Origin of the sequence: Pseudomonas viridiflava (assembly GCF_001642795.1) — a bacterium.
Taxonomy (GTDB): Bacteria; Pseudomonadota; Gammaproteobacteria; order Pseudomonadales; family Pseudomonadaceae; genus Aquipseudomonas; species Aquipseudomonas viridiflava.
Window position 1 is genome coordinate 115,344 of sequence record NZ_LKEH01000026.1, and the last position, 115,343, is coordinate 230,686.

103 protein-coding genes and 3 pseudogenes (2 of these 106 cut by a window edge) are annotated in these 115,343 nt (G+C 59.4%); 61 read left to right on the forward strand and 45 right to left on the reverse strand.

The window, feature by feature from the left end; genetic code table 11:
- From AO065_RS13405 to AO065_RS13440, 8 genes are all read left to right on the forward strand, one after another.
- On the forward strand, nt 1-145 hold the 3' portion of the coding sequence (locus tag AO065_RS13405; protein WP_004883303.1) for an OprD family porin. The gene continues 1,124 nt to the left of window position 1, outside the view; the window shows 145 of its 1,269 coding nt (coding positions 1,125-1,269); the start codon falls outside the window, past its left edge; its stop codon occupies nt 143-145.
- A gap of 178 nt (nt 146-323) precedes the next feature.
- Nucleotides 324-1,151: an NAD-dependent epimerase/dehydratase family protein gene (locus AO065_RS13410; RefSeq protein WP_004883300.1), complete on the forward strand. Its 828-nt coding sequence runs from the start codon at nt 324-326 to the stop codon at nt 1,149-1,151.
- 44 nt (nt 1,152-1,195) lie between these two features.
- Entirely contained in the window at nt 1,196-2,080 is an 885-nt protein-coding gene (locus AO065_RS13415) for a glucurono-1,5-lactonase (RefSeq protein ID WP_004883297.1), read from the forward strand.
- Nucleotides 2,081-2,161: 81 nt separating this feature from the next.
- A complete protein-coding gene (locus tag AO065_RS13420; RefSeq protein WP_004883294.1) occupies nt 2,162-3,184 on the forward strand; it encodes a TRAP transporter substrate-binding protein in 1,023 nt (340 codons plus the stop codon).
- A gap of 63 nt (nt 3,185-3,247) precedes the next feature.
- A complete protein-coding gene (locus AO065_RS13425; protein WP_004883291.1) occupies nt 3,248-3,775 on the forward strand; it encodes a TRAP transporter small permease in 528 nt (175 codons plus the stop codon).
- Entirely contained in the window at nt 3,776-5,056 is a 1,281-nt protein-coding gene (locus AO065_RS13430) for a TRAP transporter large permease (RefSeq protein ID WP_004883289.1), read from the forward strand.
- 90 nt (nt 5,057-5,146) lie between these two features.
- Nucleotides 5,147-6,127 carry an EamA family transporter gene (locus AO065_RS13435; protein WP_004883287.1) on the forward strand — a complete coding sequence of 327 codons (981 nt, stop codon included), beginning with the start codon at nt 5,147-5,149 and terminating at the stop codon, nt 6,125-6,127.
- Nucleotides 6,102-6,971, forward strand: coding sequence for an aldose 1-epimerase (locus AO065_RS13440; RefSeq protein ID WP_004883285.1), 870 nt, complete (start codon nt 6,102-6,104; stop codon nt 6,969-6,971). Before AO065_RS13435 ends, AO065_RS13440 begins: the two co-directional genes overlap by 26 nt.
- 9 nt (nt 6,972-6,980) lie before the next feature.
- On the opposite strand, the gene AO065_RS13445 is transcribed toward AO065_RS13440, so the two are convergent.
- Nucleotides 6,981-7,550, reverse strand: a complete 570-nt coding sequence (locus tag AO065_RS13445; RefSeq protein WP_004883284.1) for a hypothetical protein — start codon at nt 7,548-7,550, stop codon at nt 6,981-6,983.
- 296 nt (nt 7,551-7,846) lie between these two features.
- Between AO065_RS13445 and AO065_RS13450 the strand changes: the two genes are divergently transcribed.
- Both AO065_RS13450 and AO065_RS13455 read left to right on the forward strand, forming a co-directional pair.
- Nucleotides 7,847-8,359: a sigma-70 family RNA polymerase sigma factor gene (locus AO065_RS13450; RefSeq protein WP_025994245.1), complete on the forward strand. Its 513-nt coding sequence runs from the start codon at nt 7,847-7,849 to the stop codon at nt 8,357-8,359.
- Nucleotides 8,359-9,015, forward strand: a complete 657-nt coding sequence (locus tag AO065_RS13455; RefSeq protein ID WP_004883277.1) for a ChrR family anti-sigma-E factor — start codon at nt 8,359-8,361, stop codon at nt 9,013-9,015. The genes AO065_RS13450 and AO065_RS13455 overlap by 1 nt, the downstream gene beginning before the upstream one ends.
- A gap of 22 nt (nt 9,016-9,037) precedes the next feature.
- On the opposite strand, the gene aroA is transcribed toward AO065_RS13455, so the two are convergent.
- The 3 genes from aroA to AO065_RS13470 form a co-directional block, all read right to left on the reverse strand.
- A complete protein-coding gene (gene aroA, locus AO065_RS13460) occupies nt 9,038-10,294 on the reverse strand; it encodes a 3-phosphoshikimate 1-carboxyvinyltransferase (protein WP_004883275.1) in 1,257 nt (418 codons plus the stop codon).
- A 95-nt stretch (nt 10,295-10,389) separates the two neighbouring features.
- A complete protein-coding gene (locus AO065_RS13465; RefSeq protein WP_004883273.1) occupies nt 10,390-10,869 on the reverse strand; it encodes a PAS domain-containing protein in 480 nt (159 codons plus the stop codon).
- Nucleotides 10,870-10,873: 4 nt separating this feature from the next.
- Complete coding sequence (locus AO065_RS13470; RefSeq protein ID WP_004883271.1) at nt 10,874-11,881, reverse strand: response regulator; 1,008 nt, start codon at nt 11,879-11,881, stop codon at nt 10,874-10,876.
- A gap of 312 nt (nt 11,882-12,193) precedes the next feature.
- On the opposite strand from AO065_RS13470, the gene parS reads away from it, so the two are divergent.
- Nucleotides 12,194-12,643, forward strand: coding sequence for a type II RES/Xre toxin-antitoxin system antitoxin (gene parS, locus AO065_RS13475; RefSeq protein ID WP_004883269.1), 450 nt, complete (start codon nt 12,194-12,196; stop codon nt 12,641-12,643).
- Entirely contained in the window at nt 12,640-13,113 is a 474-nt protein-coding gene (locus AO065_RS13480; RefSeq protein ID WP_004883266.1) for an RES family NAD+ phosphorylase, read from the forward strand. Before parS ends, AO065_RS13480 begins: the two co-directional genes overlap by 4 nt.
- 294 nt (nt 13,114-13,407) lie before the next feature.
- On the opposite strand, the gene mltA is transcribed toward AO065_RS13480, so the two are convergent.
- Nucleotides 13,408-14,571, reverse strand: a complete 1,164-nt coding sequence (gene mltA, locus AO065_RS13485; RefSeq protein WP_004883264.1) for a murein transglycosylase A — start codon at nt 14,569-14,571, stop codon at nt 13,408-13,410.
- A gap of 219 nt (nt 14,572-14,790) precedes the next feature.
- Here mltA and AO065_RS13490 point away from each other — a divergent pair, with 219 nt between their 5' ends.
- A complete protein-coding gene (locus AO065_RS13490) occupies nt 14,791-15,264 on the forward strand; it encodes a Dps family protein (protein ID WP_004883263.1) in 474 nt (157 codons plus the stop codon).
- A 75-nt stretch (nt 15,265-15,339) separates the two neighbouring features.
- Here AO065_RS13490 and AO065_RS13495 read toward each other — a convergent pair whose 3' ends face one another.
- The 5 genes from AO065_RS13495 to AO065_RS13515 form a co-directional block, all read right to left on the reverse strand.
- On the reverse strand, nt 15,340-16,560 hold the full coding sequence (locus tag AO065_RS13495; protein WP_050562176.1) for a phospholipase D-like domain-containing protein: 1,221 nt from the start codon (nt 16,558-16,560) through the stop codon (nt 15,340-15,342).
- An 89-nt stretch (nt 16,561-16,649) separates the two neighbouring features.
- On the reverse strand, nt 16,650-17,300 hold the full coding sequence (locus tag AO065_RS13500) for a MotA/TolQ/ExbB proton channel family protein (protein ID WP_004883259.1): 651 nt from the start codon (nt 17,298-17,300) through the stop codon (nt 16,650-16,652).
- Between the two features lie 25 nt (nt 17,301-17,325).
- Nucleotides 17,326-19,605, reverse strand: coding sequence for a TonB-dependent receptor (locus AO065_RS13505; RefSeq protein WP_004883257.1), 2,280 nt, complete (start codon nt 19,603-19,605; stop codon nt 17,326-17,328).
- 20 nt (nt 19,606-19,625) lie between these two features.
- Nucleotides 19,626-20,390 (reverse strand): energy transducer TonB family protein, encoded by a 765-nt coding sequence (locus AO065_RS13510; RefSeq protein ID WP_004883256.1) that lies wholly within the window; start codon nt 20,388-20,390, stop codon nt 19,626-19,628.
- Nucleotide 20,391: 1 nt separating this feature from the next.
- The gene (locus AO065_RS13515) at nt 20,392-20,799 is read right to left on the reverse strand and encodes an ExbD/TolR family protein (RefSeq protein WP_003380333.1); all 408 of its coding nucleotides are present in this window, start codon (nt 20,797-20,799) and stop codon (nt 20,392-20,394) included.
- 186 nt (nt 20,800-20,985) lie between these two features.
- On the opposite strand from AO065_RS13515, the gene AO065_RS13520 reads away from it, so the two are divergent.
- Complete coding sequence (locus AO065_RS13520) at nt 20,986-21,549, forward strand: GNAT family N-acetyltransferase (protein ID WP_004883252.1); 564 nt, start codon at nt 20,986-20,988, stop codon at nt 21,547-21,549.
- Nucleotides 21,542-23,113, forward strand: a complete 1,572-nt coding sequence (locus AO065_RS13525; protein ID WP_004883250.1) for an alkaline phosphatase D family protein — start codon at nt 21,542-21,544, stop codon at nt 23,111-23,113. The genes AO065_RS13520 and AO065_RS13525 overlap by 8 nt, the downstream gene beginning before the upstream one ends.
- Before the next feature lie 46 nt (nt 23,114-23,159).
- On the opposite strand, the gene AO065_RS27825 is transcribed toward AO065_RS13525, so the two are convergent.
- Nucleotides 23,160-23,717, reverse strand: coding sequence for a methyl-accepting chemotaxis protein (locus AO065_RS27825; protein ID WP_374729072.1), 558 nt, complete (start codon nt 23,715-23,717; stop codon nt 23,160-23,162).
- Nucleotides 23,718-23,747: 30 nt separating this feature from the next.
- A pseudogene (locus AO065_RS27830) lies at nt 23,748-24,473 on the reverse strand (PAS domain-containing protein); the annotation flags it as partial.
- A 262-nt stretch (nt 24,474-24,735) separates the two neighbouring features.
- Here AO065_RS27830 and gmd point away from each other — a divergent pair.
- Both gmd and AO065_RS13540 read left to right on the forward strand, forming a co-directional pair.
- Nucleotides 24,736-25,767, forward strand: a complete 1,032-nt coding sequence (gene gmd, locus AO065_RS13535) for a GDP-mannose 4,6-dehydratase (RefSeq protein ID WP_004883246.1) — start codon at nt 24,736-24,738, stop codon at nt 25,765-25,767.
- The gene (locus tag AO065_RS13540) at nt 25,767-26,663 is read left to right on the forward strand and encodes a GDP-mannose 4,6-dehydratase (RefSeq protein WP_004883243.1); all 897 of its coding nucleotides are present in this window, start codon (nt 25,767-25,769) and stop codon (nt 26,661-26,663) included. The genes gmd and AO065_RS13540 overlap by 1 nt, the downstream gene beginning before the upstream one ends.
- A gap of 97 nt (nt 26,664-26,760) precedes the next feature.
- Here the strand turns inward: AO065_RS13540 and AO065_RS13545 are convergent, their stop codons facing one another.
- Nucleotides 26,761-27,561: a DUF6694 family lipoprotein gene (locus AO065_RS13545; RefSeq protein ID WP_004883241.1), complete on the reverse strand. Its 801-nt coding sequence runs from the start codon at nt 27,559-27,561 to the stop codon at nt 26,761-26,763.
- A gap of 248 nt (nt 27,562-27,809) precedes the next feature.
- Here AO065_RS13545 and atzF point away from each other — a divergent pair, with 248 nt between their 5' ends.
- The 13 genes from atzF (at nt 27,810) to AO065_RS13615 (ending at nt 42,020) form a co-directional block, all read left to right on the forward strand.
- On the forward strand, nt 27,810-29,618 hold the full coding sequence (gene atzF / locus AO065_RS13555) for an allophanate hydrolase (protein ID WP_004883237.1): 1,809 nt from the start codon (nt 27,810-27,812) through the stop codon (nt 29,616-29,618).
- Between the two features lie 15 nt (nt 29,619-29,633).
- Nucleotides 29,634-30,743, forward strand: coding sequence for a BMP family ABC transporter substrate-binding protein (locus AO065_RS13560; protein WP_004883234.1), 1,110 nt, complete (start codon nt 29,634-29,636; stop codon nt 30,741-30,743).
- Between the two features lie 10 nt (nt 30,744-30,753).
- Nucleotides 30,754-31,863, forward strand: a complete 1,110-nt coding sequence (locus AO065_RS13565; protein WP_004883231.1) for an ABC transporter permease — start codon at nt 30,754-30,756, stop codon at nt 31,861-31,863.
- A complete protein-coding gene (locus AO065_RS13570) occupies nt 31,856-32,776 on the forward strand; it encodes an ABC transporter permease (protein ID WP_004883229.1) in 921 nt (306 codons plus the stop codon). The genes AO065_RS13565 and AO065_RS13570 overlap by 8 nt, the downstream gene beginning before the upstream one ends.
- Nucleotides 32,777-32,800: 24 nt before the next feature.
- Nucleotides 32,801-33,826 (forward strand): formamidase, encoded by a 1,026-nt coding sequence (locus AO065_RS13575; protein ID WP_004883228.1) that lies wholly within the window; start codon nt 32,801-32,803, stop codon nt 33,824-33,826.
- Nucleotides 33,823-34,509 (forward strand): biuret amidohydrolase, encoded by a 687-nt coding sequence (gene biuH, locus AO065_RS13580; RefSeq protein WP_004883226.1) that lies wholly within the window; start codon nt 33,823-33,825, stop codon nt 34,507-34,509. The genes AO065_RS13575 and biuH overlap by 4 nt, the downstream gene beginning before the upstream one ends.
- Before the next feature lie 2 nt (nt 34,510-34,511).
- A complete protein-coding gene (locus tag AO065_RS13585; protein ID WP_004883222.1) occupies nt 34,512-36,047 on the forward strand; it encodes an ABC transporter ATP-binding protein in 1,536 nt (511 codons plus the stop codon).
- A complete protein-coding gene (locus tag AO065_RS13590; RefSeq protein ID WP_004883221.1) occupies nt 36,044-36,721 on the forward strand; it encodes a cysteine hydrolase family protein in 678 nt (225 codons plus the stop codon). Before AO065_RS13585 ends, AO065_RS13590 begins: the two co-directional genes overlap by 4 nt.
- Complete coding sequence (hpxZ, locus tag AO065_RS13595; protein ID WP_004883220.1) at nt 36,721-37,107, forward strand: oxalurate catabolism protein HpxZ; 387 nt, start codon at nt 36,721-36,723, stop codon at nt 37,105-37,107. Before AO065_RS13590 ends, hpxZ begins: the two co-directional genes overlap by 1 nt.
- A 5-nt stretch (nt 37,108-37,112) precedes the next feature.
- Nucleotides 37,113-37,799 (forward strand): GntR family transcriptional regulator, encoded by a 687-nt coding sequence (locus tag AO065_RS13600; protein WP_004883217.1) that lies wholly within the window; start codon nt 37,113-37,115, stop codon nt 37,797-37,799.
- Between the two features lie 178 nt (nt 37,800-37,977).
- On the forward strand, nt 37,978-39,324 hold the full coding sequence (gene nhaA, locus AO065_RS13605; RefSeq protein ID WP_032651373.1) for a Na+/H+ antiporter NhaA: 1,347 nt from the start codon (nt 37,978-37,980) through the stop codon (nt 39,322-39,324).
- Nucleotides 39,325-39,420: 96 nt separating this feature from the next.
- Nucleotides 39,421-41,298 carry a DUF294 nucleotidyltransferase-like domain-containing protein gene (locus AO065_RS13610; RefSeq protein ID WP_004883211.1) on the forward strand — a complete coding sequence of 626 codons (1,878 nt, stop codon included), beginning with the start codon at nt 39,421-39,423 and terminating at the stop codon, nt 41,296-41,298.
- On the forward strand, nt 41,295-42,020 hold the full coding sequence (locus tag AO065_RS13615) for a 3'-5' exonuclease (protein ID WP_004883210.1): 726 nt from the start codon (nt 41,295-41,297) through the stop codon (nt 42,018-42,020). Before AO065_RS13610 ends, AO065_RS13615 begins: the two co-directional genes overlap by 4 nt.
- A gap of 64 nt (nt 42,021-42,084) precedes the next feature.
- On the opposite strand, the gene AO065_RS13620 is transcribed toward AO065_RS13615, so the two are convergent.
- Nucleotides 42,085-43,755: a BCCT family transporter gene (locus AO065_RS13620; protein ID WP_004883207.1), complete on the reverse strand. Its 1,671-nt coding sequence runs from the start codon at nt 43,753-43,755 to the stop codon at nt 42,085-42,087.
- A 447-nt stretch (nt 43,756-44,202) separates the two neighbouring features.
- Here AO065_RS13620 and AO065_RS13625 point away from each other — a divergent pair, with 447 nt between their 5' ends.
- Nucleotides 44,203-45,072 (forward strand): sensor domain-containing diguanylate cyclase, encoded by an 870-nt coding sequence (locus AO065_RS13625; protein ID WP_004883206.1) that lies wholly within the window; start codon nt 44,203-44,205, stop codon nt 45,070-45,072.
- Nucleotides 45,073-45,268: 196 nt separating this feature from the next.
- Here AO065_RS13625 and AO065_RS13630 read toward each other — a convergent pair whose 3' ends face one another.
- From AO065_RS13630 to AO065_RS13650, 5 genes are read right to left on the reverse strand one after another with little or no spacing between them, the layout of a single operon-like run.
- Nucleotides 45,269-46,783: an ABC transporter substrate-binding protein gene (locus AO065_RS13630; RefSeq protein ID WP_004883205.1), complete on the reverse strand. Its 1,515-nt coding sequence runs from the start codon at nt 46,781-46,783 to the stop codon at nt 45,269-45,271.
- A 47-nt stretch (nt 46,784-46,830) separates the two neighbouring features.
- Nucleotides 46,831-47,811 carry an ABC transporter ATP-binding protein gene (locus tag AO065_RS13635; protein WP_004883203.1) on the reverse strand — a complete coding sequence of 327 codons (981 nt, stop codon included), beginning with the start codon at nt 47,809-47,811 and terminating at the stop codon, nt 46,831-46,833.
- Nucleotides 47,808-48,812: an ABC transporter ATP-binding protein gene (locus tag AO065_RS13640; RefSeq protein WP_004883201.1), complete on the reverse strand. Its 1,005-nt coding sequence runs from the start codon at nt 48,810-48,812 to the stop codon at nt 47,808-47,810. The genes AO065_RS13635 and AO065_RS13640 overlap by 4 nt, the downstream gene beginning before the upstream one ends.
- A complete protein-coding gene (locus AO065_RS13645) occupies nt 48,809-49,672 on the reverse strand; it encodes an ABC transporter permease (protein ID WP_004883200.1) in 864 nt (287 codons plus the stop codon). The genes AO065_RS13640 and AO065_RS13645 overlap by 4 nt, the downstream gene beginning before the upstream one ends.
- The gene (locus tag AO065_RS13650) at nt 49,669-50,616 is read right to left on the reverse strand and encodes an ABC transporter permease (RefSeq protein ID WP_004883198.1); all 948 of its coding nucleotides are present in this window, start codon (nt 50,614-50,616) and stop codon (nt 49,669-49,671) included. The genes AO065_RS13645 and AO065_RS13650 overlap by 4 nt, the downstream gene beginning before the upstream one ends.
- 286 nt (nt 50,617-50,902) lie before the next feature.
- Between AO065_RS13650 and AO065_RS13655 the strand changes: the two genes are divergently transcribed.
- The 5 genes from AO065_RS13655 to AO065_RS13675 all read left to right on the forward strand — a co-directional run bounded on the left by AO065_RS13655 (nt 50,903) and on the right by AO065_RS13675 (nt 57,296).
- Nucleotides 50,903-51,667, forward strand: a complete 765-nt coding sequence (locus AO065_RS13655) for a LuxR family transcriptional regulator (RefSeq protein ID WP_004883197.1) — start codon at nt 50,903-50,905, stop codon at nt 51,665-51,667.
- A gap of 96 nt (nt 51,668-51,763) precedes the next feature.
- Nucleotides 51,764-52,678 carry a proline iminopeptidase-family hydrolase gene (locus tag AO065_RS13660; protein ID WP_004883195.1) on the forward strand — a complete coding sequence of 305 codons (915 nt, stop codon included), beginning with the start codon at nt 51,764-51,766 and terminating at the stop codon, nt 52,676-52,678.
- 370 nt (nt 52,679-53,048) lie between these two features.
- Nucleotides 53,049-54,674, forward strand: coding sequence for a methyl-accepting chemotaxis protein (locus AO065_RS13665; RefSeq protein WP_004883193.1), 1,626 nt, complete (start codon nt 53,049-53,051; stop codon nt 54,672-54,674).
- Between the two features lie 331 nt (nt 54,675-55,005).
- Nucleotides 55,006-55,629, forward strand: a complete 624-nt coding sequence (locus AO065_RS13670) for a response regulator (RefSeq protein ID WP_004883191.1) — start codon at nt 55,006-55,008, stop codon at nt 55,627-55,629.
- A 38-nt stretch (nt 55,630-55,667) separates the two neighbouring features.
- Nucleotides 55,668-57,296 carry an ATP-binding response regulator gene (locus AO065_RS13675; protein WP_050562179.1) on the forward strand — a complete coding sequence of 543 codons (1,629 nt, stop codon included), beginning with the start codon at nt 55,668-55,670 and terminating at the stop codon, nt 57,294-57,296.
- Here AO065_RS13675 and AO065_RS13680 read toward each other — a convergent pair.
- Nucleotides 57,290-57,739 (reverse strand): hypothetical protein, encoded by a 450-nt coding sequence (locus AO065_RS13680; protein ID WP_004883188.1) that lies wholly within the window; start codon nt 57,737-57,739, stop codon nt 57,290-57,292. The genes AO065_RS13675 and AO065_RS13680 overlap by 7 nt on opposite strands.
- Before the next feature lie 253 nt (nt 57,740-57,992).
- Complete coding sequence (locus tag AO065_RS13685) at nt 57,993-59,261, reverse strand: OmpP1/FadL family transporter (protein ID WP_004883184.1); 1,269 nt, start codon at nt 59,259-59,261, stop codon at nt 57,993-57,995.
- A 431-nt stretch (nt 59,262-59,692) separates the two neighbouring features.
- Between AO065_RS13685 and AO065_RS13690 the strand changes: the two genes are divergently transcribed.
- The gene (locus AO065_RS13690; protein WP_050562178.1) at nt 59,693-60,217 is read left to right on the forward strand and encodes a GAF domain-containing protein; all 525 of its coding nucleotides are present in this window, start codon (nt 59,693-59,695) and stop codon (nt 60,215-60,217) included.
- 229 nt (nt 60,218-60,446) lie between these two features.
- Here the strand turns inward: AO065_RS13690 and AO065_RS27835 are convergent.
- Nucleotides 60,447-60,773, reverse strand: a pseudogene (locus AO065_RS27835) (con-10 family general stress protein).
- A gap of 301 nt (nt 60,774-61,074) precedes the next feature.
- Between AO065_RS27835 and AO065_RS13700 the strand changes: the two are divergent.
- From AO065_RS13700 to AO065_RS27650, 3 genes are all read left to right on the forward strand, one after another.
- Nucleotides 61,075-62,898 carry a sensor domain-containing phosphodiesterase gene (locus AO065_RS13700; RefSeq protein ID WP_032651366.1) on the forward strand — a complete coding sequence of 608 codons (1,824 nt, stop codon included), beginning with the start codon at nt 61,075-61,077 and terminating at the stop codon, nt 62,896-62,898.
- 91 nt (nt 62,899-62,989) lie between these two features.
- Nucleotides 62,990-63,775, forward strand: a complete 786-nt coding sequence (locus AO065_RS13705) for a sulfite exporter TauE/SafE family protein (RefSeq protein WP_004883173.1) — start codon at nt 62,990-62,992, stop codon at nt 63,773-63,775.
- Nucleotides 63,776-63,987: 212 nt separating this feature from the next.
- The gene (locus AO065_RS27650; RefSeq protein ID WP_004883170.1) at nt 63,988-64,203 is read left to right on the forward strand and encodes a hypothetical protein; all 216 of its coding nucleotides are present in this window, start codon (nt 63,988-63,990) and stop codon (nt 64,201-64,203) included.
- 286 nt (nt 64,204-64,489) lie between these two features.
- On the opposite strand, the gene AO065_RS13710 is transcribed toward AO065_RS27650, so the two are convergent.
- Entirely contained in the window at nt 64,490-64,693 is a 204-nt protein-coding gene (locus AO065_RS13710) for a hypothetical protein (protein WP_004883167.1), read from the reverse strand.
- Between the two features lie 229 nt (nt 64,694-64,922).
- Between AO065_RS13710 and AO065_RS13715 the strand changes: the two genes are divergently transcribed.
- Genes AO065_RS13715 through AO065_RS13725 form a run of 3 tightly spaced genes read left to right on the forward strand, consistent with a single transcriptional unit; the run spans nt 64,923 to nt 67,228 of the window.
- A complete protein-coding gene (locus tag AO065_RS13715) occupies nt 64,923-65,324 on the forward strand; it encodes a Rho termination factor N-terminal domain-containing protein (protein ID WP_004883164.1) in 402 nt (133 codons plus the stop codon).
- A 39-nt stretch (nt 65,325-65,363) separates the two neighbouring features.
- Nucleotides 65,364-66,461, forward strand: a complete 1,098-nt coding sequence (locus AO065_RS13720; RefSeq protein ID WP_004883160.1) for a DUF3182 family protein — start codon at nt 65,364-65,366, stop codon at nt 66,459-66,461.
- Nucleotides 66,458-67,228, forward strand: coding sequence for an alpha/beta hydrolase family protein (locus tag AO065_RS13725; protein ID WP_004883157.1), 771 nt, complete (start codon nt 66,458-66,460; stop codon nt 67,226-67,228). Before AO065_RS13720 ends, AO065_RS13725 begins: the two co-directional genes overlap by 4 nt.
- A gap of 26 nt (nt 67,229-67,254) precedes the next feature.
- Here the strand turns inward: AO065_RS13725 and AO065_RS13730 are convergent, their stop codons facing one another.
- Nucleotides 67,255-67,494 (reverse strand): PLD nuclease N-terminal domain-containing protein, encoded by a 240-nt coding sequence (locus tag AO065_RS13730; RefSeq protein ID WP_004883154.1) that lies wholly within the window; start codon nt 67,492-67,494, stop codon nt 67,255-67,257.
- A 222-nt stretch (nt 67,495-67,716) separates the two neighbouring features.
- Between AO065_RS13730 and AO065_RS13735 the strand changes: the two genes are divergently transcribed.
- Nucleotides 67,717-68,343: a Yip1 family protein gene (locus AO065_RS13735; protein ID WP_004883152.1), complete on the forward strand. Its 627-nt coding sequence runs from the start codon at nt 67,717-67,719 to the stop codon at nt 68,341-68,343.
- Nucleotides 68,344-68,635: 292 nt separating this feature from the next.
- Here the strand turns inward: AO065_RS13735 and AO065_RS13740 are convergent, their stop codons facing one another.
- The 8 genes from AO065_RS13740 to AO065_RS13775 all read right to left on the reverse strand — a co-directional run bounded on the left by AO065_RS13740 (nt 68,636) and on the right by AO065_RS13775 (nt 79,496).
- A complete protein-coding gene (locus AO065_RS13740) occupies nt 68,636-69,766 on the reverse strand; it encodes an L-dopachrome tautomerase-related protein (protein ID WP_050562177.1) in 1,131 nt (376 codons plus the stop codon).
- A gap of 537 nt (nt 69,767-70,303) precedes the next feature.
- Nucleotides 70,304-71,857: a galactarate dehydratase gene (gene garD, locus AO065_RS13745; protein ID WP_004883146.1), complete on the reverse strand. Its 1,554-nt coding sequence runs from the start codon at nt 71,855-71,857 to the stop codon at nt 70,304-70,306.
- Between the two features lie 10 nt (nt 71,858-71,867).
- Nucleotides 71,868-73,250 carry an MFS transporter gene (locus tag AO065_RS13750; protein WP_004883143.1) on the reverse strand — a complete coding sequence of 461 codons (1,383 nt, stop codon included), beginning with the start codon at nt 73,248-73,250 and terminating at the stop codon, nt 71,868-71,870.
- Nucleotides 73,251-73,415: 165 nt separating this feature from the next.
- Entirely contained in the window at nt 73,416-74,327 is a 912-nt protein-coding gene (kdgD, locus tag AO065_RS13755) for a 5-dehydro-4-deoxyglucarate dehydratase (protein ID WP_004883139.1), read from the reverse strand.
- Between the two features lie 676 nt (nt 74,328-75,003).
- Complete coding sequence (locus AO065_RS13760) at nt 75,004-75,753, reverse strand: FadR/GntR family transcriptional regulator (protein WP_004883131.1); 750 nt, start codon at nt 75,751-75,753, stop codon at nt 75,004-75,006.
- Between the two features lie 100 nt (nt 75,754-75,853).
- Nucleotides 75,854-77,587 (reverse strand): ABC transporter ATP-binding protein/permease, encoded by a 1,734-nt coding sequence (locus tag AO065_RS13765; protein ID WP_032651355.1) that lies wholly within the window; start codon nt 77,585-77,587, stop codon nt 75,854-75,856.
- 89 nt (nt 77,588-77,676) lie between these two features.
- Complete coding sequence (locus tag AO065_RS13770; RefSeq protein WP_004883127.1) at nt 77,677-78,240, reverse strand: response regulator transcription factor; 564 nt, start codon at nt 78,238-78,240, stop codon at nt 77,677-77,679.
- A complete protein-coding gene (locus tag AO065_RS13775; protein ID WP_004883125.1) occupies nt 78,237-79,496 on the reverse strand; it encodes an ATP-binding protein in 1,260 nt (419 codons plus the stop codon). The genes AO065_RS13770 and AO065_RS13775 overlap by 4 nt, the downstream gene beginning before the upstream one ends.
- 192 nt (nt 79,497-79,688) lie before the next feature.
- Between AO065_RS13775 and AO065_RS13780 the strand changes: the two genes are divergently transcribed.
- From AO065_RS13780 to AO065_RS13820, 9 genes are all read left to right on the forward strand, one after another.
- Nucleotides 79,689-80,405: an SIMPL domain-containing protein gene (locus AO065_RS13780; RefSeq protein WP_004883124.1), complete on the forward strand. Its 717-nt coding sequence runs from the start codon at nt 79,689-79,691 to the stop codon at nt 80,403-80,405.
- A 381-nt stretch (nt 80,406-80,786) separates the two neighbouring features.
- A complete protein-coding gene (locus tag AO065_RS13785) occupies nt 80,787-82,334 on the forward strand; it encodes an HET-C-related protein (protein ID WP_004883122.1) in 1,548 nt (515 codons plus the stop codon).
- Nucleotides 82,335-82,440: 106 nt separating this feature from the next.
- A complete protein-coding gene (locus AO065_RS13790) occupies nt 82,441-84,042 on the forward strand; it encodes an ABC transporter substrate-binding protein (RefSeq protein ID WP_063921071.1) in 1,602 nt (533 codons plus the stop codon).
- A 155-nt stretch (nt 84,043-84,197) separates the two neighbouring features.
- Complete coding sequence (locus tag AO065_RS13795) at nt 84,198-85,577, forward strand: OprD family porin (RefSeq protein WP_004887869.1); 1,380 nt, start codon at nt 84,198-84,200, stop codon at nt 85,575-85,577.
- A 66-nt stretch (nt 85,578-85,643) separates the two neighbouring features.
- The gene (locus AO065_RS13800) at nt 85,644-87,239 is read left to right on the forward strand and encodes an ABC transporter substrate-binding protein (RefSeq protein ID WP_004887870.1); all 1,596 of its coding nucleotides are present in this window, start codon (nt 85,644-85,646) and stop codon (nt 87,237-87,239) included.
- A gap of 71 nt (nt 87,240-87,310) precedes the next feature.
- The gene (locus AO065_RS13805) at nt 87,311-88,321 is read left to right on the forward strand and encodes an ABC transporter permease subunit (protein WP_004887871.1); all 1,011 of its coding nucleotides are present in this window, start codon (nt 87,311-87,313) and stop codon (nt 88,319-88,321) included.
- Nucleotides 88,322-88,331: 10 nt separating this feature from the next.
- On the forward strand, nt 88,332-89,243 hold the full coding sequence (locus AO065_RS13810) for an ABC transporter permease subunit (protein ID WP_004887873.1): 912 nt from the start codon (nt 88,332-88,334) through the stop codon (nt 89,241-89,243).
- A gap of 10 nt (nt 89,244-89,253) precedes the next feature.
- Nucleotides 89,254-90,222: an ABC transporter ATP-binding protein gene (locus AO065_RS13815; RefSeq protein WP_004887874.1), complete on the forward strand. Its 969-nt coding sequence runs from the start codon at nt 89,254-89,256 to the stop codon at nt 90,220-90,222.
- A complete protein-coding gene (locus AO065_RS13820) occupies nt 90,222-91,196 on the forward strand; it encodes a peptide ABC transporter ATP-binding protein (RefSeq protein ID WP_004887877.1) in 975 nt (324 codons plus the stop codon). Before AO065_RS13815 ends, AO065_RS13820 begins: the two co-directional genes overlap by 1 nt.
- A gap of 239 nt (nt 91,197-91,435) precedes the next feature.
- Here the strand turns inward: AO065_RS13820 and AO065_RS13825 are convergent, their stop codons facing one another.
- Both AO065_RS13825 and AO065_RS13830 read right to left on the reverse strand, forming a co-directional pair.
- A complete protein-coding gene (locus tag AO065_RS13825) occupies nt 91,436-93,976 on the reverse strand; it encodes a sulfite reductase flavoprotein subunit alpha (RefSeq protein WP_004887879.1) in 2,541 nt (846 codons plus the stop codon).
- Nucleotides 93,977-94,121: 145 nt separating this feature from the next.
- Nucleotides 94,122-96,374, reverse strand: coding sequence for a TonB-dependent receptor (locus AO065_RS13830; RefSeq protein WP_004887881.1), 2,253 nt, complete (start codon nt 96,372-96,374; stop codon nt 94,122-94,124).
- 213 nt (nt 96,375-96,587) lie between these two features.
- Between AO065_RS13830 and AO065_RS13835 the strand changes: the two genes are divergently transcribed.
- Together AO065_RS13835 and AO065_RS13840 are read left to right on the forward strand one after the other, a co-directional pair.
- Entirely contained in the window at nt 96,588-97,268 is a 681-nt protein-coding gene (locus AO065_RS13835) for a Fe2+-dependent dioxygenase (protein WP_004887882.1), read from the forward strand.
- Between the two features lie 2 nt (nt 97,269-97,270).
- Nucleotides 97,271-98,068, forward strand: coding sequence for a tetratricopeptide repeat protein (locus AO065_RS13840; protein WP_004887884.1), 798 nt, complete (start codon nt 97,271-97,273; stop codon nt 98,066-98,068).
- Between the two features lie 38 nt (nt 98,069-98,106).
- Here the strand turns inward: AO065_RS13840 and AO065_RS13845 are convergent.
- From AO065_RS13845 to AO065_RS13865, 5 genes and pseudogenes are all read right to left on the reverse strand, one after another.
- Nucleotides 98,107-99,271, reverse strand: a pseudogene (locus AO065_RS13845) (type III PLP-dependent enzyme).
- 423 nt (nt 99,272-99,694) lie between these two features.
- Nucleotides 99,695-100,849: an osmoprotectant ABC transporter ATP-binding protein OsmV gene (locus tag AO065_RS13850; RefSeq protein ID WP_004887890.1), complete on the reverse strand. Its 1,155-nt coding sequence runs from the start codon at nt 100,847-100,849 to the stop codon at nt 99,695-99,697.
- Nucleotides 100,846-101,499 (reverse strand): ABC transporter permease, encoded by a 654-nt coding sequence (locus AO065_RS13855; protein WP_004887891.1) that lies wholly within the window; start codon nt 101,497-101,499, stop codon nt 100,846-100,848. Before AO065_RS13855 ends, AO065_RS13850 begins: the two co-directional genes overlap by 4 nt.
- Nucleotides 101,500-101,512: 13 nt before the next feature.
- Nucleotides 101,513-102,406 carry a glycine betaine ABC transporter substrate-binding protein gene (locus AO065_RS13860; RefSeq protein WP_004887893.1) on the reverse strand — a complete coding sequence of 298 codons (894 nt, stop codon included), beginning with the start codon at nt 102,404-102,406 and terminating at the stop codon, nt 101,513-101,515.
- Between the two features lie 14 nt (nt 102,407-102,420).
- Complete coding sequence (locus AO065_RS13865; protein WP_004887895.1) at nt 102,421-103,134, reverse strand: ABC transporter permease; 714 nt, start codon at nt 103,132-103,134, stop codon at nt 102,421-102,423.
- A gap of 344 nt (nt 103,135-103,478) precedes the next feature.
- Between AO065_RS13865 and AO065_RS13870 the strand changes: the two genes are divergently transcribed.
- Nucleotides 103,479-105,062: a peptide chain release factor 3 gene (locus AO065_RS13870; protein ID WP_004887897.1), complete on the forward strand. Its 1,584-nt coding sequence runs from the start codon at nt 103,479-103,481 to the stop codon at nt 105,060-105,062.
- 141 nt (nt 105,063-105,203) lie between these two features.
- Here the strand turns inward: AO065_RS13870 and AO065_RS13875 are convergent, their stop codons facing one another.
- Nucleotides 105,204-106,532: an RNA helicase RhlE1 gene (locus AO065_RS13875; protein WP_004887899.1), complete on the reverse strand. Its 1,329-nt coding sequence runs from the start codon at nt 106,530-106,532 to the stop codon at nt 105,204-105,206.
- Nucleotides 106,533-106,594: 62 nt separating this feature from the next.
- Entirely contained in the window at nt 106,595-107,509 is a 915-nt protein-coding gene (yedA, locus tag AO065_RS13880; RefSeq protein ID WP_004887901.1) for a drug/metabolite exporter YedA, read from the reverse strand.
- Between the two features lie 165 nt (nt 107,510-107,674).
- On the opposite strand from yedA, the gene AO065_RS13885 reads away from it, so the two are divergent.
- A complete protein-coding gene (locus AO065_RS13885; RefSeq protein ID WP_004887904.1) occupies nt 107,675-108,181 on the forward strand; it encodes an Lrp/AsnC family transcriptional regulator in 507 nt (168 codons plus the stop codon).
- Here AO065_RS13885 and AO065_RS13890 read toward each other — a convergent pair.
- The 3 genes from AO065_RS13890 to AO065_RS13900 all read right to left on the reverse strand — a co-directional run bounded on the left by AO065_RS13890 (nt 108,159) and on the right by AO065_RS13900 (nt 110,482).
- Complete coding sequence (locus AO065_RS13890) at nt 108,159-108,770, reverse strand: 3'-5' exonuclease (RefSeq protein WP_004887905.1); 612 nt, start codon at nt 108,768-108,770, stop codon at nt 108,159-108,161. The genes AO065_RS13885 and AO065_RS13890 overlap by 23 nt on opposite strands.
- 22 nt (nt 108,771-108,792) lie before the next feature.
- Entirely contained in the window at nt 108,793-109,269 is a 477-nt protein-coding gene (locus AO065_RS13895) for an NYN domain-containing protein (protein ID WP_004887906.1), read from the reverse strand.
- 517 nt (nt 109,270-109,786) lie between these two features.
- Nucleotides 109,787-110,482: a DUF2076 domain-containing protein gene (locus AO065_RS13900; RefSeq protein ID WP_004884986.1), complete on the reverse strand. Its 696-nt coding sequence runs from the start codon at nt 110,480-110,482 to the stop codon at nt 109,787-109,789.
- A 193-nt stretch (nt 110,483-110,675) separates the two neighbouring features.
- Between AO065_RS13900 and AO065_RS13905 the strand changes: the two genes are divergently transcribed.
- The 4 genes from AO065_RS13905 (at nt 110,676) to AO065_RS13920 (ending at nt 114,084) form a co-directional block, all read left to right on the forward strand.
- Nucleotides 110,676-111,338, forward strand: coding sequence for a YciC family protein (locus AO065_RS13905; protein ID WP_004884988.1), 663 nt, complete (start codon nt 110,676-110,678; stop codon nt 111,336-111,338).
- A 46-nt stretch (nt 111,339-111,384) separates the two neighbouring features.
- Nucleotides 111,385-112,476, forward strand: a complete 1,092-nt coding sequence (locus tag AO065_RS13910) for an endonuclease/exonuclease/phosphatase family protein (RefSeq protein ID WP_004884992.1) — start codon at nt 111,385-111,387, stop codon at nt 112,474-112,476.
- A 151-nt stretch (nt 112,477-112,627) separates the two neighbouring features.
- A complete protein-coding gene (locus AO065_RS13915; RefSeq protein WP_032651791.1) occupies nt 112,628-113,569 on the forward strand; it encodes a DUF6508 domain-containing protein in 942 nt (313 codons plus the stop codon).
- Nucleotides 113,570-113,652: 83 nt separating this feature from the next.
- Nucleotides 113,653-114,084 (forward strand): DUF2628 domain-containing protein, encoded by a 432-nt coding sequence (locus AO065_RS13920; RefSeq protein WP_004884997.1) that lies wholly within the window; start codon nt 113,653-113,655, stop codon nt 114,082-114,084.
- Nucleotides 114,085-114,163: 79 nt separating this feature from the next.
- Here AO065_RS13920 and AO065_RS13925 read toward each other — a convergent pair whose 3' ends face one another.
- Nucleotides 114,164-115,343 carry the final stretch of a PEP-utilizing enzyme gene (locus AO065_RS13925; RefSeq protein ID WP_054540861.1) on the reverse strand. Its footprint extends 1,259 nt past the window's final position, so only the last 1,180 of its 2,439 coding nucleotides appear in the window; its start codon lies off the right edge, out of view; its stop codon occupies nt 114,164-114,166.

The following is a 115,343-nucleotide window of genomic DNA, read 5'->3' on the forward strand; positions in this document are numbered from 1 at the left end:
GTCGGAACTGGCGTACACCGTACAAAGCGGCACGTTCAAGAACCTGAACGTCAAATGGCGGAACTCCAGTTTGCGCCGCGACTTCAGCGCCAACGAGTTCGATGAAAACCGTGTCTTCATCAGCTATCCGCTGTCGTTGCTCTGATGCACCGGATCAGGCCCTTCCACTGGTGGGGCCTGGTCACGCGCAAGCGTCCAGACGGCGGTTCACCAACCGGCTACTTAATACTTTGGGCGCGTTGACAAGCAGCGCGAGGGCTGCCGATAATCCGGCAAGTCATACGACAACAGATGACAAAAAATAACAATCAGGAAACTTCCTCATGGCATCGGCTCACACTACGCAGACTCCCTTCAATCGCCTCCTGCTGACAGGCGCGGCAGGCGGCCTGGGCAAGGTATTGCGCGAAACGCTGCGTCCCTACGCGAACATTCTCCGGCTGTCCGACATCGCCGAAATGGCGCCAGCGGCTGGCAGCCATGAAGAGGTCCAGGTCTGCGACCTCTCTGACAAGAACGCCGTTCATCAGTTGGTCGAAGGCGTTGATGCCATTCTGCATTTCGGTGGCGTTTCCGTAGAGCGGCCGTTCGAGGAAATCCTCGGCGCGAACATCTGCGGCGTATTTCACATCTACGAAGCCGCCCGCCGTCACGGCGTGAAGCGCGTGATCTTCGCCAGCTCCAACCACGTCATCGGTTTCTACAAGCAGGACGAAACCATCGACGCCCATTCTCCGCGCCGCCCGGACAGCTATTACGGCCTGTCCAAATCCTACGGCGAGGACATGGCCAGCTTCTACTTTGATCGCTACGGCATCGAAACCGTCAGCATCCGCATCGGCTCCTCGTTCCCGGAACCGCAGAACCGCAGAATGATGAGCACCTGGCTCAGCTTCGATGATCTGACCCAACTGCTCGAACGCTCCCTGTACACGCCCAATGTCGGCCATACCGTGGTGTACGGCGTATCGGACAACAAGACCGTCTGGTGGGACAACCGTCTGGCCAGCCAGCTGGGCTATGTTCCCAAGGACAGTTCGGAAGTGTTTCGCGACAAGGTTGAAGCCCAACCGATGCCGGCCGCCGATGATCCGGCCATGGTCTATCAGGGCGGCGCCTTCGTGGCCTCCGGGCCGTTCGGCGACGAGTAAACATCGCTCATTTACAACCTGAACAGCCTGGAGACACGAGCGCCATGGATGCCGAACTAATTCTGGATGCGCAAAACGCTACGGGTGAGAGCCCTGTCTGGAGTGCCCGCGATCAGGCGCTGTACTGGGTCGACATCCCGGCAGGCCACCTGCATCGCTGGAGTGCACGCGATGGCAGCACTCGCCACTGGAAAGCCCCGCAGATGCTGGCCTGCATTGCGGCCGACGGCAAAGGTGGCTGGGTGGCAGGCATGGAAAGCGGCCTGTTCCACCTGCAGCCCGGCGACGGTGAAAATCTGACCGCCACGCCTCTGGTCGAGGTCGGGCACGCACAACCCGGAATGCGCTTCAACGATGGTCGTTGCGACCGTCAGGGACGCTTCTGGGCAGGCACCATGTTCATGGACATGGGTGCCGGAGCCGTGGTCGGCGCGATGTATCGCTACAGCGCAGGGCAACAGACGCTGGAACCGGTGCTGAAAGACTTCATCGTGCCCAACGGCCTGGCGTTCAGCCCGGACGGCAAAACGATGTACCTGTCCGACTCGCACCCCAGCGTACAGAAGATCTGGGCCTTCGATTACGACACCGACAGCGGCACCCCACACAACCGCCGCCTGTTCGTGGACATGAACAATTATCTGGGTCGCCCGGATGGTGCAGCCATCGACGCCGATGGCTGCTACTGGATCTGCGGCAACGATGCCGGTCTGATCCATCGTTTCACCCCACAGGGCAAGCACGACCAGTCACTGGTCGTGCCCGTGAAAAAACCCGCCATGTGTGCATTCGGCGGCCCGGACATGGACACCCTGTTCGTGACGTCTATCCGCCCTGGCGGCGATCTGAGCGATCAACCACTCGCCGGTGGTGTGTTCGCTCTACGGCCCGGCGTCAAAGGCCTGGAGGAGCCTGTTTTCCGGGATTGATCCACACACTGAGCCACAACATTGAAGCAACAGCACTGAACCCAATAGCACCGACCAAAAACAAGAAAATCGGAGATATCCATGGACTTCAAACGCACACTTCTCATCGCTGCACTTCCGCTCGCGTTCTGCATGTCTGGCATCGCGCAGGCTGAAGTAAAAATCAAGTTCGCCGAAGTGCACCCCGCCGGCTATCCGCCGGTCGTGGCCGAGCAGAACATGGGCAAAAAGCTGCAGGAAGAAACCAAGGGCGAGATCAGCTTCAAGATGTTTGCCGGCGGCGTGCTGGGCTCGGAGAAGGAAGTCGTCGAGCAGGTGCAGTCCGGCGCCATCCAGATGACCCGGGTCAGCCTCGGCATCGTCGGCCCGGTGGTACCGGACGTCAACGCGTTCAACCTGCCGTTCGTGTTCCGTGACCAGGCGCACATGCGCACCATCATCGATGGCGAAATCGGTCAGGAAATGCTCGACAAGATCACCAACTCGAACTTCAACATGGTCGCGCTGGCCTGGATGGATGGCGGCACGCGCAACCTGTACACCAAGAAGCCGGTACGCAGCATCGCCGACCTCAAGGGCATGAAGATTCGCGTACAGGGCAACCCGGTGTTCATCGACACCATCAACGACATGGGCGGCAACGGTATCGCCATGGCCACCGGCGAGATTTTCAGCGCCCTGCAGACTGGCGTGATCGACGGTGCGGAAAACAACCCGCCGACCTACTTCCAGCACAACCACTATCAGAACGCCAAGTTCTACACCATGACCGAGCACTTGATCCTGCCTGAGCCTGTGGTGATGTCGAAAACCACCTGGACCAAGCTCACGCCCGAGCAACAGACCCTGGTGAAGAAACTGGCACGCGAAGCGCAGATGGAAGAGCGCAAGCTGTGGGACGCCGCATCGGCTGCCGATGAAGCCAAGCTCAAGGCCGCAGGTGTGGAGTTCATCACCCTGACTGCCGAGCAGAAAAAGGCGTTCTACGACGCAACCCAGGCCGTGCGTGACAAATACGGCGCGCCTTACAAAGATCTGATCAGCCGTATCGAAGCGGTCCAGACCGATCCTGCGCTGATGGCAAAAACTCAAGCTGCCCAATAAGACAGTCCGATAACGCCGCGGGGGCGAGCGAGAGCTCGTTCGCCGCCGCTGTGGTGAGCCTCCATGAAAAATACGTTATTGCGCATCAACGACACGCTTTACCGGGTCTGTATCGGGATCGCGGGTCTGTCGGTCCTGATCATGACCCTGATCATTCCCTGGGGCATCTTCGCCCGTTACGTGCTGGGCAGCGGCTCCAGCTGGCCAGAGCCGGTCGCCATTCTGCTGATGGTGGTGTTCACCTTCTTCGGCGCTGCAGCCAGTTATCGCGCTGGCGCACACATGGCCGTGGCCATGGCGGTCGACCGCATGCCGTTGCAGGTTCGCAAAGTGGCAACAGTGATCGTGCAGATCCTGATGGCCATCGTTGCGCTATTCATGATCGTCAAGGGCTTCAAGCTGTGCGCCACCACCTGGAATCAGTTTCTGGGTGAAATCCCGTCCCTGCGGGTAGGCATCTCTTATCTGCCGATTCCCATCGGCGGCATCGTGACCCTGATTTTCGTGCTGGAAAGGATGTTCCTGGGTGACCAGAGTCACCGCTCCGTCATGCGGTTCGACGTCATTGAAGAAAGCGAAGGTGCCGCATAAATGGACGCATTAGTACTGTTGGGCAGCTTTATCGCACTGATCCTGATCGGCATGCCCGTGGCCTACGCGCTGGGCTTGTCGGCGTTGATCGGTGCCTGGTGGATCGAGATTCCCGCCGATGCCCTGATGATTCAGATCGCGGGCGGCGTGAACAAATTTTCGCTGCTGGCGATTCCGTTCTTTGTACTGGCCGGTGCCATCATGGCCGAAGGCGGCATGTCACGAAGGCTGGTGGCCTTTGCCGGGGTGCTGGTGGGTTTCGTGCGCGGCGGGCTGTCACTGGTCAACATCGTGGCCTCGACCTTCTTCGGCGCCATCTCCGGCTCGTCCGTGGCCGACACCGCTTCGGTGGGCTCGGTGCTGATCCCGGAAATGGAACGCAACGGTTACCCTCGCGACTTCTCGACAGCGGTAACGGTAAGCGGCTCGGTGCAAGCCCTGCTGACGCCACCCAGCCACAACTCGGTGCTCTACTCGCTGGCCGCTGGCGGCACGGTGTCGATCGCCTCGCTGTTCATGGCCGGAATCATGCCGGGCCTGTTGCTCAGCGCGGTGATGATGGGCCTGTGCATGATCTTCGCCCGCAAGCGCAACTACCCGAAAGGCGAAGTGATCCCGATGCGTCAGGCGCTGAAAATCGCCGGTGAAGCACTGTGGGGCATGATGGCGCTGGTCATCATTCTGGGCGGGATCCTGTCGGGCGTGTTCACAGCGACCGAATCGGCCTCCATCGCCGTGGTCTGGTCGTTCTTCGTGACCATGTTCATCTACCGCGACTACAAATGGCGCGACCTGCCCAAGCTGATGCACCGGGCGGCACGGACCATTTCCATCGTGATGATCCTGATCGGTTTCGCCGCCAGCTTCGGTTACATCCTGACGCTGATGGAAATCCCGATGAAGATCACTACAGCGTTCCTGACGCTGTCGGATAACCGTTACGTGATTCTGATGTGCATCAACGTGATGTTGCTGCTGCTCGGCACCATAATGGACATGGCACCGCTGATCCTGATCCTCACCCCGATCCTGCTGCCAGTGGTCGCCAGTGTCGGCGTCGACCCGGTTCACTTCGGCATGATCATGCTGGTCAACCTGGGTATCGGCCTGATCACACCGCCGGTGGGTGCAGTGCTGTTCGTGGGCGCCGCGGTGGGTAAAGTCACCATCGAAGCTACCGTGAAAGCCCTGCTGCCGTTCTACGCCGCACTGTTCATGGTGCTGATGCTGGTGACTTACATCCCGGCTATCTCGCTGTGGCTGCCAGGCGCTGTGCTCTGAATCCTCGTTACTGACTGTCAGCCCTCGCGAGCTCTTGTTCGCGAGGGTCATGACAGCGCTGCTTTTTCCAGCCAAGGAGGCTGGTCCCGCATGTCCGCCCCTGCCCTGTTTCCCCGCCACATCGCCGTATTGATACTGGCGCTGCTGGCCTGCTCGTTCGCTGGCAATCACATTGCCGCACGCATTGCCTTCGACCATGACACCGGCCTGCTGCTGGCGATTCTGTGTCGCTCCGGTGTCACCCTGCTGGTGCTGGTCAGTCTGGTGCTGCTGCAACGCGAACGGCTCAACCTGCCCGCCAGCACCTGGCGCTGGCAACTGCTGCTGGGCCTGCTGATCGCGACCCAGAGCTTCTGCATCTATTCGGCCGTGGCCCGGATTCCGGTTGCCCTGGCTCTGCTGGTGGTCAACGTCTCACCGATCCTGCTGGCGCTGCTGACCTGGGCGCTGGGCGGTGCTGCACCAACGCGCCGCGCGGCGGCCTTGATGGGCCTGATTCTGTTCGGTCTGGTGCTGGCCCTCGATGTGCCGCACCGTTTGTCCAACCCCGGCAGCAGCGAGCCCCAGTGGCTGGAAGGCATTGCCTACGCCTTTACCGCGGCGGTGGTGTTCGCCTTCGCGCTGTGGATTACCGACAACAAGCTGTCGAGCATGCGCGGCACCGTGCGCAGCATGCTGACCATGGTCGTGGTGTTCATCGCTGCCGCCGTGGCCGGTGCCAGCGGTCTGCTGCCCGGCGGCGTGGACCTGCCGACCAGCCGCATCGGCTGGACCGCGCTGGCCAGTCTGGTGTTGCTGTACGGCGTCGGTTTTTCGCTGCTGTTCATCTGCATGGCGCGCCTGGACATCGCCCGCAATGCGCCGGTCATGAACATCGAGCCGGTGGCGAGCCTGCTGTTTGGCTGGCTGATTCTGGATCAACTGCTCAGCAGCGGCCAGGTCATCGGTGGGTTGATCGTCGTCAGTGGTATCGTCCTGCTGACCTGGCGCCGCGCCACACCGCCTTCACCGCCAAAATCCGTCACTACAGAAGAGGCTCCGCACCATGCCCGCGAACGTTCTGACCCTTGAAGACGGCCTGACCCGGCTGACCCTTGCCCCCGAGACAGGCGGCAGCATCGTCAACTGGACAGTCCTGAGCAGCGGCCAGCCATTGCTGCGCCACAGCTCCGACGAAGCCGTGGCTGCGGGCACACCTCGCAAACTGGCGCTGTACCCGCTGGCGCCCTGGTCGAACCGGATCGGTGGCGGCGGCCTCGACACACCCGACGGCTGGCTCGCCCTGTCGCCCAACAGCGCCAACGATGCGTTGCCCATTCACGGCAGCGCCTGGCAACAGTCCTGGGACGTGATCGAGCAGACGGACACACACGTTTGCCTGCAACTCGACAGCCGGATTCCCTTCGCCTATCAGGCCCGACTGCGCTACACGCTGCTCGACGGCCGGTTGAGTATCGAGCTGAGCACCACACATCTGGACAGCCGCGCGGCCTGGCACGGACTCGGCCTGCACCCTTACCTGCCGCGCACGCCCGAGACACGTCTGCAGGCCAAGGCTTCGCAGGTCTGGCTGTGCGACGAGGCAGGCCTGCCCACCGAGCGGCAGGATCTGCCAGACGAGTGGGATTTCCGAAGCGGCAACAGCCTGCCGCACGCGAAGCTGGACAACGGTTTCACCGAATGGGACGGCCGCAGCGTCATCCGCCAGCCCGACTTGGGCTACGAGCTGCACTGTGAGGCCAGCGGCAGCGAATACTTTCTGATCTTCTGCCCGCCGGGGCTGGACTTCTTCTGCTTCGAACCGGTCAGCCACCCGGTCAACGCCCACCACCTGCCGGGGCATCCGGGGTTGAAGCTGTTGCAGCGTGGAGAATCCATGACGCTGGGGTTCAGCCTGCTTTATCGGGCGCTTTAGCCTGTCGATTCATTCTATGACCAGCACCGACCGGCCACTCATCCTGACAAGACCGGCGGGGCTGGCACAGTCGCCATCAATCATTGAATCGATGTCGCCCAGCACGAAGATAGTCACCGCTTTGGCCCCCTGGTAGCGGCCGTCCACGATGTATCCGGTCCCTACGACAACCGAGCCCTTACCCTCTACCTCCTGATGCGCCGTGTTGAACACGTAGGTACTGGTCGTTCGGTCGTCCCAATGGATCACCCATGTGATGGGCGAAGCCAGACTGCGCAGCCGCGGGCAGGACAAGTCCGCCTGAAACCTCTGCTCGGCCGAGGCTCTGAGACTCAGGGCAGAGGAAGGCGACTCACAAGGCCCCCAGTAACTTTTCGTGGTGATATCAACCGGCTTACGGGTATTGGTCAGGCCCGGAGACCACTTGGCGATGTGCACGCCGTTCACGCAAGTGACCTGATTCTCCGGTTCAGCCTCAGCCCGCTCGGGCGCGATGAGCAGGGTTGTGCCCACGCAGATGAAAACAACTGTGGCCAGACAAACCAGACCTGATAAAAACCGCTCGGCAGTGAGAGGCATGACCGGCTCCGTGAACGTGATGATGTTCAGCTACCGGTGTATCAGCCTGCGTCGTCGGTTTCTACTGTCATAACTGACAGGAACCGGCGAAATCAGACCAGTAGAGAACACACTATCCCCTGTGATCCGTTCCCGCTTCGCCTGCGTAACACACAGGCATACCGAACCAAAACCAGACAACGACGATCAGAAGGTGGATCATGAGCATAACTGCCAGTCTCAGGACCTTCTGTCACTTGTCCACCCCATCCAGCGATTCGCCGATAACCCGACTTTGGATCAATGAAGTCAATGCCGTGGCCCGCCAGCAGGACCGCGATAGCTTCATGCGCATTTACGATCACTTCGCGCCGCGGCTGTTGCGCTATCTCACGGGTCTGAATGTGCCTGAAGGTCAGGCCGAGGAGCTGGTGCAGGAGGTGTTGCTCAGGTTGTGGCACAAGGCCGATACGTTTGACCCGAGCAAGGCGAGTCTGGGCACCTGGCTGTTCCGGATCGCGCGCAACTTGTACATCGACAGCGTGCGCAAGGACCGCGGCTGGGTGCAGGTACAGAATTCGCTGGAACAACTTGAACGCCTGGAAGCACCACAGGACCGAACGCTTGATTACAGCCAGCGTCAGGAGCAACAACTGGCTTCGGCCATCCAGAACCTGCCGACTGATCAAGCCAAGGTGCTACGCATGTCTTATTTCGAGGCGCTCAGCCATCGCGAAATCTCCGAACGTCTCGGCATGCCGCTGGGCACTGTCAAGTCCTGCCTGCGATTGGCCTTCCAGAAGCTGCGCTCCCGGATCGAGGAGTCCTGATGAACACGTTAAGACACCCGGATGATTCGACACTGATCAGCTACGCCGCGGGCGCGCTGGCACAAAGCATCGCGCTGGTCACGGCCGCGCATCTGGAGCGTTGTCCGGTCTGCCGGGCAAGGTTGAGGGAAGCCGAACAGATAGGCGGCGTGCTGATGCAGCAGCACAGCAGCATCGTAGTGCCGTTGCGTGGACGCGCCGCGATGCTTGAAAGGCTGAATGAGCCGGCTTCGCGACAGAGCCCGGTGATCAACCCATTACAGGCCTCCAACGAAGACTCCGACTTGATGCCCGCGTGCCTGCAGGCGCATTTCGGCCAGTACCTGAGTCAGTTGAAGTGGAAAACACTCGCGCCCGGCGTCCAGCGCGTGCGGGCCGAAGGTATCGCGCAGGGCACCCTCATGCTGCTCAAAAGCGCGCCCGGCGTCAGCATGCCGATGCACAGTCACAGCGGCAGTGAAATGACCATGGTCCTCAGAGGTTCATTCCACGACGAAATGGGCGATTTCAAGGCAGGTGACATTGCCGATCTGGACAGTGATGTCCATCACCAGCCTGTCGCCTACGGAGAGTGCATCTGCCTGCTGGCCACCGATTCACCGCTGCGCTTTCACGGCCTGTTTGCACGCATTATGCAGCCGTTCATCGGTATCTGACCGAACGGCTGCGCCCCTGCTTTCAGCGCTGAATACCGACACCCAGCGAGGCCAGCGCATCCCAGTAGCCTGGGTACGTCTTGCCGACACAGTCCGGATCCAGAATGCGGATACCGGCGATTTTCAGGCCCGCCAGGGCGAAACACATGGCGATGCGATGGTCGGCATGGGTGTCGATCAAGGCATCGACCGTTGTACCCGCGAGTGCAGGATTGGCGTTCACCACCAGATCATCGCCCTCCTCGACCGCCAGCCCGGGCGCAATCGCGCACAGGCCGTGGGACAGCGCCGAAATGCGGTCGCACTCTTTCACACGCAGGTTGGCAATGCCGACGAAACGCACGGGCTGATTGTTGAACGCGGCCAGCACGGCCAGGGTCGGGATGGCGTCCTGCATCTGCGAGCCGTCGATCACGGCCGGCATGTTCGGGAAGCGGGCGATGATATGGCTGGCCAGCGCGTCAGGCTGAGTGAATGCGTCGGTGGCGACACCCAGATCGATATTGCCCTGAGTCAGCGCCTGAGCGGCCCACAGGTAGGTCGCAGCGGACGCGTCCGGCTCGATGTGGAAATCCGTGGCGCGGTAGCCGGTCGCCGAGACTTTCCAGGCGGCGTCGCCAATGGCCTGAACCTCGGCACCGAACGCCTGCATTGCCGCGAGGGTCAGGTCGACGTAACCGCGTGCACCGATCTCGCTGCCGGTCAGGGCGACTTCCAGAGGACCCTTGCCGCAGGCACCGGCCATCAACAGTGCCGACACGTATTGGCTGGACAGATTGCCGTCGATCTCGATGCGCCCGGCGGCCAGACCGCCCTTGCCCTTGATGGCGACCGGCGGACAGCCGGTCGGGGCGCTGACTTCAACGCCCATGCGCTGCAAGGCGTCGACCAGCGGGCCGATAGGGCGCTTGCGCATGTACTCGTCGCCATCAACCACGAAGTCGCCTTCGAAATTGGCCAGCGCTGCGGTCAGAAAGCGCGTCGCGGTTCCGGCATTGCCCAGGAACAGCGCCTGCTGCGGCGACTGCCAGTGACCTGAGCTGGTGACCACGAAGGTGCTGTCATCCGGCTCGTCGACCTGCACGCCCATCAGACGCAGGGCTTCGGACATCACGCGGGTGTCGTCACTTTTCAGCGCGCCGGTCAGGCGGCTGGTGCCTTTCGCAAGACCCGCCAGCAGCAGGGCGCGGTTGGTGATGGACTTGGAACCGGGCGGGCTGACGCGCCCGACCAGCGGGCGCTCGACAGGCAAAACAGTGAGAGTGGCTTGAGATCGCATGATGTCCCTGAGCGTCAGCGGAAAAATGGCGATCCTAGCACGAGCAAGGTGCTGCGTTCATGGGTCAACGCAGGCCTTTTGGCGAGAACACAGCCTCAGCTGTGGTCGCCAGACAACTTCTGCAACTGGGCGTTGACCGCCTGGAGTTGATGACGGTTGGTCGCCACGTCGGTGACGTCGTAGATCACCAGACACACATGGCTGATTTCGCCCGTGGTCGAGCGCAGCGGGAACAGTGTGGTGTTCTGGTACATGAACTCTTCCTGCCCGGTGATGGGCTGGTAGTTCTTGAAGCGCACCAGATAAGGCCGCTGCTCCCAGATCGTGAAGGCTGGCGTGCCCAGGGTCACGACGTTGTCGATTTTCTTGCTGAACCACGGCTGGTTCACGTCGGGAAACAGTTCGAAGAAGGTCTTGCCGATGGCCACGTAAGGCACCACGCCAGAGCGGTTCTCCATGAAGGTGTTCCAGACCGAAACCTGGTAGTTCAGGTCGAGTACCACGATGCCCACGTCGATGTTTTGCGTGACGGCCAGCAACCAATGCAGCTCGTTGATTTCGATAGCGTTGCTCATGGGGTCAGCTCATCAGGTAGGCAAGTTTTTTGGTCAGCAGATCGACCGAATCTTCGGTGAACAGCATCAGCAGATCAAAATGAATGTTGTGGCCTTCGACGCTGTAGCTGATCTCCACCGCCAGAGTCTTTTTCCAGCGCTGGCTGTTGATGCGGATCAACTCGTCGATGCCGCCCTGGGCACCCAACAACTGCGGATGGCCTTGCGAGAAGGCGATATCGATCTGCTCGGCAATCCCGCTCAGGCAGGCACCGATCAGGATCGTAGACAGGTCCAGAAGCATTTCCATGTCGGAAGAATCGGGGGAGTTGCCGCCCATCAGCTTCGACACGCCGGAAATTTCAGAGTCGTGGAAGATCAACAGCGCTTCACCGGCGATACCGCCACCGATGTAGCCCTGACAGACTGCAGTCAGGCGCTGATCACTGTGTGCATCGGCGAGCGCCATGTGCAACTCGCCCACTTCAAGCATGTTCACGTTCGGCACCGGCAATTGCACAAACACGCCCAGCACCTTGGCCAGCAAAGCAGCGGCCCGGCCCATGGCGACGTTGACGGTTTCGCGGAATGCATCCTGAAAACTGATGATGCCCTGCCCCGCCGTGTGCTGCGTGGCCACAGTGGCAGGCAGCGCCGAAGGCTTGCCCAGCAGGCCAAGGCGTTCGAGCGTGTTTTTGAGTTCGTCCGGGTCGGCCGGCTTTTTCAGGAAGGCCAGCGCGCCCAGTTCCATGACACGGCGTACGGCCTCATCCTGCACGTCTCCGGAGACCACGATAACCTTGGCGTCCAGGTGTTCTTCACGAATCGCCGCCAGTGTCTGGTAACCGTCCATGACCGGCATGGTCAGGTCCAGCAGCACGACCTTGCCCAGGCCGCTGCGGATCGCCTCCAGGCCTTCCTGACCTTGGGTCGCCATCGTTACCGACACATCCCAGTCAGCAGGCAAGGCCCGCATCAACTGCTTTCGCGCCATGTTGGAGTCGTCGCATATCAATAGCGCAAGAGTGGACATCGTGTAGTTCTCACTGCAAAAAATCAGGCTGCCAGAGGCAGATAGCATCGGTACGGCAACAGGGCTAAAACGACTACAGATCAACTGACTGCAAGACTTGCTTCATGATAGATATCATATAGACATCACTCCCGCCACATCTCGACGTGACACGTTGTCATACTAGAAGAGTTTCATAAGCCGTCACGTACAATCGTTGTCAGGATTGGCCTGCCGCCAGTATTTTTTTCCGGATGCCTGTCACTTCGGTCGGAATGGCCCTATGATCAAATGATAGATTTGCAAATAATCATTCGATAGTAGAGGTGAATCATGTCTCTCGCCATACGCGACTATCATCCGGCAATGATCCAGAAGCAGGATTTCTGGCAAAAGCTGGGCATTCCGCCGCGCGGCGACAGCCTGTACACGGCGCTGCGCAATGGACTGCCCTATGAAATCTTCGAACGTCTGGCGCAATACACCGACCTCAACCGCTCGACCCTGGCCGAGCATCTGGGCATTGCGCCCGCGACGTTGCAACGTCGGTTGAAGGTGCGGCAGTTCAATTCAGAAGAAAGTGATCGTCTGTTTCGCCTGGCGGCGGTGTACAAGGCGACGCTGGATCTGTTCGAGGACGATACCGAAGCCACTCGCCTCTGGCTGGCCAACCCGGTCCATGGACTGGGCAATCGTCGCCCTCTGGAAATGCTTGCAACATCTGCCGAAGCCCAGGCCGTGCTCGACCTGATCGGTCGCCTGGAACACGGGGTCGTGGCTTGATTCCTGTCTATCGTCTGGTCAAGCGCAAATGGCTGGCCCAGGCATTCGACGGCGAAGGCGCAAAACTCTATGGAGGGCGCTGGAACAGCAAGGGCAATGCCTGCGTGTATTGCGCGGGCAGCGAGTCACTGGCGTTGCTGGAAGTACTGGTTCACTTGGGCAATGCCGCAGTGGCGCAACATTACGCAATGCTTGAACTGCAGATCGCTGAAGAACACATCCTAAATGCGCGCCTCGACACCCTGCCGCCCGACTGGCGCGAGGAACCGGCGCCACCCGCTACCGCGTTGTTCGGCGATGCCTGGCTGGCGTCCAGTGACAGCCTGGCGCTGGCAGTGCCCAGCGTGATCATTCCGCGAGAATCCAACTACCTGCTCAACGTGCGGCATCCGGCGTTCGCAACTGTCGTGGCGACAGCACGGGACCTGGATTTTGCAGTGGATGCGCGTTTGGGTCGAATCACGACCTGACGAAGGCAGGCGCGGTCTGACAGCAAACAGCGACTGCGCCGACTTTTACCAAATAATACGTAATTCGCTGAAGGCACACGTTTTTGTGGGAGGCGCCACTACGTCTTCGACGGAGCGCTGTCGCGCATCAAACTCGGTGGGAGCGGACTTGTCCGCGAATGCAGCGTTTCAGCCACTGCATACGCGTCGGATGTACCGGCCTTTTCGCGGACAAGTCCGCTCCCACGACGCCCGGTGTTTGCGGCGCGACAGCGTGATGTCGGAGACACGTGCCTCTCTCTTATCCAGCAAACCTCACTCAGTAACTGGCAGCGGCATGTTCTTCGGCCACAGCAGCCAGATATTGCCCTTCTGCTTCATGTCACCGGCCAGCTTGCCTGCTTCTTCACCCGTTCCCCAGAACAGGTCGGCGCGCACTTCGCCCGCGATGGCGCCGCCGGTGTCCTGAGCCGCCACCGGCCGCACGATGCTGCTGCCGTCAGGTCTAGTGGTCGACAGCCACAACAGGCTGCCCAGTGGAATCACCTTGCGATCAATCGCCACGCTGTAGCCAGCCGTCAGCGGCACATTGAGCGAACCGCGCGGGCCTTCGTTGCTGTCAGGATTACGGCCAAAGAACACATAGCTGGGGTTGCTCGCAAGCAGCTCGGGAACGCGCTGAGGATTGGCCTTGGCCCAACCGGAGATGGCGCCCATGGTGACCTCCTCCTTCTTCAACTGACCCTGCTCGACCAGCCAGCGTCCAATGGCCCGATACGGCCGACCGTTCTGATCGGCGTAAGCCAGACGCACTTGCGAACCATCGTCCAGACGCACGCGGCCCGAGCCCTGGATCTGCAGAAACTGCAGGTCCATTGGATCAGTCAGCCAAGCGACAACCGGCGCATTCAGGCCCTTGGCGCCAATAGTGGCGGCATCGTCATACGGCTTGAGCACCCGGCCTTCCAGACGACCGCGCAGGCGCTTGCCCTTGAGTTCGGGATAGACACTGTCCAGGTTGACCACGATCAGATCATCCGGGACGCCATACACAGGCACGTTCGCCGCTTCAGTCTGAGTCAGGCTGCCAGGGTAGACAGGCTCGTAATAACCCGTAATCAGACCGTCGGCGCTGCCGTTGTCAGCCCGCAGGCTGTAGACCTGCAACTGGTCGTGCAGAAATGTCTGGATCTGCTCGGCACTCGGCGCAGGCTCCAGACCGGCTGCGGCCGCACAGGTCGGTCCCCAGACGGCGTCGGCTTTCAAGCGGGTGCATGCGCTGCGCCATGAGGTGAAACCGGCCTGCAGATCAGCATCGGACACTGCGGGCAGCGCTTCCCAACCGGCCTGAGCATACGTGGTGTGAGGCGGTTTCGGCGCAGTGGTCGGCTTGTCGGACTTGTCACACGCAGCCAGCATCACTGCCAGCGGCAGGACCAGCGCCAGGCGCCGGTGCCAGGGTTTGAAAGAGAACGTCATCAGCGCGAATCCTTGTACAGCCGCATCAGGCTTGAGTTGAAAAAACGCCATTGTGGCCCAGGCGGGCGCTGTGACCTAGAGCCCGATCGACAGTTATACGAATCCTTCATCTCATAGGTTGTGTAGATGATTGCCATTGCCAACAGTGATTTCCGCTGACGATCCGCACTTTCTAGAATGAATCCAACTTTTGAATACATCCGACCCTTGAGGACTGATATGCGTATTGAAATCGGCATCAACGAGCAGGACCGCCAACAGATCGTCGACGGCCTGTCACACCTGCTTTCCGACACCTATGTGCTGTACCTGAAAACCCACAACTTCCACTGGAACGTCACCGGTCCGATGTTCCGCACCCTGCACCTGCTGTTCGAAGAGCAGTACACCGAACTGGCGACCGCAGTGGATTCCATCGCCGAACGTATCCGCGCACTGGGCTTCCCGGCTCCAGGCACCTATTCGACCTACGCTCGTTTGTCGTCGATCAAGGAAGAACCGGGCGTGCCTGATGCTGCCGAGATGATCAGGCAACTGGTGGAAGGTCAGGAAGCCGTGGTCCGCACCGCACGCGGTCTGTTTCCGCTATTGGAAAAAGTCAGCGACGAACCCACCGCCGACCTGTTGACCCAGCGAATGCAGGTGCATGAAAAGGCTGCGTGGATGTTGCGTACGTTGCTGGAAGGGAATTGATGACTGAGCGTCTGGCACCCGCCTATTGAGGGAATGCCAGACGCTTTTTTGCCGTACCTCACACGTTGCATGACTTCACGGCTGGCCGGGATGCGGCTCAGGGTAGTCGCGACCTATCTCCAGAGGACTGGCGTAAGGGCTGTCCCATAGCTGACGGTGCAACGCGCCTATCCTGCTGGCCATGCTGCTGTCGTGCATCACCACCTCCAGATTTCGCGAGTTATCGAGATAGCCGCCGAGCCAGTTACTGGTTCCCACCCAGGCGACCTGATCATCGATGTCCATGGTCTTGCTGTGGATCACCCTCGCATAGGGAATGAAGCCTTGCGCGGCGACCGGCAGCGTCACGACTCGTACCTGCACGTTCGGCACCAGTGCCAGACTCTTCAGGTACGCGACCTCCGGCATGCCGGTGTTCCAGTCCGAAACCATCAGTTTGATTGAGACGCCTCGGGCTGCAGCGCTGCGGATAGCGTTGTCGATCACAGCGTAATACGGCCGAGCCTTGTCTGGCCCGTATGACAAGGGCGCGTAGTCCAGCAGTTGCACACGCACCTCTCGCCTTGCTGCTGCCAGCAGACGCGGAAGCTCGACCTGCGAATCGATAACCCCCGGCGGATTGTAGCGTTGCGGGCTGGCAACCAGATAATTGCCGACAGCCGAGGCCGCTGGTCCTGGTCCTGATTCTGGTATCGGCGCAGGCTTACCTTCGGCGAGGGCCGCCTGGGCGCGCCAGTCCTGATCGAATATGGCCTGCACCTGCCGCACTACACCCGGCTCATCTATTCGCAGACCGGTTTCATGAATGTGTTCGAGCGAGCGCCAGTCGAAGTTTTGACTGCCTATAAACGCCTGTTGGCCGTCCACGACAAAAAATTTGGCGTGGATGATGCCGCTACCGGTCAGTCTGGCGTACGGCAGAACCTGCAGCGTGAGGTTTGGAATGCTGCGCAACCGCTCAAGCGTATTTGGATCTGAAAGCTTCAGACCTTTCTCCTCGAGAAGAAAGCGTATCTGCACCCCACGCTGACCGGCAGCGCCAAGGCTTTCAATCACCTTATCCATGACTGAGCCAGCTTGATCGGCAACATAGAACTGCTCGATGTCGATGCGCTCCCGGGCACCATCGAACAGCTCGCGCCAGACTTCGCCGGGCGCTCGCAGATCAGCGGTCTGAAGATCGGTGCCGACCGGAACGGTATGGACCAGCTCGAAGCCCTGGATAGCAAACCCGGCATGAGCAACCGAACTCATTAACCAGAACGCGACAGTCAGACCGAACTGACGCAGAGGCATACAGCTAAACGAAAGATTGGAAACCATGGGAATCTCGTCGCAGAGACCAGATGCACCGACGCGCGTCACAGACATGCGTCGGGTGCCGATCAGGCCGTCCGGAAGTTCAATGGGGCTGCAGTGACCGGATGCACCGTTTCGTCCTGAACCCGCGCACCACTGGAGGCACGGATCAGCAGAATTTTGAGCTGATCGTTGATGCGCTCAAGGCTGTTCTGGAAGAAGTTGTGAAAGACCACGCAGAAAAGCGCAATGGCGATACCCAGTCCTGTGGCGTAAAGGGCCGTACCGATACCGGCAGAAATCTGCCCAGGGTCCGACACACCGGCACTGGCCAGAGCCTTGAACGTGTCGATGATCCCCAGAATGGTTCCCAGAAGCCCCAGCAATGGGGCCGCCGTGGTAATGGTTTCAATGAGCCACAGGCTGCGGGACAGCGGTGCACGGGTGCTCAGGTACTGGGTTTCGATGACATCATCCAGATCCCTGCGAGACCCCTGCGCACTTTTCTGCGCCAGAACCGGAAGGACCATTTCCAGCGGCAGACCGGGCCTGCGCGTCAGCGCTTCGGGCAAGTCTTTTTCACCGTGCACGGATGTGCTGAGCGCCGCCTGCAGATCGCGAGCCTGACGGCGTACATAGGCAAAGTAGATACCTCGCTCGATGGCGACGAAAATCGCTATCGCGATAGCGGCGTACATCACATAAAACGTGATGTCGTGAAGCTGATTCATATCCATGACGCAGACCTCGGATCAGTGACAGTTAAAAGTTGGCTTCGAGAGAGACGGTAACCGTACGCTCGACACCGACGATGTAAGCCGGGTCGCCATCGCGGAAACCGCTGTAGGTCGCCGCGTTGGTCTTGGTGGTGTACACGCCGTCCAGATATTCCTTGTCGAACAGGTTGTCGACGTTCAGGCGCAAGGTCGCGTCCTTGACGATTTTCTTGTCCACGGGCAGGTAGATACCGGCGCCAAGGTTGAAGATGGCGCGCCCGGGGATGCTTTCGTCGTTGGTCAGGTCACCATAAAGCTTGCTGGTGAGCTTGCCGCCGAAAGTGCCGTAGTAGCTGCCGTCGTCATAACCGATGTTGGCCGCCAGCATGTTCTTCGGCACGTTGGCGAACTGCTTGCCGCTGGTAGGCAGCTCGATGGCTGCGCCGTTATTGAACACCGTCAGGTCATCTTTCTGTTTGGCGCGGGTGTAGGTGTAAGAGGTGTAGTAATTGAAGTGATGAGGCAGCAGACCGCTCCATTCCAGTTCCAGACCGCTGTTGTCCACTGCACCGGCGTTGATGTCTGCAAAATCACCGTTGATGTCTTTGGATGACACTTGCCGATCCTTGAACTGCATGTAGAACAGGGTCGCCGCCAGCGTCATGTCCTGATCGGTAAAGCGCCAGCCCAGCTCATGGTTCCAGCTGGTTTCCGGCTTGCTGTTGATTGAGCCTGCGCCCTGGTCGTAAAGCACGTAGTTCTGCGGCACCCGCATGTTGCGCGACAGGCTGTAGAACAACTGATCGCGCTCATCCAGCTGGTACTTGAGGCCGACGTTGGGCAACAGCTTGTTGTAGGTCTGGTCCCGTTTTTCCGGACGTTCTGTCAGGCTGCCGTGGTTATCCCCTTCGCGCTCGACATTCATGTACGCCAGACCGCCAATCAGGGTCCAGTCCGGGGCGAAGTACCAGGTGTCCTGTGCCCAGACTTTCTGCGCGGGCGTCACGGTGTAGCGGTCACGGCCCTGAATCTCGTTGCCGTTGGCATCGACCACGTAGTCCGAATCAGGCCAGATGCTCTGCGGTTTGCCGTTGCTCTTCAAGCGAATGAATGGCTGGGTCTGCAACTGACGCGCGCGCTCATACCAGTAGCCGACCTGCACGCTATGCTCGTCGTTGACATCCCAGTTCAGCTTGGTGGTGATGCCCGGACGCCAGGTCTGTGTACGTGACGGCCGGTAGTAAACGCCGGTAGTCGACGAACCGTCTGCGTTGTAAGCGGCGGCCGTCGGCAGGTTGCTCAGGTCGAACACGCCCCCCTGGTTGGAGCCACGATTGAGCGGGAAGGATGAGCTTGCTACGCCGCTGCCATTGCCCCAGAAATAATACGGAATGACCGACAGCGACAGGTTGTCGGCGAGCTTGAACTGGGTATTGAGCACACCAGTGAACGTCTGAAACGGGTTCTGCGCCAACTCGTAATAGCTGGACAGTTTGCCGTTGCTGCCCAAGGCAGGCGTGGACGGATACGGATCGAACTTGCGTCCGCCTTGCTGAAACTGGCCCTTGGTGAGTTGGCTGTAACTGTTGTTGTCCTGCTCGTGGTATTTGAGGATCAGGTTGGCGGTGTTGCCTGATCCCATGTCGAAAAAGCTGTTCCATTCAACCTTGTCGGCACGCACCGCGCCGTCGCCACGCCACTTCTCGCCTTCGGTGTGGGACAGCGAAAGCCAGTTGCTCAGCCCGTTGACCTCACCGGTATTCAGTCTGGCGAAGGTCTTATAGGTGCCATTGCTGCCTGCCACCTGTTTGACGAACGCTCCGGTTTCCTTGGTCGGTCGAATCGTCACAATGCCTATATTGCCGCCACTGGAACCGATGTGCGGACCGTCACTCTCGGCAGAGCCTTGGGTGACAAAAATCTGGTCGATGTTTTCCGGGTCGCCCAGCAGGTTGGAATACAGCGCGTAGTTGCCCGAGTCATTGATCGGCATGCCGTCGACCGACATGCCGACCTGATCGGAGTTGAGACCGCGCATGGTGAAACGGAAACCGGACAGGCCCGTGGCGTCTTCGCTGGAGATGTTCAGGCCAGGGGTGTATTTGAGCTTGTCGATCGCATTGCCTGTTGCGGTCTGCTTGTCGAGCGCTTCCTTGGTCACCGTGGAGCGCGCCTTGATACTGTCCTCCTGGACCATGTAACCGCCGCCTGAAGTTGCCTTGCCTTGCACGCCGATGGTGCCGACGTCGCTGCTGGTGTCAGCCATGACCATACCGTGGCTCATGCCGGCGGCGACCAAAGCAAGGTGAATTCTGGAAAACTTCATCACGTTGTTCCTTGTCAGTACTACTGCACGCTGTAGTTGAAGGTAGCGGTGAAGCGCTGCTCGCTGCGTCCGCCGAAGGCTTGCTCGGGAAATGGCTTGACCTGTTTGATGCGTCGAAGACTGCTGGTCGCCGCTCGGTTCAGCAGCATGCTGGAGGCCTGACTCTGAATTCCGGAGTCCAGCACTCGCCCCTGACGGTCAACCAGCAGCCAGACGATCACCTCGCCACTCGGACGCTCCAGCGATGCCTGGCGTCCGGTGGGGTACTGTTTGTAGCCGTCCAGCTCGTTGCGTAATCCCTTGAGGTAGCCGCCCTCCAGCCCCTGCGTGTCGACTTTGGGCGGTGCCGGTGGCGCGGGAGGCGCAACCGGAGCAACAGGCGCACTGACCACAGGCTGACGAGGTGCAGGGACCGGCTCAGCGGGCTTGGCCACTGCTGGAGCAGGTTTGGGTCGAGGCTTGGGTTCTGGCTTCGGTTTCGGCTCGGGTTTAGGCACCGGTTTTGGCGGCGGAGGCGGCGGCTCGGCCTCTTCGCTATCAACCACAGGCACGGGTGGCAGTGGCGGCTCATCAGGCTGAACAGGCTCAACCGGTTGAATCTCTGGCGGGATGACTGGCTCCGGCGCAGGTGGCTCTGGCTCGACCAGTGCCAGTTCCACAGCAGACTCGTCGTAAACCGGTTCCATTTTCAATGGCCGGGTCTGCATTCCCATCACGATCGCGATGAGGGCCAGCAATGCAGGCAGACCGCCGAGCCATTGCCGTATGCGAAACAGGACATACATATCAGGATTTACGCGTGGCGATGGAGACGGACGTAAAGCCACCCAGGCGCAGGGTATCCATGATCTCGACCAGCCGCGCCACTTCAACGCCCTTGTCGCTGTTAACGATGATGGTGGTTTTGGTGTCGGGCTTTTCCAGTGCCTTCAAGGCGGGCACCAGGGCGTCAACCGTTGTGGCCTTGCCATCGAGCTGCAGCTCACCATTGAGGCCCAAGGTGAGAATCGACTTGTTCTGCGGTTTGAGCTGCTGAGAACTACTGGCACTGGGCAGCTGAGTCTTCATCCCCAATGCCGGGATGACGTTCAAGCTCACCAGCACGAAAAACACCAACAGGAACATCATCACGTCGATCATCGGGATCAGCTCGATGTGTGCCTTGCGCTTCTTGGGTTCGTCCCACGTTCTCATGCTGTCTTCCGCCTCTGTCAGAGGCCGAGAATCTAGCAACGGAATATGTCCGATCGGTTAGTTTTTGATGACCATTGCATGGCTCTGAATCGCAGTTTTCGTGACACTTGAAGGGTTCTTGCGCCTGTCACGAAATCGACATGCAAGCGCTGCACATTCGGGCGTTCCCTTCGACGGATTCCTCAGATGAGCTCCGAGCTGCCCAGTATTCAGACCTCGCGCCTGCTGCTTGCCCCGCTTAGACCCGAACAGGCGACAACGCTGGCACACCTGGCCGATGATCCTGTGATTGCCGCCATGACCGGCATGTTGCCCTCCCCTTACACGCTTGCACATGCCACCGCCTTCATCGCAGAAGGCGCTGAGCAATTCGCCAATCACAAGGCGTTATGTCTGGGGGTACATCTGGGAACCGAAGAGTTGGTCGGTGTCGTCTCCATGCGGCTGGCCATGCCACATCGCAGCGCCTGGCTGGGCTACTGGACCGGTGCTCCCTACCGCAACAAAGGCTACATGCGTGAAGCCGCGCAGGGTTTGCTGGACCATGGATTCAACGTCATGAACCTCAATCGCATCGCGGGTCAGTGCTTCAGCGACAACCTGGCCAGCGCCAAAGTGTTACAGGCATGCGGACTGGCTTATGAAGGCCAGATGAAGGAAGTGTTCCTGAAAAACGGCGTGTTCAAGGACATGCTGCTTTTCGGGCTGCTGCGTTCGCAGTATGAATCGCTGGGGCCGCGTCATGACTGATTTCGATCCGGATCGTCGTCGCATCATTACGGGTGTGTCCGGCGCTGTCCTGCTGTCAATCCTCAGCCCGTTTGCTCGCAGTGCAGGTGTTGATTACCCATTCACTCTGGGCGTGGCGTCCGGAGACCCGCTGCCGGACGGCTTCGTGATCTGGACCCGCCTGGCACCACAAGTGACGACGGCCATGGGTGACGGTGGTCTGGACAAACCGGTGGCGGTACGTTGGAAAGTCGCCAGCGATGCAGCGATGACCCAGGTGGTACGCACCGGACAGACCATGGCCCAGCCGCGCTTTGCGCATTCGGTGCATGTGGAAGTGAGCGGTTTGCAGCCAGGACGTCCTTATTGGTATCAGTTCGAAAGCCTTGGCGCACAAAGCACGACAGGCCAGGCCTGTACGTTACCGCCATTGTCCGCCATGCCGACGGCCCGGTTTGGATTCGTCTCCTGCTCACACTGGGAGGCCGGCTACTTCAGCGCCTACAGGCATCTGGCCAACGAGCGGCCAGACCTGGTGTTTTTCCTGGGTGACTACATCTACGAATCCGGAATATCCCCGCAAAAAAACAGCCTTCCACGGCACCATGTCACGTCCGAGCCGATGGATCTGGCCGGTTATCGAAACCGCTATGCGCAGTACAAGACCGACCCGGATCTGCAGGCGCTGCATGCCTGCGCCCCGAGCGTTGCGACCTGGGATGATCACGAAGTACAAAATGACTACGCAGCCCAATGGTCGCAGGATCCCAACGTCTCGACAGAGAGCTTCCTGCGTCGTAGGGCCGCTGCCTATCAGGCGTTTTACGAACACATGCCCTTGCGCGCCAGCAGCCTGCCAAAAGGCGCCGACATGCGTATTTACCGTCATATCGACTACGGACGTCTGGCGCGCTTTCACGTACTGGACGGTCGCCAGTACCGCTCCGAACAGCCTTGCATCCAGGCCAACGGCAGCCATAGAGGTCGTGTCGTCAGTAACGACTGCCCGGACTTGCGCGATCCGAAACGCACCATGCTTGGATGGGAACAGGAAGCCTGGCTGGACCACAGTTTTGCCCGCTCTGCAGGGCAATGGAACGTCATTGCGCAGGACTTGCTGGTCGCCCCCCTGACGCAACGCAACCCGGATACCCAGGCACTGGGACGCTGGACCGACGGCTGGGATGGCTACATCGCGACACGGGAGCGAATGCTCGCGTCTCTGGACCGTCACAAGACTCGTAACCCGGTGTTCTGGGGCGGAGATATCCACTCATTCTGGACCACCGACCTGCATGCCGACGCCAACAACCCGGACTCCAGGATCGTCGCCACTGAATTCGTCGGCACGTCGGTGACTTCCAGCGGACCTCCGTTTGACGCGTTCAACTCTATTCTTGGACTTAACCCGCACATAAAGTTTTTTGACAGTCGTCAACGCGGCTATGTGTCAGTGGAGCTCAGCGAACAACAAATGCTGACCCGTTTCCAGGTCGTTTCCGACGTCCTCAACCCTGCTGCGACCGTCTCCACGCTCAAGCGCTTCGTGGTAGAAGCAGGCAAGACCGGCGCGGCGCAGGCTTAGGGTTGATTGTTTTCCTGCCTGTGAGCGATGTCCAGGGGCGCGCCAATTACTTCAACTGATTGGCAAACCGCCCCACCGCACCCACCACCTGTTTCGCACCTTCCTGAATCTCGATAATCACCGAGCCCGCCTCGTTGGCCAGCATCAGACCCTGCTCTGCCTGGCTGCGACTATTGGCCATGCCGCGTACGGCTTCGTCGGCCAGCGCCTGGTTCTGTTGCACGACGCTGACGATCTCTTCGGTTGCGGCGCTGGTACGGCCGGCCAGTTGCCTGACTTCGTCCGCCACCACCGCAAAGCCACGGCCCTGCTCGCCGGCGCGGGCGGCTTCGATGGCAGCGTTGAGGGCCAGCAGGTTGGTTTGCTGGGCGATGCCGCCGATGGTTTGCACGATAGAGCTGATCAGCAGCGACTGCTTGCCCAGTGCCTCGATGCCTGACGACGCCGACTCCATCTCCTGAGATATCTTGCGCATTGTCTGCACGGTGTTCTGCACCACCTCTGCGCCGCGCTGGGCGCTGACATCGGTCTGCTGGGAAATCTCGAAGGCCACGCTCGCTGCCTGGCTGACGTCTTCTTCACGCGAGACCTGATCGGTCACCACGGTTGCGAACTTGACGATCTTGTAGAGCTTGCCCTGGGCATCGTGAACCGGGTTGTAGGTTGCTTCCAGCCAGACATCACGGCCACTGCTGTCGACACGCTTGAACCGGCTGGCCACGAACTCGCCGCGATTCAGCGTCGCCCAGAAATCCTTGTAAGAAGCCTGGCTCACTTCGTGCGGATCGCAGAACAGGCTGTGATGCTTGCCCTTGATCTGCGCCAGGTTGTAACCCATGCCGCGCAGGAACTGATCGTTGGCTGTCAAAACGTGGCCGCTCAGGTCGAACTCGATCACCGCCGTGGAGCGCAGCAACGCCTGAATGAACGCCGAGTTCTCGGCTGCGGTTTCAACGGTCTGCGTGATGTCCGAGCCGTAACACTGCAGGTTCATCAGCTTGCCGCTGTCATCCAGAACCGGTTGCCACATGGCGCGAATCCACGCCAGGCTGCCATCGGCACGCAGAAAGCGATAGTTGTCGATGACCGACTCGCCCTTCTGAACCGCCGCCTTTAGGTTGCGGTAGCAGTCGAGTTGCTTGACGTAGGGTGGCACCAGATCATCCAGATTCCTGCCAAGCAGTTGATCGGCGCTATAGCCGAGCATTCTGAGGAAATTGTCATTGGCATGAGCAATGCGATTGCTGGCGTCCAGAGTCAACCCGACCATGCGTGCGTCGATACCTTTCTGCATCTGCCGATAAACGGACAACTCGGCCTGCTGTGCCTGCAATTCCTTTTTCAAGCGGGTATTGAACATGACTGCACCGTTCGTGTGGGTTGTACGACGTTATCGGCACAAGCGTAGACGGGATTAGCCCGCTCTGTACGAAATGCGAAGCAGCTTCAGAACCCGGCAAATTTTCACGACTCGGGCTAACCTCTACCGGCATGGCCGTGATGGCCACCGGGCTAGGCGCGTCGTATCCAAGCCTTTCACCCTGAAACTCCCCCTCGCTTGAAGCGCAGGCAACCTCGAAAGCGTCGGGATACACGTTCCTTGCTGGAGTCAAACACCTCATATGAAAGCAATCATTACCGGCATCACGGGTCAGGACGGCGCCTATCTGGCGCAATTGCTCCTTGAGAAAGGCTATACCGTTTACGGCACCTATCGCCGGACCAGTTCTGTCAACTTCTGGCGCATAGAGGAACTCGGGATTCAGCACGATGCGAATCTCCATCTGGTCGAGTACGACCTGACCGACCTGTCCGCCAGTATCCGTTTGCTGCAAAACACCGAAGCGACCGAGATCTACAACCTCGCAGCGCAGAGTTTTGTTGGCGTGTCATTCGAACAGCCTCTGACCACGGCTCAGATCACCGGCATTGGCGCGGTCAACCTGTTGGAAGCGATCCGGATCGTCAATCCGAAAATCCGCTTCTATCAGGCCTCGACGTCCGAGATGTTCGGCAAGGTCCAGTCCATTCCTCAGGTCGAAAGCACACCCTTCTATCCACGCAGCCCCTACGGTGTCGCCAAGCTCTACGCGCACTGGATGACGATCAACTACCGTGAGTCCTACGGCATCTTTGGCGCCAGCGGCATTCTGTTCAACCACGAGTCGCCCCTGCGCGGCCGTGAGTTCGTGACACGCAAGATCACTGATTCGGTCGCCAAGATAAACATGGGTCTGATGGACTCCTTCGAGCTGGGCAACATGGACGCCAAGCGCGACTGGGGATTTGCCAAGGAGTACGTCGAAGGCATGTGGCGGATGCTGCAGGCTGAAACGCCGGACAGCTTTGTGCTGGCCACCAACCGTACCGAAACCGTCCGCAGTTTCGTGAGCATGGCGTTCAAGGCAACAGGCGTCACAGTCCAATGGGAAGGTGAAGCCGAGTCCGAACGCGGGATCGATGCGGCCACCGGTAAGGTGCTGGTGTCGGTCAATCCGAAGTTCTACCGGCCTACCGAAGTGGAACTGTTGATCGGCAATCCTGCCAAAGCCCGTGAAGTACTGGGTTGGGAACCGAAGACCAACCTTGAGGAACTGTGCCGCATGATGGTTGAAGCGGATCTTCGTCGAAACGAAAAAGGTTTTTCCTTCTGATGAGCATCGCCGGTAAACGCGCATTGATAACGGGCATCCACGGTTTCACGGGAAGCTTCATGGCCACCGAACTCGCAGCCCAGGGTTGCGAGGTTGTGGGCATGGGCAGCCAGCCGTCGGACAGCGACAACTACCATCAGGTCGATCTGCTGGATGTGAACGGCCTGACTGCGCTGCTTGCCGGGATCCAGCCGGATATCGTTGTCCACCTCGCTGCGCTGGCCTTCGTGGGTCACGGATCACCGGAAGCGTTCTATCAGGTGAACCTGATCGGCACACGCAACCTGCTGGAGGCCATCGAAGCCAGCGGAAAAACGCCCGACTGCGTCCTGCTCGCCAGCAGTGCCAACGTTTACGGCAATGCTTCCTCCGGCATGCTGGATGAAACAACGATTCCTGCGCCTGCCAACGACTATGCCGTGAGCAAGCTTGCCATGGAGTACATGGCAAGCCTCTGGCACGCCCGGCTGCCGCTGGTGATCACGCGCCCGTTCAATTACACCGGGGTCGGGCAGGCCGAAAACTTCCTGCTACCCAAGATCGTGTCCCACTTCACACGAAGAGAAAGCACGATCGAACTGGGCAACCTGGACGTATGGCGGGATTTCAGTGATGTACGCGCAGTCACCAGCGCCTATCGAGGTTTGCTGGAAGCCCGGCCTTTGGGGAAGACCCTCAACGTGTGCTCGGGTGTGACCCACTCGCTGCGTGAGGTGATCGAGATGTGCCAGGAAATCACCGGGCATGAAATCGAGGTTCGCGTGAACCCTGATTTCGTTCGCGACAATGAAGTGAAAACCTTGTGTGGGTGCAACGTCCAACTCAAGCGATCAGTGCCGGGATGGAGTACACCGCACCTGCGCGAAACACTGGAGTGGATGTTGTCTGCCCGCTGAAGTGCTGCGGAGCTGAACAGGCCTGTTCGAAATATGCAGTGCTGACTCTGTCAATCAGGCCCTGTAAAACCCGCAGACGCGGGTTTTACCAATCACATCATTTCGCTGCAAACCTGGACCGCAGGTCCTGCAGTCGATTGCGTTCCTTCTCAGTCAAACCGGATGCGTTGTAGATCGGCTGTTTGTCAGCACCATCGATTCTGTAAGCCTCGACGGTAAAGTAAGCGCCAGCTGGTGCCTGAATCTTGGCCCAGTCGCTGAACATGTTCATTTCCAATGTCCAGTTCGCGCTTTCACCTGGCTGCAGGCCGCCACTGATCTCGTAATTGAAGCGCTCGGTAAACCAAGGCACCGGGCGGTCGGGGGAGGCAATAGTGCCGATGAAATACACACGTGAGATCGCCTTGTCGGTGCCGTTGGTAACGGACAGGTCGATGTACGGCTTCACATAGTACTTGTCTTTCTTCATGTAGAAGGCCGACTTGGTAACGCTGAACTTCGACAGGTAATTCTTGGCGATCTGGGCGTTCTTCTGTTTTTCCATCAGCGCGTTTATCTCGGCGACCGCTTCGTCGTGCTGCTTCTGCGCACGCTCAAGCAAAATCCTGTTCGCCTCGACACCGATTTCATCAGCCGTCTTTCCGTCGAGACTGGACAACAGGTTCAGCTTGGATAACTCGGTCGTGGTCTGCCCGGCGAATATCGCTCTCAAGTCCAGATTGGTCATCGCAACGACCGAGAAATTCTCCTTGAACTGATTTTTCTCTTCGTCCGACATGCCTGCCACGACTTTTACAATCGACTTTTGCAGCGCTTCGTTCGAGCTTCCATCCAGCTTTGGCTTTCCACAGCCGGTCAAAATGATTGCAGATAAAAGTAGTACAGCTGCCCTGCGCATAAGTGTTGCCTCCTGTTATAAGCAATCAGAATATCAAAACGATGGCATGCGCGGGAGTCGACTCTTCAGGCTTCACTGACATGTTCTGTTTTCGTGCACCCCTCGCCATCGCGCTCGACAATGGCGCGCATACGCGCAACGCCAACAGCGACATGTTGATCTCAACGCCTCTAAAACAACGTTCCTGATCCCCCGGCACGAATCCTGCTCTGGCACATTCAATCTTGTATACATGAATGAACACGCCCATGACTGCTCTCGATATCGCTGCCATTCAGACGTCACTCAGCACCGGCCAGACCTCACTGTCGACCTTCCTTCAGGACCTGCATGCGCAGATTGACGCAGACGACCGTCCGGAAGTCTGGATTCACCGCGAGCCGCTTTCCCGTTTGCTCGAAAGAGCAAAGACGCTCGGCGCTCTGGCGGAAGAGCTGGGCGATGCGCTGTACGAAAGGCTGCCGCTGTTCGGCACTCCTTTCGCGGTGAAGGACAATTTCGATGTCGCGGGTCTGCCCACCACGGCGGCCTGTCCCGAGTTTGCCTATCAGGCTCAGACCACCGCGCATGTGGTGCAGCGCTTGCTGGACAGCGGCGCGGTGTTGATCGGCAAGACCAACCTGGATCAGTTCGCGACGGGATTGGTGGGGGTTCGCTCGCCTTACGGCGCGGTGCGCAATGCCTGTGATCCGGCGTATGTCAGCGGCGGTTCGAGTTCGGGCTCTGCCGTGGCCGTGGCGCGGGGTCATGTGTGTTTTGCCTTGGGCACCGACACGGCCGGATCTGGCCGGGTGCCTGCGGGTTTCAACGGGATCGTCGGGCTCAAGCCGAGCCTCGGGCTGTTCAGCAGTCGCGGTGTCGTTCCGGCCTGTCGCACGCTGGACTGTCCGTCGATCTTCGCCAACGACGTGGCGCAGGCGTGGCAAGTCGCGCAGGTGATGGCTGATTTCGATGCACAGGATTCGGCCAGTGTCGCGGTAAAGGCGTTGCCGATGCTGCGTCGGGCGCGGCGGATTGCGGTGCCGCAACACTGTGAGTTCTTCGGCGATGCCCAGGCAGCCGCTGCGTTCGACAAGGCGCTGAAGTCACTCGAAAACGATCCACAGGTCACGCTGACTTACGTTGCATTCGATGTTTTTGCCGAGGCAGCCGCCCTGCTCTATCAAGGCCCGTGGGTCGCCGAACGGCGCGCTGCGGTCGGTGAGTTTTTCGAGACGCATGCGGCAGACATTCACCCGGTGGTGCGCGGAATTTTGCAGAGCGCCGATCAGTTCGACGCAGTGGACACTTTCAAGGCGCGCTATCGCCTGGCCGAGCTGACGCGCGCGGCTGAAGCGCTGCTGGCCGAGGTCGATGTGCTGGTGGTGCCGACCGCGCCCTGCATGCCGACCATCGAGGCCGTGCTGGCCAATCCGGTCGAACTCAACTCGCAGCTGGGTTACTACACCAACTTCGTCAACCTGATGAACATGAGTGCGCTGGCCATTCCGGCGCATCGTCGAGATGACGGTCTGCCTGCCGGTATCACGTTGATCGGTCCGGCGGGCGCTGACCAGCGTCTGGCTGAAATCGCAGCAGGCTGGCAGGCGTATTTCGGTGCGAGCGATCAGCGCGACAGCGTGGCGCTGGCGCCCCTGCCCTTCAACGTCGCAACCGTTCAGGTCGCCGTGGTCGGCGCTCATCTCCAGGGCCAGCCGCTCAACTGGCAACTGCTGGAGGGCGGCGCTCGCCTGCGCAGCCTGACCACGACCAGTGCCGACTACCGACTCTATGCGCTGGCCAACACCACGCCAGCCAAACCCGGACTGGTTCGTGTGCCTGAACAGGGCGCGCACATCGAAGTCGAGGTCTGGGAAATGCCGCTCAGCCAGTTCGGCGCGTTCGTCGCCGCCATTCCTGCACCGCTGGGCATCGGCTCGTTGCAGCTCGCCGACGGCCAATGGGTCAAGGGTTTCATCTGCGAACCCGGCGGGCTTGCGGGCGCACAGGACATCACCGAATTCAAAGGCTGGCGCGCCTATTGCGCCGCGAACACCACGTCTTCCAAGACTCATTGATCAGGGGTAGCAACAATGTCGAATGTCGATCGTCGCAGTTTCATGAAACTGGCGGGCATTATCGGTCTCAGCGCGGCGCTGCCGTTCAGTCGGGTCTATGCCGCCGATGCCCCGCTGGTGGTGGGTTTCATCTACGTGGGCGCCCGCGATGACTTTGGTTACAACCAGGCCCACGCGCAGGCGGCCGCCATCATCAAGACACTGCCCAACGTCAAAGTGATCGAGGAAGAAAACGTCCCGGAAACCGTGGCCGTGCAGAAAACCATGGAAGCCATGATTCGTCAGGACGGCGCGACACTGATCTTTGCGACCTCTTTCGGTTACTTCGATCCGCACGTGGTCAAGGTGGCGAAGAAATACCCGGACGTGCGTTTCGCCCACTGCGGCGGACTGTGGAAGGCCGGTAGCGACCCAATGAACGCAGGCAGCTTTTTCGGCTACATCGACGAAGCCCAATACCTGAACGGCGTGGTTGCCGGGCACATGAGCAAGTCGAAAAAGCTTGGCTTCGTCGCCGCCAAACCGGTGCCGCAGGTGCTGCGCAACCTGAACGCGTTTGCCATGGGCGCACGCTCGGTGGACCCGAGCATTGTCACCACAGTGATTTTCACCGGTGACTGGTCATTGCCGATCAAGGAAGCGGAAGCCGCCAACAGCTTGATTGATCAGGGTTGCGATGTGCTGACCTGCCACGTCGACGGCCCCAAGGTGATTGTAGAGACGGCCGAGAAACGTGGCGCGATGACCTGCGGCTACCACGCCAGCCAGGCGGCGCTCGCGCCCAAAGGCTATCTGACCGGTGCCGAATGGAACTGGGAAACGCCCTACAAGGCTCATGTTGCCGCGATCCAGCACGACGCGCCGATGATCAATTTCCTGCGCGGCGGTTTGCGGGATGGTTTCGTCAAGACGTCGCCCTACGGACCCGCCGTCAGTGCCGAAGCCAAGAAAAACGCCGACGCGATCAAGGCCCAGATGATGGCGGGCGGCTTCGTGATTTACAAAGGCCCGCTCAAGGACAACAAAGGCAAGGTCGTGATCGCCGACGGCGTGTCTCAGGCGCAGAACGATATCGCACTGGAAAGCATGAATTATCTGGTGGAAGGCGTTGTTGGCCAGATCTGAGGAGCGCCCGATGTTGGTCTCGCGAACCCTGCGGCGTATTGCCGTAGCGCTGTTGCCGGGCCTGCCGACGCTGTTGGCGGTGTTGTCGTCATGCGTGCTGTTTCTGCTGTTCCTCACGGTTCAGGGCAAGCCTGCGTGGCAGGCCCTGCATCTGGTCGGCGAAGGCGCATTCGGCTCCTGGTTTGCGCTGGAAAACACCTTGCAGCGCGCAGCGCCACTGATGCTGACCGCGCTCTGCGTGGCTCTGCCCGCGCGGGCCGGGCTGATCATCATTGGCGGCGAAGGTGCCCTGGTGCTCGGCGGGCTGGCAGCAGCGGTCACGCCGCTCTGGCTGCCGTCGGTGGCGCCCTGGCTGATGCTCGGTTGCATGGGCCTCATCGCGATGCTGACCGGTGCACTGTGGATCGGTCTGAGTGGCTGGATGCGCCAGCACCGGGGCGTCAACGAGACCATCAGCAGCCTGTTGCTGTCGTACATCGCGCTCGCGCTGTTCAGGCAAATGGTCGAAGGACCGCTGCGCGATCCGGCGAGCCTGAACAAGCCGTCCACGCCGCCGCTGGATGAGGCCTATATGGTCGGCACCATCAGCGACAGTTTCGAAGTGCACTGGGGGCTTGTAGCCGGGGTGATTGCCTGTCTGCTCGCGTACGTATTAGTGCGCCACAGCGTCAAGGGTTTCGCCCTCGCGGTCGTCGGCGGCAACGTGCGCACGGCCTTGATGATCGGCCTGCCGGTGGATCGACTGATTCTGCTGAGCTGCCTGCTTGGCGGTGCTGCAGCCGGTCTGGCAGGCATGTTCGAAGTCACGGCGGTACAAGGCAGCGCCAATGTCGCGATGATCGCGGGGTATGGCACCAGCGGCATTCTGGTCGCGTTCGCCGCCCGCCATCATCCGTTGGCGATCATCTTCTGCGCGATTCTGCTGGGCGGCCTGGAAGCCAGCGGCGGCCTGTTGCAGCGGCGTCTCGGACTGCCGGATGCCACCACGCTGATTCTCGAAGGACTGCTGTTTACCAATCTGTTGCTCTGGGAAGCCCTGAGCGGGCGGCTGGCGGCCTGGAAGATCAGGCTGGCACAACCGCAGCCCGTCGTCGAAAAAGGAGCACTGCAACGTGGCTGATATCGACCTGAGCACCTTTTTGCTGGCGCTGCTGGCCGGTTCGATTCGCGTCGGCACGCCGTTCCTGTTTGTCAGCCTGGGCGAATGCCTGACGGAAAAGAGCGGCCGCATCAACCTGGGGCTGGAAGGCATTCTGGTGGCTGGCGCGATGTCGGGCTATGCCGCTGCATGCCTGACGGGCTCGGCCTGGCTGGGCGTGGGCGCAGCCGCAGGCGTCGGCCTGCTGCTGGGCCTGTTGCACGGCATCGCCTGTTCGTTGCCACGCGTCAACGATATTGCGTTCGGCATTGCGTTGATTCTGCTCGGCACCGGCCTGGCGTTCTTTCTCGGCAAGGCGTTCATTCAGCCGCAAGCCCCCATGCTGCCGTCACTGGCGCTGGGTGCGTGGAGCGATGAAGAACGTTTGCGTTCGGCATTGAACATCAACGTGCTGTTTTTCATCGGCGTGGCCCTGGCCTTCGCGTTGCACTGGGGCCTGCGCAGCACGCGCTGGGGCCTGATGCTGCGACTGGTGGGTGATCACGCCGAGACCGCTCAGGCGCTGGGCTATCAGCCGATCAAGGTACGCATCGTCGCCACGGCCATTGGCGGCGCGCTGGCAGGCATTGGCGGTGCGTACCTGTCCCTGTACTACCCCGGCAGCTGGAACGAAGGTTTGTCCAGCGGTCAGGGCCTGATGGCCGTGGCGCTGGTGATTTTCGCCCGCTGGCGGCCGCTTGCGTGCCTGTGGGCATCGCTGTTGTTCGGCGCAGCCGGTGCGATTGGTCCGGCGTTGCAGGCCGTGGGCATCAGCAGCGGCTACTACCTGTTTGCGGCCGCGCCCTACGCGCTGACCCTTGGCGTGATGTACGCGACCTGCCGCCGTGGCCGAACGCTGAACGGCGCGCCCGGCGAATTGAGCATGACCCGATGAATACATTTCCAGAGGAGGCATGACATGGCCAGTGGTCTTGGTGGCTTGAACAAATCGCCCAACGGCGTAGTGATCGGTCTGGCGCAACTGGCGCTTCCCGACCCGCACACCCGCGAGGCGCTGTGGGCGCAAACAGAAAAAGTGGTGTCGATGGTCGCCAAGGCAAGGCGCAGCAACCCCGGCATGGACCTGATCGTGTTTCCCGAGTATTCGCTGCATGGCCTGTCCATGAGCACGGCACCGGAGATCATGTGCAGCCTGGACGGCCCCGAAGTCGCGGCGCTGCGTCAGGCCTGCCGGGATCATCGCATCTGGGGCTGTTTCTCGATCATGGAAGCCAACCCCCACGGCAACCCGTTCAACAGCGGTCTGATCGTCGACGACATGGGCGAGATCCAGCTGTATTACCGCAAGCTGCACCCGTGGGTGCCGGTCGAGCCCTGGGAGCCCGGCGATCTGGGGATACCGGTGTGCGACGGTCCACGCGGCAGCAAACTGGCGCTGATCATCTGCCACGACGGCATGTTTCCCGAGATGGCCCGCGAGTGCGCCTACAAAGGCGCGGACATCATGCTGCGCACGGCGGGTTATACCGCGCCGATTCGCCACTCGTGGAAGATCACCAACCAGAGCAACGCCTTCACCAACCTGATGCAGACCGCCAGCGTCTGCATGTGCGGTTCCGACGGCACGTTCGATTCGATGGGCGAAGCGATGTTCGTCGATTTCGACGGCACGATCATGGCCGAGGGCGGCGGACGCGCCGATGAAATTGTCTGCTGCGAACTGCGCCCGGATCTGGTCCGTGAAGCGCGGATTAACTGGGGCGTGGAAAACAATATCTATCAGTTCGGCCATCGCGGTTATGTCGCCGTCAACGGCGGCGCGCAGGACTGTCCCTACACCTACATGCACGATCTGGCTGCCGGGCAGTATCGCCTGCCGTGGGAAGCCGACGTGGTGCACACCGATGGCCGCGCCTGCGGCTTCGATACACCCGAGCGTACGTTCAAACCCACCCCGACGACGTGGAAGGAATCATCACGATGAGCGAACGCTACCTCGCTTCCGAGCCTTATCCGTGGCCGTGGAACGGCAAGCTCAACGCACGCAACACCGCGCTGATCGTGATCGACATGCAGACCGACTTCTGCGGCGTCGGCGGCTATGTGGACAGCATGGGCTACGACCTGGCATTGACCCGGGCGCCCATCGAGCCGATCAAGGGGTTGCTGGCGCTGATGCGTCCGCTCGGTTTCACCATCATTCATACCCGCGAAGGCCATCGTCCGGACCTCAGCGACCTACCCGCCAACAAGCGCTGGCGCTCGCAGCGTATCGGCGCAGGCATCGGCGATCCCGGCCCGTGCGGCAAGATTCTGGTACGCGGCGAACCCGGCTGGGAACTGATCGATGAACTCGCTCCGCTGCCCGGCGAGATCGTGATCGACAAGCCCGGCAAGGGTTCTTTCTACGCCACCGATCTTGAGCTGGTGCTGCGCACTCGGGGCATCGAAAACCTGATCCTCACCGGCATCACGACTGACGTGTGCGTGCACACCACCCTGCGTGACGCCAACGATCGCGGCTTCGAATGCATCCTGCTGGAAGACTGCTGCGGCGCGACCGACCCGGCCAACCATGCCGCCGCCCTGAGCATGATCAAGATGCAGGGCGGCGTGTTCGGTGCGGTCGGGCATTCGTCGATGCTTCGCGATGTGCTGGGAGCTTGACCATGCGCGCCCTGAGTCTGGAAACCATCGGCGCCAGCAAAAGCTTCGGCGCGTTTCGTGCGCTGGATGACGTGTCGTTCAAGGTGCGGGCCGGAACGGTCCATGCGTTGCTGGGCGAAAACGGCGCCGGCAAAAGTACGTTGGTCAAAGGCATCATCGGCTATGGCCCGTTGCAGTCGGGCAGCATTCTGGTCAATAACCGCGAGCACGAGATTCGCAATCCACGCGACTCGCACCAGTTGCAGATCGGCATGGTGTATCAGCATTTCACCGTCGCGCCGGGCCTGAGCGTGGCGGAAAATCTGGTGCTGTCGCGTGGCGATCTGCCGTGGCGTATCGACTGGACCGCCGAGCACGAACGCCTGCAGGCCTTCATGGAGCGCATGCCGTTTCGCCTCGACATTCAACGACCGGTCAGCAGTCTGGCCGCCGGTGAAAAGCAGAAGCTGGAAATTCTCAAGCAGCTGTATCTGGAACGTCGGCTGGTGATTCTCGATGAGCCAACTTCGGTGCTCACGCCGCAGGAAGCCGACGAGGTGCTGGGCCTGATGCAGCAGATGGCGCACCGTGGCGAGCTGACGGTGCTGATGATCACCCACAAGTTTCGGGAGGTCAGCACCTACGCCGACGACGTCACCGTGTTGCGCAAGGGTCGCTGGGTGGCAAGCAGCGCGGTCGCCGATACCACGACTCAGCAAATGGCGACGTGGATGATGGGCCATGCGCAAACCAACAGTGTCAGCAGTGATCGGCCGCCCGTGCCTGAACAGGCCCCGCAATTGCAGGTCGAGCAGCTTGATGTGCCGGGCGACAAGGGCACGCTGGCAATAAAAAAACTGAGCCTGTCAGTGCGGCCCGGAGAAATCCTCGGCATTGCCGGTATCTCTGGCAATGGCCAGCGCGAACTGACCGAAGCGCTGTTGGGCCAACGGCCGTTCAGCGCCGGACGCGTGCTGATCGATGGTCAGCCCTACCACGCCAGCCGCGAACAGATGCAGCGCCTGCGCGTGTTCAGCCTGCCGGAAGAGCCGCTGCGCAACGCGTGCATCGGCGGGCTCAGCGTTGCCGACAATCTGGCCCTGCGCAACTTTGACCGCCCACCGCTGTGCCGTCAGGGTTGGCGCATCGACCGCCGTGCGGTTGCCGCTCAGGCGCGCGGTCTGATCGAGCGTTTTCAGGTCACGCCCAACGATCCGAACCGCCCCATCGGGACCTTGTCCGGCGGCAACGTGCAACGCGCGGTGCTGGCTCGCGAACTGACCTCGGACATCGCCGTGCTGATCGTCGCCAACCCGGTGTTCGGTCTGGATTTCGCGTCCGTGGCGCTGATCCATCAACGCCTGATCGACGCTCGCAACAGCGGCGCCGCCGTGCTGTTGTTGAGCGAAGACCTCGACGAACTGCTGACCCTGGCAGACCGCATCACTGTGATCCACGACGGCGAGCTGGTCTTCGAAACACTCGCGAACGCTGCCGACCGCACCGAACTGGGCCGACACATGGCGGGCGCTGAACATTCGCACAAGGAGTCCGCATGATTGACGTCAACGCTCATCCGGCCCGCTTTGCCTTCGACCCTGCCAGCACGGCGCTGGTGATCATCGACATGCAGCGCGACTTTCTCGAGCCCGGTGGTTTCGGCGCTGCACTGGGTAACGACGTGCTGCCGCTGCAAGCCATTATCCCGACGGTTCAACAGCTATTGGCGCTGGCACGTGATCAAAACCTGACCGTGATCCACACCCGCGAATCCCATGCCGAAGACCTCGCCGATTGCCCACCCGCCAAACTCGAACACGGCCTGCCGGGTCTGCGTATAGGCGATGCCGGGCCGATGGGCCGGATTCTGGTGCGTGGCGAGCCGGGCAATCAGATCATCGACGCCCTGGCGCCGATTGCTGGCGAGTGGGTCATCGACAAACCCGGCAAGGGAATGTTTTTCGGCACGGGCCTGCATGGAAGACTGAGCACAGCGGGCATCACTCACCTGATCTTCGCCGGTGTGACCACGGAGGTCTGTGTGCAGAGCAGCATGCGTGAAGCCAATGATCGCGGTTACCGCTGCCTGTTGATCGAAGACGCCACCGAGAGTTACTTTCCCGCCTTCAAGCAAGCGACGCTCGACATGATCACCGCACAGGGCGGCATTGTCGGTCGAGTGACGTCGTTGTCAGCTCTGGAGCAGGCACTACAGACAAGGAGTACACACTGATGGATATCAACCTGCCCCATGTGGTGGCCGCCGTTACCGATGCGTTCATCGATTACGAACGCGCGTTGCTGGCCAATGAACTGACAACGCTGGATGACTATTTCTGGAATTCGGAACACACCGTGCGTTACGGCGTGGCGGAAAACCTGCACGGCGCTGAAGCCATTGCGCTGTATCGACGCCACTGCCAGCCCGTCGGTCCTGGACGGCAACTGGTGCGCACGGTCGTCAGCACTTTCGGCGAAGACTTCGCGACCGTCAGCACCGAATTTCACGATGGCGTCACTCAACGGCTGGGACGCCAGATGCAGACCTGGGCCCGCTTCGACGGTGCGTGGAAAGTCGTTGCCGCGCATGTCAGCATCGACCTGAGCACGCTGGAGTGAACGCCGTGAGCACGCCCCACTCCACCAACGCGCTGGCCGAAGACGTCTACCGTCGACTGAAACAGGAAATCTTCGACTTCTACCTGCTGCCCTACGACCGCTTCACCGAGAACCAGTTGGCCGACCGTTATCAGGTGTCACGCACGCCGGTTCGTGATGCGCTCTACCGCCTGCAGCGCGAGGGTTATCTGGAAGTCGAGTTTCGCCGGGGCTGGTCGGTCAAGCCGCTGGACTTTACCCAGATCGACCAGCTCTACGATTTGCGCATCGTGCTGGAGTGCGCCGCCGTCGAACGTATCTGCGCATCTGCCGAGGTCCACCCGGAACTGAACATCCTGCGTGGACACTGGCTGGTGGACAAAAGCGAACGGCACACTGACATGCAAGTGGTCGCCGATCTCGACGAGCAGTTTCATACCCAACTGGTGGCTGCGTCAGGCAATCAGGAAATGGCCCGCGTGCACCACGAAGTCACCGAACGCATCCGCATCGTCCGGCGTCTGGACTTCTTCAAGAGCGCGCGCATCGAACACACCTACCTCGAACACGCTGCCATCCTCAACGCCCTTCAGGCCCGCAAGCGTGATGAAGCGCTGTTGCTGCTGCGCTCTCATGTAGAGATCAGCAAGCTGGAGGTTCGCAAGCTGACCATCTCGATGCTGAGCGATGCTCGGCGTCAGCATCAGGCGTAAGCGGCAAGGTAGAGGCTCACCTGAGACGGCGTGACCGGGTAACCAGACGGTCACATCTCGACATCATTAATTGCATCTCATAGCCCGGCTTCTTATCATCGCCGCGGGTGTATCGACGCATGTCGCGCGGTGCAGGTTAAAAGTGACGCGTTGGTCGGGCCGCCAACGGAGAGTCATTGTGTCTGACAGAAAGCACCCCGCCCCGGTTATTCCACGTCCTCAGGTTCTGACAGAGCGCGCCTTGTCCGCGCTGGAAAGGTTCTCCCACATCGAAGCGGTCAGCGGCATCGTGCTGCTGCTCGCAGCGTTGACGGCGCTGGTGTGGGCCAACAGCCCCGCCGCTGAAAGTTACGAACATTTCTGGCACACCCAGGTGAGCCTGGGCTTTGGTGATTTCAGAATCTCCCAGTCATTGCACTTTCTGGTCAACGACGGGCTGATGACGATTTTCTTTCTGGTCGTCGGTGCAGAGATCCGTCAGGAAATCAGGGACGGCGCGCTGGCAAGCATGAAGCTGGCGATTTTGCCGCTCGGGGCTGCACTGGGCGGCGTCATGGTGCCCGCCATCATCTACATCGCGCTGAACCACGGAACAGCCGCCAACGCAGGCTGGGCAGTCCCGACCGCCACTGACATCGCTTTTGCGGTGGGCGTCCTCGCGTTGCTGGGCAAGTCCATTCCCAGTGGCGTGCGTATTCTGTTGCTGGCCCTGGCGATCATCGACGATATCGTCGCCATTCTGATCATTGCCGTGTTCTTCACCGAAAGCCTGAACTACAACGGCCTGCTCATCGCCCTTGGCGGTCTCGCACTGGTGCTCGTGCTGCAGCGCATGGGGATCGGCAAGGCTTACGCCTACATAGTGCCGGGCGCCATCGTCTGGTTCGGACTTTGGAAAACAGGGGTTCATCCGACGCTGGCAGGCGTGATACTGGGCTTGATGACGCCGGTCAATTCCCGGCCAGCCAGAGAGCGTCCGATGGACACGATTGGACGCACCTTTCATGAGCTGATGGGCCGTTTTTCCCAAGCCAACGAAGATCCGAAAGAACTGGCAAAGCCCCTCAAGCAGCTCAGCCAGGCGCAGCGGGAAGTCTTGCCGCCGGTGCTTCGCGTTCAGGTGGCGCTGCATCCCTGGGTCGCGTTCGGCATCATGCCGCTGTTTGCGCTGGCCAATGCGGGGGTGAATCTGGAAGGGGCCAACCTGGATAACGCCATGTCTCAGAGCGTGTTTCTGGGCGTGATGCTGGCACTCGTGCTGGGCAAACCGTTGGGCGTCATTCTCGCCAGCCTGACGCTGGTCAAACTCAATATCTGCAAGCTGCCGGAAGGCGTGACCTGGGCGGGCGTGATTCTGGTCGGGTTGCTGGCCGGTATCGGCTTCACCATGTCCATTTTCATCGCCTCCCTGGCGTTTTCGGATGAAGCCCTGCTGTCGTCGGCCAAACTCAGCGTGCTGGCCGCCTCGTCAACCGCCGCGATCATCGGGCTGATATGGGGCAAGCTCAAATTCGGAAACCGGTGATCGATCTTTGCGCTCCGATAACGGTCCATAAGGTTCGCCAGACGGATTGCCCAGCGAACGGGCAGTCCGCCCACACACGTTAGCGCACGAGGTTTCATGCAGATCGAACTTCAGGAGATCAGCGATCACCTTCATCGCTTCCCCCCTTTCGACGTATTGCCCAAAGACACGCTGGACATGATTGCCCAGCGAATCGAGGTCAGCTACTTCAGGGCAGGCAGCGTCATTCTCGAAGCAGGGTCGCAGATCACTGATCTGCACTATGTGCGCAGCGGCGCGGTTGAAATCTACCGCCGCACGGGAGAACTCTACAACCGGCTGGTCGAAGGCGACATTTTCGGCCAGGCGGGGCTCTTGCGCAGCAACAAGGTTCGCTTTCCGGCCAAAGCACTCGAAGACAGCCTGATCTATTTCATCCCTTCGGACATGTTTGCCGAGTTGTGCGAACGCCATGACAGCTTCGCCGATTTCGTCGAAGCCGAAGGCCACTCGCGGCTCAAGTCGGCAGTCGAAGCGCAGGGACGCGCCAGCGAGCTGATTCAACTCAAATCGTTGGCATTGATATCCCGCGCGCTGGTCTGGGTCTCGCCACAGACCAGCGTGCAGCAGACAGCCCAGTTGATGAGCAAGGAAAGCGTTTCCTGCGTGGTGGTCCTCGACAAGCCTGCCGACGGCGCAGAGAAGATGCTCGGTATCGTCACCGACAGAGACCTGCGTAACCGCGTGGTGGCGGCCAGTCTGAGTGGCGATACCGAAATTACGCAGGTCATGTCGGCCGACCCTGTAACGATTCAGGCCAACGACTCGGTATTCGAAGCGATGCTGTGCATGCTCAGGCACAACATTCACCACCTGCCGGTCATGGATCGCGGCCGTACGAAGGGCCTGATCAACCTTTCGGACATCATTCGACACGAGTCACAGAGCAGCCTGTATCTGGTCAACAGTATTTCCAACCAGACGTCCGTTTCGGGCCTGCAGTCCTTGTTGCGCGATCTTCGTGGCACGTACATCCGTATGGTTCGTGACGGCGCAACCGCACACATGATCGGCAGTGCCATTTCCGGAATCGGCCGCGCCTTTACGCAGCGTCTGCTTGAGCTGGGCGAGCGGGAACTGGGACCTGCTCCCGTTCCATACTGCTTCATGGCGCTGGGCTCCATGGCGCGGGACGAACAGTTGCTGGTCACCGATCAGGACAACGCGCTGGTGCTGGACGACAGTTTTGACCCCGGCCTGCATGACGACTACTTCAAAAAGCTGGCCGCCTTCGTCAGCGACGGACTGGCGGCGTGCGGATACAGTTATTGCAAGGGCGGCATCATGGCCACCAACGCGCAGTGGCGTCAGCCGTTGCATGTCTGGAAATCCTATTTCACGCAGTGGATCGAAAAGCCCAGTGCTGCGACCCTTCTCAACAGCTGCATTTTTTTCGATCTGGACGGCGTATACGGGCAGCTGCAGCTGGTTGAAACGCTCAAGACGCTGTGCGCCGACAAGTCGAAGGAAAACCCCGATTTTCTGGCAGCGATGGCCAGAAATGCGCTCAATCGAACGCCTCCGCTGGGCTTCTTCCGAACCTTTGTGATGGAAACCGATGGTCGCCAGAAGCAGATCATCAATCTCAAGGGGCGCGGAACTGCGCCGTTGACCGACCTGATTCGCGTCCACGCCCTGGCCTGTGGGTCAACCGCGCAGAACTCGTTCGATCGCCTGGACGCCATCAGCGCGACACGCTTGCTCCAGCCGGAGGGCCTGCAGCACTTGCGCTACGCGCTCGAGTTTTTATCGATGGTGCGGATTCGTCATCAGGCGGAGGCGATGGAACAGGGACAGGAACCCGACAATTACATCGAGCCCGAGCGTTTCACCACCAGCGAGCGCCACAACCTGAAAGAATCCTTTCAAGTGCTCAGCAGCGCGCAGAAATTCCTGCGCTTTCGCTATCCGGGCCAATCGCGGTCATTGCGATGAGCCGCGCCTTGAAACCAGACAAAGACGTTGCGCCCCTGAACTGGCAAGAGATGTTCGACCAACTGGCGCAAACGTCCCGCCATCCGCTCCTGCAGAACTACTACCGTTCGGGCGTTCCTGGCGCAGGCGAGCCTCTGAACGAGATCCAGTTGCTTGCCATGGACCTGGAAACCACAGGGCTGAACGCCGAGTCCGACAACATCGTCAGCATCGGCATCATGCCCTTCACCCTCAAGCGCATACAGTGCGGCCGGTCACTCTACTGGGTGATAAAACCGCCCACCGAGCTGAGCAGTGCTTCAGTGGTGTTTCACCACATCACCCACGCAGACATCCACAGTGCGCCGCAGCTGTCCGACGTGATGGAAAAGCTGCTGACCGCGATGGCAGGCAAGGTCATGGTGGTGCATTACAGAGCCATCGAGCGCAACTTTCTCGATCAGGCATTACGCAGACAGATTGGTGAAGGACTTCAGTTTCCGGTCATCGACACTATGCAACTGGAGGCGCGCCTGTACCGAAAAAAACGGGGGTGGATTGACCGTTTGCTGAGGCGTCAGCCGGTGTCGATCCGGCTCGCCGACAGTCGAGAGCGCTACCATCTTCCGCAGTACCTTGCGCACCATGCGTTGACCGATGCACTGGCAACGGCGGAGCTGCTGCAAGCGCAGATAGCCACGCACTATGCGCCATCGACGACCGTGGGTGAGGTATGGAGTTGATGGCTGGAAACGAAGGATGACCTGAACGCAGCGACCCGATGGCTCGCCGCGTTCAGTCGTAAGATCAGGAACGAGGCTCGGACAGCAGCCCCTTGACCAGCGAGATACAGCCCAGCATCAGGACAATCGCAAACGGCAGACCGGTCGAAACCGCCATCGCCTGCAGAGCGACCAGGCCGCCGCCCAACAGCAGGGCAATGGCGATCACGCCTTCGATGACGGCCCAGAAAACACGCTGAGGAACCGGCGCGTTGACCTTGCCGCCAGCGGTGATGGTATCGATCACCAGAGAGCCGGAGTCGGACGAAGTGATGAAGAACACGATCACCAGAACGATACCCAGGAACGAGGTGATTTCCTTGAGCGGGAGCTCGCCCAGCATGGCAAACAGCTTCAGCTCAAGTACGGCATCCTTCACGCTGACCACGCCTTGCAGCGTTGCCTGATCGATGGCCGTCCCGCCAAACGTCGTCATCCAGAGCACCGACACCAGCGTTGGAACCAGCAGGACCGAAATCAGGAACTCACGGACCGTACGCCCACGACTGACGCGTGCAATGAACATCCCGACAAAAGGAGACCAGCTGATCCACCATGCCCAATAGAACGCTGTCCAGCCTTGAGTGAACTCGGTATCGGTGCGTCCGAACGGGTTGGAAAGTGCGGGCAGGTATTCGACGTAGTTGACCAGGTTATGGAAGAACCCGGTAAAAATGGCCACTGTCGGACCGACCACGATAATGAAGACGAGCAGAAGCAGTGCAAGCCCCATATTGATCTGCGACAGCAACTTCACGCCCTTGTCCAGGCCGGCAAGTACCGACCACAGCGCAATCAACGTGATGCCGACAATCAGCACGACCTTGCTCAAATTGCTGGATTTGATACCAAACAGATATTCGATACCCGCAGCAGCCTGCTCGGCACCAATCCCCAGCGAAGTGGCCAGGCCGAAGAGCGTGGCAAACACCGCCAGAATATCAATGATATGCCCGGGCCAGCCCCACACCCGCTCACCCAGCAAGGGGTAGAAGATGGAGCGGATCGAAAGCGGCAATCCCTTGTTATAGGAAAACAGAGCAAGCGATAACGCGACAATTGCGTAAATGGCCCACGGATGCAGACCCCAATGGAAAATGGTCGCCGCCATCGCCAGATCGGCGGATGCCTTCATGTCACCCTGCGCGCCGCCCAATGGGGCCCAATCGGTACGCACGCCCGCCGCATCGACACTGACACCTCCCATTGCTGCAGAATAATGGGACATCGGCTCGGCAACGCCATAGAACATCAGCCCGATGCCCATGCCAGCGGCGAACAGCATCGAGAACCAGCCCACATACGTGTAATCCGGTTTGGCTTCCCTGCCGCCAATACGAACCTTGCCGAGCGGCGACACAATGAGCGCCAGACACAGCACGACAAAAACGTTGGCCACGCTCATGAACAGCCAGGCCAGATGCCCGGTCAACCAATTGCGTATCGCGTTGAAGAGCGGCTCTACTTCGGCCTGAAGTGCAAGTGTCAGCACGACAAAGAGCACCACCGTGGCGGCCGAGATAATGAATACCTTGCCGTGGATATCAAGCGAGAACGAGAACTGGCCCTTGATATTATCCTGGCCAATCACATAGTCGGTATCGATCAGATTAGCGTCGCCGCTGGGTGCCGGGATGCCTTCGATATTGGCATTCTGCGTTTGTTCCGGCACATCGTTTTCGGGTTTTTTATCCACAAGAACCTCCTTTATAAACAGCACGCTACAACATGCAGCCGTCTGAATTCTCGCTGTTCCTATGGTAAAACGAGTCTAAGCGTTTCATGGTAACAATAGATGACAACGCACTAAGCCGTTGCCGTGACCACCCGGACCAGACCCACGCCCGGCCCACAAAGTTCAGAATGCCGCCTCAACCCTGATCGTGCCCATCGCTCTGCGCCACCTTCGAGGGCGGACGCGGAGCGTCCTGGGAGGCATTCCCACGCGGAGCGTAGGAACGATCAGCGTGATATCAAGCACGCCGATCATGCCCATGCTTGTGCTCAGCGTTATACAAGAGTCTTGCTGAGCCCACGGACTGTGGGCACGCGTTGAAAGAGCATCAGAAAGCCATCATTTCCTCGACGCTCCAGTCGATGATCAGGCTATGATCGGGACGACCTGACCCGGACGTTCCTGAACATGCCCGTTGACCTCCAAGCGCTCTACCCCAAGCTCATCCATCTGATGCTGGATACGGTCTTTGTGGTCGACAGCGACAACCAGATCGTATTCGTCAGCGATGCGTGCGAGACGCTGCTGGGCTATCGCGCTGCCGAGCTGGTCGGGACGCAGATTACTGGCTATATGCACCCTGAAGACCTGGCGGCCACGAAAGCGTCCATCGACCGGGTCATGAACGGACAACCGCACTTCGATTTCCGTAACCGTTACCTTCGCAAGGATGGAAGCATCGTCTACATCCTGTGGGCGGCGTTCTGGTCCGAAGAAGTCGGTGCGCGGATCGGCGTCGCGCGGGATGTGACGGCGCTGGCAAAGGCCGAGAAAGAGTTACGCTTTCTGGCCCATCATGATCCTTTGACCGCACTGACCAACCGCTCGCTGTTCAACGAACGGCTTGATGAAGCCTTGCGAGTTGCACGTCATGACCAAAGCTCGCTGGCCTTGTTGTTCCTGGATGTCAATGATTTCAAGGGCATCAACGACGTCCACGGGCATGCTGCGGGCGATCAGGTGCTGTGTACGGTGGCTCGGCGCCTGGAACGCTGCATTGGTGAGGCAGGCACGGTGGCCCGTGTTGGTGGTGACGAATTCACAGTCTTGCTGACGGATATTCCGTCCCGGGACGCGGTGTCCATGAAAGTCAGACAGATTCTTGAGGCCATGGCTGAACCGCTGGATGAGGCATCTGGCGCAATAGCCATGCCGTCCTGCAGCATCGGCGTCGCGTGTTATCCGGCAGATGGGGAAGACGCCGACACCTTGCTCAGCCATGCGGACGGCGATATGTATCGGGTTAAAAGGCAGCGGCCTTTCAGCAATAAAATGTAACCAGCTGAATAAAACCCGTTTGTGGGAGGCGGCTTGCCGGCGATGCAGTCGACGCGGTATGTCAGGAAAATCGCGTCATCGTTCATTGCCGGCAAGCCGCCTCCCACGGTCCGGTGTTTGCTGCGCTACAGCGCTACGTCAAAGACGTCGTGAGGGCTCCCACAGTCTGGGGTCTGCTACGAGATAACACTGAACCTCATCGCTTGACCGTCTCCTCCAGCGTGAAGCGACCCAGCGGGTTCTGGCCAAAGTGTTCGATGTTCTTGCGCGACACGCTGATGTACGGGCTGTAGTAGAGATCGATCCAGTTCACGTCGGCCTTGGCCATTTTCTGCAGGTCGATGTACATCTGCTCACGTTTTTTCGGGTCCATTTCCACACGGGCAGCGGCGACCAGTTCCTTGACCTTGTCGTTCTTGTAGCGGGTCATGTAGTTCATGTTGGTGTCATGCCCGAGCACGAACGTGGTCTTCTGGTCAGGGTCGAGAATGTCATTGGTCCAGTACATGACGGAGATATCGTAGTCACCGGCGATCAGCATGTCCCAGCTCTGGCTCGGGTCGACTTTCTGCAGCGTGGTGGTCACGCCAACCTTGGCCAGTTGCTGTTGCAGCATGACGGCGATCTGCTCGTCGACTTCGTTGCCTGCGTTGACGATGTAATTGAGTTTCAGATCTGAAGCGCCCGCGTCGGCCAGCATTTTCTTCGCTTTCACCGGGTCGTAAGGACGTTGCAGGTTGTCGGCGTAGTGATACAGCGCGCCCTTGGGAATGTAGGAGTTGGCAACAGTACCCAGTCCGAAGGTGGCGGCCTCTACGAGGGATTTCTTGTCGATGGCCATGTCCAGCGCCTGTCGCACTTCCACTTTCGCCAGTGCGCCATGCTCATGGTTGATCAGCAGGTGATCTTCGCGGGTAGACGGGTCCTCGTGTACGACCAGACCGGCGTCTTTCTTCAGAGTCTCCACGCGGGAAAACGGCACGTAGATCGCGGCATCCAGCTCGCCAGCCTGGACCTTGAGCATGCGGGTGTTGTCGTCCGGCACGGATATCCATTCAACGCCGTCGAGGCTGACGGTCGAGGCTTCCCAGAAATTGGGATTCTTTTCCAGAATCACCCGGTCGCCACGTCGCCATTCCTTGACGGTAAACGCACCCGACCCCACCGGTTTTTCCGCGTAGGCTTCTTCGCCCAGACTTTTCATGGCTTTCTCGGAAAGGATCGAGACGTTGGGCAGCGCCAGTTGCGAGAGGAACGAAGCCGACGGATGTTTCAGAGTGATCACCAGCGTGTGCGGGTCGCTTGCCACAGCGGTGTCGATGATTTTGTACGAGTCGCTCCACAGCGAGCCTTTGTCATCGCGAATGCGCAGCAGGCTGAATACCGCATCGCTGGCGGTCAGCTCGGAGCCGTCGGAGAACTTCGAGGGGCGCATCTTCAAGGTGTACGTGAGCCCGTCCGGTGAAATGTTCCAGCTTTCTGCCAGCCCCGGCACCAGTTTCGTGCCCTTGTTATCGACCCGGATCAGCACGTCATAGACGTTGGAAAACACCCAGTTATCGATGTTCTGCGCGCTCTTGATCGGGTCGAACGTGGTGCCGTCTTCGCGGCGGCCGATGGTCAGCACGCCAGCGGCTTCCGCCACCCCGGCAGCCAGAGAACAGGCCGCCAGCATGGCGACGGTCAGTAACTTCACAGGTCGTGCTTTCATATACGGAAACTCCTTGTCGGTATCGAGAACGGATAGTGATTACGGGGTCAGAAAACGGGTTCTTCAAGCACACAGTCGTAGCGCTGCTCGCCCACATGACGCGTGGGCGGCGCGATGCGCGAACAATCGGCTCGGGCAAAACGGCAGCGTGGATGAAACGCGCAGCCGTCCGGCAGATGCAGCGGGCTTGGCGGTTCGCCCTGCAGCGGTTCGCTGGGTAACGGGCGGTCAGGATCGATTTCCGGGATCGCCTGAATCAGGGCGGCGGTGTAAGGATGACGCGCGCTGAGAAACACCGACTCGACAGGTCCTTCCTCGACGATGCGGCCCAGGTACATCACTGCCACCCGATCACAGAGCCGGCGCACGATGGCCAGGTCGTGAGCAATAAACAGAATGGCCAGGTTCATGCGCTGACGCAGTTCCAGCAGCAGGTTGATGATCTGGCCCTGAATCGACACATCCAGCGCCGCCACGCATTCGTCGGCAATGATCAGACGAGGCTCGATGGCCAGCGCGCGGGCGATACCGACACGCTGACACTGCCCGCCGCTCAAGGCGCCGGGCTTGCGGTCGGCGAATTCCGGGCGCAGGCCGACCATGTCGAGCAACTCGATGACCCGGGCCGGAATGTCGGATTTGGCGACCTTGCGCTGTACGTGCAGCACCTCGGCCAGCGTGGCACCGATGGTCATGCGCGGATTGAGTGAAGAGAACGGGTCCTGAAAGATCATTGCCGTTTCGCTGCGCAGGCGTTGCAGATGAATGCCGCTGCCCTGCGCCACATCCACGTCATCGAACACGATCTGCCCGGAAGTCACGTCATTCAGGCGCAGGATGGCGCGGCCCAGCGTGCTCTTGCCGCTGCCGGATTCACCCACCAGCCCCAGCGTTTCGCCTGCGCCGATGGTCAGGGACACACCGTTGACCGCCTGCACCCATTGTTTGTGCATGCCCAGAAAACCGGTTCCGGAAGCCGGAAAACGCACCACCAGATCATTCACGTTCAGCAACGCCGGGCCGCTCATGAGTGCACCTCTTCGGTGTGCGCCGACGTCACCGGTAACGGGTAATGGCAGGCAGCGGCGTGGTTGTCGCCGACAGAACGCATGAACGGTAGTTGTGCAGCACAATCCGGCCCGGCGTGCGTGCAGCGAGCGTGGAACCGGCAGCCTTCAGGCAATGCATCGAGCAGCGGCGGTTGACCGGGAATGGTGCGCAACAGCGCATTGCCTGCACTGCTGGCGGGCTGACACTCGATCAGGCCGCGTGTGTAGGGATGCCGCGCACGGGCCAGCACATCGCGCTTGCTGCCGTGCTCGCACAGGCGACCGGCGTACATCACGGCGATGGAATCACAGGTTTGCGCCACCACGCCCAGGTCATGGGTGATCATGATCAGCGAAAGCCCGTGACGATCACGCAAGTCGAGCAACAACCGCAGGATCTGCGCCTGAACGGTCACGTCGAGCGCCGTGGTCGGCTCGTCGGCAATCAGCACCTGCGGGCCGCAGCCCAACGCAACGGCAATCATGGCGCGCTGGCGCATGCCACCGGAAAACTCATGGGGATAGTTGTCCACGCGGGAAGCCGGATCGGGAATACCGACCTGACGCAACAGGTCGATGGCCTGCGCCCTCGCCTCGCGCTTCGACGAGCCCTGATGCAGACGAAAGCCTTCGCCGATCTGCTCGCCGATGCGCATCAACGGATCGAGGTGGCTGCTGGGGTTCTGGAAGATCATGCCGATGCGGCGCCCACGCATGGCGCGCATACGGGCAGCGTCCAGCGTGAGCAGGTCGATATCGTTAAGCAGCACCGAGCCGCCACGCACCTGCAGGTCCGGCGATGGCATCAACTGCATCAGGGCACGACAGGCCATGGTCTTGCCCGAACCGCTCTCACCCACCAGACCGAGAATCTCGCCCTGATGCAGCTCGAATGACAGCCGATCCAACAGCGTCACCTCGCGGCCACGACTGCTGGCGACCACGCTCATGTCGTTGACCTTCAGTACCGGCGTGCTCATCGACGTTCTCCCAGCGTTTCGGCCACACCGTCCGCCAACAGGCTGAAGCCCATGGCCAGGGTGACGATAGCCAGGCCCGGAAACAGACAGATCCACCAGGCCGAGGTCAAAAACGCCTGACCTTCGGCAACCATCGTGCCCCACTCCGCCAGCGGCGGTTGTACACCCAGGCCCAGATAGCTGACCGCTGCGCCACTGAGCAGCACCAGCACGGCATCGGACATCGAAAACACAATCGAGCCGAACAGTGCATTGGGCAGTAGGTGGCGAAACAGAATGCGCAGGTGGCCGAAGCCCAGACTCTTGGCGGCGAGAGCAAAGTCGCTTTCCTTGAGCACCAGAATCTGCGAGCGGATCAGACGCGCATACGACACCCAGCCCACCAGCGCCATGGCGATATAGAAGCTGGTCAGGCCGGGGCCGAGAATTGCGATGATCGCCAGCATCAGCACCAGAAACGGGAATGCCAGCACGATGTCGATCACGCGCATGCACAGGTTGTCGAAACGCCCGCCGATGTAGCCGGACAGTGCGCCGACGAAGGTGCCGATCATGAACGGGAAGATGACGCCGAGCACGCAGATCTGCAGGTCGACACGGGCCGCCCAGATCACGCGGGAAAGAATATCGCGCCCGAAATTATCAGTGCCGAACGGATGCGCCAGATGTGGCCCCATCAGGCGCAATTCGGTGTTCTGAAAGATCGGATCATAGGGCGCCAGCCACGGCGCGAAGATCGCCAGCAGCAGCCACATGCCCAGCAGCGACCCACCGAGTAGCATGGCCAGTCGACCATTGCGCAAGCGCAGACGCAGCCGGGTGTGCCATTGAGCAGGAGCATGGGTCTGGGCCGTGTTCATTTGATGTTCACCCGTGGATCGACCGCAACCGTGGCCACATCCGCCAGAAAGTTCACCATGACCGTCCCGCAGGCCAGCACCATCGCAACGCCCTGCACCACCATGTAGTCGCGGCTGAAGATGCCCCGCACCAGCAATTGACCGATGCCCGGAATGGCAAACAGGCTTTCGATGACCACAGTGCCGCTGATCAGCCAACCGATGTTCACTGCCAGCAGGTTGATGGACGGCACCAGCGAGTTGGGCAGCACGTGACGGCGAAACAGTGCGCCCTCACTGACGCCTCTGGCTCGGGCCGCCGTGACATGATCGGCCTGCAATTCCATCAGCATGCTGGCGCGCAGGTTTCGCACCAGCACTGCGGACAAGGCCAGGGCGATGGTCAGGCACGGCAATACCATGTGATGAAGCTTGTCGAGCCATTCGTTGCCATAACCAGATACCGGAAACCAGCCCAGCTTCACGCTGAACAGCAGGATCAACATGATCCCCAGCCAGAACGCGGGCATGCCCAGTCCGGTGGTGGTGAATACACGAATCAGGTTATCGCCCCAACTGCCTTTGTTGCGTGCAGCCACTGTGGCGAGCGGGATGGCAATCAGCAGCGCCAGCAGGACGCTGCCCAACACCAGAAACAGGGTCGGCTCCAGGCGTGTGACGATCAGTTTCAGGACATCGATCTTGTACAGCAGCGACTTGCCCATATCGCCCTGCAGCAGGTTTTTCATGAAATAGACGTATTGCATCCACATGGGCTGATCGAGCCCGTATTGGGCGCGAATGTTGGCCAGCGCATCGGGCGTGCTGCGGGCACCCAGCAGGATGCGCGCCGGGTCGCCGGGGATCGAGCGCACCAGAATGAAGGTCACCAGGCTGATACCGAACAACACCGGCAGCAGCTGCACCGGGCGCTGGAGAATGAAACGATAACGACCCAGATTCATTGCATGTCCCGAGGTGGTTGAAGAAAGATCGAGCAGGACCGAAAAATCGCTGCGGGCCTCTCATGATAGAACGACACGTCAGAACCGTTGGAAAACGACCTTCCCCTGCCGTTATCCCGGACAGGTCATGACTCAACCCTATCGCGCCGCTCATCGGGTGACAGCTAGCAATTCTTATAGGTTTTCAACGCGCAGGTCGTCCGGATTCAGGTGCGTGGCACTTTCCTTGCTTCGTTCATTGCTATAGTTGTCGTTCGATGGGTCGAGTGACAAAGGAAGTCATGCCATGCACGTGAGGTTGTCGGATTTCAATACACGTCTACAGTCTGCAGCCACGCTGGACCAGCAGATGGACTGCGCATGGATGCTCGCCTCGGGGCTCGGCTTCGACTCGGTGGTTTACGATTACAGCCCGGTGCCCGTGTCCCATGATGGTGCACTGATCACCCCTTCACTGCTGACATTGCGCAATGCACCCGAAGACTGGCACACGCTCTGGTGCCGCAAGGGCTATTACCAGATTGATCCCGTTCAACAACTGGCGGTGAACAGCGTGTCGCCATTTGTATGGTCTTACCAACCCAAGGCGGAAACCGTATTGCGCACGGTGATCAAGGATCTGCACACACCTGTGGTGCGCTATCTGAACGAATTCCATATGACCTGCGGCGTCACCGTGCCGATCCACATGCCCAAAGGTGGCTTCGCAACGCTCACCGGCATCTGCTCGGACAGCAGCGACGCGGCGCTGGAAGACGCCCGACAAAGTCTCGCCGAGTTCGGCCTGCTGGCTCATGCCTTTCAGGAAGTGGCTTACCCGATGTTCGACGAGGCCATGCACTCGTGCACGGCAATCAAACTCACGCGCCGCGAACGCGAATGCCTGCGCTGGTCCGCCGAAGGCCTGACCGCCAGGGAAATTGCCCAGCACCTCAATCGCTCCGTCGCCACCGTGACGCTGCACCTGAACTCTGCCATGCAGAAGCTCGGTGCGAAGAACCGCGTACAGGCCGTGGTGCGCGCCGTACATTATAGGTTGCTGGACAGCTGACCCTTTGTTTCAAGGCAAAACCTATCATTTCTTACAGTTATCGCTGACGAAAAACAACGCTAAGGTGCCCCGATCCATCACCGGGAGACCGACAGCATGTCAGAGATAACAATCCAGGAAGGTTACGCACCCTTTGGCCAGTACCAGACCTGGTATCGCATCACTGGCGATCTGCGTGGTCCCCACACGCCGCTGGTCATCCTTCACGGAGGTCCCGGCTGCACCCATGACTACGTGGATGCGTTCAAGGACATCGCCAGCACCGGCCGCGCCGTCGTTCATTACGACCAGTTGGGCAACGGCAAGTCGACTCATTTGCAGGACAAAAAAGCGGATTTCTGGACAGTCGAGCTGTTTCTGGCGGAGCTGGACAACCTGCTGATGCATCTGGACATCGCCAACAACTACGCCCTGCTGGGTCAGTCCTGGGGCGGCATGCTCGCCTCCGAACATGCTGTACTCAGGCCATCCGGCCTTAAAGCATTGGTCATCGCCAACTCGCCAGCCGACATGCACACCTGGGTCAGCGAAGCCAACCGCCTGCGTCGGGAGTTGCCGGAAGCCGTACAGAAAACGCTTTTGCGACACGAACAGGCGGGCACTTTGCAGGATGAGGAATACAAGGAAGCGTCTCGCCTCTTTTACAACCGTCATGTATGCCGGGTTAATCCATGGCCGGAGGAAGTGCAGCGCACGTTCGACCAGATCGATGAAGACCCGACCGTTTACCACGCCATGAACGGTCCGACCGAGTTTCACGTGATCGGCACCATGAAAGACTGGACGATCATTGATCGCCTGCACCTGATTCAAGTACCAACGCTGCTGATTTCCGGCCGTTATGATGAGGCCACGCCGCGAGTGGTAAAGCCTTACGAGGACAACGTACCCGGCATTCAGGCGGTGGTTTTCGAAGAGTCCAGCCACATGCCGCACGTGGAAGAGCGCACGGCCTGCATGGGTGTCGTCGCGAAATTTCTGGACGGCGCGGACGCATCTGCAAACGCCTGATGCAACGCCACGGTGTCAGGTCGAAAGTGAAGAGCATTTGCTCCATGCGATCGGCCTCGCCTGCCGCCGATACACTCGTTTGAGGTAAATATCGGTCGCATACTTACGAAACTGCGTAACCTTACTCTCAAAAAGTGCTAACACCGTAGAGTAAATACTTAACTAACATCCTCTATTAGCGGGATAAATAAAATCTATAAACCCGCTTTTGACGCCCTTCAAACGCGCCAGGCTACTTCCAGTAACGTGTATTTAAATGAATAATCTTTAATGAACATTTAACTCAATAAAGTTCAACTCCGGCAGAAATATTGTTCATACGAAGGGGACATTCTATCCCCCGCAAGACCCTTTGCCGCCGGAGGCAAACATGAACCTCAGATCCCTCAATATTTCACGCTGGGCCTCGCTCTGTTTCGGCATCATCACGGTCCTGCTGGTCGGGCTCGGTGCCTTTTCGTACGTTCAGATGGGCCATCTTCGGGCGGCCGAACAAAACATTTCGCTGAATTCGCTTCCCAGCGTTCAGGTCATCGATGACATTCAGGTCGCCCTGCTCCATGCGCGCCTGGAAAGTATCCGGATGCTGGCTACCACTGAGCCGGCCTCACATTCTGCCGCTGTCGCCAAAACCAATGACGCCATCGCAGCGCTCCAGTCGAGCAGTGAGTTCTACCGAAAGAACCTGATTTCCGGCGAGCAGGACCGGGTCAACTTCGACGATGCCAGCTCGAAGATGGTGCAGTACGTCGATGGCGTGAAACAGGTCATTGCGCTGGACTCGACGGATCACGACAAGGCCCTTTTGTTCGCCAACACTGAGCAGGCGCAACGGGCTGTTGCGTATCAGGACAAGCTCACCGCCCTGCGCGAACAGAACGTACAGGAGGCCAAGCGCTCCGGTGACGATGCAACCGTGGTGTATGACCATAGTGTCAAAGTACTTCTGGTCGTAGTGATCGTTGCCTTTATTCTCACGGTATTCCTCGCCGTCGCTCTGACACGCAGCATTGTCGAGCCGATCAGCTCTTCACTGTCGCTGGCAGAAGACATCGCTGCAGGTGACCTGACCCGGCAACTCGAAGTGACCGGCAAGGATGAAGCGTCGCGACTGATGCACGCGCTGAACCTGATGTCGAAGAACCTGCGCGACACCATCCAGCAGATTTCCGGCGCTTCGACACAACTGAGCACTGCGGCAGTCGAAATGACGTCGATTACAGAAAGTGCCGACCGTACGCTGCAACAGCAGAACAGCGAAATCGAACAGGCGGCCACCGCCGTGAATGAAATGAGCGCTGCGGTGGAAGAAGTTGCACGAAACGCCACGTCAACGTCCGAGGCAGCGAAACAGTCGCGCGTAGACGCTGAGTTGGGCAACAGGCGAGTGACCGAAACGCTGACCGCGATGCAGGGCCTGACCCATCTGGTCGAAGGCTCATCGGCGCAAGTCACCGCACTGGCCAATCAGGCGCAGGACATCAGCAAAGTGCTCAGCGTCATCCGCGCCATTGCCGAACAGACCAACCTGCTAGCGCTGAACGCGGCCATCGAAGCAGCACGTGCAGGCGAACAGGGCCGCGGCTTTGCCGTGGTGGCCGACGAGGTTCGTGCCCTGGCTCATCGCACACAAACGTCGACGCAGGAAATCGAGCAGATGATCTCTGCCATCCAGGCGGGTTCCTCCGCCACCGTTGAATCCATGCAAAAGAGCACCCTGGAAGTGCACAGCACCCGCAAGACGGCCGAAGACGCTGGCCAGTCGCTGCTCCAGATCACCGATTCGGTGCTTGAAATCAACGACCGCAACCTGCAGATCGCCACCGCTTCGGAAGAGCAGGCTCACGTTGCACGGGACGTGGATCGCAGTCTGATCAGCATTCGTGATCTCGCGATCCAGAGCAGCGAAGGCACTCGCCAGACACTGCTGGCCAGCAATGAGTTGTCCAGGCTTGCCGTGAACATGAATAATCTGGTGCTGCGATTCAGGACGTAATGTAACGCCTATAAAACAAGTCAGGCACGGTGAATCGCAAGGTTCACCGTAGATGGCTCAACCGTTCGATGATCCTCGCCTGTTGTTTCCACTCAGACGAATGCGCAACGGACACTCCGAGTGCTTTATGAACAGTGAGTGCACATTAGTTGAGCGATCCATTCGTTAAATTTTCATGTAACGTCGCAACATGCACTACAACCGTGCACAATCAATAACAAATTGCCATCATCGATGTGCAATATAAGTTGCCAGTCTCTGTATCAGTCACGTTACACACACGTCTCATCAGGTATGATGCCCTCTACTCTGAGTAGTGGAAGTATGCGGCATGCCTTGCAGAATTATTGTGGCCGATGATCATCCTTTATTTCGTGAGGGCATGCTGCGTACTGTAGAACGCCTGGTGCCCGACGCGGTGATCGAACAGGCTGGCAATCTTGATGAAGTGCTTGAACTGGCGCGCTCGGGTGACGAGATTGATACGCTGGTGCTGGACTTGCGTTTTCCCGGCCTTGTTTCCATGCAGACCATTGGCGAACTTCGCAAGGAGTTCAAGCGCACCTCGATCATTGTGGTGTCCATGGTCGACGATATGGACACCATTTCAGAGGTCATGGCCCAAGGTGCTGATGGCTTTATCGGCAAGAATATCGATCCGCTGGACATCGCCGAAGCCTTCATTGCCATTCGCAATGGCGATGTCGTGGTCAAGTACAAGCCGGAAGGCTCGATTCTGGGCGACGTGGAAATGTCTGCGCTCAGTCATCTGACGTGCCGACAAAAAGAAGTTCTGGGACTGGTCGCGTCAGGCAAGACCAACAAGGAGATTGCCAAGGAACTGGGCATCTCGCCCTTTACCGTTCGCATTCATGTTTCCAGTTTGCTCAAGACCCTGGGTGTGCCAACCCGATCTGCTGCCGCCGCGCAATTTTCCAGCCTGTCCATCAAGTAACCGACATGTCGATATTGCCCAAACGCATTGACCTGGAAATGACTCAGGCGCTACTGCGCATGGCCGTCATTGCCACTTCAACGCTGTACACGCTTATAGCGTACGCGCTGGATGAAATCTCCGAAGAGCGCATGTTCGTGATTCTGGGTTACTGCCTGGGTTTCGCCATCGTGACAATCGGCCTGATTGTGCGCATCGCCCAGCGGCCGGGGGCTTCCGGCAGGCGACGCCTGTTTGCGCTGGTCACTGACAATCTGGCAGGGATCGTCACCATCACCGTGGGCGGCGAAGCGCTGCTTCCGGTGTACTCGGTCATGCTGAGCATGACCGTCGGTTACGGCATGCGCTATGGGCGCAATTACCTGTTGCTGGCGACCGGTTTCTCGATGATTTCCCTGCTGATCATCATTGCCCTGACACCCTTCCTGCGCGAACACCACGCCGTCGCGGTCATGATGATCCTGACCATGCTGGTGCTGCCGTTGTTCGTCTACTTTCTGCTCGGACGACTGCACCTGGCCCTCAAGGAAACCGAAGAGGCCAACCAGGCCAAGTCACGGTTTCTGGCTCAGGCCAGTCACGATCTGCGACAACCGATTCACTCCATCAGCCTGTTCACCGCTTGCCTGCGCGACGCCAGCCTGGGTGACAACGAACGTCGACTGGTCGACAACATCGACCGCGCGCTGGGTTCGGTCGAGCAGTTGTTCCGCTCCTTGCTGGACATCTACACGCTCAATCGCGGCGAAGTCACGCCACGCCTGGAGACGGTGGATCTGGACGCATTGCTCAAGGGATTGGCGAGCCAGAACAGTGAGGCGGCCAGTTGGGCCGGTGTTCAGATTCGTGTGCGCAACAGCAAACACCACGTCCGTACCGACCCGGCGCTGCTGAGTACGCTGTTGCAGAATCTGATTTCCAACACCTTCAAATACGCCCCCGGCAAACCGATACTCATCGGTTGTCGCAAGCGTAAGGGCAGGCTCGACATCGGCGTTTATGACCAGGGTCGCGGTATTTCCGCCGAGCACCTGCCCCATCTGTGCAACGAATTTTATCGCGTGCGGGAAAAGCGTGATCGGGATATCGAAGGTGTCGGGCTGGGCCTGAGCATTGTCAGTCGCATCGCCCGCCTCATGAAATTGAAGGTCAATATCCACTCGATTCCAGAGCGCGGTACGGTGGTCATGGTTGCAGGATTGCCCGTTGTCGCGGCCAGTCTGCCCGTCCAGACTTCCAACATCGACTGGAACAAGCGTCTGCTCGGCGGGCTGCGGGTCATGTTGATCGAGGACAATCAGAACGTGCTCCAGGCCACTGCCATGTTATTGGGCAAGTGGGGGTGTGAGGTCCAGACGTCTGTCAGCATTCACGACGCTCACGTTGACTGTGATCTGGTCATCACCGACTTCGATCTGGACCGCAGTGCATCAGGCGCTGACTGCATCGCCTACCTGAACCGGCTGCAAGGCCGGCGCATTCCCGCCATCGTGATCACCGGCCACGAACTTCAACACGTCCGCCAGGCATTGAATGACCCGGACATTCCGGTGCTCTCGAAACCAGTCCGCCCCGCCGAACTTCGCTCGCTGTTGCTAAGCTTCAAGGTGGGCTCTGCGTCATCGTCGGGAGGGCAAAGTGACGAATCTGTTTCGGTGCTTCAATAAGTTCTGAAGGCACGTACGATGTCACCTCTGAACTCGATATAAAGACGAGTGATCTTCACTTTTTGACCTGGCGCACTGGCACCTGAAAGTGAGCCCGCGTCATCCATGATCTCTTGCGCATCTCCCACCTTGTTCTGGCTCGTAATGATTGCACTTGCAGAGTCACCGGCCCCGTATCGGCTCGTGTACTTGTAAGCCATATTGGTCAGCTTGCCCAATTGCGACTCACCACGATCGTAAAGCCATTCCGAAGAATCATTGCCCAAATTGTCACTTACGCTTGTGGGCGCGCCAAACTTCTCACGGATCTGTTGTTTGGACGACTTGTTGACAACGATATTGCTTTTAATAAACTCGGGCGCATATTTGGCTTCCCCCGTTAAAGAGTCCAGCCCGCCAAATGGAGTGCCACCGCCGGTTGAACAGGCCGTCAGTGCCGTCATTATCAATCCTGCGGCTCCCCATCCTCTTGCCACTCGGCCAAACACACCCATGCCAGCGCTCTCCACTATCAGCCTATCGTTAAAGGTCTATCGAAAATCCGGCACGACACGTCTCTCAAGGCCGCTGTAACCAGCGGCCCTGAAGATGGATGTGCGTAGAAGATTCGATATCAGCTAGTTGAGTAGGTTAAGGCGCTCAACCGAGGCAGGGCTATAGTGCAGATGTACTAGTCAGCGCTTCAAACTGAAAGAGCTAGAAACGATACGTCGCGCCAATACCGAGAAAACTTGCACTGTTTTCATAGCGGGCGCTGTAACTGGCCAATGCGTTGGAGCGGCTGACATTCACGCTTTCTTCCTTGAGCCAGGAATAGGCAACGTCGAGGGTCAGGTCTTTGGTCAGGTCGTAGGCTGCGCCCACGCTGTATATCGTGCGATCGCCTGTCGGCGTGCGTGGCGAGCGGTTGGTGTTGCTGGTCGGCGATTGATCGAAGCGGATGCCGGTTCGCAGAAGCCATTGGGCATTGAGGCGATAGGACGTACCCAGCGCATAAGCCCAGGTGTCGTGCCAGTCCAGACCGCCCGCAACGGCATTCGACAGCGATGACGCCAGCACACCACCGACCGCAGGGCTGATGCTTTGCGTGCTGAAGTCCAGGTCCTTCATACGACTCCATCGGGTCCAGGTCGCCCCCGCGTAAAGCTTCCAGGCATCGCTCAGGTCTTGCGTGACCGACAGATCCACGGACTCCGGCGTGTCCAGTTGCAACGAGCAGTCATAGCGATTGCTCCTCAGCACCTGGGGTGGTGTTCCGGCTCCGGTGGCTACGTTGGTGTGACAATCAAGGTCGTAGCGCACCCGCGAATGGTAGGTCATGCCTGCCCGGGTGGTGTCCGTCAGGCTGGCCAGAATGCCGACATTGAAGCCCAGGGCTACATCGTCGCCCTTGACCTTCACGTTGGTGTCCGGGATGGCAGGGTTGAGCGTCAGGTCGGACTCCAGCTCGCCTGCCAGCCGGTTGATGGTCGGTCCGAAGCCAATGGAAACTCGGTCATTGAAGGCGTAACTGACCGTGGGTTGCAGCGTGATCACCCGAGCGTCGCTTCTGCTGGCAAACGCACGCCCCTGAAAGCCCGACTCGTAATCGGTCGCCAGACCGAACGGCGCGTAAACCCCCATTCCGAATGCCCATTGTTCATTCGGCTTGTAGGTATAAAACCCGAAAGGAATGGCCTTGAATGGGACCATGTCGCCCTTGTTCGTACCGGTGGAACGGCCGCCTGGGTTACTGATGTCGGAGGACGCGTCGATGAAGGTGACGCCGCCAGTGATCTGCTGCCCCTGCAACCGCGCCATGCCCGCCGGGTTTCCATACACCGTACTGGCGTCATCGGCCGAGGAAGCACGCCCGGCGAATGCCGTTCCCATGCCGCTGATACTCTGTTCGTTGAGTCCGAAGCCGCCCGCGCAAAGCTGGGTCGAAACCACGGCAAAGGTAAAGCCCAACGTGATTTTTTGCATGGATCTCGCTACTCGTGGCAGGTCACTGTTCGATAAGGGTCATCAGACGTGAAGACATGTACGCGACGGAGCGTTTCAGGACCTGAAAGGCCGTGGGCATGCGCGCGGCAGACAGGCCTGCATCGACTCAATGGGCAATCGAGGAGCCTATCAGCGAGTTAAAACACGCTCTATAGTACAGGTGTACTAATGGCTCTTTGCCGCAGCATGAGTGCGTTGTTTTCTGATCGGCAGCCTTGTTAGTGCATGCAACTGCGAACGCTTATTGACGCCAATGCTCTGCCGTTAAAGGGCCTGCTGTCATATTCCAGGAATATTTCATGTAACCCCTGATCAGGTGTGGCAGGATCAGCAGCGGCGAAAGTGTGATGCAGTTCAAAGACTGCCTGACGCTTTGCCAGCTTCTCAATGACCAGGTCGGGGCATCACCATTGAACACCACATTGACTTCCGCAGAACTGGCCGTCATCAGTGAAATCGAAACCACCTCAAGCTTGTTGAGACTGGTCACCCGACTCACCGGGCTCAGATTCGCCGCAATCGCCAAAGTGACCGACAGCAGCTGGACCGCATGTGCTGTATATGACGAACTCAATTTCGGGCTGGATGCCGGTCATGAGCTCAAACTGGAAAACACGTTCTGCAACGAACTGAGATTGAATCGCCAGCCGATCGTGATCAACGAAGTCGCGACCGATCCTGAATACGCCCAGCACTTCATTCCGGCAAAATTCGGTTTTCAGAGTTATTTCTCGCTGCCGATCATTTTTCCGACCGGTGATTTCTTCGGCACGCTGTGCGGCCTTGATCCCCTGCCAAAAAAGCTCGACGACGAACAGCTTCTGGAAACCCTCAAAGTGTTCTGCACGCTGATCGCCAACACGCTGTACGCGCACCAGCAGCTCACTGAGCTGCAAGGCCAGATCGCCCTGCTTTCCGAGCCGACTGAAGTTTAAGTACGCGCTTTCGCCATCACACTGATCGCGCACGATTATCGACCCTGCAGAACCAAAGAGCCCGGTATGAACCGGGCTTTTCACAAGCATTCGAGACTAAAAAGCGAAAACCTGGTGGAGGGACTCAGTCAGCGTGACTACTCAACTCGACTCTCTTATATTCCGGTCGGCTACGCTGGCTGAATGTTGAACGCTATCAACAACGTGTCAGGCTGAAAGATTGATCGAGTCAGGATTTATCCGACTCTTCATTGTCATCACTGCCACCCGATGCCTGTCCTCCCTTTCTGCCTGCTTCAGCTGCACGATCCGGGTCGTTGGCAAAATTGCCACCCGATGCCTGCCCGCCTTTTTTGCCGGCTTCGGATGCACGCTCAGGATCGTTGGCGAAGTTGCCACCTGACGCCTGACCACCCTTTTTTCCTGCTTCGGACGCCCTTTCCGGGTCATTGGCGAAATTGCCGCCTGACGCCTGACCACCCTATTTTCCTGCTTCGGATGCCCGTTCCGGGTCGTTGGCGAAATTGCCGGGATTGTTTTCCCCAGTGTTAGCCATTGTCGTTGTCCTCCGTTATCGGCCGACCGCTTGAGTGCTGTCGTAAGCAATAGAAAGCGCCTTCGGGGCAGTCGATCCGGAAATCTGAAGGCTGAACGACGAATGGCAAATTCGTTCAATCCCGTTCAGGTTGATCCAGACTGCCCGGCTTTAAAGGGGTGAAGCCTTATTCAGAGCAGACGGGACAGGTTTTTTAGCGCGTTGAAGTTCTTGTGTGGGGCTATAGATAAAAATGGTGCGCTGATAAAGTGAACTTCGTGATGTCATATAGTCATCACCCATGTACCCCTCCGAGATACTCATGAACGCTTGCGCCCCTATCCCGTTTAACGAAACGCAACGTCTGTTGCGTATAGCGGAGCTGTGCGTGCTCGAGAACACGGCGGACGATGTCTTCGATGAAATCGTGGAAATGACCGCCAATTTCTTCGACGCCCCCATCGCGCTGATCTCCATCGTCGATGAGCATCGACAATGGTTCCGCGCCCGGGTTGGTCTGCAGGCCCAGGAAACCCCTCGCGACGTTTCGTTCTGCGCCTACACGATCCTGGCCGATGAGCCGTTCGAGGTGACCGACGCGACGCTCGATGAGCGGTTCATGGATAACAACCTGGTCACCGGACACCCCGGCATTCGCTACTACGCAGGGGCGCCGCTGATCACTGATGACGGCATCGCGCTGGGCAGTCTGTGCGTGATCGACACCAGCCCCCGTGCGCCGATGAGCGAAAAGCAGGCGAACATGCTCAAGCGATTCGCCTCTTTGGTGATGAAACGCATCGTCGGGCTGAGAATGAGCTGCTTCATCGACCAGCCTACCGGCCTGTATAACCGCTCGCGCCTGCAGGAAGACATCACCCAGACGCTGAGTTCGAAGCAGAACTATCGGCTGGTCGCTGCGGACATGATCACCCCCGAGTTTCTCAACGACATCGTCAAGGCGCTGGGTTACAGCTATTCACAGGACCTGGTGATGGCGATCAAAGACCGTCTGCAGCGTCTTTTGCCGCACGACTGCTCGCTCTACAAGGTCAGCCCGACACGCTTTGGTTTTCTGCTGCCTGAAGAAGATGCTACTGAAAACAGGTTCCGCGCGATCCTCAAGGACTTCGAAACGCCGGTGCAGTGTCGCGGCATTCCCGTGCAGATGCAGGTCGGCCTTGGCGTAGTGGCGCTGGACAACGCCGCCAGCACCGAGCAGGACTGGATGCGCCTGGTGATCAGCGCTGCTGACAACGCCCGTGACCGCAATGTCGGCTGGGCCATGTATGAACCCCATTCCGATGCCGCTCAGCAGCGTGCCTTCAAGCTGCTCAGCTCGCTGACCAACGCCGTGCACTCACACGACCAGTTGCGTCTGGTCTATCAGCCGCGCATCGACCTGAAGACCGGCCATTGCACCTCGGTTGAAGCCCTGCTGCGCTGGAATCACCCGACACTGGGGCCGATCGGTCCGGCGGAGTTCGTGCCGCTGGCGGAAAAGACCGCGCTCATGCGCCCGTTGAGCCTGTGGGTGCTCAGAAACGCAATCGAGCAGGCAGCCCACTGGCAGCGCCAGGGTTTCGATTTCCGCATCGCGATCAACGTGACGCCGGAAGACCTTACCGGCCCGGCATTCACCGACACCATGATCGGCCTGCTGCGTGAACACGACATCCACCCGACCCGCTTCGAACTCGAGTTCACTGAAGGCGCGCTGATGCAGAATCCCGCCGAGGTCCGCAGTCAGCTCGAACGTATGCGTGAAATGGGCATGGATGTCGCGATTGACGATTTCGGCACCGGCTACAGCAACTGGAATTACCTGCGTCAGTTGCCGGCCACCACCGTCAAGCTCGACCAGTCGCTGATTTGCAACCTGGTCTCGGACGAGACGGATCAACGTCTGGTGAAAGCGCTGATCGGTCTGGCGAAAAAACTCGGTTACTGCGTCGTTGCCGAAGGGATCGAAACCGATGAGATCCGCACATTGGTCAAACAATGGGGCTGCGACGAAGGTCAAGGCTACCTGATCGCAAAACCGCTTGAAGCCGACATGATGGTGAACTGGCTCAGCCCCACGCAACGCCTGCAAAGTGTTGCCGAAGCAACACTTGCGGCTGCCACCCGCGATAAACGGTTATAACCTTAGAACACATCTTCATAACCGCTCATAACCAAAGCCGCTATGCTGCCCGCCACTTTTTGCCTGATACGTTTGCTTGACAGGGTTGGATATGGAAGCGGGTGGTTTAGGGTTTGTAGTAGCAGGACTGGTGGTGGGCTTCATCGTGGGCATGACCGGCGTCGGGGGCGGTTCGCTGATGACGCCTATCCTGCTGTGGTTCGGTATCAATCCGGCGACCGCGGTGGGCACTGACTTGTTGTACGCCGCGATCACCAAATCCGGGGGCGTGCTGGTTCATCGCAAGAACGACAACATCGACTGGAAAATCACGGGGCTGCTGACACTGGGCAGCGTGCCTGCGGTGTTGCTGACGCTGTGGTTCCTGAGCACCCTGCATACCGCACCCGACGCCCTGAACGCCATCATCAAACAGGCGCTGGGTTTCGTGTTGCTGTTGACCGCCCTCGCCGTTCTGTTCAAGAAAAAACTGCTGGCCTTCGCCCACGGGCGTGGCGACGGGCATTCCTTTTTCAAGGGCACCAGCCTGACGGTGCTCACCGTGGTGACAGGCCTGATTCTTGGCACCATGGTTGCGCTGACGTCGATTGGTGCAGGTGCCCTCGGTACGGTGGCGCTGTTCATTCTTTACCCGTTGCTGCCGACCCGCCGTCTCGTGGGAACCGAAATCGCCCACGCGGTGCCCCTCACCCTGGTTGCAGGCCTGGGCCATGCCAGCATGGGCAACATGAACTGGGAACTGCTGGGCTGGCTGCTGATGGGCTCGCTGCCAGGCATCTATTTCGGCAGCCACATGGCCGGACGCGTTTCTGATGACCTGTTGCGTCCTTTCCTGGCGATCATGCTGGGCATGATCGGTTTCAAGCTGGCGTTCTGACCGACGTCAAGCTGTCACATCCATGCGTCAGGCTCGCCCTGCAAACACGCTTTGAGTGCTGTGTAACGCAACACATTGCGCTGCACAGGCACATTGGTCGGGATTTGTATTTTTTTGTAGCTCAACGCCGTTTTTCGGCGCAGGATTTTGCCGGTCTGCTTTCGCGCCGGTGCTCGGCACAGACTCATCCTTGCTGACTGGAGATGCCACTAATGCTTATCCGAATTGAAGAAGGTGTTTACGGGGCCCACTGGGTCGTGAAGCTGGACGATTACCCGGTGACTTGCCGGAGCTGGCAGGAAGCCAAGGAATTTGCTGACCGCATGAAATCCAGAATCGACGCTCCTCACTCTCTTCCGCTGTCCGCACGACATGCCGTATCCGAAAGAAGCGCACCTGAACGACGCTCGAGGGCGATGGCACGCTGAGCTGTTGCTGCCTTTGTTTCCTGTAACATTTATCCTTGTAACAACTGAAACGCCGCTGCCCTGACAGCGGCGTTTTGCCATCCATCTTTTGCTGAATATGCACCTGAATAAAAACTGAAATTCATTCTCGTTTCGGTGACATCTATTTCACATCTTCTTCACGTCAGGCTGGGTAAATTGAACCCACTCCTTTGATGAATCCCATTTGGCCCACCCTGTTGTGGGCCATTTTTTTGCCTGCGAAAAAGTGAGCGGTATCGCGCATGCAAAGCCTGCCCGATAAGACTTACTCCACTTGCGAGCGAGGCTGTCCGGAATCCCTGGTAGCCAGTGCAGCCGGATTGCTCAATGCCCCACTGTTCAACTCGGCCAGCCGATCACTGCCTGTGCCACTGACCACAGAATGACTCCAGTGTGTGGTTAACGTAGCCATCCAGCCCAGCAAAAACAGCACAACTGCCTGCAACGCCCATTTGCTAATGATCGACATGCGCTTTCTCCTCAATCAGGTCTGGATGGCGAGCATGTAAACACCTCGTCATTGCAGAAGAATTGCAGAGTTTCAGATTTTTGCCACTGTGCCGCTCATCCTTTTTCGCTGAACTCGCCCGCCGTCGCGTCCTTCCTAATTTCAAGGCCAGCGTGAAGCGCGCGTTGCAAGCATGTCCGCGCTTCTGACATCCGGCCTAACCGTCATTCAGATCGATAGGAGACAGACCATGCCTGCCGCGAACTCGAAAAAAGACGCTACCGCAAATAAAGACAAGTACACCGACAAGCAGAAACGCAAGGCCGAACATATCGAAGAAGGCTACGAAGAAAAAGGTGTTTCGAAAGGTGAGGCAGAAGCGCGGGCATGGGCCACGGTCAACAAACAGTCCGGCGGCGGCGAACGCAAGGGTGGTTCGGGAACCAGGACACCGGCGTCGAGCAAGTCGGCAGCGCGCAAGGATTCCGCCAAGCGTGCCGTGGCGACCAAACATGGCGAACCGCGCAACAACCAGCCGCTGGAGTCGCAGACCAAAGTGGACCTGATGCAGCGTGCACGAGGCTTGAATATTGCCGGTCGCTCGACCATGAACAAGCAGGAGCTGATCAGCGCGCTGAAGAAAGCGTCATAACGAATCCGCCGCACACTGTGTGACTGACAGGAGTTGCTCATGACCGGGACAGTAACCGGCAAGACCGACGTTGTTCTGCTGCCTACGCGCAAAACCCTTTCTACCCATGAAACAGTGGTTCACCAGGTATTGGCGCAAAAGCTGGCGACGCTGCTAGGCGCCGAGTTCGCAGGGCTGTACGACGAATTGATTCATCGGGGGCGGAATCTGTATTTCGTCCCGTCCGACACGTTGATCGGACGGGATCATCCCGGTATTCGATCTGCCGACGATCTGTTCGGCGGCGTGATCGCCGAACCGTTCATGACCACCAAGGCCCTTTCGCATCCGCTGCCCGAACGTGCAACGCATAAACCGCCCGGCTGGTCAGACGCGTTTCACCATCAGGCTGCGCAGGCCGTGCTCGCCGGCTTCTCGGTTTTTGCCGAACAGGATGCGCTGAAGGTCGGCACACAGATGCTCGCCAACGGTCCGGTGCGACTGAAACCGGTATTGGCGACAGCAGGACGCGGTCAGGTGGTGGTGACGACCGAAGCTGAGCTGGCTGAAGCCATCGCCCGGCAGGACCTGCACGAGGTAAGGGAATACGGTCTGGTGCTGGAAGAAAACCTGGCAGAGGTCGTGACTTTCAGCGTGGGCCAGGTGCAAGTAGCCGGGCTGACCGCCAGCTATTACGGGACTCAGGACCTGACCAGAGACAATCAGGGGGAAACCGTTTACGGCGGCTCTCGCCTGCACCTCGTGCGGGGCGATTACCAGGCCTTGCTGCGCCAGTCACTGGACGAGCCGGTCAGGCACGCCGTGCAGCAGGCGCTGGCTTATGAGAGCGCCGCATTTGCCTGCTTTCCCGGCTTCATCGCATCGCGCCGCAATTACGACATCGCCCAAGGCACCAATGCGCAAGGCCAGCGTTGCTCAGGCGTGCTGGAGCAATCCTGGCGCATCGGCGGTGCCAGCGCAGCGGAAGTAGAGGCCTTGCTGTTGTTCACTGCCGACCCGGCGCTGCAACAGGTCACTGTCTCGACCCACGAGGTGTATGGCAAGACCACGCTTCCCGCCGATGCCCAAGTGCTCTATGAGGGCGAAGACCCTCAGGTGGGCTTTATCAGCAAATTCATTCAGTTGGAGCCTTTATGAGTGTCCGCAGTGAAATCATCGAGATCAAGGTAGGCAGCCAATCCATCTCCGGGTCCATCGTCACGCCGTGCGAGAAGTTTCCCGGCATTCTCTTCGTCCACGGCTGGGGCGGCAGCCAGCAGCGTGATCTGGCACGGGCCAAAAACATCACGGGGCTGGGCTGCGTCTGTCTGACCTTCGACTTGCGCGGTCATGAGCGCACTGAGGGCCTTCGGGCCACGGTCTCGCGTGAGCAGAGCCTGGAGGATCTGCTGGCCGCCTATGACCGACTCGTCAGCCACCCTTCTGTGGACCCTGAAGCCATTGCGGTGATCGGCACCAGCTATGGGGGTTATCTGGCAACCATTCTGAGCGCGATGCGACCGATCAAATGGATGGCATTACGCGTGCCCGCCCTGTACTGGGATGCCGACTGGGACATGCCCAAACAGGAACTGGATCGCGACAGGCTCGCGCACTACCGACGCTCGGCCGTCACCGCAGCGGACAATCGTGCGCTGGCAGCCTGTAAGGAGTTCAGAGGGGATGTGCTGTTGATTGAATCAGAGCGTGACGACTATGTACCGCACGCGACGCTGATGAGCTATCGCAGCGCCTTTGAGCTCGCGCACTCGCTGACCTATCGCCTGGTGGACGGTGCCGACCATGCGCTGAGCAGCGATATCAGTCAGAGCGTCTACAGCTCGATGCTGACCAACTGGATCAGCGAGATGGTCATTGGCGCTCGGCTGGTGGATTACCCTCACCACTCAGCCAAGTACTCATGACCCGCAAGCGATCCCGAACGACCGAATCAGTACTTGGTGCTTTGCTGTTCAGGCTTGGCGGGGGTGTCGACGTGACGCGGGCCTGCAACCAGCAGAGCCAGCACGCCAAGAATTGGCACGGCAACGATCACGATGATCCACATCAGTTTGTTACTGGACTCCGTGACGCTCTTACGAACCCGCATCACCGCCCATATATCCGAAATCACGATCAACGCCGTAATCGCTGTAAACAGCCACAAATGATTTTCCGATATCCAAGGCATTTGAAATCTCCTGCACATTCAACGAAGGCGGCCAGACCGGCGCCCTTACTGTAGAAGAGGCTTGAGAGCACCTTAAAGTTCAGAGAAGTAGGAAAAATCAGGCTTTTTCCGAGCGCTCGACCGCCATCGGTCCAGTGCGGTGAAACCATTGCGTCACGTCGTATTCAATCCGAAGAGGCTCGCAAGGACCTGCGAGACCCGTTCGCCATCGGAGGGAATGTCATGAACGCATTTATCATCAAACTGTTCACCCGCCCCGCCCACGCCTGGAAAGCCATACGCGACGAGGAAGAGCACAGCCCGCGCCAATACCTGCCGCACTTGATATTGCTTGGTCTGATCCCGGCCGTCTGCCTGTACATCGGTACGACACAGATGGGCTGGAGCATGACACTTGAAGATCGGGTCTGGTTGAGCAGCAAAAGCGCTTTGCAGTTATGTGCCCTGCTGTACATCGCCATTCTGGCCGGTACAGCGCTGATGGGCACGTTCATCCGCTGGCTGTCACGCACCTCGGAAGCCCGTCCGAGCCTCAATCAGTGCATCGGCTTTGCCACTTACACCATCACCCCGTTTTTCATCGCAGGCCTCGCCGGCCTTTACCCCAGTCGCTGGCTGATGATTCTGGTACTGGGACTGGCAGCCATTCATTCGACCTTTCTGCTGATCATCGGCATTGGCACTTTCATGCGCCTGCCACCCGGCAACGCCCCGCTCTACGCGGCTGCGGTGTGGGGCGTCGGCGTGCTGGTGCTCGTGACGATTCTGGTGTCGACGATACTGCTCTGGTACCACGTGCTCACGCCTGATTACGTGCGCACCGTGCTGGGGGACGTGCCGGCTGGATGATGTGAGGCCAAACCTGATGGGCAGCCCATCAGGCCTGCGACAAAACACTGTCGCGGAGCAAACACCGGACTGTGGGAGGCCTCACCACGTCTTCGACGCAGCGCTGTCGCGGAGCAAACACCGGACTGTGGGAGGCGGCTTGCCGGCGATCTGCCGGGAACCGGCAGCAAGGCCTGCGCACGCGGTGTACCTGATGCAATCAAGGGCCGCTGCGCAGCCCATCGCTCCCGTCCTAACCGCCAAGAGCTCCAACGCCCTGTGGGCAGAAGCAGCTCTGCGCAACGGCGTGAACTCAGCGCGTCCTGGCCGGTTTAGCGTCGATCTTCACCCGGAACAGGCTGTAGGGCTTTTCCCGCAGATCTTTGCCGCCATGAAACAGTCCCTGGCGATGCAGCTGATTGGCGATGAAATAGAGGTAGCCGTCATTTGCCACCGACAACGTGTCCGGCCACAGCATTCGAGGATCGTGAGCAACCGTCTGCCAGGTTCCGTCGGCAAGACGTTTGCGAATGCTGTTGTCTTCATAGTCGCCCGCGTAGACCGCGCCATCGCTGTCGGCTTCCAGTCCATCCGACGGCCCTTTTTCTCCCAGATCCTGCACTGCGGCGACGAGTTGCGCTTCAGTCACGGCGGGATCGCGCAGGAGTTTTGTCGGCACCGAATACAGGTGTCGGCTGGAAAGCGGTGAGAAATAAAGCGTCTGGCGGTCCGAGGACAGAGCGATACCGTCGGAAGCGACCGCAAACGGTTTGCTGGTCCCATCGGCGTTACGCATTTTCAGCACCTGGCCTTCAACCCTCGGCACGAAGGCAGGGTCTGCCGACGTCGAGGCTGCGCCACTCAAACGACGCACGGCCTTACCGGTCGCAATGTCCATGACAATGATTGCGCCGGGGCCACTGACAGATGAGTCGGTGACATAAATCACGCCTTCCTTGCCAGCACTGAAGTCAAAACGCATATCGTTGACATAGGTGCTTGGCAGAATGACGTTCTCAGGGAAAACCAGCGTCTTGATGACCTTGTTTGTCTTGAGGTCAACGGCCACCAGTTTGGCGCCGCCAGCGACCGGTTTGGAGAACTCAGGTGCAGCGGTATCAAGTATCCACAGGTGACCCAAACCGTCGGCGACAACGCTCTGAACGCTGATGAACCCCTTATCGGGATGCTGCGGGTCCGCCTGGTTCAAGGCGCTGTCAGGGTAAGGCACCACCTTGCCGTCGCGTAATTCGCCGACTGTGAACGGCACCTTGTCACCCCAACGTGGGAAGTTGACAAAAATGCGCCCTGTTTCAGTGACGCTGACGCCTGTGGGCATGGCGTCATGGAACGCGAAGACCTGTTCGATTTTCCCCACGGGCTTGTCTTCTGGAAGCTTGGCGGAGGTCGCAGCCTGAACAGCCTGGCTACCGAGCGCAACCATCAAGGCCGCAGAAGCCCAGGACATCGGTTGTTTGAAAGACAAGAAAGGTCTCCTTGGCCAGCGTGAGGCAGGCCAGTATCGAAAAGTGAAAATGGCTTGTTTGAATGGCCGGATGTACCGGGCAGCCAATCTACCTGCTGCGGATACTGATCCCTTTGTGGCAAAGAAAGAAGCCGTTAAATTCACTAACACTTTTAATCAAATGAAGAAAATGAGGCGGCTGGCAGCACCTGCAAGACCTGCGCACTCAGTCCCAATTGGGACGCGGAGCGTCCCGGGATGCATGTCCACGCGGAGCGTGGGCACGATCAGCTACGCACACGTCAGCCCTTACGCTGATCGTTCCTCACGCTCCGCGTGGGAATGCCGCTCAGGGCGCTCCGCGTCCGGGCTGCGCACCTGAAAGACCTGCGCAACTCAGTCCCAATTGGGACGCGGAGCGTGCCGGGCGGCGTTACCACGCAGTAGCGTGGGAACGATCATCACGGATTGCCGGAATGTCTCGGTTTCACCTGCAGGGACCACGCCCCGGCAACATCAGGTAATCGGCGCAGGGTTGAACAGGGTGATGTCGTTGTGCAGGCGGTAGTGCTCGGTCCAGGTCTTTTTCTTACCGCTGGCCACTTCCAGGTAGTAGTGGAACAGCTCCCACCCCAGATCCTCGATGCTGGCGCGTCCTGTCGCGATGCGGCCGGCGTCGATGTCGATCAGATCCGGCCAGCGCTGGGCCAGCTCGGTGCGGGTCGACACCTTCACTACAGGAGCCATCGCCAGACCATACGGCGTGCCGCGTCCGGTGGTGAACACGTGCAGGTTCATCCCGGCCGCCAGTTGCAGCGTGCCGCACACAAAGTCACTGGCCGGTGTGGCGCAGAAGATCAGCCCTTTGCCGTTGACCCGCTCGCCAGGGCCGAGCACGCCGTTGATGGCGCTGCTGCCGGACTTGACGATGGACCCGAGGGACTTCTCGACAATGTTCGACAACCCGCCCTTCTTGTTGCCCGGCGTGGTGTTGGCACTGCGGTCCGCTTCGCCTTTGGCCAGGTAACGGTCGTACCAGTCCATTTCACGCACCAGTGCCTGAGCGACGTCCTGATCCTGCGCACGAGAAGTCAGCAAATAGATGGCATCGCGCACTTCGGTCACTTCGGAAAACATCACCGTCGCGCCTGCGCGCAGCAACAGGTCGGATGCGTAGCCCAGCGCCGGGTTGGCAGTGATGCCGGAAAACGCATCGCTGCCACCGCACTGCATGCCCAGAATCAGCTCGGAGGCCGGTACCGTCTCGCGACGGCGCAGGTCCAGCTTCTTCAGGCGCACTTCAGCCAGATCCATGATCTGCTCGACCATTTCACTGAAACCATGGCTGGAGTCCTGAAGCTTGTAGAGCCACGGCTCGCTCAGGTCCACCGAGCTGTCGCCCTCGTGCATCACCTGACCGGCCTGCAGCTTTTCACAGCCCAGACTGATCACCAGCGCCTCGCCACCCAGGTTCGGATTGCGCGCCAGGTTGCGCACAGTGCGGATCGGAATGTAAGCGTCGGTGGCGGTGATGGCCACGCCGCAGCCGTAGCTGTGCGTCAGTGCCACCACGTCATCGACGTTCGGGTATTTGGGTAGCAGTTCGTCACGGATGCGCTTGACGGCGAAGTCGAGCACGCCGGTCACGCATTGCACGGTGGTGGTGATGCCCAGAATGTTGCGAGTGCCCACGGTGCCATCGGCATTGCGATAGCCTTCGAAGGTGTAGCCTTCCAGCGGCTCGCCCTTCGCAGGTACGGCATCGGACATCGGCAGGCTGTCGAGCGCAGGCGCTGACGGCATGCGCAACTGGTCTTCCCTGACCCAACTGCCACGCGGTATCGGTTGCAGGGCGTAGCCGATGGTATGGCCGTAACGAATCACGGCGTCACCCTCGGCCAGGTCAACGGTGCTGACCTTGTGGCTCTGCGGTACGTTATCGACAGTCACCAGGCCATTATCGAATTCGGTTCCGGCCGGCACACCCTGGTCGTTGACCACGACCACCACGTTATCCAGCGGATGCAGCCGGATGTAACGTGGAGAATCGGCATGTTGAATCAGGTTCATCACGGTTTCCTCAGGATTTTGCTTCGGAAAGGTTGCTGGCCGGATCGGTCGGCAATGGCCCCTTTACAGGCGGCTCTATCAATTCCACACGCTTGATTTCACCCACGATGAAAATGTAACTGATCACCGCCAGCAGCGCGTTCGCGCCGACGAACACCAGTGCCCATTTGAACGAGCCGGTGGTGCTGATGATGTAACCAATCACGATCGGGGTGGTGATCGATGCAATGTTACCGAAGGTGTTGAACAGGCCGCCGCTCAAACCGGCGATCTGCTTAGGCGATACGTCGGACATGACAGCCCAGCCCAGTGCGCCCACGCCTTTGCCGAAGAATGCCAGGGCCATGAAGCCCACGACCATCCATTCGATGTCAACGTAGTTGCAGGTCACGATGGAGGTCGACAGCAGCAGACCACCAATGATCGGTGCCTTGCGGGCGAAGGTCAGCGAGTGGCCCTTGCGCAGCAGGTAGTCGGAAATGATCCCGCCCAACACGCCGCCGATGAAACCACAGATGGCGGGCAGGGACGCGATGATACCGGCCTTGAGAATGGTCATGCCGCGTTCCTGGACCAGGTACACCGGGAACCAGGTCAGGAAGAAGTAGGTGATGCCGTTGATGCAGTACTGGCTCAGGTAGATGCCCAGCATCATGCGGTTAGTCAGCAATTGCTTGATGTAGTCCCATTTCGGACCGCTGCTGCCGTCTTTCTTCGACTTCGATTTGTCCTGATCCATGTCGACCATGCCGCCGTTGCTGGCAATGTGATCGATCTCGGCCTGGTTGATGCGCGGATGGCTGCGCGGGCTGTAGATAACCTTCATCCAGATGGCGGAGAAGACGATGCCTGCCGCGCCCATGACGATAAACACGTGCTGCCAGCCATAGGTGTAGACGATCCAGCCCATCAGCGGCGCGAACAGCACAGTGGCGAAATATTGCGCGGAGTTGAAGATGGCTGACGCCGTGCCGCGTTCGGCGGTCGGGAACCAGGCAGCCACAATACGTGCGTTGCCGGGAAAGGATGGCGCTTCGGCCAGGCCCACCAAAAAGCGCAGCATGAACAGCGCGACGATGGCGGTCGAGATACCGAACTCACCCACATAGCCTTGCAGCAGGGTGAACAGCGACCACGTGAAAATGCTCATGGCGTAGACTTTCTTCGAACCGAAACGGTCGAGCAGCCAGCCACCGGGGATCTGACCGGCCACGTAGGCCCAGCCGAATGCAGAGAAGATATAGCCCAGAGTGACGGCACTGATGCCAAGGTCTTTCTGGATGCTTGAACCAGCGATAGCGATGGTGGCACGGTCGGCGTAGTTGATCGTGGTGACCAGAAACAGCATCAACAGGATCAAATAGCGGACGTGCGTCGGCTTGGACGTTTGCATCGGTTGAACTCCCACTAGTTATTTTTTTACGCGGGTAAATCTGTTTTTGGGTGTAGCGCTACAGGCCCCTTAGAAGTGTCGCGGCGACGCCAGCTTCTACCTGTACGGGTCATGCATTCCAACGACAAAACCGCTGATCGCTCAGCGGTTCTGTGTTCAGAGGTGTTACTGCTTGCCTTGCTTGTCCATCAGCGCTGCGAGCATGTCGCACTCTTCTGGCGTCAGGTCGGTCAGCGGCGCGCGGACAGGACCTGCGTCGTAGCCTGCGATTTTCGCACCGGCTTTCACGATGCTGACCGCGTAGCCCGCTTTGCGGTTACGGATTTCCAGGTAAGGCAGGAAGAAATCGTCGATGTACTTGCCGACTGCTTCGTGGTCGTCACGGGCAATGGCGTGGTAGAAATCCATCGCCAGTTTCGGCACGAAGTTGAACACTGCCGAGGAGTAGACCGGCACGCCCAGCGCCTTGTAGGCAGCGGCGTAGACTTCGGCGGTCGGCAGACCACCCAGGTACGAGAAGCGGTCGCCCAGACGACGGCGGATCGAAACCATCAGTTCGATATCGCCCAGACCGTCCTTGTAGCCGATCAGGTTCGGGCAGCGCTCGGCCAGTTTTTCCAGCAGCGAGGCGTTCAGGCGGCAGACGTTGCGGTTGTAGACAACCACGCCGATCTTGACCGATTTGCAGACCGCTTCAACGTGTGCGGCAACGCCGTCCTGGCTGGCTTCGGTCAGGTAGTGCGGCAGCAGCAGCAGGCCTTTGGCGCCCAGACGCTCGGCTTCCTGAGCGTATTCGATGGCCTGGCGAGTCGAACCGCCCACGCCTGCGAGAATCGGCACGCTGGTGGCGCAGGTATCAACGGCAGTCTTGATGACTTCGGAGTATTCGCTGGCGGCCAGGGAGAAAAACTCACCTGTGCCACCTGCTGCGAACAGAGCGCTGGCGCCGTACGGGGCCAGCCACTCGAGACGCTTGATATAGCCAGCGCGATTGAAGTCGCCCTGAGCATTGAAATCGGTAACCGGGAAGGACAGCAGACCGGAAGAGAGGATGGACTTCAGTTCTTGTGGATTCATTATTCGAACACCCTGTGGGACATAAATTGTGAATGGATCATCGGGGCAGTGCCGATGTCGTAAGTCATCGTACAACTGAAAATACATTCCCTCAACAGGCATTTACGGGTTTTTGTCTTACAAGGCGATGAATGGGGCTGAAGGCCTTGGCGGGCCTGGGTTTGGCGGGATTCAGGATTGCTGAAAGTTATACGACAAGTGCAGATTTCGTCCAGACAGTAGTGCCTGGACTGACGTACTGGTTCTGCTTGCGCCCTGCTTAGGCAGTCAACCGAAGGTGCTCTGCGTCACATCAACAGCGGACGCAGAGCGTCCAGAGAGGCGTTACCACGCTGGAGCGTGGGAACGAGCGGTGATCTCAAGCACACCGATCGTGCCCATACTCCGCGCTCGTCGTTATACACAAGCCCGTCCCAACACTGATCGTGCCCACGCTCTGCGTGGGTATGCCGCCCGTGACGCTCCGCGTCACAAATGGCACAGACTGAGGATTCAGTGAGCCGGGCGCATGACGTGCATAACGGCGGAGCTTGGGCACACATCTGCGCCACATTCCAGAGCGGACGCGGAGCGTCCTGAGAGGCATTCCCACGCAGAGCGTGGGAACGATCATCGTTGCTGTGTATAACGCTGAGCGCTCTGCATGGGCATGCAGCCCGTGACGCTATGCGTCACATCAGGCGCGCTGCGACTCGGCCTCTTCGTGGGCGTGACGCAGACGTTCGCGGCTATTGGTCAGGTGCAGGCGCATGGCGGCGCGGGCGGCGTCGGAGTCCTGACGGGCGATGGCCTCGTAGATTTCTTCGTGCTCGCGGCTGAGCCGGTCCATGTAGTGCTGCTGATCGTCATGAGCCAGGCGCGCAGAGTTCAGCCGCGTGCGCGGAATGATGCTGGTGCCCAGATGGGTCATGATGTCGGTGAAATAGCGGTTGCCGGTCGACAACGCAATCTGCAGGTGAAACTGGAAGTCAGACGCCACCGCATCGGTCGCGTGAGCAGCGCTTTCATTCAGCGCGTCCAGTGCAGCACGCATGGCAGCCAGCTCTTCGGCGCTGCGGCGTTGTGCAGCCAGCCCGGCGGACTCGACCTCCAGGCTGATGCGCAATTCGAGAATCGCCAGCACATCACGCAAGGTGACAATAGTGGCCGGGTCGATCCGGAAGCCGCTCGGGCTCGGCGTGTCCAGCACAAAGGTGCCGATCCCGTGTCGGGTTTCGACCAGGCCGGACGCCTGCAGGCGTGAAATCGCTTCACGAACCACAGTACGGCTGACGCCCTGCTCTTCCATGATGGCGGATTCGGTGGGCAATTTATCGCCGCGCTTGAGCTGTCCACTGCGAATACGCTCGGACAGTTCAGTCACCAGCTCCTGCGCAAGGCTGCGGTGCTTTCTACGGGCGCGGGGCGGAGCGCTTTGATTTTCCATATCCAACATCGATCTCTGGACAGTTAAACAAGCGTCAATCATAGCTCAGCGGTTGTATGATCACACCCCAAAAGCTCGGCCCCGCTACCCATAAGCCTCATCAGGCCGGTTCAGACGCCCGGCGCTCGATCAATTGCCCGCCTTCGACCTGCACATGCCGGTCATGAAAACGCTTGAGACTGCTGCGATGTCCCACGCTGAGCAGGGTCAGGCCGGGAATTTCTTCGAAGATCGCATGGTGCATCGCCGCCTCGTCCTCTTCGTCCATCGCAGAGGTCGCTTCATCCATGTACAGCCACTGCGGTGTCAGCAGCAGCGCACGGGCGAAGGCCATCCGCTGCTGCTCGCCGGGCGACAACACTCGTTGCCAGTGATCACTGTCATCCAGTCGCGCCACCAACGGCTCGAGGCGACATTTGCGTAGCGCCTCGGCGTACCGTTCAGCCGGAAAATTTTCAGGCGGCTGTGGATAACTCAAGGCCTCACGCAAAGTACCGATCGGTAGATAAGGCCGTTGCGGCAGAAACAGGGCACGCCCTTCCGGTATGCCGATCTTGCCCGTGCCCTTGGGCCATAAGCCGCCAAGCGCCCTGAGCAAAGAGCTTTTGCCGCTGCCCGACCGGCCACTGAGCATCACTTTTTCGCCCTGCCCTATATGCAGATGCGCGTCCTGAAGCAACTGCCGACCGCTGGCCAGCGTCAGGCCCAGGTCTTTCAGGTCCACCGCATTCCCGGTCTGCACCCTTTGAATGGACGGGACCTGAGCCTCGTGGTCGCTCATGGCTTGGCGGAAGCTCAGCAGACGATCACTGGTCGCCCGCCAGGACGCCAGCGTGTCATACGCGCTGATGAACCAGCTGAAGTTCTCCTGCACGTTGCCGAACGCCGAGTTGATCTGCATCAGATCACCCAATTCGATCTTGCCTGCAAAGTACCGGGGCGCTGCGACAACGAACGGAAAGATAATCGCGATCTGGCCATAGCCCGACGTGAAGAACGTCAGTCGCTTCTGCACCTTCATCGACGTGAGGACGTTATGCCAGATCATCGAGAACCGGCCGCTCAGCCGTTGGTTTTCATTCTTTTCGCCGTCGGAAAGCGCGATGCTTTCCGCGTTTTCCCGCACCCGCACCAACGCATAACGCAGGTCCGCTTCGTAGCGCTCCTGTTGATTGTTGAGCGGAATCAGACGCCGACCGATCCAGTGGGTCAGAAAGCTGCCGACGATGGCGTAGAGCATCGCAGCCCAGAACATGTAGCCGGGAATGGTGATGCCGAACAGCTCGATACTTCCCGACACGCCCCACAGAATGACCGAGAACGACACCAGGCTGACCACCGCGCTCATCAGGCCAAGCCCGAGGTGCAGGGTGCTGGTTGTGAACTCATTGAGGTCTTCGGACAAACGTTGGTCCGGGTTATCGGTGTAACCGCCCTGCTCAAGATGGTAGTAATTCTTGTGCGCCAGCCAGCGTGCGAAATGCTGCTCGGTCAGCCAGCGCCGCCAGCGGATAGTGAGCATCTGCGTCAGATAAAGCCGATACACGGCGGCGAAAATGGCGATGGCGGCCAGGCCGCTGAAATACAGGATCAGGTGCGTGAAAGCACCCGTGTCCTTGTTCTGCAAGGCGTTGTAGAACTCGCGATACCAGCTGTTGAACATCACTGACATCTGCACGCTGAACAGTGACAGCGCAACCACGGAGGCCAGCAGCACCCAGGCCATGGTTTTTTCTTCACTGCGCCAATACGGTGTAATCAGTTTCCAGACCCTTGGAAAAAACGCTCCTTTAACGGTGTCGTTGACGACGGAATATTCGGCATTGCGTTTCATGTAATTCAGGCTCGCTGTCTGCAAAAGAACGATGCCTGACCACAATGAAGCAAAAAAACGCCTGAACGATCACCATGAAAAAAGCTTCATCAACGCCGCACGGGACGCTTCTGCAATTTGCGCTGCAAGGTCCGGCGATGCATGCCCAGCGCACGTGCGGTCGCCGAAATGTTGCCTTCGTGCTCGGTCAGCACGCGCTGAATATGCTCCCACTGCAGGCGATCCACTGACATAGGGTTTTCCGGCACCAGCGTGTCGAGGTTGGCATGCTCCGACAACAGGGCCGCCAGCACATCATCGGCATCCGCCGGTTTGCACAGGTAGTTGCAGGCACCGCGCTTGATGGCTTCAACGGCGGTGGCGATGCTCGAGTAACCGGTGAGGATCACCACGCGCATGTCCGGGTCCATTTCCAGCAGCTTGGGTAGCAGCACCAGGCCGGAATCACCATCCATCTTCAGGTCCAGCGCGGCGTATTCGGGGATGTCCTGTTGCGCCAGTATCAGACCTTCTTCCGCCGAACCTGCAGTGCTGACCCGAAAACCGCGTCGGCTCATGGCGCGTGCCATGACCCGGGTGAACGTCGCGTCGTCATCGACCAGCAGCAGGTGCGGCAACTCTTCGCCTTCGACCTGAATCTCTTCGTCACTCATGCTTCTTCTCCTCGCGTGTCACGGGGCAGTCGCAGCTCGGTGAGCGTACCGCCTTCTTCATGACTGTAGAGTTTTACCGAGCCACCCGCGCGGGTGACGCTGGCCTTGCTCAGGAACAGGCCGAGGCCGAAACCTTTGCCCTTGGTAGTAAAAAACGGTTTGCCGATCTGCTCGGCAATGGCCAACGGCACACCGGCGCCGTGGTCACGAATACTGATGCACACTTCCGTACTGTCCCAGTCCAGATTGACTTCCAGTCCGTCGGGACAGGCATCGGCAGCGTTGTTGAGCAGGTTGAGCAGTGCCTGCGTGAGGTCCGGTGGCGGTGCGAGCATCGGCACCTCGTCCTTGCCCAGTTTCTGGAAGCGGTAGCTCACTTCAGGACGCATCAGGTGCCAGCGATTAAGCGATTCGTCCAGCCACTGCGTCGCCGGTTGATAGTCGACCGCCATGCGCCGGTTGGCCTCGGCAGCGCGTACCAGCTGCTGAAGGGTCTGCTTGCATTGTTTGACCTGCTCCTGCAACACCGACAGGTCATCCTGCAGGGCCGGGTCGCTGTGGTCCTGGCGCATTTCCTTGAGCAGCACGCTCATGGTCGCCAGCGGCGTACCCAGTTCATGCGCGGCTCCGGCTGCCTGCGTCGCTACAGCCAGCAGTTGCTGGTCACGCAGGCCTTCTTCCCGACGCTCGGCACGCAGTTGGTCCTGACGGCGCAGCTCTTCAGCCATCTTCGCGGCAAAAAACGTGATCACCCCCGCTGCCAGCACGAAGCTCAGCCACATGCCATAGACCTGCATGTTTTCACGAGCAATGGGATAGGTTTCCAGCGGGTAGGACTGCACCATCAGAAAGGTATACAGCCCCAGCGCGAAGCCGGAGAGAATCAGCGAATAGCGCCACGGCAACGTCGCCGCCGCGATGGTCAGCGGCACCAGATAATAAGACACGAACGGGTTGGTCGAACCACCCGAGTAATACAACAGCGCACTGTGAATCAGCAGGTCCAGCGCCAGTTGCAAGGCGTATTCGAGTTCGGTCAGCGGCAACGAGGTGCGCAGACGAATGACGGTCAGCAGACAGAGGATCAGCGAGCAGCCCAGGGTGATCGACAGCTGCAGCCACGGCAACGGAAGAAAGTCGAACAGCCAGGCGATCCCCACCGAACCGGCTTGTGCGGCCAGCACCAGGATGCGGATGAAGGTCAGGCGCCACAGGTTCTGACGCGTGGCTGAAAGCATTTGAACGGGGGCGAGCATGAGCTCTCCTGATGAGCGCTCCAGGCGGATCGGAACGAGTATAACCAAGCACGGCATAAAACTGGAAAAGTGCGTCAACGCGCCGCATCGTCGGGCGCGTCGGGGGTGCAGGAACCAGTCCCAAGGGTTGCAGTCTGATGAGTCTGCGCCGTCCGACAGCCGTCGAAGGCCGCCTTATAACAAGGAGTTCTCATGTTCACTCTCCGCCCTGCCACCACGCTCTTCGCGCTGGCTGCCGTTACCCTCTCCAGCCTGCCGGCCATGGCCGAAGAAGCCCGCTATAACCAGATTTCCCTGCGCGCCGAAGTCAATCAGGAAGTCCAGCGAGACCTGATGATGGTGACGCTGTACACCGAAGCGCAGGACAGCGACCCCGCGAAACTAGCTGCGCAGGTGACCGAGACGTTGAACAAGGCGCTGGGCCAGGCGCGTCAGGCCAAGGATGTGAAAATTCGTCAGGGCAGCCGTAACAGCTATCCGATTTACGATGATAAGGGCCAGAAAATCACCGGCTGGCGTGAGCGCGCAGAAGTCCGCCTGGAAAGTGCCGATTTCGCGGCCCTGTCCAAGCTGACCGGCGAACTGCTCGGCGATCTGAAAATGGGCGGCATGGACTTCTCGATCTCGCCCGCCACGCGCAAGGCCAGTGAAGACACACTGCTCAAGGATGCCGTCACGGCGTTCAAGGCGCGTGCGCAACTGGTCACCGAAGCGCTGGGCGGCACCGGCTACAAGCTGGTCAATCTGAACCTCAACACCTCGGGCTACCCGCAGCCATACCTGCGCGCGCCAGTGGCCATGATGATGAAGTCCTCGCGAGAAGACGCAGCACCGACGCCAGACGTTGAAGCAGGCACCAGTCAGGTGAGCGTGGCGGCAGATGGGGTGATTGAGGTGGCGGTTCCATAAGCTCTCTGTCCTCAGGATCGAGAGCGGACGCGGAGCGTCCTGAGCGGCGTTACCACGCAGGAGCGTGGTAACGATCGGGGTCTCAATCACACGATCGTGCCCATGCTCCGCGCTCATCGTTATACACAAGTCCGCTTCAACACTGATCATGCCCATCGCGTGGGCAGGCATCCCGTGACGCTCCGCGTCACAAATGGCACAGATTGACGTCCATTTTTCGCCTTCTATTACCTCCAGAATTCCCGCCATCCTCGGCCGTGTCTTACAACATCAACCGCGCTGGCTGATTTCACCAAATCCCCTCATCCGTAAACTTCCCCGCACTCCCCAACCGGGCATTGCTGCGTACCCGAGCACCTGCCCCACTTTCAGGAATCACGGATGAATCCTCAAGACCCGACACGCCACCAACCCGCCCAAGACCAGCACGACAACGTTGCCGAGCCGCTCCCGACGCCGCTTCGATTCGAGGCCGGTGAAGGTGACGAACACCGACATACCCACGGTTCGATTGAAGCCGTTCTGGAAACAGCCGGTTTCAGAAAAGACGAAATCCGCGCCATCCATTACGGCAACTGGTTGCGTGACTATTCACAACTGGTCGATCCCAAGCTTGTCCGCGCACCTGACATGCCCAAGCGTTTCCCTGACCTGCTGTCTCGCGAAGCCCTCACGCAAATCGTTGACGTGCTGGCCGTGAAAGCTTTCACCGACCTGATGAAAATAGACCGGTCGCGCTTCATCGTGACACCGCAGCGGCTGGGCGTATATCGCGCCGCCGAACACATCGACAACCCCAGGGCCATCAACCCTTCCCCCGCCAACCCCAAAGCGCGTGACGCTGACTTCGACGACTGGACGCTGCCCGACGATCCCATTTTGCAGGTCGATCCCGAGACTTCCATGAAACGCTACCTCCAGCGTTCGGTGGATCTCATGGCGGCAGATCTGGACATCGCCGTAGAGGCGGGTCCGTCCTCCACAGACGGGCTCAGGGCAATGGGCGCCGCATTGCACATCCTCGAAGACTTCTTCGCTCATTCCAACTTCGTCGAACTGAGCCTGATCAAGCTGGGCCATACCGATGTGCTGCCGTGGACGTCGGAAGCCGATTGCAGGCACCGTCTGCCGTTGGTGACGGGAAGTTTCGGCGGCAGCGACATCATTGCCAGCCTTGCAGCACCGCTGGGCAAGATACTGTTTCCGAACAAGGACAAGCCATTCGAAGCCTTGCAGCCGGGCGTTCGCTATGAACGCGACCAGATCATCCAGATTCTGCTCGGCGAGCACCCGGACGAAAACCTGCTTCGGGCCTTTGAGGAATTTCTGAAGGCACGTGACGGCTGGGCGCTGCTGCCCTTTTCCGAGCAGGTTGAACGCTTCTATGCATTCATTGCGACACCCGGCCGACTACTTGGCAATGCCGTGGGCAGCGTCCTGCTGGGGCTGATGGCAATGCTTGGCAACAGCATCGACGATCTCCAGACCGGGCTTGGCGATGACCCTCATACCAACGGTTCGACAGATCCGTCCCACTCGCAACTGGCCAAGGACCACGCCGAACACCCCTTGCACGAACCGGCTGCGCTGCTGGCCAGGCATGCCGTGCTTCAGGTTGGACAGGCGGTACTGGGCCAGTGGCACTCTGCAGACGAAACCGAACATCCTTCGCAGGTCGCTGCGCGGTTCTTCGCTCACGCCATGGACACTTACTGGCAAGACACGCTGGTGCGGGAATGGGCCGATGCCCATCCTGAACAGGTCAGACGCGCGACGTTGAAAAACGAACTGGATCAGCTTCATCGTCATATCCAGAGTCATGCGTCCGAAGCGCTGCAGCAATTCGAAAACAGCAGTGACAACTTCCTGGATACCTTCTTTAAAAGCACGTCGCTGTCGGACCTGTGGAAAAAGATCACCGGCAAGTAAGATTTGTCCCTATCCGACCAAGTGCGGCACTATCGTGTTACATCTTTTGTCGACACTAGACGTGTCAACACTCAGCACGGTCATTGCCGCACTTCGTGAGGGATCCATGGGACACACCATCTTCAAACCGTTGCTACTGACCACCGCCCTGCTGGCCTGCGCACCTCTTGCTCAGGCAGCCACCACACTGGTGTATTGCTCGGAAGCGAGCCCGGCAGGTTTCGACCCCAGTCAGTACACCAGCGGCACCGATTTCGATGCCTCGGCTGAAACCGTTTTCAACCGCCTGACGCAGTTCAAGCGCGGCGGCACGGAAGTGGAGCCAGGGTTGGCAACCCGTTGGGACGTGTCGTCCGATGGCCTGACCTACACCTTCCACCTGCGCGAAGGTGTGAAATTCCACACCACGGACTATTTCAAACCGACCCGCACCTTCAATGCCGACGACGTGCTGTTCACCTTCAACCGCCTGCTGGACCCGAACCACCCGTTCCGCAAGGCCTACCCTTCCGAATCGCCGTACTTCACCGACATGGGCCTCAACACCACGATCAAGCAGGTCGAGAAGGTTGACGCCAATACCGTCAAGTTCACGCTGAACAACATCGACGCGGCGTTCGTACAGAACCTGGCGATGAGCTTTGCTTCCATCCAGTCTGCCGAATACGCTGATCAGTTGCTCAAGGAAGGCAAGGCGCAGGACCTCAACCAGAAGCCTGTCGGCACCGGCCCGTTCGTGTTCAAGCGTTACCAGAAAGACTCGCAGATCCGTTACACCGGTAACACCGAGTACTGGAAACCCGAAGATGTGAAGATCGACAACCTGATTTTCTCCATCAACAGCGATGCCGCCGTGCGTCTGCAAAAGCTCAAGGCCGGCGAGTGTCAGGTCAGTGGCTACCCTCGCCCGCAGGACATCGAGGAAGTGCAGAAGGATCCGAAGCTCAAGGTATTGAGCCAGCCGGGCTTCAACCTCGGCTTTCTGGCGTACAACGTGACTCACCCACCGCTCGATCAGCTCAAGGTGCGTCAGGCGCTGGACATGGCCATCGACAAGCAGGCCATCATCAAGGCTGTTTACCAGAGCGCAGGCCAGTTGGCCGAAAACGCACTGCCGCCAGCCCAGTGGAGCTATGACCCGACGATCAAGGACGCTCCCCGCGACCTGACCAAAGCCAAACAGTTGCTCAAGGAAGCAGGCGTGGCGCCGGGCACTAAAATCGATCTGTGGGCCATGACGGTTCAGCGCGCCTCCAACCCCAACGCACGCATGTCGGCGCAGATGATCCAGTCCGACTGGGACAAGATCGGCATCAAGGTTCGGATTGTCAGCTATGAGTGGGGCGAATACCTCAAGCGCACCAAGAACGGCGAACACGATATTTCGCTGATCGGCTGGACCGGCGACAACGGTGACCCGGACAACTGGCTCGGCACGCTGTACAGCTGCGCCGCCATCGGCGGTAACAACTACTCGATGTGGTGCGACGAGAAATACGACGCGCTCATCAAAGCCGCCATTGCCACGACAGATCGGGAACAACGCACCGACCTCTACAAGCAGGCGCAGCGTTATCTGAAAGAGCAGGTACCGATCACGCCAATTGCCCACTCGACGGTCAACCAGCCGTTGCGCAAGGAAGTGGAAGGTTTCCACGTCAGCCCGTTCGGTCGTAACAACTTCTCGGGCGTCAGCGTCACCGAGTAACCCGTAAACAGCGATATCGCTCACCGCCACTTCTGGCGGCGAGCGATTCATCTGCGCCCAGAACATATAACAAGGCGGGGCCTTAAACCCTGCATCACCAAAGCCAGAACTCAAAAAACTGGCGTTTATAAAAGTAGTAAAGGGAGCTGTACATCGTGAAAACAACCAGCACTGCATTACTGGCTCTATCCCTCTCGTCGTTCGGCGCGATGGTTCAGGCAGAGCCCGCCAGCCAGACGTTCGTACCGACCGAGCTGAGCACCAAGAACGCTCAGGCTGAAGCCAATGGCTTTTTTGAAGATCAGCATCTGACCGGCACCACACGTAACTGGTATGCCAATGAACTGCGTCGTCGCGATAGCACGTTCGGCTACACCGATGACGGCGTGAGAAAGCAGACGCCGCGTCGTATCAACTGGCAGCAGGGCACCATCGTCAACTACACCTCGGGCTACACTCAGGGTACTGTCGGTTTCTCTACCGAGTTGGCGCTATACAACGCCATCGCGCTGGACCGTGACACTGGCGACTTCGCAGGCAACTCCAACCGCACACTCGCTGACAGCGACGGCGATGCAGTAGGCCAGTGGAGCAAAATGGGTCTGGGCAACGTCAAGGCCCGTGTTTCCAACACTGTGCTGACCATGGGTCGCCAGTCTGTCAACACGCCGGTCATCGCCTTTATCGGCAACCGTGCGCTGCCTTCCAGCTTCCAGGGCTTCGCAGTACAGAGCGACGAGTTCAACAACCTGTCCCTGCAGGCTGGCAGCTTTGATCGCGTTTCCCCTCGTATGGAACAGAGTCTGGACAAGTTCCGCTCCGAGTACGGCGATCGCAGCAAGACCGCTGACCGTCTGGACATGTTCGGTGGTGACTACAAGCCAACCGACAGCCTGACCGCAAGCTTCTATGCCTCGAACCTCGAAGACTTCTGGCACCAGTACTACTTCGGCTTCACCCACGAACTGGGTGACAGCAAGGTTTTTGCCCTGAGCAGCAACCTGAACTACTACAAGACCAAAGATGCGGGTCAAAGCAAACTGGGCGCGATCGACAACGACACCTACAGCTTGTCCTTCACCGGTACGCATGAAGCCCACAGTGTGAGCATCGCCTACCAGGAAGTCGCGGGTAACGAATACTTCGACTACGCCCACGACACCAACGCCATCTTCCTGGCCAACTCCCTGCTCTCGGACTTCAACGGCCCGAACGAGAAGTCGCTGCAGATTGCCTATGTATTGAACATGGCCAGCTACGGCGTGCCAGGCTTGAAATTCAACATCTACCAGGCTCGCGGCTGGGACATCGACGGTACTCATTACAAGGGCACCGGCTACACCGACGTCCTGGCAATGGACGGCGAAACCCACTACGGATACGGCATCGGTACTTCGTATTCCGTACAATCCGGCCCGCTCAAGGCCACCGCGATTCGTGCGACCTACACCACTCACCGCGCCAGCGAGAACCAGGCTGATGGCAACATCAACGAGTTCCGTCTGGTGACCACCATTCCGTTCAACATTCTGTAAGTGATCGGGAAACGGCGACCGGCATGACGTCGGTCGCCGTTTCGCATTGCATCAAGGAGGCTTCTATTGAAACTGCTATCGCTCCGCGCTTCGATCGCCATTGCGCTGCTCAGCGCTGCTGCATCCGTCTCGGCCAAGCCGCTGGTGGTCTGCACAGAGGCCAGCCCTGAAGGTTTCGATATCGCGCAGTACACGACCGCCGTCACGGCAGACGCCTCGGCAGAAACCATTCTCGAACGTCTGGTCGCCTTCACCCCCGGCACGACTGACACGGTTCCCGGCCTCGCCGAGAGCTGGGACATCAGCGCCGATGGCCTGACCTACACCTTCAAGCTGCGCAAAGGTGTGAAATTCCAGACCACCGACTACTTCAAACCCACCCGCGAAATGAACGCCGACGACGTGGTCTGGAGCTTCCAGCGCCAGCTGGACCCGAAGCACCCGTGGCACGCACTTTCGCTGGTCGGTTACCCTTATTTCGAGAGCATGGACTTCCAGAACCTGCTCAAGAGCGTCGAGAAAGTCGACGACTCCACGGTGAAATTCACCCTGACGCGCCCCGAGTCGCCGTTCCTGCGTGACCTGGCCATGCCGTTTACCTCGATCTACTCCGCCGAGTACGCCGACCAGTTGCTCAAGAGCAACAAGACCGGCGAATTCAACAGCAAACCCATCGGCACCGGTCCGTTCATCCTGACACGCTATGCCAAGGATGCTCAGGTCCGCTATAAAGCCAACCCGGATTACTGGAAAGGCAAGGTTCCCAGTGAGGCGCTGATTTTCGCGATCACGCTGGACAACAACACGCGCCTGCAAAAGCTCAAGGCCAATGAATGTCAGGTTGCGCTTTATCCAAAACCTGACGATATTGCCAACATCAAAGCAGACCCCAATCTCAAGATCGACGAGATGGAGTCCATGATGACCAGCTATGTGGCGATCAACACTTCGCACAAATACCTGAGCGACGCTCGCGTGCGACAGGCGATCAATCTGGCGTTCGACAAGAAGTCCTACATCAGGGCGCTGTTCGGCGAAGGCAAGGCCACTGAAGGCGTAGGTCCGTACCCTCCGACCATGATGGGCTACGACACCGAGAGTCAGCCCACGCCTTATGACCCGGAAAAAGCCCGTGCGCTGCTCAAGGAAGCTGGCGTACCCGAGGGTCAGGTGTTTACCCTGTTCGCCCGTAACGGCGGCGCGGTGACCAACCCCAATCCGATGGTGGGCGCACAGATGCTCCAGTCGGACCTGGCCAAGGTAGGCATCAAGCTCGACATTCGCATCATGGAATGGGGCGAAATGCTCAAGCGCGCCAAGAAGGGCGAACATGACATGGTCTTCGCAGGATGGGCCGGCGACAACGGCGACCCGGACAACTTCCTGACACCCAACCTGAGCTGCGATGCAGCGAAGAATGGCGAGAACTATGCACGCTGGTGCAACAAGGAATTTGAAGCGGCAATCACCGAAGCCCGGAAAATTACCGAACCGAGCGAACGGGCTGCCCTCTATAAGCAGGCTCAAAAAGTGTTCAATCAGGAACAGCCCTGGATCAGCCTGGCTTATCCGAAGCTGTTCGTGGCAATGCGCAAAAATGTCGAAGGCTTTCATATCAGCCCGCTGACCAATAACAACTTCACCACGACCGGGGTGAAGTAGAAAAAACCACCGCCTGCGCTCCACAAGAGCAAGGGCGGTACGCCTGACCGGCTGATGAGGTACACCACAAGATGTTTAGTTTTATTGCCCGCCGGGTGGGGTTACTGATCCCTACCTTCTTCGGCATTACCCTGCTGACGTTCGCACTGATCCGTCTGATTCCGGGCGACCCTGTGGAAGTCATGATGGGCGAGCGCCGGGTTGACCCGGAAATGCACGCCCAGGCCATGGAACGCCTTGGCCTGAACAAGCCGCTCTATGCCCAGTACATCGATTACATCGGCAAGCTCGCCCAGGGCGACCTCGGTGAATCGTTGCGTACGCGCACCAGCGTCTGGACCGAGTTCACTTCGCTGTTCCCGGCAACCCTCGAGTTGTCGCTGGCAGCCCTGATCTTCGCGGGCGTCCTCGGGCTTTTGGCCGGGGTGATCGCCGCACTCAAGCGAGGGTCCCTGTTCGACCATGGGGTCATGGGGATTTCCCTCGCCGGTTATTCCATGCCGATCTTCTGGTGGGGCCTGATCCTCATCATGTTCTTCTCGGTGTCGCTGGGCTGGACGCCCGTGTCCGGGCGGATCGACCTGCTGTACGACATTCCGCCAGTGACCGGCTTCATGCTGATCGACACCCTGCTCAGCGATGAGCAAGGCGCGTTCCTCGACGCCCTTCATCACCTGATTCTTCCGGCCATCGTGCTGGGTACCATTCCGCTGGCGGTAATCGCCCGGATGACCCGTTCATCGATGCTCGAAGTGCTGCGTGAAGACTACGTGCGTACCGCAAGGGCCAAGGGCCTGTCGCCTGCACGCGTGGTGTTCGTCCACGGCCTGCGCAACGCGCTGATTCCGGTCCTGACCGTTTTCGGCCTGCAGATCGGCACCTTGCTGGCCGGTGCGGTCCTGACCGAAACGATCTTCTCCTGGCCGGGTATCGGCAAGTGGCTGATCGAAGCCATCGGCGCCCGCGATTATCCGGTCGTGCAAAACGGCATCCTGCTGATCGCCTGCCTGGTGATCCTGGTCAACTTCGTGGTGGACATACTCTACGGCTTTGCCAACCCACGCATCCGTCACCAGCGCTGAGATCATCGATATGAGCACACCTACTCCTTCGGTAGCAGTCGATCAAAGCCTGCTTTACCCGTCCCCGTACAAAGAGTTCTGGCAAGCGTTCTCCAAGAACAAAGGTGCCGTTGCCGGCCTGATCTTCATGATCATCATCGTGTTCTGCGCGCTGTTCGCCCCCTGGGTTGCGCCGCATGACCCGAGCGAGCAATACCGTGACTTCCTGCTGACCCCGCCGGTCTGGCTGGAAGGCGGCCAGTGGCAGTTCATCCTCGGCACCGACGAACTGGGCCGCGACCTGCTGTCGCGCCTGATTCAAGGCTCGCGCCTGTCGCTTCTAATCGGCCTGTCTTCGGTGGTCATGTCGCTGATTCCCGGCATCCTGCTGGGCCTGCTGGCGGGTTTCTTCCCGCGCATTCTGGGTCCGTCGGTGATGCGCCTGATGGACATCATGCTCGCCCTGCCCTCGCTGCTGCTGGCGGTTGCTATCGTGGCGATCCTCGGCCCTGGCCTGATCAATACCGTGATCGCCATCACGATTGTCTCGCTGCCGTCCTATGTCCGTCTGACCCGCGCTGCGGTGATGGGCGAACTGAACCGCGACTACGTGACCGCTGCACGTCTGGCCGGTGCAACCCTGCCGCGCCTGATGTTCATCACCGTGCTCCCCAACTGCATGGCGCCGCTGATCGTTCAGGCCACCCTGAGCTTCTCGTCGGCGATTCTCGATGCTGCGGCACTGGGCTTCCTGGGTCTTGGCGTACAACCGCCGACGCCTGAGTGGGGCACCATGCTTGCCTCGGCCCGCGATTACATCGAACGCGCCTGGTGGGTCGTGAGCCTGCCCGGTCTGACCATTTTGCTCAGCGTGCTGGCAATCAACCTGATGGGCGACGGCTTGCGCGATGCGCTGGACCCGAAACTCAAGAACGCCGCCTGAGGAGATTCGTATGTCACTGCTTGAAATCAAGAATCTCAACGTTCGCTTCGGCGACGCCAAGGCCGTACCCGTCGTGGATGGCCTGTCCCTGAGCGTCGATAAGGGCGAAGTTCTGGCCATCGTAGGCGAGTCGGGTTCGGGTAAATCCGTGACCATGATGGCGCTGATGGGCCTGATCGACGCACCCGGCATCATCACCGCCGACGCACTCAACTTCGACGGCAAGGACCTGACCAAACTCAATTCCCGCCAGCGTCGCCGCATCATCGGCAAGGATCTGGCGATGGTGTTCCAGGACCCGATGACCGCGCTGAACCCCAGCTACACCGTGGGTTTCCAGATCGAAGAAGTGCTGCGTCAGCACCTGGGCATGTCCGGCAAGGCTGCCCGTCAGCGCGCTCTGGAACTGCTGGAAAAAGTCGAGATCCCCGGCGCCGCTGCACGCCTGAATGCTTACCCGCATCAGCTGTCTGGCGGTATGAGTCAGCGCGTTGCGATCGCCATGGCGATTGCCGGCGAGCCGAAACTGCTGATCGCCGATGAACCGACCACTGCATTGGACGTCACTATCCAGGCGCAGATCATGGAGTTGCTGCTCAGCCTGCAGAAAGAGCAGGACATGGCGCTGGTGCTGATCACCCACGATCTGGCAGTTGTTGCCGAAACCGCTCAGCGGGTCTGCGTGATGTACGCGGGTCAAGCCGTGGAAGTGGGTCAGGTGCCCGGTCTGTTCGACGTACCGGCGCATCCTTACAGTGAAGCGCTGCTGGCAGCGATTCCCGAGCACAGCATGGGTGCCGAGCGTCTGGCGACGCTGCCGGGCATGGTGCCTGGCCGTTACGACCGTCCGCAAGGCTGCCTGCTGTCGCCGCGCTGCCCTTACGTGCAGGACAACTGCCGCGTACAGCGTCCGGCGCTGGATCCCAAGGCCCACAGCCTTGCGCGCTGCTTCTATCCCTTGAATCAGGAGGTGGCGTGATGAGCGTCGTACTTACCGCCCGCGACCTTACCCGTCACTACGAAGTCTCGCGCGGCCTGTTCAAAGGCACGGCGCTGGTGCGCGCGCTCAATGGCGTGTCTTTCGAACTCGAAGCGGGCAAGACTCTGGCTGTGGTGGGCGAGTCCGGTTGTGGCAAGTCCACACTGGCCCGCGCACTGACCCTGATCGAAGAGCCGTCTTCCGGCTCGTTGAAAATTGCCGGTCAGGAAGTGGCTGGCGCCAGCAAGTCCGAGCGCAAGCAACTGCGCAAGGACGTGCAGATGGTGTTCCAGAGCCCGTACGCCTCGTTGAACCCCCGGCAGAAGATCGGTGATCAGCTCGGCGAACCGCTGTTGATCAACACCAACCTGTCTGCCAGCGAACGCCGCGAGAAAGTGCAGGCGATGATGGCTCAGGTCGGTTTGCGTCCCGAACACTATCAGCGCTATCCGCACATGTTCTCTGGTGGTCAGCGTCAGCGGATCGCACTGGCACGGGCGATGATGCTGCAACCGAAAGTACTGGTGGCGGATGAACCGACATCGGCACTGGACGTGTCGATTCAGGCTCAGGTGCTGAACCTGTTCATGGACCTGCAGCAGGAATTCAACACGGCCTACGTGTTCATCTCGCACAACCTGTCGGTGGTGCGTCATGTCGCCGATACCGTGCTGGTGATGTATCTGGGTCGGCCTGCGGAAATGGGTCCCAAGGAAGAGATCTACAACCGTCCGCTGCACCCGTACACTCAGGCGTTGCTGTCAGCGACCCCGACTATTCATCCTGATCCGCTGAAACCCAAGATCAAGATCGTCGGCGAGCTGCCCAACCCGCTCAACCCGCCAAGCGGCTGCGCCTTCCATAAGCGCTGCCCTTACGCGACAGAGCGCTGCGCCACCGACGTGCCGGAACTGCGTCTGGTGGACAACCGCCAAGTGGCCTGTCACTACGCGGAGCAGTTTGTCGCAGCGTGATTCTGCCTTGTAAAACGGTGTGCCTGCTCTGAGCCCATCGTTTTACCCAAATCACTGGATAAACACACGCCCTGTGGGAGGCGGCTTGCCGGCGATGCAGTCGACGCGGTATGTCAGGAAAATCGCGTCATCGTTCATCGCCNNACAAGCCGCCTCCCACGGTCCGTGTTTGCTGCGCGGCAGCGCTACGTCGAAGACGTGGTGGCGTCTCCTACGGGTTCTGCATCAACCAGCAGACCTCAATACACATCCCGCCGATACCGCCCCTGCTCCACCAGCTCGCTGACGGCTCGTTCGCCGAGCACTTCGTTCAACACGTGATCCACACCTGATGCCATGCCCTGCAAGCTGCCGCAGATGTAGATCGCTGCGCCCTCATCCAGCCATGCTCGCAGGTCTTGAGCAGCCTCACGCAACAGATGCTGCACGTAGACTTTCTCTGCCTGATCCCGCGAGAACGCCAGGTCCAGCCGTGCCAGGTCACCCGACTCCAGCCAGCCTTGCAGCTCTGCGCCGCAATGAAAATCATGCTCGCGATTGCGCTCGCCGAACAGCAGCCAGTTGCGCGCCTGGCCTTGGGCGATGCGCGCTTTCAAGAGGCTGCGAAGCCCCGCGAGCCCGGTACCGTTACCCAGCAGGATCAGAGGAATCGGCTCGGCAGGCAGATGGAAGCTGCTGTTGCGACGCAGGCGCAGACTGATCGCGCTGCCTGAGGCGGCATGCTCCGTGAGCCATCCGGAACCCAGGCCCAGGCTGCCGTCGGGATGAATCTCCTGACGCACAATAAGTTGAAGGCGCTTATCTTCGGGAATCGAGGCGATGGAGTATTCGCGTGCGGACACCGGCACCAGCGCATCGATCAGCGCCTGAGCGTGAAAGCCCACCAGATGAGCCCGATGTTGCGGCAACTGACGGGTTGCCAGGGCCTGAACAACCGGCTCCAGCAAGCCGTCCACATTGACCTGGGTCGCGGGATCGATGCCCAGCCCGCCGATAAAATTCCGTACGCTTTCCTCACTGTTGCGCGGCAATATTTCGACCAGATCACCTGCCTGCCAATGCATCGTGCCGGGAGCGACAAGGTCAAGCAGATAAACAGCCGAGCCGCTGCTGCCAGGGTTCAGGTGCTCGCGCCGGGCCAGTGTCCAGTGCTCGAACACAGGTGCCTGCCAGAGCGCTGTTGGTGTGCTGCCGGTCAGTTGTCCAAGGTGTTGCTGCCACTGCTGCAAGGCAACAGGGTCGGCGCTGTCGACCTCGACCGGGGCAAACAGGGTGCTGCCGCCACGCTCGGCCAGCCAGTCATGCAAGCGATGAGCGAAACCGCAGAAATGCTGATACTGCCGATCACCCAGCGCCAGCACGGCATAGTTGAGGGTTTCCAGCGACAGCGGACGGCCCAGCAACTTGCGTTCGAAACCACGTGCACTGTCCGGTGCTTCGCCGTCACCGAAGGTACTGACCACAAACAGGGCGTTGCGGCTTGCACTCAGGTCCTGCTCGGTCATGTCACCGAGCCGCTGCACCCGCACCGGCAGACCCGCTGCCTGCAACTGTCCCGCCGTCTGCCAGGCCAGTTGCTCGGCAAACCCGCTCTGACTGGCGAACCCGATCAACCATGCGTCAGCGTCAGGCGCAGAACGGGTCGATACATCACCTCGCGCAGCCTTGACCTGCCGCTTCTTGCGTCGGCGATCCAGATACAACAGCCAGCCGGTGATGAAAAACAGCGGCATCATCAACGACGCGACCGTCATGACGATTCGGCCGACAATGCCAAAGTAGCTGCCGACGTGCAGTGCGTAATTACTGATCAGTAATTGCGCGCCCAGACTGCGTTCGGCATAACGCGAAACCGAACTGACCGCGCCGCTTGCAGGATCAAGAGTGACGCTGTTCAGGGCACGCGGATGAGGTGAATCCTTGAGCAGGTAGAACACCGTGGTCGGCTGACCGCCCGCTGACGGCAGACGCAGGTTATAGGCCGACAGCTCAGGACCAGCAGTCTTTTGCAGGCTGTCCCAGATCGCGACATAATCCACCATCAATGGCGCAGGCGGCGAATCCTTGCTCATATTTACGCCACGACCACCACCGCCTTTGCGTTGCTCGGCCGGTGCATCACCCAGCAGCCGGTTCAGGCCATTGCTGACCCAGTCGTACGACCAGCTCAGACCGGTGATGGCGAACAGCAGATAGAACAGCAGGCACCAGGTGCCGAAAACCGAGTGCAGGTCCCAATTGAAGCTGCGTCCCTTCTTCGCCCAGTCCAGCGTCAGCCAGACACGCCAGTTCAGCGCCTTGCGCGGCCAGCGCAGGTACAGACCAGACAGACAGAAGAACACCAGCACCAGCGTACACGCCGCCGTGACCTGCTTGCCCACTTCGCCCATGGCCAGAAAGCGGTGCAGTCGCAGGATGAAGTCGAAGAATTCCTCACCGGCTCCGTCGCCTTTCAGCTCGCCGGTGTAAGGATCGAAATTGCGCTTGGGGCCGCGACGCTCGCCCGGTCTGGGCGTGAAAAATACCTGAGCGACCCGGTTGCCGATGGTCTCGACTCGGAGGATGGCGACGGTCAATCCGGTCGCCGACTCCAGACGGCGAACCAGTTCAACAGGCGGCAGGGTTTCGCCCTGCGGCTGGACCAGCAGCACGTTCGGATTGAGCGCATCGAGAATTTCGTCCTCGAACGAGTACAGCGCGCCGGTGATGCCCATCAACGCCAGCACCAGCCCTGCGGTGATCCCGAAGAACCAGTGCAGCTGAAACAATACCTTTTTCAATACTCGCTACCCTCACCCGCCTGCCCGGACGCCCACCTTGATACCTGAAGGCGTCGCCTGTCTTGTCTGTCTTCATACGGCGCTGCGGCCTTATACAGAAAAACCCCGCCTACCGAAATAAGCGGGGTCTGCCTTGCATCGCTTCCTAGAAGTGGAAGTTGGCGCTCATCAAGGCGGTGCGGCCAGCGGCGACGTGCGCGTAGTGGGTCTGGAACACTTGATCGAAGTAACGCTTGTCGGTCAGGTTCTGGACGTTGAGCTGCAGGTCGACGTTTTTCGTTAATGCGTACGTGGCCATTGCATCGTAACGCCAGTAGGACGGGACTTCGACCGAATTGGCTTCGTTGCCGAAACGGGAATCGACGTACGTGGCGCCACCGCCAACGGTCAGCTTGGGCATCAACTGATACGTGGACCACAGGTTGAAGCTGTTACGCGGAGTATTGGGCATGTGATTACCCTTGTCCGCCGCCAGCGTGGTCTTGACCAGTTCGCTCTCCATGTAGGTGTAACCGCCATACACTTTCCAGCGGCTGCTCAGGTTGCCCGCGTAGGTGAACTCCACACCCTGAACGCGCTGTTCGCCGTCGAGTACCTGAAAGGTGGTGTTGTCCGGGTCGGTGATTCGCGCATTGGTCTTGTCGGTGCGGAACAGGGCTGCGGTCAGCGACAGGTCGTCACCGAAGAAATCCCACTTGGTGCCCAGCTCGTAGTTGCGATTCTTTTCCGGGTCGAGGTTGGCGTTGTTGGCCGCCAGTTCAAGGCCACCGTTGCCGCTGGTTTCACCGGACGGGTTGCTGGACGTGGACAGCGCAGCGTAAATGCTGCCGTTTGGAGCAGGTTTGTAGACGACACCCAACTGGTAATTCCAGAGCTGGGTGGTCTTCTGGCGATCGAAGTTGGCCGCAGGCGTTGCGCCACGTGCCGTCGCAAAACCGCTGGAGCGCGTGTCGTAATGGTCGTAGCGCAGGCCCATGTTCACCGACCACTGCTCATTGAGGGTCAGGGTGTCGAACACATAGGCGGCGCTGGTCTTGGTGTCGGTATCGGTGTAGGCCAAGCTGTCGGAAATCCGCCCGTTCCAGGCATCTTTCGGCGAAGGATCCGCAAGGCTGGTGCAGTCGCCGGACCTGAACAGCGCAGCCGAGCAGGTGCTGGCAATCGCGCTGCCGTTGGCATTGGTGATTGTGTAAGGACGGTTATGCGTGTCCTGATAGGAGAACTCGACGCCGGTCACCAGACTGTGGCTGATGAAGCCGGTGTCGAACTTGCTGGTCAGGTCGGTCTGGTTGACGAAGCCGCTGGACGTGGAGTTACGGCTCTTGGCCGAACGCGACACGCTGCCATTGGCGACGTTGCCTCGGCTGTCATCCGGGTTGGTGACCACATAATCCAGGGTTGAGCGCGACATGCGGAAACTGTTGGAGAGCGTCACGCTGTCGTTCAGGTCGTGCTCGATGCGCACGGTGCCGCTGTCGTTGCTGCTCTTGCGATAGTCGCGACCTGTCAGACCGTAGAAGTTGCTCTTGTCGACGCTGGCCGGCTTGTCGACGATGTACTTGCTGCGGCCCGGCGTGGACGTCAGCGGGATGCCGTAGTCAGGCATGTCGTCGGTTTCAAGGTGGTAGTAATCCACCTTGATGCGGGTGTCGGTGCCCAGACCGAATGCAAACGAAGGCGCCACGCCCCAGCGGCTGGTCTCGACGTTGTCGCGCCCGGCGACATTGGCATCGTGCTTCATGAGGTTCAGGCGAAACGCCGAGGTGTCGGTCATCTGCTGGTTGACGTCCAGCGTGTAGCGCTGGGTCTGGTCGGAGCCAAAGGTGTAGCCGCCGTTATAGGCATTACCCAGATGAGCGCCCTTGGTGATCAGGTTCAGGCTGCCGCCGGTGGAACCCGCACCTGTAAAGGCAGAGCCTGGGCCTTTGCTGACTTCAACGGATTCGATGTTGAAAATCTCGCGGGACTGGGCTGCCACATCGCGCATGCCGTCGACAAACACGTCACTTTCAGCGTTGAAACCACGAATGATTGGTCGGTCGGCCGCCGGATTGCCGCCCTCGCCTGCGCCAAAGGTAATGCCCGGCGTGGTGCGCAACGCTTCGGTCAGCGTGGTCGCGCCCGTGTCACGGATGACCTGCTGAGGGATGACAGTGACGCTTTTCGGCGTGTCGCGCAGCGGTGCCGTGTACTTCTTCGAGGCCGACTCTTCGGACTTGTAAGAGGCATCAGCCTGCTCACCGTTGATGTTCGTCGCCCCCAGCGACAAGGCCTTTTCGTCTGTGTTCTCAGCGGCGTGAACCATGTGAGCAGCAGACATCGCCGCGATGGCGACCCCGACCGCAGAAGCAATCGAGCGTTGCGAACCCGCATGAAGCGACAGTGTTTGACGTGACATTGTAAATCCTCCCCCAAGGCAGTCGAGGCGGCGGAATATAGTGCAAACACGTATCGGTAGCAATTGAGATACATTAACATTTACGAAAATATATTATTTCTGCACATCCTCTTCACAAAGCTTTCACAGAAGATTCGATTCAGCCTCAAACAGCCATATACAGAGGCAATGGGAATCACTACCATTCGCAACCTTCTACCTTTCGGTGCTCTTATGCTCCTTCACATCCCTGGTGTCTTTGATCGCGATGAAGTCGCCCGCATCCGTGAAGCACTGGAGCAGACCGACTGGGCGGATGGAAAAATCACTGCCGGATTCCAGTCGGCCAAGGCCAAGCACAACCTGCAGTTGCCTGAAGCGCATCCGCTGGCGAGGGAAATCGGTGCAGCACTGCTCGAGCGGTTGTGGCGCAATCCGCTGTTCATGTCTGCGGCACTGCCCCACAAGATTTTCCCGCCGCTGTTCAACTGCTATCGGGAAGGTGGCAACTTCGACTTCCACATCGACAATGCGGTACGTCAGCCGCCGGGTGGTGCCGAGCGCGTGCGCACCGATATTTCGTCCACGCTGTTCTTCAGTGATCCCGATGATTACGACGGTGGCGAACTTGAGATTCAGGACACCTTCGGCACAAGGCAGAACAAACTGCCCGCCGGCGATCTGCTGATCTACCCGGCCACCAGCCTGCACAAGGTCAACGCCGTGACACGCGGCGCACGTTACGCCTCGTTTTTCTGGACTCAGAGTCTGGTGCGCGAAGACAGTCAGCGTGCCCTGCTTTTCGAGATGGACACCGCCATCCAGCAGCTCACCCTGGATGTGCCCGATCACCCTTCGCTGATCCAACTGACCGGCACCTATCACAACCTGCTGCGCCGCTGGGTCGAGGTCTGACCATGAGCTGGAACCTTGCCCGCAAGGAATGGCTGAACATCGACGATCTAAGAGCAATGCTCGAAGAAAGCCCGGCGCAGGCAGCCAAGGCGATTCTCGCCGCTGCCGCTCAGGGCAACGTCGAGGCTCACGCGCTGTTGGGCCAGATCCTGCTCGACGGCAGCGGCATTCAGCGTGATCAGGCGCTGGCCATGACCTGGTTCAGGATCGCCGCCAATCAGGGCCACTCGATGGCCCGCAACATGCTGGGGCGCTGCTTCGAGCACGGCTGGGGTTGCGCGCCCGATCCAGTGCAGGCGGCGCTGCATTACCGGCTGGCTGCCGAACAGGGACTGGATTGGGGGCTCTACAACCTGGGCAACCTGCTGGCAACGGGACGCGGCGTCGAACAGGATCACCGACAGGCCATGGACTGTTATCGCAAGGCCGCCAATCTGGGGCACGCCAAGTCGACGAACCTGTTGGGGCGTTATCTGGAAGAAGGTGTTACGGGGCACCGTGACCTGTCAGCGGCGCACGAGTGCTACAGACGATCGGCCGAGGGCGGGGATTTTCGCGGTCAGTTCAGTCACGCAACGGTGCTGGCAGAAAGCGGGGATATCGAACAGGCGCTGGGCTGGCTGAAAAAGGCACTGGCGGGAGGGAATCTGAATTTTCTGAGGGTGGGACGCAAGGTCCTGCTTGATGCGACGCATCCGGACATTCAACGCATGGCCACTGATTACTTTCAGCGCGCCGCCGCCATCGGTGACGAATCGGACCGGATGGCGTTGCGTGACTTCTCTGCCCGACCTGCCTGAAGCGCGGATCACTTCAGACAGGCCAATCGGCAAACTGCTTACAGGTAGAAAGCCTTCAATGGCGGGAAGCCGTTGAATTCCACTGCGCTGTAGCTGGTGGTGTACGCACCGGTCGACAACCAGTACATGCGGTCACCGATGGCCAGGTTCAGCGGCAGGCCATACTTGTAGTTTTCGTACATGATGTCGGCGCTGTCGCAGGTAGGACCGGCGATGACCACTTCTTCCATCTCGCCCTTTTTCTCGGTCCAGATCGGAAACTTGATGGCTTCGTCCATGGTTTCGATCAGGCCGGAGAACTTGCCCACATCTGTGTAAACCCAACGCTCGACGGCAGTACGCGACTTGCGCGCAACCAGTACCACTTCGCTGACCAGAATACCGGCGTTGGAGATCAGCGAACGGCCTGGCTCCAGGATGATTTCCGGCAGGTCATCACCGAAGTCTTCCTTCAGGAAGCGGATGATTTCCTCGGCATAGGTTTCCAGGCTGTTGGTACGGGTGATGTAGTTGGCCGGGAAGCCACCACCCATGTTGATCAGCTTGAGCACGATGCCGTCTTCTTCTTTCAGACGCTCGAAGATCACTTTGACCTTGGCAATCGCGGCGTCCCAGACGCTGATGTCGCGCTGCTGGGAACCCACGTGGAACGAGATGCCGTAAGGCACCAGACCCAGGTCGCGGGCCAGGATCAGCAGGTCCATGGCCATGTCGGTCTGGCAGCCGAATTTGCGCGACAGAGGCCAATCAGCCGTGGTCGAACCTTCGGTCAGGATACGGACATAGACTTTCGAGCCCGGTGCTGCCTTGGCGATGTTGCGCAGGTCGGCTTCGGAGTCGGTGGCGAACAGGCGCACGCCCTTCTCGTAGAAGTAGCGGATGTCCTTGGACTTCTTGATGGTGTTGCCGTAGCTCATGCGATCCGGGGTCACGCCGCAGCTCATGACCTTGTCCAGCTCGTAGATCGACGCGATGTCGAAGCTCGAACCCTTGTTCTTCAGCAGCTCGATGATTTCGACTGCAGGGTTGGCCTTGACGGCGTAGTAGACCTTGGCGAAATCGAAGCCTGCGCGCAGGTCATCGTAGGCCTTGCTGATGATGTTGGTATCAATGACCACGAAAGGTGTTTCTTGCTTNGTCAGCGAACGCCTTCATTTTCTTGAAGGTTTCGGCTGCGTAGTAGTCTTCGACATTGATCGTCATGCTGCTGGAACTCCTGTCTGGCAAACGGAATTGGTAAATGGGTGCAAATGAACGTCCTCCGTATCCCCACTTTGGTTCGCCTACTTCCCAAGGCATGTCGCCGAAAGCAAAAAGGCCACTGAAGGGCTTGCCTTCCTGGCCTTGCTGTCTCGTCGTCAGTACTTGAGCCGGATGGATCGTTTCCAGCATGGACGTTCGGCGCGAACTTTAGGGCGTGAGGGGGCTGAGATCAACAAAAAATGTCGCGTTTTTGCACGTTCTCGGCAGACGGTTGGCAATGATCGCCGTTATAACCGACCCTGATGACAGGCTGATGTTCATCGAGTCAGGAACAGACATGCGCTTCATTGTCGGCAAACGCATAAGGAACGGGCGGCCGAAGCCGCCCGAATGGCGAGGCATGAACCCCGCAGGCGACGACAGTCAGACCACAAGATCAGCCGGCGACACAATGCTGGTCTTCATGCCACGCGAACGACCCGAACTCAGGTAAGCCGCGATCGACTCCTGGGTCACTTCACCCAGGAACACGTTCTCGGCATCCAGCACCGGCAGCCACGAGCGGTTGAACTCGTACATGCGCGACAGCAGGATACGCAAGTGCTCGTCGTACGCGGCCGTGCCGTTGAATTCGCGCAGGAACTGGGCGCAGGTGCCCTGCTGACGGTGCAGGTCGCGACGGCGGACGTAGCCCATTGCCTTGTTTTCGCTGTCGGTGACGACGATGTAGCGACGGTCGTTTTCGTCCATCACTTCCAGCGCATCGGCCACCGGGGTTTCCGGGCTGACCGATGGTGCGTTGTCGGCAGCGTCTTCGGCCTTGACCAGCAACAGGCGCTTGAGGGTGCTGTCCTGGCCGACGAAGCTGCTGACAAACTCGTCTGCAGGGTGCGCCAGCAAGGTGTCCGGGTGATCGATCTGCAGCAGCTTGCCGCCACGGAAGATCGCGATCTTGTCGCCCAGTTTGATCGCTTCGTCGATGTCGTGGCTGACCATGATCACGGTCTTGTTCAGCGCGCGCTGCATCTCGAAGAATTCGTTCTGGATCATCTCGCGGTTGATCGGGTCGACCGCACCGAACGGTTCGTCCATCAGCAACAACGGCGCGTCGGCCGCCAGTGCACGGATCACACCGATACGCTGCTGTTGGCCACCGGACAGTTCACGCGGGTAGCGATGCAGGTACTGCTTGGGTTCCAGCTTGATCATGCTCATCAGTTCGCGGGCACGATCATGGCAACGCTGCTTGTCCCAGCCCAAGAGCTTGGGCACGACCACGATGTTTTCTTCGATGGTCATGTTCGGGAACAGGCCGATCTGCTGGATCACGTAACCGATGTTGCGACGCAGGGTCACTTCGTCCAGGTCCGTGGTGTCTTCACCGTTGATCAACACCTTGCCGGAAGTCGGCATGATCAGGCGGTTGATCATTTTCAGCGTGGTGCTCTTGCCGCAGCCCGACGGACCGAGGAAAACGCAGATCTCGCCTTCGTTGACGGTGAGGCTGACCGAGTCGACAGCCTTCACTTCTTTGCCGTTGCTCTGGAAAGTCTTGGAGAGGTTCTGAAGTTCGATCATTTGAGGAGTCCTTTTGGAGTCAGCGAGCGTTGCAGCCATTGCAGGAGCAGGTCGGCGATGATGGCCAGAATGCTGACCAGTACCGCGCCGACGATCAGCATCGACATATCGCTGCGGCTGATTGAAGCGAGAATGAGTACACCCAGACCACCGGCGCCGATGGTCGCGGCGATGGTCATGACACCGATATTCATCACCACGGCGGTGCGCACACCGGCGAGGATGACGGGCACGGCAATCGGCAGCTCGACCATGCGCAGGCGCTGGCCGAAGGTCATGCCGATGCCCTTGGCGGCTTCGCGAATACCCGGTTCAACACCCGTCAGGGCAAGGTAGGTGTTGCGCATGATCGGCAATAGGGAATAAAGGAACACAGCGGTGATGGCCGGCATCGGGCCAAGGCCCTGGCCGAACTTGGAGTAGAACGGCAGCAGCAGGCCGAACAGGGCAATCGACGGCACGGTCAGCAGCACGGTGGCGCTGGCCTGCAGCGGACCTGCCAGCACCGGGAAGCGCGTCATCAGTACGCCCAGTGGCACACCGATAAGGATGGCCAGGGTCACCGCAATGCCGACCAGCGTGATGTGCTGCCAGGTCAGTTGCAGGACCTGAGCCCAGTCCAGATGGGAGAAGGCGCTCAAGAAACTCATATCGTCTCCTTCCTTAATTCAAGGGATGCTGACGCAGGAAATCTGCGGCAACCGAGGATGGGCTTTCATGGCCGACATCGACGCGGGCGTTGAGGTCGATCATGGTCTGGTTGTCCAGAAGCTCAGCCAGCGGCTTGAGCAGCGTGGCGATCTCCGGATGCGCATCCAGATACTCCTGACGAATCACCGGCGCAGCGGTGTAGTCCGGGAAATAGCGCTTGTCGTCTTCCAGCACCTTGAGTTTGAAAGCGTTCAGGCGGCCGTCGGTGGTGTAGACCAGACCGGCAAACACCTGACCATTACGCAGCGCGGTGTAGACCAGACCCGCGTCCATCTGCCGAGTGTTTTCACGACCGAGATTCATGTCGTAATGCTTGACCATGCCGATCAGACCGTCGGAGCGGTTGGCGAACTCGGTGTCCAGCGCTACGACATGACCCTCTTTGGCTTCATCCTTGAGCACCTTGGTCAGGTCGCTCATGGTGTTGACCTGTGGATACTTGTCCGCAACCTTCTGCGGCAGTGCCAGTGCGTAGGTGTTGTTGAACTTCGACGGCGAAAGCCAGACCAGGCCTTTCTTCGCATCGACTTCCTTCACACGGGCGTAGGTCTGCTCGCTGTCGAGTTTCTCGTCGATGTGGTTATAGGCAACCAGCGAGACGCCGGTGTATTCCCACAACAGGTCCAACTGGCCGCTTTCCTGAGCGCTGCGCGCCAGGTTACTGCCCAGACCACCGGTGATCTGCACGTTGTAGTTCTTGGTACGCAGGTATTGCGCCGTCAGCTCGGCCAGCAGCGTCTGCTCGGTGAACACGCGTGCGCCGACGCGCAGCAGCGGTTGTTCAGCCGCCTGGGACAGTGCCGGGAACAGCAGGGCAAAGCCTAAAAACAAACATAACTTCTTCATGGTATTTCCTTCGCTCAGCGAGTCAGGCCGCGTTCAAGCCACAGGCGGCTGGCAATGATCACCAGACCGTCAAGCAGCAACGCCAGCAGAGCGGTACAGGCAGCGCCCAGCACCAGTTGCGGCTGATTGTTCAGGGCGATGCCCGGGAAGATCAGGCTGCCGAGGCTGTTGGCGCCGATGAGAAAGGCCAGTGGCGCGGTACCGACGTTGATCGCCAGCGCAACCCGCACACCACCGATGATGATCGGCACGGCATTGGGCAATTCGACACGCCACAGCACCTGACGTGGCGTCATGCCGATGCCGACGGCGGCTTCCTTGAGTGAGCCCTGCACGTTCTTCAAGCCTTCGTAGGTGTTGCGCACAATGGGCAACAGCGAGGCGAGGAACAGCGCGAAGATGGCTGGCCCGCTGCCGATCCCGAGAATCCCGAGGGCAATGGCCAGAACGGCGAGAGGTGGGACGGTGTTGCCAATGTTGAAGATCTGCATGAAGCGTTCGGCGCGGCCAACCATACCGGGTCGGCTGAGGGCAATGCCTGCCGGAATACCGACCACCAGGGCCGCGAGCATCGAAAACAGAACCAGCATCAGGTGAGCCTGGAGATAGAACAGCAGGTCATCCTGGTATTGCGTGATGGTACTAACGCCGATCCAGTGGATCAGCAGGGCCAGGAGCGCGATAACAACCGCGCCTCCCAATAGCCCCTTGCCATAGCGATTTGCCACGGGCGGACTCCTTATTTCAGTCGGCGAACGCGTTTGCCTGGGCGACCGTGCGGGGCGCCAGCAATAACGTTCGCGAAGAGCAGCGGGTGGGTCGCCATAGAGGGTGTGACCTCGGCGATAACACAAGCCATGAGCGCAGCTTCGTCAAGCCAACATGCTGATGAATCAGCCCCTGAAGTTGGCCTCGGTACTGGCCTTGACGGGGGAATGGACGTCTCCACGACCCGAAAGGTTCCCATACGAGACATTATCTGGCCATCCCCGATTGACTGAACGGTTCGGTTATTGCCCGGAGTTGAGCTATAATCTGCGCCCTTTTTCAATCCCATTCCAGGCGATTTCCCATGACCCAACAGGCCGCCGAAGTCGCGAAACGCCGCACTTTCGCCATTATTTCCCACCCCGACGCCGGTAAAACCACCATCACGGAGAAGCTGCTGCTGATGGGCAAGGCCATTTCCGTCGCCGGTACGGTCAAATCGCGTAAATCCGACCGTCACGCCACATCCGACTGGATGGAAATGGAGAAACAACGCGGCATCTCCATCACCACGTCCGTCATGCAGTTCCCGTATCGCGATCACATGATCAACCTGCTGGACACCCCGGGCCACGAAGACTTCTCGGAAGACACCTACCGCACCCTGACGGCGGTCGACTCGGCCCTGATGGTTCTGGACGGCGGTAAAGGTGTCGAGCCACGCACCATCGCCCTGATGGACGTCTGCCGTCTGCGCGACACGCCGATTGTCAGCTTCATCAACAAGCTGGACCGTGACATCCGCGACCCGATCGAACTGCTGGACGAGATCGAAGCCGTCCTCAAGATCAAGGCGGCGCCTATCACCTGGCCGATCGGTTGCTACCGTGACTTCAAGGGCGTCTATCACCTGGCCGATGACTACATCATCGTCTACACCGCCGGTCACGGCCATGAGCGCACCGAAACCAAGATCATCCAGAACCTGGACTCCGACGAAGCCCGCGCCCACCTGGGTGACGAGTACGACCGCTTCGTCGAGCAACTGGAGCTGGTGCAGGGCGCCTGCCACGAATTCAACCAGCAGGAGTTCATCGACGGTCGGCTGACACCGGTGTTCTTCGGTACCGCGCTGGGCAACTTCGGTGTCGATCACGTGCTCGATGCCGTGGTCAATTGGGCGCCAATGCCGCTGGCCCGCGTCGCCAACGAGCGCACCGTGGAGCCGGAAGAAGAGAAATTCAGCGGCTTCGTGTTCAAGATCCAGGCGAACATGGATCCCAAGCACCGCGACCGTATCGCATTCATGCGCATCTGTTCGGGCCGTTACGACAAGGGCATGAAAATGCGCCATGTGCGTCTGGGCAAGGACGTGCGGATCGGCGATGCCCTGACCTTCTTCTCCTCGGAACGCGAGCAACTGGAAGAAGCCTACGCAGGCGATATCATCGGCCTGCACAACCACGGCACCATCCAGATTGGCGACACCTTCACCGAAGGCGAAGGCCTGGGCTTCACCGGTATTCCGCACTTCGCACCGGAGCTGTTCCGTCGCGTGCGTCTGAAAGATCCGCTCAAGTCCAAGCAGTTGCGTCAGGGTCTGCAGCAGTTGGCCGAAGAAGGTGCCACGCAGGTGTTCTTCCCGCAGCGCAGCAACGACATCATTCTCGGCGCCGTTGGTGTGCTGCAGTTTGACGTGGTCGCCAGCCGCCTGAAGGAAGAGTACAAGGTCGAATGCGCCTACGAGCCGATCACCGTATGGTCAGCCCGCTGGATCGAATGCGCCGACAAGAAGAAGCTCGAGGAGTTTGAAAACAAGGCCGTGGAAAACCTGGCGCTGGACGGCGGTGGTCACCTCACCTACCTGGCCCCTACCCGCGTGAACCTGGCGCTGATGGAAGAGCGCTGGCCCGACGTGAAATTCCGCGCCACTCGCGAGCACCATTGATCGACTGAAGTGCCTGGACGCTCTGCACCGCCTTCGAAAGCGGACGCGGAGCGTCCACTGATCGTGCCCATGCTCCGCGTGGGCATGCAGCCCGTGACGCTCCGCGTCACATTCCAGAGCGAACGCGGCGCGTGCTAACGATCAAGGCTTCTTCTTGCGTGGCCCGGTGTTGAAGACCGGGACCTTGCGCACGGGTTTGACTGCCGGTGCCGGCTCGGAATCGCCGCTGTCGACCCACTTGCCCAGATTACGTTTGCTGCCCGAGACCTTGGGCTTTTTCGGCTTCTTGGGTTTCTTGAGGATCTGTCCGCTGGCATCGGTGCTCGGCACGCGGTGCTCTGGTTCGAAATCCTGTTCTTCACGACGCTCCAGGGTCTGACGGGTCAGCACTTCGATGGCCGACAGCAGCTCGACTTCATCGGCGCACACCAGCGAAATCGCCTCGCCGGTCAGGCCCGCACGGCCAGTACGACCGATACGGTGGATGTAGTCTTCGGCCACAATTGGCAGGTCGAGGTTGACCACGGTCGGCAGGTCATCAATGTCCAGCCCGCGCGCCGCCACATCGGTCGCCACCAGAATCTTCACTTCATTGCTCTTGAAACGGTCCAGCGCACGCTGACGGGTTGCCTGAGGCTTGTCGCCATGAATGCCGTCTGCGTTCAGACCCAGCGCCTGCAGGCGGTCCACCAGTTGATCGACGCCGACGCGAGTTTTGGCGAATACCAACACCTGACCCCAGCGATGCTTTTTCATCAGATGGATGAACAGGTCGGCCTTGCGCTTTTTATCCACCGTCACGACCCACTGCTTGACCGACGCCGCGGCCACGTTGCGCGGGCTGACTTCGATGGTCAACGGGTCGTCCAGCATCTGCGAGGCCAGCAGGCGGATCGGATCGGAGAACGTCGCGGAAAACAGTAAGGTCTGGCGGCGCTTCGGCAGCGCGGCGTAGATCCCACGCAGTTCCTCGGCAAAGCCCAGGTCCAGCATACGGTCGGCTTCGTCGAGGATCAGGGTCTGCAACTGTGAGAACTTGACCGCGTTCTGGCGATGCAGGTCGAGCAGGCGACCGGGCGTGGCGACCAGCACGTCAACGCCTTTGCGCAGTTTCATCATCTGCGGATTGATGCTCACCCCGCCATAGACCGCGTAAGTGCTCAACGGCAGGTGCTCGGCATACTGACGAATGCTTTCGTGAACCTGTTCCGCCAATTCGCGGGTCGGTGCCAGCACCAGCGCACGAATGGTGTTGGGGGCAACTTTCGGCCCTTCCATCGTCAGACGCTGCAACAGTGGCAGCGCAAAACCTGCGGTCTTGCCGGTGCCGGTCTGGGCGGCTGCCATCAGGTCACGGCCAGCCAGAACCGGAGGAATCGCCTGTGCCTGCACAGGGGTCGGAGTCTGGTAGCCAAGCGCATCAAGGGCGCGCAGCAAGGGTTCGATCAGGCCGAGAGAGGCGAATGTCATGGGAATACCGTAGGAAAAATTCAGCGCAAGGCGCGCAGTTTACCCTGTCCGGCCCGCCTCGGTTAGCTTGTAGGCGCTGATACAGCTTCCTGAGGTCGCGGCTTGCGCCATTGCGGCAAGCCGATCAGCACCACGCCGCTGATGATCACCACCATCGCCAGGCACTCGGGCAGACCGATCGTTTCGCCCGCGAACACGACACCCAGCAACACCGCTACCGCAGGGTTGACGTAGGCATAACTGGTTGCCGCCGCCGGGCGTACGTTCTTGAGCAGGTACATGTAGGCACTGAACGCGACGATAGAACCGAACACCACCAGGTACAGCAGCGCGCCCCAGCCTGCCGCCGTCGGCATGTGCTCCAGCCGTTCGCCACTCAAAAAGCTGCCGATCAGCAACGTCGCGCCCGCAACCAGCATTTCCGCGCCACTGGCCATAGGTCCTTTGGGCAAGGTCAGGTGCTTGCTCAGCACCGAACCGAAGGCCCAGGCCGCTGCAGCGAAAATAACCAGCGCGGCGCCGTAAGGGCTGGCCTGCAGGTTCGAGCCCATATTCAGCAGACCAATGCCGATCAGGCCCAGAATGATGCCGGCCCATTCCAGGTTGGTGGTGCGATTGCCCCAGAACAGGCCGAACAGCAGGGTAAACAGCGGCATGGTCGCGACTGACAACGCGGCGATCCCCGAGGCCACGCCGGCATGCTCGGCCAGCGTCACACCACCGTTTCCGCAGGTCAGCAACAGAAAGCCGATCACCGCCGCGCCTTTCCACTCGGCCCAGGTCGGTGCCGGCACGCCGCGAAAGCGCAGGAATCCGTACATCAGGGACCCGGCAATCAAAAACCGGATACCGGCCATCATCAACGGCGGCCAGGACTCGACGCCGATCCGAATGACCAGATAGGTGGAGCCCCAGATCAGGTACAGGGCCAGAAAGGCACCGATGAGCAATGGCGAAAAACGAACGGACTGCGGCATGTTCAGGCTCGAAAATCATTGTTATGGTGAGCTTATTGTATGAAGGCAAACCGCGAACATTAAGCAGATAAACCTTTTTAACCGCCCGCAAAACTTACGATTCGACGCTTGTTTGGCGGTTTTACCTTGGTTTTCAAAACAGCACGAACGCCACCGGAGACTGCAATGATTCTGGACAAATACGATCGGATTCTGCTCGACGCGCTGCTGCAGAACGGCCGCGCCTCGTTCGCTCAACTGGCGAAGCTGATCAACCTTTCGGCACCCGCCGTTGCCGAGCGTGTCGCCAAGCTGGAAGCCAGCGGGGTCATCACCGGGTATGAGGCGAAAGTCGATCTGTCGAAGGTGGGATTGCCGATTCAATGCATCATCGAACTGCGCATGGGCAGTCATGGCAATCAGCAGGCATATGACGATCTGTGGAAAATACCGGAGTTGATCCAGTGCCACCGGGTGACCGGCGACCCCTGTGTGATCATGCGCGCTGCCGTGGATTCGATGCCCCATCTGGAAGACCTGATCAACCGCATCGCGCAGTTCGGCTTCAGCAAAACATCGATTGTGCTGTCGACAGCCGTGGAGCGAAGCCTGCCGTCAGGCCATCTGGTGCCTCAGGGCAGACAGGAAAGCAGCAAGGAGCGAAAACCGCTCAAAGCCCGCGCTGACGCTTGATGGCTTCACCGATCTTCGCCGCCGGGACTTTCTGCAGCGAGCACAGCAACTGATGGGAAACACCCGCCAGGCCGTGTTTCTGACGCAGCTCGTTAGTCAGATAGGCCGTCAGGTTGGCCGCCATCTCGGCATCGGCCATGGCCCGGTGAGCCTTGCCGGTGTTGGGCAGGCGTGCGTACTGGGTCAGGGTGCCGAGCTTGTGATTGGGCGCGCCCGGCATGAGACGTCGGGCGAGCAGCATCGAACAGGCAAAACTCTGTTCGCGCGTGCGCTCGATACGCGACAGCTCGTAGTCCCAGAACTTTTGGTCGAACGAGGCGTTGTGCGCCACCAGCGGCGTCGAACCGACGAAATCGCACACATCACCCATCACCCGCTCGGCACTGGGCGCGGTGCGAATCATGTTGTTGCTGATACCCGTCAGCCCTTCGATGAACGCGGGGATGCGCACACCGGCATTCATCAGGCTCTGGTAGCGATCGACGATACGCCCCTGTTCCATGATGACCACGGCAATCTCGGTCGCACGGCAACCGTGGCCAGGCGAGATCCCGGTGGTTTCAAAGTCGATGACTGCAATACGTTCCAACACGTTGGTCCAACCCTTGAATTCATTTCAACAACAACGCGCCTTCGATGGGCACGTAACGACTGGCGGCGCGGATCAGCGAATTGGCCGTCAGTCCGGGTACGCCATAGGCCACCGCTTCTACGCCATGCTTACTGATGATACGTTCGAGCAGCATGTCGAAATCGCCATCACCCGACGCCAGCACCACTTCATCGACCTGCGGCGCGAAGTCCATGATATCGATGGTAATGCCCACATCCCAGTCCCCTTTCGCTGAACCGTCGCTGCGCTGGATATACGGCTTGAGCCGCACAGTGAAGCCCAGATTGCGAAGGATCTGCTGGAACTGCTGCTGCTTGCTGTCGCCTCGGTCGATGGCATACGCAAAGGCATGGACGATCTCGCCACGCTTGCTGATGTCCGCCCACAAGGCGGCGTAATTGAAATGACAGCCATGCGCCTGGCGCACGGTGTAATAGAGGTTCTGCACATCGGCGAACACCGCGATCTTCTTCACCGCAATTCCTCATGACGCAGGCTGGCCCCTGCGGTTACAGCGATCCGGAACGTGGATCGGCGTTCAGTATGCCAGCTTGAGCCGGGAATTGAGGGATCGATTGGTCAGCCTGCCGACTCGGGCTGGGACGCGGAGCGTCCAGGGCTGCATGCCCACGCAGAGCACTCATCGTTATGCACAAGTCTGCCTCGACACTGATCGCACAGATTGCGGATTCAGTGAGCCGAGCGCATGACGTGGATAACGGTGGAGCTTGGGCAAACATCTGCGCCACATTCAAGAGCGGNGGCGGCATTCCCACGCAGAGCGTAGGAACGATCAGAGTTATCTCAGGCACGCCGATCATGCCCATGCCTGTGCTCAGCGTTATGCCCGAGTCTTGCTGCGACCACGGAGTATGCATTCAGTCAGTCGCTTTCGTTTTGGCCCCCGTTTTGCGCGTCTTGCGGACTTGTATAACGATGAGCGCGGAGCATGGGCATGATCAGATTATCTCGCTCAGGCGAACCAGCCGCCCTCAAACAAACGAATCATCGTCGTCCGAGAACATCCCGCCATCATCGTTATAGTTGTCGTCGGCCGTGTATTGCGGGTCCGGCTGATTCCAGTTGCCTTGATCATTGTTGGAGAACTGATCCTGAACGGGCGCGTCGTGGATGACTTCGACGATTTCCTGCGGCTGACTGTGATGGCTGAACAGGCTGCTGATGCCTTCGGCCAGCATCACACCACCTGCCACACCGGCCGCTGTTTTCAGCGCACCGCCCAGAAAACCACTGCCGACGGGAGCAGCAGGCGCCGCACCATAGCCAGCCTGCGGGGCGGGCGCCGGATTGAAACCTGCTCCGTCACGCCAGCCACCGCCCGCCGCAGCCGGTGGCGACTGCGGCGCTCGCGGTGCGCTGCTGCCAAAAATGTTCGACAGAAACCCGCCGCTGGCAGGCGCCGAAGAGGTTTGACTCTTCGCCTGCTGAAGTTCGGCCTGCAATTGCTGGATCTGCTCGTCACGCTGCTTGATCTGCTGATTCAGCTGATTGACGGCCGCTTCCTGCACCAGAATCGCCTGCGTCATGTAATAAGGCGCAGCGGGCTGGCGGTTCAAGTGCTCCTTGATCAGCGTCTCGGCCCCCGTGTCTCGCGGGGCGGACGTTGTTTCGGCAGTTTTCAGTTTCGAGAAAAGACCGTCGATCAGGGTTTGCTCTTCTTGGTTCATGGCGACCTCGCGGATTGCCGTTCCATCATCCTCCGGCGGAATGCCGGTATCTGACTCAGTAATGGGGCTGCTCGGCGGCGGTTCAACAACATGAAAAAAAAGATAAGGAAGCCTTGCGGCGGCGGCCGCTGCGCTTGGATCGGCACAGGGCATGGGCTAAAGTGGCGGCCTGGTTTTTTGCCTGCGATCTACTATGAACCCGTTGACCGTCATCCAGGATTCGCTCTACTTCTTCCGGCGCAATCTGGGCAGCATCCTGATGCTCTGCCTGCCCTTGGTAGTGCTCGAAGCGCTGGCCAAGCAAGCCCTGGGCAGCGCCATGTCCGCCGAGGCGTCACCTGCCTACAGCCTCGTCATCGGGCTGTTTTTCTATCCGCTCTACACCGCCGCCCTGATTCTGTTTCTTGACGCCCGCACCCGTGGCGAGGAACCGGCAACTCGCGACCTGCTGGCCATGGCATTGCGCCTATGGCCGACCTTTGCCGTACTCTCGGCCATGAGCACGCTGCTGATCATGTTCGGCCTGTCGCTGCTGGTCGTGCCGGGCATCTGGGTGATGATCAAGCTGGCCTTCAGCGAATACCTGCTGGTGCTGCGCAGACTGACCCCTTTCATGGCCATGCGTGAAAGCATGTTGATGACCACCGGGCATTTCACACGCATCATGGTCTGCGTGCTGTGCGTCTATATCCCGTTGTGGCTGCTCGAAGGCGTGGGGCTTTACCTGATGCCGGAACCGCAAAGCGCACCGGTGTCGCTGCTCATCGACAGCATCAGCAGTTTTCTGAACCTGTTCACCAGCATCGTGATGTTCCGGCTGTTCATGTTGATCAGCGAGCCGGAGCACACCGCCTGAGACGAACGCGAACCTCACCGAGCGCAAGGCGCTCCAGGTCGAGCCGATGAAACGCTTCCTGCTACGCCTGACACTGTTTGGCCTGTTGCTGGCTGCCCTTCTGTTGATAGTCATCCAGCAGATGACCTGGCGCCCGGCCGCGCGTGAATCGGCCCAGACCAGCTGCAACCCCGAAGTGGCAGCAAAGCCCCTGGTGCCGGGGCAGGCGCTGAAGGTCATGACCTGGAACATTCAATACCTGGCCGGCAAGCGCTACGTCTTCTGGTACGACATGGCCGACGGCAGCGGCCCGGACGAACGCCCGACGCCCGAAGACCTTGCGTATAACCTCGACGAAGTAGCCCGCATCATCCGCGATGAACAGCCCGATATCGTCCTGTTGCAGGAAGTGAACGATAACGCCAAGAACACGGATTATCAGGACCAACTGGCGCTGCTTCAGGAGCGCGTAGTCGATCTCTACCCGTGCAGCTCACAAGCCTTTTACTGGCGCGCCGAATTCGTACCCAGCCCGCATATCTGGGGTGGCGTGGGCACCAAACTGGCGACATTGAGCCGTTTCCAGATCGACCGTGCCGAACGCGTGCAACTGCCGATTCCGGACGCCAACTTCATCAGCCGTCAGTTCCAGCCGAAAAACGCATTGCTGGTCAGCTATCTTCCGCTGCGCGACGGTGGCCATCTCGCCGTCATCAATACTCACCTGACCGCCGCCCGAACCAGCAGCGACACCGCACAAAGACAGATCGCCGCCACACGCGACCTGCTGGACAAATTCGAGGGCGCTGGCACGCCGTGGCTGATCGGCGGCGACTTCAACCTGTTACCACTGGGCCAGTACCGACGCCTGCCGGAACCGCTACGCACTGGCTACGCAGCCGACAGCGAACTGCATGGACTTTGGGACAGATACCCGATGATTCCGACCAATGCTGAAGCCAGCGGCATCGATCGCAACAAATGGCTGACCTACTTCCCCAACGATCCTCGCGTGAGCGGACCGGATCGAACCGTCGACTACCTGTTCTACAGCCCGAGCCTGAAACGGGTCAGTGCCAGGGTGCGTCGTGACGACACGCTGCTGATCTCCGATCACCTGCCAGTGATCGGTCGCTTTTTATTGCCGATGGTGCCTTGAAGGCCGAAGATTCGGCCGCGACTGTTTGCCTCCCAAGGTGTAGTTTGCACGCGGATGTATAGGCTTGTGGTCCTTGACGGAAGGCAGAGAGTGTTCGCATCACTTACACCCGGCATGAAGAGTCCTGCCGGGAAACCATGGATGTTTTCCCGTGATGAAACTTCTGCATCGATTGAAGTCCTGGCTCGGCCAAAAAGCGGTGACACAGCAGCCAGATATTCACCCCGAACCTGATGAAAAAACATCACGCCTTCAGGAACAAAAACCTCTGCTGGTTTCTCCACCAACCTGCCCGCCCCTGACGGAAAGGGACGCGCCGTTACTTGCGCGTTATCACGCCTACATCGCCGAGGTGGAACATGCGGATAAAGCCGAACCTCTGGTGCAGAGCGAGTCGCAGCGTGAGGAAGGACGTACGCTGGCAAGCGCGTTGTTTTCGAGAGCGCTGGATCTTGCCACCTCCAGGGCGGGCGAACACTCGCCTGACATCTACTGGTTCATGCAGTCTGCAGCCATTGCGTCGCTATTCGCCGACGGCATTGACTCCGAAGCATTCCTGAAATACCAGAAGGACGTTCACCACTATAAGGATCAACGACTGACCGAAGGTCAGGTCTGGGCATTTGACCTCTATGTCTCGCACCGTTTCCCCGCTAAACCTGCGCCGCTTCTGATGCATCCTTCGGTTGAAACACGCCTGCCCAGCGAACCGATTCCAGGTCTCGAAGACATCGACGAGTTGCTGTCTTACCTGCCCAGGCTCTATCCGAACGGCATTGCAATCGAGACACACATCTACAAAGAGGGTCAGTACTGGCCCACTTACTTCGACGTTGTGCACGACTTTTTCAAAGAGGTGGCCAAGGACTGCTGGTGCGACACCCACTACCCCAACCATCGCCCTTACGACAAGCTTGAGAGCCCTGACTACATTGCACAGGCAAACCTGGCCGATATTCAGACCTTCCTGACTTATTGTTCACGAGGTGAACGTTTCTGTGATGGACATCACGGCCAGATGATCAAAGAGGGTTACGTACTGCGTGTATTGAATCGATTATCCGTATTGCGCGTGAATGATGTGAATCACTAAAACCGAGTTCATGGCAGAGTTACGGAAAAGCCGTCTGAATCGTTACATCAAAAAAATACATCCAGGACCCAAGGAGCTCAGGCATGAACACCACAGACCACGTACAACCAAAACGAAAATACAGCGCCAAATGGCAGGAACGCTTCGACTTCTTCGACGCACATGGCGCGCCGAAGGATCCGAGCTTCAATATCGCCTTCAAGGCCCTTCCGGGCTTTGGAAAGAAAATGTTGATGCAGATGAACTTCATCGCCTTTTTCTTCGGACCGATCTATCTCTTTGTACTCGGCCTGTGGAAGAAAAACCTCGCCCTGCTGGGCATCCTGATCGGGATCAATATCGTACTGAACGTTTTGCTGGCCATTTTCGGACTGGAACTTTCCCAAGCGATGGGCACCGGCATGAATGTCGCGGGTTCGCTGATGTATGCGATGACGACCAACTATGCCTACTACCTGAAAGAGATCAAAGGTGAGCAGGGCTGGAATCCATTCAAAGGGTTTCGCATGATCTGATTCATCGTGTTGGCTGTACGAAAAAACCGCCCATTCAAGCGAATGAGCGGTTTTTTTCGTTCTGCTGGTGCTACGGGGCCTACTCGATCAGCGTCAACTCACCATCGGCATATCGCACTTCGCGCCCCAGCCATTCAGGATCGACATGAGGCAACACTGCCGAAGGTTTGCGCAGTTCACGCAGCAACGTGGAACCATGGGACAAGCGCCCGCCCATGCGTGCAATCACCGCACGAGCGTTCTGATAATGCGCGTGACGGCCGGGATCCAGTGTGTCCTCCAACAGAATGTCCTCACCCAGAATGCCCTGCACCTGCCCCGGATAGATCATGAAACCTGCGGCCTGTTCGGTGCCTTCGCGGCCGTCCTGCCAGAAGCTGCCGCTACGGGCGCGAACGTCAGGATGTGGCGCGAACCAGTGCGCCCGATCAGTCTGCGGCATTGCGTGATGCAACCGGAAAAACACCCGCATCAGGTTGTCGCGATACCACTCCCGAACCTGCAAATAGTAACCGCGCATGCCCGGCAGGCCCGCCGAGTGCGCCAGACGAATGGTCTTCGGCCAGGCTGGAAATGCCTGCAAGGGAAGATCGGTCAGCGCCGGACGCGGCGTGGCAGGATCGGTCTCCCACGGCAGCCGATGCGGACAGTGCACCAAATCATCGTACGCCGTGGGCGGACGCCCCAACAGATCGCCGCCGCTGCTGGCCAACGCCGTGGCGATGCACAGATTGCCCTGTACGACGAAAACGTAGAAGCGGGTGAACCAGTCAGCGAGTTGCTGGCCGTCTGCATGACGCGCGTTCAGTGAGTCGAGCTCTCGGTCGAAGCGGATCAGGCGTGTTTCCAAGGTCAGCAAATGCCCGCGTACAATACGCTGCATGCGCAGGAACAAGGGCAACGAGCGCAACAGACGCAACGGCCGCCAGGGAAGATGCGGCGTTGCGCCGCCGACTTCGCCCGCGTAGCTGCTGGAGGCGACGCCCCAATCCGCCAGTCTCGCCAGAAACAGGTCATTGTTGATGTAGGACGCGGCACCAAACAATGCAGTGAATGGCTCATTGTCCTGAAAGATGCGTGCATCCCAGCGACCCATGATCGCCGGAATACTGCCTGCAGCGCGTCGCTGGGCGTATTCCACGAATCGACTGGGTTGCGGCGGCAGGATTTCAGCGATGTTCGCGGCGGTCAGATGACGACGCCAGCCGTAGTCACTGATCGGCCGATACTGCAGCAGCCATAACTGCTGGCCGTCCCAC

Bases quoted from the DNA above. Each gene is read 5' to 3' on its own strand.
- AO065_RS13410 (WP_004883300.1), top strand. From the start codon at position 324: ATGGCATCGGCTCACACTACGCAGACTCCCTTCAATCGCCTCCTGCTG.
- AO065_RS13415 (WP_004883297.1), top strand. From the start codon at position 1,196: ATGGATGCCGAACTAATTCTGGATGCGCAAAACGCTACGGGTGAGAGC.
- AO065_RS13420 (WP_004883294.1), top strand. From the start codon at position 2,162: ATGGACTTCAAACGCACACTTCTCATCGCTGCACTTCCGCTCGCGTTC.
- AO065_RS13425 (WP_004883291.1), top strand. From the start codon at position 3,248: ATGAAAAATACGTTATTGCGCATCAACGACACGCTTTACCGGGTCTGT.
- AO065_RS13430 (WP_004883289.1), top strand. From the start codon at position 3,776: ATGGACGCATTAGTACTGTTGGGCAGCTTTATCGCACTGATCCTGATC.
- AO065_RS13435 (WP_004883287.1), top strand. From the start codon at position 5,147: ATGTCCGCCCCTGCCCTGTTTCCCCGCCACATCGCCGTATTGATACTG.
- AO065_RS13440 (WP_004883285.1), top strand. From the start codon at position 6,102: ATGCCCGCGAACGTTCTGACCCTTGAAGACGGCCTGACCCGGCTGACC.
- AO065_RS13445 (WP_004883284.1), bottom strand. From the start codon at position 7,550: ATGCCTCTCACTGCCGAGCGGTTTTTATCAGGTCTGGTTTGTCTGGCC.
- AO065_RS13455 (WP_004883277.1), top strand. From the start codon at position 8,359: ATGAACACGTTAAGACACCCGGATGATTCGACACTGATCAGCTACGCC.
- aroA (WP_004883275.1), bottom strand. From the start codon at position 10,294: ATGCGATCTCAAGCCACTCTCACTGTTTTGCCTGTCGAGCGCCCGCTG.
- AO065_RS13465 (WP_004883273.1), bottom strand. From the start codon at position 10,869: ATGAGCAACGCTATCGAAATCAACGAGCTGCATTGGTTGCTGGCCGTC.
- AO065_RS13470 (WP_004883271.1), bottom strand. From the start codon at position 11,881: ATGTCCACTCTTGCGCTATTGATATGCGACGACTCCAACATGGCGCGA.
- parS (WP_004883269.1), top strand. From the start codon at position 12,194: ATGTCTCTCGCCATACGCGACTATCATCCGGCAATGATCCAGAAGCAG.
- mltA (WP_004883264.1), bottom strand. From the start codon at position 14,571: ATGACGTTCTCTTTCAAACCCTGGCACCGGCGCCTGGCGCTGGTCCTG.
- AO065_RS13490 (WP_004883263.1), top strand. From the start codon at position 14,791: ATGCGTATTGAAATCGGCATCAACGAGCAGGACCGCCAACAGATCGTC.
- AO065_RS13495 (WP_050562176.1), bottom strand. From the start codon at position 16,560: ATGCCTCTGCGTCAGTTCGGTCTGACTGTCGCGTTCTGGTTAATGAGT.
- AO065_RS13500 (WP_004883259.1), bottom strand. From the start codon at position 17,300: ATGGATATGAATCAGCTTCACGACATCACGTTTTATGTGATGTACGCC.
- AO065_RS13505 (WP_004883257.1), bottom strand. From the start codon at position 19,605: ATGAAGTTTTCCAGAATTCACCTTGCTTTGGTCGCCGCCGGCATGAGC.
- AO065_RS13510 (WP_004883256.1), bottom strand. From the start codon at position 20,390: ATGTATGTCCTGTTTCGCATACGGCAATGGCTCGGCGGTCTGCCTGCA.
- AO065_RS13515 (WP_003380333.1), bottom strand. From the start codon at position 20,799: ATGAGAACGTGGGACGAACCCAAGAAGCGCAAGGCACACATCGAGCTG.
- AO065_RS13520 (WP_004883252.1), top strand. From the start codon at position 20,986: ATGAGCTCCGAGCTGCCCAGTATTCAGACCTCGCGCCTGCTGCTTGCC.
- AO065_RS13525 (WP_004883250.1), top strand. From the start codon at position 21,542: ATGACTGATTTCGATCCGGATCGTCGTCGCATCATTACGGGTGTGTCC.
- gmd (WP_004883246.1), top strand. From the start codon at position 24,736: ATGAAAGCAATCATTACCGGCATCACGGGTCAGGACGGCGCCTATCTG.
- AO065_RS13540 (WP_004883243.1), top strand. From the start codon at position 25,767: ATGAGCATCGCCGGTAAACGCGCATTGATAACGGGCATCCACGGTTTC.
- AO065_RS13545 (WP_004883241.1), bottom strand. From the start codon at position 27,561: ATGCGCAGGGCAGCTGTACTACTTTTATCTGCAATCATTTTGACCGGC.
- atzF (WP_004883237.1), top strand. From the start codon at position 27,810: ATGACTGCTCTCGATATCGCTGCCATTCAGACGTCACTCAGCACCGGC.
- AO065_RS13560 (WP_004883234.1), top strand. From the start codon at position 29,634: ATGTCGAATGTCGATCGTCGCAGTTTCATGAAACTGGCGGGCATTATC.
- AO065_RS13565 (WP_004883231.1), top strand. From the start codon at position 30,754: ATGTTGGTCTCGCGAACCCTGCGGCGTATTGCCGTAGCGCTGTTGCCG.
- AO065_RS13575 (WP_004883228.1), top strand. From the start codon at position 32,801: ATGGCCAGTGGTCTTGGTGGCTTGAACAAATCGCCCAACGGCGTAGTG.
- biuH (WP_004883226.1), top strand. From the start codon at position 33,823: ATGAGCGAACGCTACCTCGCTTCCGAGCCTTATCCGTGGCCGTGGAAC.
- AO065_RS13585 (WP_004883222.1), top strand. From the start codon at position 34,512: ATGCGCGCCCTGAGTCTGGAAACCATCGGCGCCAGCAAAAGCTTCGGC.
- AO065_RS13590 (WP_004883221.1), top strand. From the start codon at position 36,044: ATGATTGACGTCAACGCTCATCCGGCCCGCTTTGCCTTCGACCCTGCC.
- hpxZ (WP_004883220.1), top strand. From the start codon at position 36,721: ATGGATATCAACCTGCCCCATGTGGTGGCCGCCGTTACCGATGCGTTC.
- AO065_RS13610 (WP_004883211.1), top strand. From the start codon at position 39,421: ATGCAGATCGAACTTCAGGAGATCAGCGATCACCTTCATCGCTTCCCC.
- AO065_RS13615 (WP_004883210.1), top strand. From the start codon at position 41,295: ATGAGCCGCGCCTTGAAACCAGACAAAGACGTTGCGCCCCTGAACTGG.
- AO065_RS13625 (WP_004883206.1), top strand. From the start codon at position 44,203: ATGCCCGTTGACCTCCAAGCGCTCTACCCCAAGCTCATCCATCTGATG.
- AO065_RS13630 (WP_004883205.1), bottom strand. From the start codon at position 46,783: ATGAAAGCACGACCTGTGAAGTTACTGACCGTCGCCATGCTGGCGGCC.
- AO065_RS13635 (WP_004883203.1), bottom strand. From the start codon at position 47,811: ATGAGCGGCCCGGCGTTGCTGAACGTGAATGATCTGGTGGTGCGTTTT.
- AO065_RS13640 (WP_004883201.1), bottom strand. From the start codon at position 48,812: ATGAGCACGCCGGTACTGAAGGTCAACGACATGAGCGTGGTCGCCAGC.
- AO065_RS13645 (WP_004883200.1), bottom strand. From the start codon at position 49,672: ATGAACACGGCCCAGACCCATGCTCCTGCTCAATGGCACACCCGGCTG.
- AO065_RS13650 (WP_004883198.1), bottom strand. From the start codon at position 50,616: ATGAATCTGGGTCGTTATCGTTTCATTCTCCAGCGCCCGGTGCAGCTG.
- AO065_RS13655 (WP_004883197.1), top strand. From the start codon at position 50,903: ATGCACGTGAGGTTGTCGGATTTCAATACACGTCTACAGTCTGCAGCC.
- AO065_RS13660 (WP_004883195.1), top strand. From the start codon at position 51,764: ATGTCAGAGATAACAATCCAGGAAGGTTACGCACCCTTTGGCCAGTAC.
- AO065_RS13665 (WP_004883193.1), top strand. From the start codon at position 53,049: ATGAACCTCAGATCCCTCAATATTTCACGCTGGGCCTCGCTCTGTTTC.
- AO065_RS13670 (WP_004883191.1), top strand. From the start codon at position 55,006: ATGCCTTGCAGAATTATTGTGGCCGATGATCATCCTTTATTTCGTGAG.
- AO065_RS13675 (WP_050562179.1), top strand. From the start codon at position 55,668: ATGACTCAGGCGCTACTGCGCATGGCCGTCATTGCCACTTCAACGCTG.
- AO065_RS13680 (WP_004883188.1), bottom strand. From the start codon at position 57,739: ATGACGGCACTGACGGCCTGTTCAACCGGCGGTGGCACTCCATTTGGC.
- AO065_RS13685 (WP_004883184.1), bottom strand. From the start codon at position 59,261: ATGCAAAAAATCACGTTGGGCTTTACCTTTGCCGTGGTTTCGACCCAG.
- AO065_RS13700 (WP_032651366.1), top strand. From the start codon at position 61,075: ATGAACGCTTGCGCCCCTATCCCGTTTAACGAAACGCAACGTCTGTTG.
- AO065_RS13705 (WP_004883173.1), top strand. From the start codon at position 62,990: ATGGAAGCGGGTGGTTTAGGGTTTGTAGTAGCAGGACTGGTGGTGGGC.
- AO065_RS27650 (WP_004883170.1), top strand. From the start codon at position 63,988: ATGCTTATCCGAATTGAAGAAGGTGTTTACGGGGCCCACTGGGTCGTG.
- AO065_RS13710 (WP_004883167.1), bottom strand. From the start codon at position 64,693: ATGTCGATCATTAGCAAATGGGCGTTGCAGGCAGTTGTGCTGTTTTTG.
- AO065_RS13715 (WP_004883164.1), top strand. From the start codon at position 64,923: ATGCCTGCCGCGAACTCGAAAAAAGACGCTACCGCAAATAAAGACAAG.
- AO065_RS13720 (WP_004883160.1), top strand. From the start codon at position 65,364: ATGACCGGGACAGTAACCGGCAAGACCGACGTTGTTCTGCTGCCTACG.
- AO065_RS13725 (WP_004883157.1), top strand. From the start codon at position 66,458: ATGAGTGTCCGCAGTGAAATCATCGAGATCAAGGTAGGCAGCCAATCC.
- AO065_RS13730 (WP_004883154.1), bottom strand. From the start codon at position 67,494: ATGCCTTGGATATCGGAAAATCATTTGTGGCTGTTTACAGCGATTACG.
- AO065_RS13735 (WP_004883152.1), top strand. From the start codon at position 67,717: ATGAACGCATTTATCATCAAACTGTTCACCCGCCCCGCCCACGCCTGG.
- AO065_RS13740 (WP_050562177.1), bottom strand. From the start codon at position 69,766: ATGGTTGCGCTCGGTAGCCAGGCTGTTCAGGCTGCGACCTCCGCCAAG.
- garD (WP_004883146.1), bottom strand. From the start codon at position 71,857: ATGAACCTGATTCAACATGCCGATTCTCCACGTTACATCCGGCTGCAT.
- AO065_RS13750 (WP_004883143.1), bottom strand. From the start codon at position 73,250: ATGCAAACGTCCAAGCCGACGCACGTCCGCTATTTGATCCTGTTGATG.
- kdgD (WP_004883139.1), bottom strand. From the start codon at position 74,327: ATGAATCCACAAGAACTGAAGTCCATCCTCTCTTCCGGTCTGCTGTCC.
- AO065_RS13760 (WP_004883131.1), bottom strand. From the start codon at position 75,753: ATGGAAAATCAAAGCGCTCCGCCCCGCGCCCGTAGAAAGCACCGCAGC.
- AO065_RS13765 (WP_032651355.1), bottom strand. From the start codon at position 77,587: ATGAAACGCAATGCCGAATATTCCGTCGTCAACGACACCGTTAAAGGA.
- AO065_RS13770 (WP_004883127.1), bottom strand. From the start codon at position 78,240: ATGAGTGACGAAGAGATTCAGGTCGAAGGCGAAGAGTTGCCGCACCTG.
- AO065_RS13775 (WP_004883125.1), bottom strand. From the start codon at position 79,496: ATGCTCGCCCCCGTTCAAATGCTTTCAGCCACGCGTCAGAACCTGTGG.
- AO065_RS13780 (WP_004883124.1), top strand. From the start codon at position 79,689: ATGTTCACTCTCCGCCCTGCCACCACGCTCTTCGCGCTGGCTGCCGTT.
- AO065_RS13785 (WP_004883122.1), top strand. From the start codon at position 80,787: ATGAATCCTCAAGACCCGACACGCCACCAACCCGCCCAAGACCAGCAC.
- AO065_RS13790 (WP_063921071.1), top strand. From the start codon at position 82,441: ATGGGACACACCATCTTCAAACCGTTGCTACTGACCACCGCCCTGCTG.
- AO065_RS13805 (WP_004887871.1), top strand. From the start codon at position 87,311: ATGTTTAGTTTTATTGCCCGCCGGGTGGGGTTACTGATCCCTACCTTC.
- AO065_RS13810 (WP_004887873.1), top strand. From the start codon at position 88,332: ATGAGCACACCTACTCCTTCGGTAGCAGTCGATCAAAGCCTGCTTTAC.
- AO065_RS13815 (WP_004887874.1), top strand. From the start codon at position 89,254: ATGTCACTGCTTGAAATCAAGAATCTCAACGTTCGCTTCGGCGACGCC.
- AO065_RS13820 (WP_004887877.1), top strand. From the start codon at position 90,222: ATGAGCGTCGTACTTACCGCCCGCGACCTTACCCGTCACTACGAAGTC.
- AO065_RS13830 (WP_004887881.1), bottom strand. From the start codon at position 96,374: ATGTCACGTCAAACACTGTCGCTTCATGCGGGTTCGCAACGCTCGATT.
- AO065_RS13835 (WP_004887882.1), top strand. From the start codon at position 96,588: ATGCTCCTTCACATCCCTGGTGTCTTTGATCGCGATGAAGTCGCCCGC.
- AO065_RS13840 (WP_004887884.1), top strand. From the start codon at position 97,271: ATGAGCTGGAACCTTGCCCGCAAGGAATGGCTGAACATCGACGATCTA.
- AO065_RS13850 (WP_004887890.1), bottom strand. From the start codon at position 100,849: ATGATCGAACTTCAGAACCTCTCCAAGACTTTCCAGAGCAACGGCAAA.
- AO065_RS13855 (WP_004887891.1), bottom strand. From the start codon at position 101,499: ATGAGTTTCTTGAGCGCCTTCTCCCATCTGGACTGGGCTCAGGTCCTG.
- AO065_RS13860 (WP_004887893.1), bottom strand. From the start codon at position 102,406: ATGAAGAAGTTATGTTTGTTTTTAGGCTTTGCCCTGCTGTTCCCGGCA.
- AO065_RS13870 (WP_004887897.1), top strand. From the start codon at position 103,479: ATGACCCAACAGGCCGCCGAAGTCGCGAAACGCCGCACTTTCGCCATT.
- AO065_RS13875 (WP_004887899.1), bottom strand. From the start codon at position 106,532: ATGACATTCGCCTCTCTCGGCCTGATCGAACCCTTGCTGCGCGCCCTT.
- yedA (WP_004887901.1), bottom strand. From the start codon at position 107,509: ATGCCGCAGTCCGTTCGTTTTTCGCCATTGCTCATCGGTGCCTTTCTG.
- AO065_RS13885 (WP_004887904.1), top strand. From the start codon at position 107,675: ATGATTCTGGACAAATACGATCGGATTCTGCTCGACGCGCTGCTGCAG.
- AO065_RS13900 (WP_004884986.1), bottom strand. From the start codon at position 110,482: ATGAACCAAGAAGAGCAAACCCTGATCGACGGTCTTTTCTCGAAACTG.
- AO065_RS13905 (WP_004884988.1), top strand. From the start codon at position 110,676: ATGAACCCGTTGACCGTCATCCAGGATTCGCTCTACTTCTTCCGGCGC.
- AO065_RS13910 (WP_004884992.1), top strand. From the start codon at position 111,385: ATGAAACGCTTCCTGCTACGCCTGACACTGTTTGGCCTGTTGCTGGCT.
- AO065_RS13920 (WP_004884997.1), top strand. From the start codon at position 113,653: ATGAACACCACAGACCACGTACAACCAAAACGAAAATACAGCGCCAAA.